General features: G+C 36.2%; 106 protein-coding genes and 2 CRISPR repeat arrays (1 of these 108 cut by a window edge). Of the genes, 53 read left to right on the top strand and 53 right to left on the bottom strand.

Annotation, left to right across the window (positions count from 1 at the left end; translation table 11 throughout):
- Positions 1-931 precede the first annotated feature (931 nt).
- Both bhn_RS15290 and bhn_RS15285 read left to right on the top strand, forming a co-directional pair.
- Positions 932-2,128 carry a replication initiation protein gene (locus bhn_RS15290; RefSeq protein WP_071177705.1) on the top strand — a complete coding sequence of 399 codons (1,197 nt, stop codon included), beginning with the start codon at positions 932-934 and terminating at the stop codon, positions 2,126-2,128.
- A 30-nt stretch (positions 2,129-2,158) separates the two neighbouring features.
- Positions 2,159-2,404: a hypothetical protein gene (locus bhn_RS15285; protein ID WP_071177704.1), complete on the top strand. Its 246-nt coding sequence runs from the start codon at positions 2,159-2,161 to the stop codon at positions 2,402-2,404.
- Positions 2,405-2,497: 93 nt separating this feature from the next.
- On the opposite strand, the gene bhn_RS15280 is transcribed toward bhn_RS15285, so the two are convergent.
- The 3 genes from bhn_RS15280 to bhn_RS15270 all read right to left on the bottom strand — a co-directional run bounded on the left by bhn_RS15280 (position 2,498) and on the right by bhn_RS15270 (position 5,678).
- Positions 2,498-4,111, bottom strand: coding sequence for a replication-relaxation family protein (locus bhn_RS15280; RefSeq protein WP_071177703.1), 1,614 nt, complete (start codon positions 4,109-4,111; stop codon positions 2,498-2,500).
- A gap of 77 nt (positions 4,112-4,188) precedes the next feature.
- On the bottom strand, positions 4,189-4,503 hold the full coding sequence (locus tag bhn_RS15275; protein ID WP_071177702.1) for a hypothetical protein: 315 nt from the start codon (positions 4,501-4,503) through the stop codon (positions 4,189-4,191).
- Positions 4,504-4,769: 266 nt separating this feature from the next.
- Positions 4,770-5,678 carry a helix-turn-helix domain-containing protein gene (locus bhn_RS15270; RefSeq protein ID WP_071177701.1) on the bottom strand — a complete coding sequence of 303 codons (909 nt, stop codon included), beginning with the start codon at positions 5,676-5,678 and terminating at the stop codon, positions 4,770-4,772.
- A 443-nt stretch (positions 5,679-6,121) separates the two neighbouring features.
- Between bhn_RS15270 and bhn_RS15265 the strand changes: the two genes are divergently transcribed.
- The 26 genes from bhn_RS15265 to bhn_RS15155 all read left to right on the top strand — a co-directional run bounded on the left by bhn_RS15265 (position 6,122) and on the right by bhn_RS15155 (position 21,451).
- Positions 6,122-6,559 carry a DUF7659 family protein gene (locus bhn_RS15265; RefSeq protein WP_071177700.1) on the top strand — a complete coding sequence of 146 codons (438 nt, stop codon included), beginning with the start codon at positions 6,122-6,124 and terminating at the stop codon, positions 6,557-6,559.
- 128 nt (positions 6,560-6,687) lie between these two features.
- The gene (locus tag bhn_RS15260; RefSeq protein WP_071177699.1) at positions 6,688-7,134 is read left to right on the top strand and encodes a hypothetical protein; all 447 of its coding nucleotides are present in this window, start codon (positions 6,688-6,690) and stop codon (positions 7,132-7,134) included.
- Entirely contained in the window at positions 7,135-7,422 is a 288-nt protein-coding gene (locus tag bhn_RS15255; RefSeq protein WP_071177698.1) for a hypothetical protein, read from the top strand.
- 188 nt (positions 7,423-7,610) lie between these two features.
- Positions 7,611-8,381: a phosphoadenosine phosphosulfate reductase gene (locus tag bhn_RS15250; RefSeq protein WP_071177697.1), complete on the top strand. Its 771-nt coding sequence runs from the start codon at positions 7,611-7,613 to the stop codon at positions 8,379-8,381.
- A gap of 38 nt (positions 8,382-8,419) precedes the next feature.
- The gene (locus bhn_RS16040) at positions 8,420-8,545 is read left to right on the top strand and encodes a hypothetical protein (RefSeq protein WP_257786653.1); all 126 of its coding nucleotides are present in this window, start codon (positions 8,420-8,422) and stop codon (positions 8,543-8,545) included.
- 164 nt (positions 8,546-8,709) lie between these two features.
- A complete protein-coding gene (locus bhn_RS15245; protein ID WP_071177696.1) occupies positions 8,710-8,898 on the top strand; it encodes a hypothetical protein in 189 nt (62 codons plus the stop codon).
- 13 nt (positions 8,899-8,911) lie between these two features.
- A complete protein-coding gene (locus tag bhn_RS15240; RefSeq protein ID WP_071177695.1) occupies positions 8,912-9,226 on the top strand; it encodes a hypothetical protein in 315 nt (104 codons plus the stop codon).
- Between the two features lie 26 nt (positions 9,227-9,252).
- Entirely contained in the window at positions 9,253-9,387 is a 135-nt protein-coding gene (locus bhn_RS16035) for a hypothetical protein (protein WP_257786652.1), read from the top strand.
- Positions 9,388-9,422: 35 nt separating this feature from the next.
- Positions 9,423-11,396, top strand: coding sequence for an LPD1 domain-containing protein (locus tag bhn_RS15235; RefSeq protein WP_071177694.1), 1,974 nt, complete (start codon positions 9,423-9,425; stop codon positions 11,394-11,396).
- A 77-nt stretch (positions 11,397-11,473) separates the two neighbouring features.
- Entirely contained in the window at positions 11,474-11,851 is a 378-nt protein-coding gene (locus tag bhn_RS15230) for a hypothetical protein (RefSeq protein ID WP_161487350.1), read from the top strand.
- Positions 11,852-11,861: 10 nt separating this feature from the next.
- On the top strand, positions 11,862-12,002 hold the full coding sequence (locus bhn_RS15775; protein WP_161487349.1) for a hypothetical protein: 141 nt from the start codon (positions 11,862-11,864) through the stop codon (positions 12,000-12,002).
- Positions 12,003-12,025: 23 nt separating this feature from the next.
- Positions 12,026-12,316, top strand: a complete 291-nt coding sequence (locus tag bhn_RS15225; protein WP_071177692.1) for a hypothetical protein — start codon at positions 12,026-12,028, stop codon at positions 12,314-12,316.
- Positions 12,317-12,345: 29 nt separating this feature from the next.
- Positions 12,346-12,996, top strand: coding sequence for a hypothetical protein (locus bhn_RS15220; RefSeq protein ID WP_148661987.1), 651 nt, complete (start codon positions 12,346-12,348; stop codon positions 12,994-12,996).
- 352 nt (positions 12,997-13,348) lie between these two features.
- Positions 13,349-14,891: a CRISPR direct-repeat array (repeat unit 24 nt; unit sequence AAGATAATTTCTATATTATTAGAT).
- Positions 14,892-15,238: 347 nt separating this feature from the next.
- Entirely contained in the window at positions 15,239-15,646 is a 408-nt protein-coding gene (locus bhn_RS15215; RefSeq protein WP_071177690.1) for a hypothetical protein, read from the top strand.
- Between the two features lie 30 nt (positions 15,647-15,676).
- Positions 15,677-15,931, top strand: a complete 255-nt coding sequence (locus bhn_RS15210; protein ID WP_071177689.1) for a hypothetical protein — start codon at positions 15,677-15,679, stop codon at positions 15,929-15,931.
- 13 nt (positions 15,932-15,944) lie between these two features.
- Positions 15,945-16,196, top strand: coding sequence for a hypothetical protein (locus bhn_RS15205; protein WP_071177688.1), 252 nt, complete (start codon positions 15,945-15,947; stop codon positions 16,194-16,196).
- Positions 16,197-16,214: 18 nt separating this feature from the next.
- Complete coding sequence (locus bhn_RS15200; protein ID WP_071177687.1) at positions 16,215-16,517, top strand: hypothetical protein; 303 nt, start codon at positions 16,215-16,217, stop codon at positions 16,515-16,517.
- Positions 16,514-17,047 (top strand): hypothetical protein, encoded by a 534-nt coding sequence (locus bhn_RS15195; RefSeq protein ID WP_071177686.1) that lies wholly within the window; start codon positions 16,514-16,516, stop codon positions 17,045-17,047. Before bhn_RS15200 ends, bhn_RS15195 begins: the two co-directional genes overlap by 4 nt.
- A gap of 13 nt (positions 17,048-17,060) precedes the next feature.
- Positions 17,061-17,618, top strand: coding sequence for a hypothetical protein (locus bhn_RS15190; protein WP_071177685.1), 558 nt, complete (start codon positions 17,061-17,063; stop codon positions 17,616-17,618).
- A gap of 374 nt (positions 17,619-17,992) precedes the next feature.
- Positions 17,993-18,925, top strand: a complete 933-nt coding sequence (locus bhn_RS15185) for a phosphoadenosine phosphosulfate reductase domain-containing protein (RefSeq protein ID WP_071177684.1) — start codon at positions 17,993-17,995, stop codon at positions 18,923-18,925.
- A 28-nt stretch (positions 18,926-18,953) separates the two neighbouring features.
- The gene (locus bhn_RS15180; protein ID WP_071177683.1) at positions 18,954-19,244 is read left to right on the top strand and encodes a hypothetical protein; all 291 of its coding nucleotides are present in this window, start codon (positions 18,954-18,956) and stop codon (positions 19,242-19,244) included.
- A gap of 32 nt (positions 19,245-19,276) precedes the next feature.
- Positions 19,277-19,606, top strand: a complete 330-nt coding sequence (locus bhn_RS15175; RefSeq protein ID WP_071177682.1) for a DUF4258 domain-containing protein — start codon at positions 19,277-19,279, stop codon at positions 19,604-19,606.
- A gap of 3 nt (positions 19,607-19,609) precedes the next feature.
- Complete coding sequence (locus bhn_RS15170) at positions 19,610-19,837, top strand: type II toxin-antitoxin system MqsA family antitoxin (protein WP_071177681.1); 228 nt, start codon at positions 19,610-19,612, stop codon at positions 19,835-19,837.
- Positions 19,838-19,903: 66 nt separating this feature from the next.
- The gene (locus bhn_RS15165) at positions 19,904-20,383 is read left to right on the top strand and encodes a hypothetical protein (RefSeq protein ID WP_071177680.1); all 480 of its coding nucleotides are present in this window, start codon (positions 19,904-19,906) and stop codon (positions 20,381-20,383) included.
- A 23-nt stretch (positions 20,384-20,406) separates the two neighbouring features.
- A complete protein-coding gene (locus bhn_RS15160) occupies positions 20,407-20,820 on the top strand; it encodes a hypothetical protein (protein WP_071177679.1) in 414 nt (137 codons plus the stop codon).
- 19 nt (positions 20,821-20,839) lie between these two features.
- Positions 20,840-21,451: a hypothetical protein gene (locus bhn_RS15155; RefSeq protein ID WP_071177678.1), complete on the top strand. Its 612-nt coding sequence runs from the start codon at positions 20,840-20,842 to the stop codon at positions 21,449-21,451.
- A gap of 71 nt (positions 21,452-21,522) precedes the next feature.
- Here bhn_RS15155 and bhn_RS15150 read toward each other — a convergent pair whose 3' ends face one another.
- The 9 genes from bhn_RS15150 to bhn_RS15110 form a co-directional block, all read right to left on the bottom strand.
- A complete protein-coding gene (locus tag bhn_RS15150) occupies positions 21,523-21,768 on the bottom strand; it encodes a hypothetical protein (RefSeq protein ID WP_071177677.1) in 246 nt (81 codons plus the stop codon).
- On the bottom strand, positions 21,729-22,190 hold the full coding sequence (locus bhn_RS15145) for a hypothetical protein (RefSeq protein ID WP_148661986.1): 462 nt from the start codon (positions 22,188-22,190) through the stop codon (positions 21,729-21,731). The genes bhn_RS15150 and bhn_RS15145 overlap by 40 nt, the downstream gene beginning before the upstream one ends.
- A 10-nt stretch (positions 22,191-22,200) precedes the next feature.
- A complete protein-coding gene (locus bhn_RS15140; protein ID WP_071177675.1) occupies positions 22,201-22,431 on the bottom strand; it encodes a hypothetical protein in 231 nt (76 codons plus the stop codon).
- Between the two features lie 56 nt (positions 22,432-22,487).
- A complete protein-coding gene (locus bhn_RS15135) occupies positions 22,488-22,868 on the bottom strand; it encodes a hypothetical protein (protein WP_071177674.1) in 381 nt (126 codons plus the stop codon).
- An 11-nt stretch (positions 22,869-22,879) separates the two neighbouring features.
- Positions 22,880-23,509, bottom strand: coding sequence for a DnaD domain-containing protein (locus bhn_RS15130; RefSeq protein WP_071177673.1), 630 nt, complete (start codon positions 23,507-23,509; stop codon positions 22,880-22,882).
- A 172-nt stretch (positions 23,510-23,681) separates the two neighbouring features.
- Positions 23,682-23,879, bottom strand: coding sequence for a hypothetical protein (locus bhn_RS15125; RefSeq protein ID WP_071177672.1), 198 nt, complete (start codon positions 23,877-23,879; stop codon positions 23,682-23,684).
- A gap of 98 nt (positions 23,880-23,977) precedes the next feature.
- Complete coding sequence (locus bhn_RS15120; protein ID WP_071177671.1) at positions 23,978-24,229, bottom strand: hypothetical protein; 252 nt, start codon at positions 24,227-24,229, stop codon at positions 23,978-23,980.
- Between the two features lie 27 nt (positions 24,230-24,256).
- Complete coding sequence (locus bhn_RS15115) at positions 24,257-24,628, bottom strand: hypothetical protein (protein ID WP_071177670.1); 372 nt, start codon at positions 24,626-24,628, stop codon at positions 24,257-24,259.
- Between the two features lie 152 nt (positions 24,629-24,780).
- On the bottom strand, positions 24,781-25,836 hold the full coding sequence (locus bhn_RS15110) for an HD-GYP domain-containing protein (RefSeq protein ID WP_071177669.1): 1,056 nt from the start codon (positions 25,834-25,836) through the stop codon (positions 24,781-24,783).
- 759 nt (positions 25,837-26,595) lie between these two features.
- Between bhn_RS15110 and bhn_RS15105 the strand changes: the two genes are divergently transcribed.
- Complete coding sequence (locus tag bhn_RS15105; RefSeq protein WP_071177668.1) at positions 26,596-26,793, top strand: hypothetical protein; 198 nt, start codon at positions 26,596-26,598, stop codon at positions 26,791-26,793.
- A 261-nt stretch (positions 26,794-27,054) separates the two neighbouring features.
- On the opposite strand, the gene bhn_RS15095 is transcribed toward bhn_RS15105, so the two are convergent.
- On the bottom strand, positions 27,055-27,504 hold the full coding sequence (locus tag bhn_RS15095; RefSeq protein ID WP_071177666.1) for a PBECR2 nuclease fold domain-containing protein: 450 nt from the start codon (positions 27,502-27,504) through the stop codon (positions 27,055-27,057).
- 151 nt (positions 27,505-27,655) lie between these two features.
- Between bhn_RS15095 and bhn_RS15090 the strand changes: the two genes are divergently transcribed.
- Positions 27,656-27,898, top strand: a complete 243-nt coding sequence (locus bhn_RS15090) for a hypothetical protein (RefSeq protein ID WP_071177665.1) — start codon at positions 27,656-27,658, stop codon at positions 27,896-27,898.
- Positions 27,899-27,951: 53 nt separating this feature from the next.
- On the opposite strand, the gene bhn_RS15085 is transcribed toward bhn_RS15090, so the two are convergent.
- The 3 genes from bhn_RS15085 to bhn_RS15075 all read right to left on the bottom strand — a co-directional run bounded on the left by bhn_RS15085 (position 27,952) and on the right by bhn_RS15075 (position 29,460).
- Positions 27,952-28,371, bottom strand: coding sequence for a hypothetical protein (locus tag bhn_RS15085; RefSeq protein WP_071177664.1), 420 nt, complete (start codon positions 28,369-28,371; stop codon positions 27,952-27,954).
- Between the two features lie 317 nt (positions 28,372-28,688).
- On the bottom strand, positions 28,689-28,970 hold the full coding sequence (locus tag bhn_RS15080) for an HU family DNA-binding protein (RefSeq protein WP_071177663.1): 282 nt from the start codon (positions 28,968-28,970) through the stop codon (positions 28,689-28,691).
- A gap of 259 nt (positions 28,971-29,229) precedes the next feature.
- A complete protein-coding gene (locus tag bhn_RS15075; RefSeq protein ID WP_071177662.1) occupies positions 29,230-29,460 on the bottom strand; it encodes a plasmid mobilization protein in 231 nt (76 codons plus the stop codon).
- Positions 29,461-29,706: 246 nt separating this feature from the next.
- Here bhn_RS15075 and bhn_RS15070 point away from each other — a divergent pair, with 246 nt between their 5' ends.
- The 6 genes from bhn_RS15070 to bhn_RS15055 all read left to right on the top strand — a co-directional run bounded on the left by bhn_RS15070 (position 29,707) and on the right by bhn_RS15055 (position 31,891).
- Positions 29,707-30,261 carry a hypothetical protein gene (locus bhn_RS15070; protein ID WP_071177661.1) on the top strand — a complete coding sequence of 185 codons (555 nt, stop codon included), beginning with the start codon at positions 29,707-29,709 and terminating at the stop codon, positions 30,259-30,261.
- The gene (locus bhn_RS16030; RefSeq protein ID WP_257786651.1) at positions 30,261-30,395 is read left to right on the top strand and encodes a hypothetical protein; all 135 of its coding nucleotides are present in this window, start codon (positions 30,261-30,263) and stop codon (positions 30,393-30,395) included. The genes bhn_RS15070 and bhn_RS16030 overlap by 1 nt, the downstream gene beginning before the upstream one ends.
- A gap of 183 nt (positions 30,396-30,578) precedes the next feature.
- Positions 30,579-30,920, top strand: coding sequence for a helix-turn-helix domain-containing protein (locus bhn_RS15065; protein ID WP_071177660.1), 342 nt, complete (start codon positions 30,579-30,581; stop codon positions 30,918-30,920).
- Between the two features lie 102 nt (positions 30,921-31,022).
- Complete coding sequence (locus bhn_RS15770; protein ID WP_161487348.1) at positions 31,023-31,175, top strand: hypothetical protein; 153 nt, start codon at positions 31,023-31,025, stop codon at positions 31,173-31,175.
- 78 nt (positions 31,176-31,253) lie between these two features.
- Positions 31,254-31,508 (top strand): hypothetical protein, encoded by a 255-nt coding sequence (locus bhn_RS15060; protein WP_071177659.1) that lies wholly within the window; start codon positions 31,254-31,256, stop codon positions 31,506-31,508.
- A 68-nt stretch (positions 31,509-31,576) separates the two neighbouring features.
- Entirely contained in the window at positions 31,577-31,891 is a 315-nt protein-coding gene (locus bhn_RS15055) for a hypothetical protein (protein ID WP_071177658.1), read from the top strand.
- A gap of 1,487 nt (positions 31,892-33,378) precedes the next feature.
- Here bhn_RS15055 and bhn_RS15045 read toward each other — a convergent pair.
- From bhn_RS15045 to bhn_RS15025, 5 genes are all read right to left on the bottom strand, one after another.
- The gene (locus bhn_RS15045; RefSeq protein WP_071177656.1) at positions 33,379-34,449 is read right to left on the bottom strand and encodes a DUF4317 family protein; all 1,071 of its coding nucleotides are present in this window, start codon (positions 34,447-34,449) and stop codon (positions 33,379-33,381) included.
- A complete protein-coding gene (locus bhn_RS15040; RefSeq protein ID WP_071177655.1) occupies positions 34,449-34,646 on the bottom strand; it encodes a hypothetical protein in 198 nt (65 codons plus the stop codon). Before bhn_RS15040 ends, bhn_RS15045 begins: the two co-directional genes overlap by 1 nt.
- A 205-nt stretch (positions 34,647-34,851) precedes the next feature.
- The gene (locus bhn_RS15035) at positions 34,852-35,172 is read right to left on the bottom strand and encodes a hypothetical protein (RefSeq protein WP_071177654.1); all 321 of its coding nucleotides are present in this window, start codon (positions 35,170-35,172) and stop codon (positions 34,852-34,854) included.
- Positions 35,150-35,305, bottom strand: a complete 156-nt coding sequence (locus bhn_RS15765; RefSeq protein WP_161487347.1) for a hypothetical protein — start codon at positions 35,303-35,305, stop codon at positions 35,150-35,152. The genes bhn_RS15035 and bhn_RS15765 overlap by 23 nt, the downstream gene beginning before the upstream one ends.
- 458 nt (positions 35,306-35,763) lie before the next feature.
- On the bottom strand, positions 35,764-36,123 hold the full coding sequence (locus bhn_RS15025) for an HU family DNA-binding protein (RefSeq protein WP_071177652.1): 360 nt from the start codon (positions 36,121-36,123) through the stop codon (positions 35,764-35,766).
- A 357-nt stretch (positions 36,124-36,480) separates the two neighbouring features.
- On the opposite strand from bhn_RS15025, the gene bhn_RS15020 reads away from it, so the two are divergent.
- Together bhn_RS15020 and bhn_RS15015 are read left to right on the top strand one after the other, a co-directional pair.
- Positions 36,481-36,669: a hypothetical protein gene (locus bhn_RS15020; protein WP_148661985.1), complete on the top strand. Its 189-nt coding sequence runs from the start codon at positions 36,481-36,483 to the stop codon at positions 36,667-36,669.
- Positions 36,670-36,722: 53 nt separating this feature from the next.
- On the top strand, positions 36,723-37,052 hold the full coding sequence (locus tag bhn_RS15015) for a type II toxin-antitoxin system death-on-curing family toxin (protein ID WP_330393273.1): 330 nt from the start codon (positions 36,723-36,725) through the stop codon (positions 37,050-37,052).
- A gap of 51 nt (positions 37,053-37,103) precedes the next feature.
- On the opposite strand, the gene bhn_RS15010 is transcribed toward bhn_RS15015, so the two are convergent.
- Together bhn_RS15010 and bhn_RS15005 are read right to left on the bottom strand one after the other, a co-directional pair.
- Positions 37,104-37,514 carry a hypothetical protein gene (locus bhn_RS15010; RefSeq protein WP_071177649.1) on the bottom strand — a complete coding sequence of 137 codons (411 nt, stop codon included), beginning with the start codon at positions 37,512-37,514 and terminating at the stop codon, positions 37,104-37,106.
- A gap of 240 nt (positions 37,515-37,754) precedes the next feature.
- On the bottom strand, positions 37,755-38,711 hold the full coding sequence (locus bhn_RS15005) for a hypothetical protein (RefSeq protein ID WP_071177648.1): 957 nt from the start codon (positions 38,709-38,711) through the stop codon (positions 37,755-37,757).
- 235 nt (positions 38,712-38,946) lie between these two features.
- Here bhn_RS15005 and bhn_RS15000 point away from each other — a divergent pair, with 235 nt between their 5' ends.
- The 4 genes from bhn_RS15000 to cas2 all read left to right on the top strand — a co-directional run bounded on the left by bhn_RS15000 (position 38,947) and on the right by cas2 (position 45,026).
- Entirely contained in the window at positions 38,947-40,359 is a 1,413-nt protein-coding gene (locus bhn_RS15000) for an AAA family ATPase (protein ID WP_071177647.1), read from the top strand.
- Between the two features lie 38 nt (positions 40,360-40,397).
- A complete protein-coding gene (locus bhn_RS14995) occupies positions 40,398-40,682 on the top strand; it encodes a hypothetical protein (RefSeq protein ID WP_071177646.1) in 285 nt (94 codons plus the stop codon).
- A 159-nt stretch (positions 40,683-40,841) separates the two neighbouring features.
- A complete protein-coding gene (gene cas12a / locus bhn_RS14990; RefSeq protein ID WP_161487346.1) occupies positions 40,842-44,591 on the top strand; it encodes a type V CRISPR-associated protein Cas12a/Cpf1 in 3,750 nt (1,249 codons plus the stop codon).
- A 174-nt stretch (positions 44,592-44,765) separates the two neighbouring features.
- Entirely contained in the window at positions 44,766-45,026 is a 261-nt protein-coding gene (gene cas2, locus bhn_RS14985) for a CRISPR-associated endonuclease Cas2 (RefSeq protein ID WP_071177644.1), read from the top strand.
- Between the two features lie 139 nt (positions 45,027-45,165).
- A CRISPR array of direct repeats spans positions 45,166-46,216; the repeat unit is 36 nt; unit sequence GTCTAAGACTTAAAGATAATTTCTATACTATTAGAT.
- Between the two features lie 142 nt (positions 46,217-46,358).
- Here cas2 and bhn_RS14980 read toward each other — a convergent pair.
- Positions 46,359-46,703 carry a hypothetical protein gene (locus tag bhn_RS14980; protein WP_071177643.1) on the bottom strand — a complete coding sequence of 115 codons (345 nt, stop codon included), beginning with the start codon at positions 46,701-46,703 and terminating at the stop codon, positions 46,359-46,361.
- A gap of 224 nt (positions 46,704-46,927) precedes the next feature.
- Between bhn_RS14980 and bhn_RS14975 the strand changes: the two genes are divergently transcribed.
- The 5 genes from bhn_RS14975 (at position 46,928) to bhn_RS14960 (ending at position 50,124) form a co-directional block, all read left to right on the top strand.
- Positions 46,928-47,545, top strand: a complete 618-nt coding sequence (locus bhn_RS14975) for an anthrax toxin lethal factor-related metalloendopeptidase (protein ID WP_071177642.1) — start codon at positions 46,928-46,930, stop codon at positions 47,543-47,545.
- A gap of 106 nt (positions 47,546-47,651) precedes the next feature.
- Complete coding sequence (locus tag bhn_RS14970; protein WP_071177641.1) at positions 47,652-47,885, top strand: hypothetical protein; 234 nt, start codon at positions 47,652-47,654, stop codon at positions 47,883-47,885.
- Between the two features lie 78 nt (positions 47,886-47,963).
- Positions 47,964-48,137, top strand: a complete 174-nt coding sequence (locus bhn_RS15760) for a hypothetical protein (protein ID WP_161487345.1) — start codon at positions 47,964-47,966, stop codon at positions 48,135-48,137.
- 70 nt (positions 48,138-48,207) lie between these two features.
- Positions 48,208-48,756: a hypothetical protein gene (locus bhn_RS14965; RefSeq protein ID WP_071177640.1), complete on the top strand. Its 549-nt coding sequence runs from the start codon at positions 48,208-48,210 to the stop codon at positions 48,754-48,756.
- A gap of 468 nt (positions 48,757-49,224) precedes the next feature.
- Positions 49,225-50,124 (top strand): hypothetical protein, encoded by a 900-nt coding sequence (locus bhn_RS14960; protein WP_071177639.1) that lies wholly within the window; start codon positions 49,225-49,227, stop codon positions 50,122-50,124.
- A 134-nt stretch (positions 50,125-50,258) separates the two neighbouring features.
- On the opposite strand, the gene bhn_RS14955 is transcribed toward bhn_RS14960, so the two are convergent.
- A complete protein-coding gene (locus bhn_RS14955) occupies positions 50,259-50,456 on the bottom strand; it encodes a hypothetical protein (RefSeq protein ID WP_071177638.1) in 198 nt (65 codons plus the stop codon).
- On the bottom strand, positions 50,449-50,715 hold the full coding sequence (locus tag bhn_RS14950; protein ID WP_071177637.1) for a hypothetical protein: 267 nt from the start codon (positions 50,713-50,715) through the stop codon (positions 50,449-50,451). Before bhn_RS14950 ends, bhn_RS14955 begins: the two co-directional genes overlap by 8 nt.
- A gap of 294 nt (positions 50,716-51,009) precedes the next feature.
- Here bhn_RS14950 and bhn_RS14945 point away from each other — a divergent pair, with 294 nt between their 5' ends.
- The 3 genes from bhn_RS14945 to bhn_RS14935 all read left to right on the top strand — a co-directional run bounded on the left by bhn_RS14945 (position 51,010) and on the right by bhn_RS14935 (position 53,386).
- A complete protein-coding gene (locus bhn_RS14945; protein ID WP_071177636.1) occupies positions 51,010-51,510 on the top strand; it encodes a hypothetical protein in 501 nt (166 codons plus the stop codon).
- Positions 51,511-51,930: 420 nt separating this feature from the next.
- On the top strand, positions 51,931-52,890 hold the full coding sequence (locus bhn_RS14940) for a hypothetical protein (protein ID WP_071177635.1): 960 nt from the start codon (positions 51,931-51,933) through the stop codon (positions 52,888-52,890).
- Between the two features lie 199 nt (positions 52,891-53,089).
- The gene (locus bhn_RS14935; RefSeq protein WP_071177634.1) at positions 53,090-53,386 is read left to right on the top strand and encodes a DUF4352 domain-containing protein; all 297 of its coding nucleotides are present in this window, start codon (positions 53,090-53,092) and stop codon (positions 53,384-53,386) included.
- Positions 53,387-54,537: 1,151 nt separating this feature from the next.
- Here bhn_RS14935 and bhn_RS14930 read toward each other — a convergent pair.
- Positions 54,538-57,039 carry a hypothetical protein gene (locus bhn_RS14930; protein ID WP_071177633.1) on the bottom strand — a complete coding sequence of 834 codons (2,502 nt, stop codon included), beginning with the start codon at positions 57,037-57,039 and terminating at the stop codon, positions 54,538-54,540.
- 114 nt (positions 57,040-57,153) lie between these two features.
- Between bhn_RS14930 and bhn_RS14925 the strand changes: the two genes are divergently transcribed.
- Both bhn_RS14925 and bhn_RS14920 read left to right on the top strand, forming a co-directional pair.
- The gene (locus bhn_RS14925) at positions 57,154-58,131 is read left to right on the top strand and encodes a hypothetical protein (protein ID WP_148661984.1); all 978 of its coding nucleotides are present in this window, start codon (positions 57,154-57,156) and stop codon (positions 58,129-58,131) included.
- 149 nt (positions 58,132-58,280) lie between these two features.
- Positions 58,281-59,345, top strand: a complete 1,065-nt coding sequence (locus tag bhn_RS14920; RefSeq protein WP_071177631.1) for a tyrosine-type recombinase/integrase — start codon at positions 58,281-58,283, stop codon at positions 59,343-59,345.
- Between the two features lie 92 nt (positions 59,346-59,437).
- Here the strand turns inward: bhn_RS14920 and bhn_RS14915 are convergent, their stop codons facing one another.
- The 18 genes from bhn_RS14915 to bhn_RS14825 all read right to left on the bottom strand — a co-directional run bounded on the left by bhn_RS14915 (position 59,438) and on the right by bhn_RS14825 (position 77,131).
- Entirely contained in the window at positions 59,438-60,337 is a 900-nt protein-coding gene (locus bhn_RS14915; protein WP_071177630.1) for a tyrosine-type recombinase/integrase, read from the bottom strand.
- Positions 60,338-60,526: 189 nt separating this feature from the next.
- A complete protein-coding gene (locus bhn_RS14910) occupies positions 60,527-60,808 on the bottom strand; it encodes an ATP cone domain-containing protein (protein ID WP_071177629.1) in 282 nt (93 codons plus the stop codon).
- Positions 60,809-60,929: 121 nt separating this feature from the next.
- The gene (dnaX, locus tag bhn_RS14905) at positions 60,930-62,588 is read right to left on the bottom strand and encodes a DNA polymerase III subunit gamma/tau (RefSeq protein ID WP_071177628.1); all 1,659 of its coding nucleotides are present in this window, start codon (positions 62,586-62,588) and stop codon (positions 60,930-60,932) included.
- A gap of 18 nt (positions 62,589-62,606) precedes the next feature.
- A complete protein-coding gene (locus bhn_RS14900; RefSeq protein WP_071177627.1) occupies positions 62,607-63,326 on the bottom strand; it encodes a sigma 54-interacting transcriptional regulator in 720 nt (239 codons plus the stop codon).
- Positions 63,323-64,285: a hypothetical protein gene (locus tag bhn_RS14895; protein ID WP_071177626.1), complete on the bottom strand. Its 963-nt coding sequence runs from the start codon at positions 64,283-64,285 to the stop codon at positions 63,323-63,325. Before bhn_RS14895 ends, bhn_RS14900 begins: the two co-directional genes overlap by 4 nt.
- Before the next feature lie 338 nt (positions 64,286-64,623).
- Positions 64,624-65,595, bottom strand: coding sequence for a hypothetical protein (locus bhn_RS14890; RefSeq protein WP_071177625.1), 972 nt, complete (start codon positions 65,593-65,595; stop codon positions 64,624-64,626).
- A gap of 707 nt (positions 65,596-66,302) precedes the next feature.
- Positions 66,303-66,743, bottom strand: coding sequence for a single-stranded DNA-binding protein (locus bhn_RS14880; RefSeq protein ID WP_071177623.1), 441 nt, complete (start codon positions 66,741-66,743; stop codon positions 66,303-66,305).
- Positions 66,744-66,773: 30 nt separating this feature from the next.
- Positions 66,774-67,673: a DNA polymerase III subunit delta gene (gene holA, locus bhn_RS14875; RefSeq protein ID WP_071177622.1), complete on the bottom strand. Its 900-nt coding sequence runs from the start codon at positions 67,671-67,673 to the stop codon at positions 66,774-66,776.
- Between the two features lie 48 nt (positions 67,674-67,721).
- Positions 67,722-70,112, bottom strand: coding sequence for an ATP-dependent helicase (locus bhn_RS14870; RefSeq protein ID WP_071177621.1), 2,391 nt, complete (start codon positions 70,110-70,112; stop codon positions 67,722-67,724).
- 193 nt (positions 70,113-70,305) lie between these two features.
- Complete coding sequence (locus bhn_RS14865) at positions 70,306-71,349, bottom strand: hypothetical protein (protein ID WP_071177620.1); 1,044 nt, start codon at positions 71,347-71,349, stop codon at positions 70,306-70,308.
- Positions 71,328-72,200 carry a hypothetical protein gene (locus bhn_RS14860; RefSeq protein ID WP_071177619.1) on the bottom strand — a complete coding sequence of 291 codons (873 nt, stop codon included), beginning with the start codon at positions 72,198-72,200 and terminating at the stop codon, positions 71,328-71,330. Before bhn_RS14860 ends, bhn_RS14865 begins: the two co-directional genes overlap by 22 nt.
- 10 nt (positions 72,201-72,210) lie before the next feature.
- Positions 72,211-72,942, bottom strand: a complete 732-nt coding sequence (locus tag bhn_RS14855; protein ID WP_071177618.1) for a ThiF family adenylyltransferase — start codon at positions 72,940-72,942, stop codon at positions 72,211-72,213.
- A gap of 64 nt (positions 72,943-73,006) precedes the next feature.
- The gene (locus tag bhn_RS14850) at positions 73,007-73,348 is read right to left on the bottom strand and encodes a hypothetical protein (RefSeq protein WP_161487344.1); all 342 of its coding nucleotides are present in this window, start codon (positions 73,346-73,348) and stop codon (positions 73,007-73,009) included.
- A gap of 104 nt (positions 73,349-73,452) precedes the next feature.
- Positions 73,453-74,217, bottom strand: a complete 765-nt coding sequence (locus bhn_RS14845) for a Rad52/Rad22 family DNA repair protein (protein ID WP_071177616.1) — start codon at positions 74,215-74,217, stop codon at positions 73,453-73,455.
- The gene (locus bhn_RS14840) at positions 74,214-75,890 is read right to left on the bottom strand and encodes a hypothetical protein (RefSeq protein ID WP_161487343.1); all 1,677 of its coding nucleotides are present in this window, start codon (positions 75,888-75,890) and stop codon (positions 74,214-74,216) included. Before bhn_RS14840 ends, bhn_RS14845 begins: the two co-directional genes overlap by 4 nt.
- Positions 75,891-75,962: 72 nt before the next feature.
- Positions 75,963-76,625: a hypothetical protein gene (locus tag bhn_RS14835; RefSeq protein WP_071177614.1), complete on the bottom strand. Its 663-nt coding sequence runs from the start codon at positions 76,623-76,625 to the stop codon at positions 75,963-75,965.
- Between the two features lie 13 nt (positions 76,626-76,638).
- The gene (locus bhn_RS14830; protein ID WP_071177613.1) at positions 76,639-76,935 is read right to left on the bottom strand and encodes a hypothetical protein; all 297 of its coding nucleotides are present in this window, start codon (positions 76,933-76,935) and stop codon (positions 76,639-76,641) included.
- The gene (locus tag bhn_RS14825) at positions 76,907-77,131 is read right to left on the bottom strand and encodes a hypothetical protein (RefSeq protein WP_071177612.1); all 225 of its coding nucleotides are present in this window, start codon (positions 77,129-77,131) and stop codon (positions 76,907-76,909) included. Before bhn_RS14825 ends, bhn_RS14830 begins: the two co-directional genes overlap by 29 nt.
- Before the next feature lie 589 nt (positions 77,132-77,720).
- Here bhn_RS14825 and bhn_RS14820 point away from each other — a divergent pair.
- Positions 77,721-78,710: a hypothetical protein gene (locus bhn_RS14820; protein WP_071177611.1), complete on the top strand. Its 990-nt coding sequence runs from the start codon at positions 77,721-77,723 to the stop codon at positions 78,708-78,710.
- Between the two features lie 56 nt (positions 78,711-78,766).
- Here the strand turns inward: bhn_RS14820 and bhn_RS14815 are convergent, their stop codons facing one another.
- The 8 genes from bhn_RS14815 to bhn_RS14780 form a co-directional block, all read right to left on the bottom strand.
- Positions 78,767-79,024, bottom strand: a complete 258-nt coding sequence (locus bhn_RS14815) for a hypothetical protein (protein ID WP_071177610.1) — start codon at positions 79,022-79,024, stop codon at positions 78,767-78,769.
- Positions 79,021-80,073, bottom strand: a complete 1,053-nt coding sequence (locus bhn_RS14810) for a hypothetical protein (RefSeq protein WP_071177609.1) — start codon at positions 80,071-80,073, stop codon at positions 79,021-79,023. Before bhn_RS14810 ends, bhn_RS14815 begins: the two co-directional genes overlap by 4 nt.
- Entirely contained in the window at positions 80,073-80,384 is a 312-nt protein-coding gene (locus bhn_RS14805; protein ID WP_071177608.1) for a hypothetical protein, read from the bottom strand. The genes bhn_RS14810 and bhn_RS14805 overlap by 1 nt, the downstream gene beginning before the upstream one ends.
- A gap of 22 nt (positions 80,385-80,406) precedes the next feature.
- Entirely contained in the window at positions 80,407-81,756 is a 1,350-nt protein-coding gene (locus bhn_RS14800; RefSeq protein ID WP_071177607.1) for an ISL3 family transposase, read from the bottom strand.
- A gap of 317 nt (positions 81,757-82,073) precedes the next feature.
- Positions 82,074-82,964, bottom strand: coding sequence for a hypothetical protein (locus bhn_RS14795; RefSeq protein WP_071177606.1), 891 nt, complete (start codon positions 82,962-82,964; stop codon positions 82,074-82,076).
- A 2-nt stretch (positions 82,965-82,966) separates the two neighbouring features.
- The gene (locus bhn_RS14790) at positions 82,967-83,305 is read right to left on the bottom strand and encodes a hypothetical protein (RefSeq protein WP_071177605.1); all 339 of its coding nucleotides are present in this window, start codon (positions 83,303-83,305) and stop codon (positions 82,967-82,969) included.
- A gap of 140 nt (positions 83,306-83,445) precedes the next feature.
- Entirely contained in the window at positions 83,446-85,968 is a 2,523-nt protein-coding gene (locus bhn_RS14785) for a hypothetical protein (protein ID WP_071177604.1), read from the bottom strand.
- Between the two features lie 26 nt (positions 85,969-85,994).
- Positions 85,995-86,799, bottom strand: the 3' portion of a protein-coding gene (locus tag bhn_RS14780) for a hypothetical protein (RefSeq protein WP_071177603.1). 398 nt of this gene lie beyond the right edge of the window; only the last 805 of its 1,203 coding nucleotides appear in the window; its start codon lies beyond the right edge, outside the window; the stop codon is at positions 85,995-85,997.

Here is an 86,799-nt window from a genome sequence, read left to right as displayed (position 1 = left end):
TTGGGTTAACTATGCTATGGTTTGGGACATTTTAATCATAATCAATAGAGATAGCTCTGGCTCAGAAGGCAAATATAAAAAAACACAACAAAAATGCTATAAATTGGGATAAATAATTCTTTTACCATGCTACAAAATGGGACAAAAACAGGAGAAAGATAGCAGTAAAATGATTTAAAATGCTAACTTTTGGGTTAACTATGCTATGGTTTGGGACATTTTAATCATAATCAATAGAGATAGCTCTGGCTCAGAAGGCAAATATAAAAAAACACAACAAAAATGCTATAAATTGGGATAAATAATTCTTTTACCATGCTACAAAATGGGAAAAAACAGGAGAAAGATAGCAGTAAAATGATTTAAAATGCTAACTTTTGGGTTAACTATGCTATAGTTTGGGACATTTTAATCATAATCAATAGAGATAGCTCTGGTTCAGAAGGCAAATATAAAAAACACAACAAAAATGCTATAAATTGGGATAAATAATTCTTTTACCATGCTACAAAATGGGAAAAAACAGGAGAAAGATAGCAGTAAAATGATTTAAAATGCTAACTTTTGGGCTAACTATGCTATAGTTTGGGACATTTTAATCATAATCAATAGAGATAGCTCTGGATCAGAAGGCAAATATAAAAAACACATCAAAAATGCTATAAATTGGGATAAATAATTCTTTTATCATGCTACAAAATGGGTTCAAAAGGTAAAAAGCAACGTTAACAAAAAGTAATGATGCCAACATGTAGGATAAAAGCAAGAAAAAAATCCCATCTGTTAGCATAATAAAACAAATACATTCTAACAAATAGGAAAATTGTTTTTTATGCTATAATTTGGGAAGCAACTGACTAATTATGCTATAATTTGGGAATACATAATGTTATAATATTCATAAATATAAATTTTTAAAGAGGATGAGTGCATGAAAAATAAGAATGGGAAAAAAGAAAAATATGAGATTTTAAGGGCCCGGGATTATAAAAAAAGTAATGAACTTATAAATGCAAGAGGAAAAAGTACCCCACTTGCGCAGAAACTTTTTGCGATAGGGTTGCAAAATAAAAGAATAGATGAAACCAACCATGTAGTAATGGAAATGTCAGGCACCGAACTCCAAAAAATATTTAATAATAAATCACACAACTTTTACCCGCAAATTGAAAAATTATGTGATAGAACTGTGGCTAAAGAACATGCAACTCTTTTTGATTGGAATCTGCTTATAAAAAACAAGGAAGATAAGAAACTAGAAGCACACCAGGTTGTGACCGATGCTAGTTTTAAAAATAATACTCTTGTTATAAGATATAACGAATTTTTAACCCCTCAGATTATGAGGGCTGAAAAAAACTATACACTACTCGCTCTGAACGAAATGCTATGCTTAAAATCAGGTCATTCAATTACCCTTTATGAAACGCTTAAATCCGCCTATGACAGAGCAAAATGGGAAAACGGAAATAAAGATGATATATATGCTTTCAGATTTAGAAGAACGGAATTAAAATTTAGATTAGGAATAGTAGAAAGCCACGGTAATAGAATCATAAAAAATGAACTAGAAAAAGATAATCCTGACTATGCACTAATTGAAAATATCCTCGATGAAAATGGTTGGAATAAATATACTGTTCCCGGAAATTTTAATAGAGACGTAATAAAAAAATCAGTTAACGAACTAAATAGCAAAACTTCATTATCAATAGAAACAGAACCGTGGACAATGGACGGAAAGAATGATATCGGAACAACGTTTTATGTCAGTATGAAAGATAAGAAAGATGACAAAAATGAAAATGTAAAATCTTATTCCAAAGAAGAAAAGGACCAGATACTTAATGAAGTAGCCGAACTACTGATGCCATCATATAAATTGTCTCAGATTATCGAAATATGCGAATACGCAAATTTCGATAAAAGGAAAATACTAAAAGCCTTTGAAATAGTTGGCAATTATAAGGGTGATGTAAATGAACCAATGGCCCTTATAAAGGCTGCTATAAGAGATGATTATAACGAGTCAGCCCCCATTAAAGGTAAGAATTCATTTAATAACTTCAAACAGACTTATAACAACATTGACTTCGAAGAACTAGAAAATCAGCTACTAGATAATTAATAATTGTGAAGATATTGGAGGAATAGAATTATGATTGGTCAGAAGATGAATTATAAAAGATATAATGACATATTGAAAAATATGCCTGCTCCAATTACGTTAGATCAGATTCCTAAAGTCAAAATTGATTATAAAGGGCTGATTCAGTATGCGAAGTCAAAAAATATGCAGCCTGGAGAATTAAGCGATGAAGAAAAAAATATGTTTTTTTCTGAAGGCAAGACTATGGCATGGATCAGAGAAAACGCTGGCTATAGCATGAATGTAAACAGTTAATATTCTTTCAAACGCTCACTTAGTGGGCGTTTTTTATTTGTGAAAAACAAAAGCCCATGGACTTTGTCTACACTCTGAGACAAATAGGAGGCGTTACGCCTCCTTTTTGTCTGTTACAATAATATTCTTAGAAAGTGATTCATCAACACAGAATATTTTTTCTTCTTTACCAATATCATAGAGCATAAGTCCTAATATCTGATGAACATTCTTGTCAAAAGAAGAATTAAATGCACATAGAGTTCTATAAAAATCTTGAACCTGCTTTTTTGTTTCAAAAACACAAAGCAAATGACATTTATCTGAGCTCTTATATTTACTAAAATACATCGCGCGGATCCACGAGCCTATATCGAAGCAAGGAAATTCCACATAAACATCAATTTTATTACAGCAAAATCTATTTCTCAGATTTACCTTAATATTATCTTTTACAATGATAGGAGCTGATAAAGGACCACTATAATCAGCATTACCATATATGCTCTCTAAACTTGCACTAATTTGAGATAACAAGTCTGGGCGATGGTCCAATATTCCATAAACAACTCTGTCAGATACCAGCGTTGTTGGAAGATAATACACCTGATAGCCACGTCTTAGTCTCTGTACGAAAGGACTTTCTCTATCAGAAGTGCTATATAAAAGCTTAACCATTTCTTCTAACCTTGATTGAGAAAAACGACTCCTTATAAGATTAAAGTCTCTATGCTGATAAGGATTCCTTCTTTCCCCAAGTAGTCTTTTAAACTCACTTACAAAATTTCTATCTAAAACTTGTCTAGTACGTTTTAGGGAATCACCGTCATTTGAAGGTCTCGCGCCACCGCATTTGAGCAAGAAATTAGTAATAAAACTAACATCTGGGTACCCAGTAAGATATGCATCAAAAACATTATCAAGGTGCATCACATCCATATAGTCAAGGAGCTGTTGGCAATTAGAAGGTGAATAAGGATGGAGCTGGTTTTTAAGCCCGTTCTTACCATCAGTAACACCTTTTTGAGAGAAAGAAAACATTATCATGCTCGATAATGGGCGGTCCATTATACCGAGAGCGGCGTAATTATCAATCTTCTTGATAAGGACATCATTATGCTCAGTACCGAGATCCTGTTCTACATAAATAGTATAGAAAGTTTTTGAGCCAAAACGCTCATAAAGGTCGCACCTAGCATCCACCTGAAGGATAGGGGCCTTGCTCTTATAATTAAATGAACGTTCAGAAAGAAGATACTCACGCTGCCACGTCATTGAGTAACCAAGCATCAATAGCTCATAAAAGTTATATCCAATGTAATAAGTATGGCTTTTAGCCACCTTTGATCTATTCTTTTTATATTTTGTAGTAAGTTTTCCTTGGCAAAGCGAGTTAGCATATTGATATCCCTGGGCAGTAATATAATAAAAAACTCTAGCTGTGCCTTCCTGTTCTTTAAAAGAAGATGCTTTCTCTTGCTGAAGATAGCCCTGCTCAATAAGAGGCTTAATAACTCTGCTTGAAAGATGGGAATATAGCGGATAAAGAGGACAAAGAAATGATAGTTCTTCTTGTGTAAGATAAAAACTATAAGCACAGAGCACCAAAATAGCACTTTTTAGTTCGTTACCGGTATATCCTATTCTTTCGTTTAAATAATCAAATAATTCATCCTGAGAAGAAAAACCTAGTGAAGAATGATTCACATAGATATCAGTATCTAACATTGTAATTGCTCCCAAAACAGAATAATTAAAATTAGGCCATGAACTAATTTTAATTAGCTCATGGCCTAAATAATATATCACACCAAACAAGAAAGAACCAAATCGTCTTTTCGTTCATTATCTGGCTCGGTATTCTCTGCTTCAAACCATAACGAGTCGTATTCTGAATCAATAAGTTCCAAGATTTCTTTAAAATCTTCTTTTACGAAGCCATTATTATATACTAAATGAAATTCAGGAAGTTGAATCCCACATAATTTAGAAGATTCTCCATCTGGAACTGAAACATGAACAACTATACTTTCTGTTCCATCTTCTTTTTCAATAACTGGTGAAGTCCACATATTTAATACCTCGTCTATTATATCTGTATTTATTACTGCATTATTCATATTTTTTTCCTTTCGCGTTAAAACCTATGATGTAATATTAACGACATCTGTTTAGTTATAGCAACCCCTATTTAAAAAATTTACAAAAAATTTTTTTAAATAATGAAACTAAATTTCACCACCCTATGGTTAGACTGACAAAAAATATAAAAATTTTATGAATAAATACTGACAAAAGGCAAAAATGTCAGACAACTAAATTTTAAAAAGGACGCAAATATGGATATATATTGCTTTATAAAAGAAAAACCAAAAATGAAATTTTCTTATATAAAATCGTTATGATTAAGATTTAGAGGAAGTCTTTGGATTGACAATAGTTTTGCGATTTTTTCTGCAACGGTACCATCCTCAGTAGAAATATCACCAAGGGCTTTGGTAAAAAATAGAATGCTTTTACAACCATATTTAATGGCACATTTTATGCATTCTTGAAGATCAGGGGGGTATTCTTGCCAAATATACACCAGTTCTCCGCCTCTAATAACCTCGTTATTTTTAACAGGTATAACAAATATAGTGTCGGAAGGATTTTCAACAACAGCCTTTCTAACCCATATTACCCCTGTAAGACGGGTTTCATAGTTCAAAGAAGAGCAGGAGATAAGGTACTGCTGCGTTCCATCTTCAAGAATACTAAAAGGGAGTTTTAAAAGAGCATCCTGACTCATATAAATGGAATTTTTAAATATGCAGCTTTTCAAATACTCAAATGAATATTTGGAGATCTTTTTTTTGCCAGTTTCCCATGCTTCCAAAGACTTCTTTGAAATCCCATAATGTTCAGCAAAATTTCTTTGCGAAAGCCCAGTTTTTGAACGAATATCTTTGACAAGTTCTGGTAGCAATAGGCGTTGCAAAGCATCCTCGCTGGGTTCATTATTGTCAAACAGGTAGTTTAAAAGGAGATGCCCTTTATCATAACCACAGGCACGTTCTTTTGAAGAAATAAAAAGCTTCGCTACAACAGGATTACCATCAACCAGTTTAGAAAGTGATTTTGCTGCCCCTTTACCAACTACCATCATAGTATACTTAGAAAATTCATCATTAGTAAGCCACATATTTAAAGCTATACTGACCTTGATGCTTAATATCTCGTCGGTAAGGTCTAAATTTGTTAATGAAGATAATAATTGACGTTCGCTAATACTTAACCAATCAGAAATACGCATTAGATATCCTCTTTGCCCTACCTAGTAGGGCAACTCGAAAGTGCGCCCTACTAGGTAGGGCAAATATTAAAAAGTTACAATCAAAATAATAACATAAAAGTTAACGCATAGATATTATTTTTTTGTTACAAAAAAAGAAAAAATAGCAAAAAAAGAACTATTTTGCATGGGTTTGCTATGGTTTGTTATTGCTGTTAAAACCATTAGTATATATAATAAAGAAGTATTTTTAATGGTTATTTAGTATCTTAGTACATCAACTAAGCGTATTACCTAAACCCACAGGCATACGTGGTTATTACTATTTAACCAGGAGGAAATTTTAAGTTCGCAATCAAAATAATAAAAGACGCAAAGAGTTATTGCTTTTGGCGTCTTTTTTTGTTGCCAGCTTTTAATTTAATACAAAAACCTAAAAACAAAATAAAAAGGAGGACAAGGAAATGGAGCCAAGAAAGTTTAAGACTTATGTTGACATGCAAGTTCAACACCAGAAGGACATAGAAGCTATTCCGATGAGCTTTGTTTTCGGCTACCGAAATAAAGAGGATGCTGATAAACAGGTTATGGCTGATCTAAAAGTAAATGATATGTCTGAAGTCACACCGTTAAAATACGGCGGCTATGTCAGAAAAGCTGATTTAAAGTTTTTTGACGATATCTGGAAATTGCACGACGAAGAGCACAAACTATTCTTAAAGGACTCAGAAGAAAATCTTGTAAACGCAATCGTTAATGAGATGTATAACCATGAATATGGATATACATTAGATCCACAAGATACTTTGATGGCTCTCGGAAAATCCGAAAGCGACCTGCTCAATGATACAAGGTTCGCGAATGCGTGGACTAAAGCAAAGAGCAAAGTATTAAGTGAATGAAAATAAGAGCAAATAACTGCTGCCGTATGAGGAAAATCTCGTATAGGCGGTATTTTTATTGCCCTAAATGGTTGCAAAACTAATCAACAAAAGGCGAAAAGCCTAATTTAAAAAGGAGGACAGCAAATATGAAAATTTGCGTATCAATCGACTCAGAGGAGTACACAATCCTGAATGTCGAAAAAGTTGTTTCAGATGATGAAGCAGTAACAAAGCTACTTACAAACTACGATTGTTCCGGTTTATCTCTTGAAATAGAAAAACAGGACGATAGCACAAGAATCACATTGAGTAACGCTCATTACTTCATCGTTGCTCAGGTATTCGATATGCCAGCAAATCAGTTTGCGACAATCTGGTGGCATGCCTATGATGGGGTTGATTTTAAAATAGAAAATTCTCACACTTCATTAGATGATGCGATAAAAGCCCTAAACACTTATGTAAACGAACAGTGGATAGCGGATGAACATTACGATGTTGAATATTACGATGAGGGAGATAGCTCCGCAACAGCAAACAATAGAAATGATTGTGAGATGCTTAAGATCATAGACCTAAAGGAGGTGGCATGATTGACATCAATTGAATATCTTTACGATGAAAAAGAGGAGCTCAAGAATCTCGATATCATTAACTGGTGTCCGTTTTGCTCAGCCAAAGCACATCTTAAAGTTAATGGTAAAAAGAAGATGGAAGCTGTCAAAAGATTTATGCACGACAGTTCTATGCTCACACAAGAACTCCCCTTTGAAGCATCAGAAAGGGAATTTATCCGCTCGGGATATTGCCCTGGATGTATGAAGAACATGGGAGTCGATGTATCAAAAAATATCAAATATGTGAAGAAGGAAAGGAGATAAACGAGTCCTCGGTACACCGAGGTTGCTGTGAGGGTAAAGTAAACTAGAGAACAGCATAAAGTAAGATAAATCGGGTTGCCTGATGAGAAACAAATAGTCAGGCATCCGCCTGGCTACGGCATTAAAGTATGCTAAAAAACGCCAGCTGATCTTACTATCCACGAACGAAAGATTCGTTAGTGGTGTTTATGTCTAAGAATTACAAAGTTGTTTGGTTAAGTGCAGGTATCAGCTCATTTATAGCTGGATACCTAGTAAAGGATACTGTTGATGAATGGATTTACATCGATGTTAAGGATCAGCATCCTGACTCAATGAGATTTGTTCATGACTGCGAAAAAATCCTTGAAAGAAAGGTAACAATCCTCAGTTCAACAGAATATGAAGATGTTGAGGATGTATGCAGAAAGAAAGGGTGCATAAATACCCCTTATGGTGCGAGCTGCACGGGGCAGTTAAAGAAACGTGTTAGAAAACAGTGGGAGAGAGCTTTTATTGAAAAGTATGGCCACATGAATCTTACTTACGTATGGGGCTTTGATAACAAAGAATCCAAGAGAGCAGAGAACATGAGGCTTAATTTTCCTGAATTTGAACACGAATTTCCTCTTATGGATAAAAACCTATCCAAAGAGGATGCACACGGCCTCGCTATTTCATTAGGTCTTAAGAGACCTGTGATGTACGACCTAGGCTTTCCTAACAACAACTGTATTGGTTGTGTTAAGGCAGGCATGTATACATGGAACCTTGTAAGAAAGCACTTCCCTGATGTATTTGAGAGGAGAGCAAAGCTAGAAAGAGATTTAGGGCACAGCTGCCTTAATGGTATTTTTCTTGATGAGCTTGATCCTAACGCTGGCAGACCAAATGAGGTTACACCAGAATGTTCCATCTTTTGCTTTGCTGCAGAACAGGAACTAAATACATCAGAAACTATTTTTGAAAAGGCTAGCTAAAAAGAAGTTTTAAGTGGTAACTAGGAGGAAAACAATGTATGTTTAAGAAGATAGAAGCCAATATATCAACAGTAGGAGAGTTAAAAGGAGTGCTTACCAACTTTAGCAATAAAGAAAAAGTAAGTTGCCTTGGCCTAAAAGAAGGTTGCAGTAGCCTACGATGAAGAGAGAAGGCTTGTAATGTTAGATGAGAAAAAAGAGTTCAATGACCTTTGTGTTCCAGTTCACTTACCTTTTCTCTAAACATATGTTTTTAGGCATCGGGTAAAACCGATGCCTTTTTATTTTGAGTTAAACGTAAAGTATAAAAAAGGAGGAAATGCCTACTATGATGGGGTTCAAAACAAAAAATAGCATGTATTACTTAAACAGCAATAAGAAAGAGATAACAGGCGGAGTACTTGGCGATGGCTGGTATCCATTTGAAGACGCAACAATTCTTATTGGAACAAGTGCGGATATCTTACTTGCTGATGGAAGAAAAATTACTACTAGTACAGTTGAAAGCTATTTGTAAAAAGGAGGACAGTATGACACAGAATAAACAGCTTTGGGCACTTAGATGGAGCCCCGTTGGATATAAAGTAACATACAAAGCGTTCATTATTGCTGAGGATAGTCTTGAAGCTAATTATTTTTGGAACAAGTATCAGAAACAGCACAACGAAGTACATGATACATGGACAAGGGCAAGGCTCAGAGTCCAAGGATACGCTACATTCCACCCTTCCGATGAAAATGAAGAAAAGGAATTTAAAAGACTTTTCCCAAGAAAGAGGAAGGCTGGAGTATATCTTTGCGATGTAGAAAGAGAAAATCTTACTACAGACCATGTAAATGACTAAGAAAATAATGAAAGGAGTCAGTATCCATGAAAAATGAAACTATGGATATAAAGAAGCTTATCAAGTTAGGCATAGATTACTATCCTGATAACATGGTGGCTTATAGTATAAAGTTCCTAAGTCAGGCGAGACCAAATACATCTACTGATAAGCACATTTAACAAGGAGAGCCTTTATGGGCGAAAGGAGACAAACGATGGTAAAGAAGAAAGATTGGTCCGTAGAAGGACAGATAAATCTTTTTACATACTTCGAAGAAATACAAGAAGCTATGAAAAAGGAGGAGGCGGCAAAAAACGTCTTGGCTAAAAAGCCAATATCTTTTATGTCAAGAAAAGAGAAGATCCTGCAGTCAGCAGAGGAGTATCTAAAAAAAGGAGAGCGCCTTACAACACTTGCCAAGGAAAGATATGGCGAGATGATGAAGGAGCTTTCCTTTTCTGATATAGAAGAAAAGCTGTTTTCAATCAAGGTAAGTGGATATGACATCGACTCAATGCTGGTGCCTAAGATAGCAACAACAGTTGTTAGACCAATCCTTAAATCTACCGCTGATTACTCTGATGATTCTAATGCTATGAAAATGCTAAAGTCTGTAATTGACTATGACTTCAGCATTGAGGTAGTAGATATCGAAACAGAATATATAGCAGCGGTAAGATATCTAAGGAGAAAATCAAGTGAACTTCTGAAGGTAACCATACGTGAAGAAGGCTTTAAGCCACTTATAGCATATGGATATAAAAACAATGCTCATCCCAAGAATAGAAAAAGCACCCTTTTTAAGGATGGCTCAATGATTGGTGATGTGGCAGAGATTCTTGCTTGGCTTATCTGTTTAACACAGTATACAAGAGCAATGAAGAACGCTGATTTAAGACCAGCGATTGAAGAAAAGCTGACGGCAAAATCATACAGATGGGATTGCAACGAAGCAATAATGTATCTGCTGAAAGAGAAATCCGCGCCAAGGGGTTCCTGGAATAAATACGCTTCTAATATAAGAGAGTTGTATGAAGCCCAGAAAGCCCCTCTTGCACTTCCACTCCAATATGCACAGAGACCGTCTAAAGCTACTATTGGAATTATCTGTAACATGCTCGGCTACGATGAAGATGAGGTTATAGAGCTTGATATTACAGAAAAGAGCTGCAAATCTAAGAACACTATCTACTTAGACAAGTATCGCAAGCCATTCTGCTATGTTCTTACAAAGGATCTCGATAAGATTTTCTCTTATACAGATCCTTTAAATGCAGTAAAAATTGGATTCGGAATCCCTGTATATCACGACTATCTAAGCACATTAGATAGAACGATAACACTACGAGACGAAGAAAACCCAGACTTTATTGCAACTACATGGCCTCAGCCAGGGGGACACAGTGTCGATAGATGGAGATACCTTCAGGTTATAGATATGGTTCTTGAACTTGTATTTGATAACTACAAAGAGAAGGTAGCCACGCTCAATTATTTTAAAGAAAATGAAAAGAGCAGAGCAAAAGTCTATCAGACAAAGAAAAACATCCCCGAAAAGGTTGTTAAAGCCATGCAGGAGAATGAGCTTAATTCATTCTTTGGATATGTTGAATTTGATGAAGAGGTTTCTCTTGATAAAACAAGTGACCTTATTGACGAATTCACAGCTTTTAAAGAGACATATCTAAAGAATCTTGATACCTCGTCTGTAAGTATTCGCTTTAGAAAGCTTGGTAACTATAAGGCAGCAGGCTTATACTTCCCTGAGATTGGATGCCTATGTGTAGACATAAGACACCCAGATTCACTTGTTCATGAGTACGGACATTGCATTGATAATGTAGTTGGCAACAAAAAGAGACTGTCCGAAGAGGCAGATTTCTATGGTTGCTACTCTGCATACCGCAGAGCATTCTCAACCGCAGTTCTTAAGTCTGATGATGCTAAGGATAAGCTAAAAGGAAAGTATAAGAGTGATTATTACTTGCAGAGAACAGAAGTATTCGCAAGATGCTTTGAAATGTATGTAGTAAGAACCCTTGGAATGACAAATTCCATCTGCAAACCTGATGAGAACATGGGATTCGCTTATCCGGACGACAATGAGCTGATGGATAAAATAAACACCTATTTTTCAAAGCTACTAAGCAATATTAATGGCGAAAGCACTGAGCAGGCAGCAGCTTAACAATGTACATCTAAATACAAAAAAGGAGGTTTGCAAAAAGGAATTGTCTAAATGGCAATTTCTTTTTGTGTAAAAAGATGGAAATAAAAGCAATAACATTTTTAATACCTATACATATTAACAGTGTAGAACTATTTAGAGACTATTACGATGTATCAGAAGAGGCCGAGAGTGTTTTTGTTAGTACTGAAGAGTACATCAACGAACTTACAAAAATGCTACAAAACGTCCACATCGAGGAAGAATACATAAACTTTCTTAAAGAAAAAGATAAGGAAGAAATCTTTTATGAATATGTGGATGTGGAAATAATGAAGGTTATGTTCGACTATGATGCAGCACTCACTTGCCCAAGAGAAATAGCCTGTTTTAAGGTGCCCTGTACTCTAAAGGTTGATTGGCTCATCAAAGGATGCGAAGAAGATAAGCTACGAAAAGCTGAGCAAGCTAATTAAGGAGACATCTATGGATAAGGGCAGAAAGAAATATTGGATCAGATACATATCCAAGTGGACCAAGGATTACAAAATCAGTTCCTTTGACAATTACAAAGAAGCTGAATGGTTCAGGCAGCAGGTAAACGGCGAATACCTCGATTGGCAATAAAAGGAGGCAACTAAAAATAAAATATGTTCAACTTAAATCAGACAAGACCAGCGATAAAGCTTGAAAGACTACAGAAAATTCAGACAGAGGGAGATAAGATGTTCAGATTTGGAGACGTAGTGCTAATAAAGACACACATCTTTTCAAGAAAACTTACTCCCTTTGATACACTTACTGGCAAAGAAATCCAGAAGATAGCTCTTTATGAGGAAAATGTAGGCAAGTTTATTCTTGTCGATGTTAAATCGTTCAGACATGTTGGTATTTTCAAGCCAGAATTTACATGCTGGTATACAGGAGAAGAGGCTGCGTAATGCAGACTCTTCTTTTTAGAAGGAGGAATATGAAAGCATCAGAATTTTGCAGATTTTTCGTTCATGAGATAAGAAGAGAAGAAGGCTTTTCAGAACTTGACAGCTTGTATAGATTCGTAATAACTGACACTCAAGGAACATTATCAGCTAAATACATAGTTGATATTTATGATGTGACAGAAGCAGTTGATATATGTCTAGGGGCCTATATTGACGATACTTTACTTGATTTCGGATTTATACCAGATGAAAACTGTAATGACGGATATTATGAACAGGCGCTTAAGTTTATTACCGAAGGTGATGGAGATGCCCTCATAGGCACAAACACTCACAAGGTAATTGAATGCCTATGCGATCCTAGAAAGATTGAGGATGATGTGACTGGAGATAACCGCGAGAATGTAAAGAGTTTTGTATATGACTACTTTGCAGAAACGCTCATCCATGCTCCAACTGCAATTGACGCATTATGCGAAAAAGAAAATGCATCACTTCAAGAAATCATTGAAGCAATAATAACTGCTGCCGATACAGACAGTATCGGAGGAAAAGAAAGTATTCAGGAATTATACGCTACTCTTTTCCAACAGCTTTCCACTGTATGTTTGGAAGATTTCCTTGCAGGCATGCATGAGCTTTACATTGAAGCCAGAAAGTATGCTGAGGTGTCTAAATGATAACCACAGGAAAAGAATTATGATGGGAGAGCCTTTGCAGAGAAACTGCAATAATAATCACGAATGATGGAGATATCTATGAAGATTTAAACCATCAGTCAGAAGGAACAGGAGGAAATTGAAGAGAAGGGCGCAGAGTTCATCTGCCCCTGCTCTTTTTTTGTATAAAAACAACAAAAATGCTATAATAAAAAAGTCTCAGAGGTAAGTGTTTTGCAAACCTCCGTCTTAATTTCTATGCCCGACGCGTAAAAGGCTTTTAGATGTACAATACGAACAAAAAATGTGGCTCAAAGCCAGATATTTAGCACGAATAATTGTGCAAAATAACGGCATAAGAGTCTAAGGCTACAAGATAATTTCTATACTATTAGATCTGTGCGTTTGCTTATAGAGATCACCGTCTAAGGCTACAAGATAATTTCTATACTATTAGATCGGAGTTGAAGGTACAAAGACATCAGAGTCTAAGGCTACAAGATAATTTCTATACTATTAGATATATTACATAGCGAAAACAGCGATAAGTCTAAGGCTACAAGATAATTTCTATACTATTAGATACCGTTGATTGTTTCAATCATTATGTAGGTCTAAGGATACAAGATAATTTCTATATTATTAGATAAGGTGTTATTACACTTATGTTTAAAAGTCTAAGGCTTAAAGATAATTTCTATATTATTAGATCAATAATTATCAGATTGATAATGATTTTTGTCTAAGACTTAAAGATAATTTCTATATTATTAGATGGATAATCGCTCCGGGGAAGAATGGTTGTCTAAGGATACAAGAAAATTTCTATATTATTAGATTTATGTAGTAAAAATCAGTTTTAAATATGTCTAAGACTTAAAGAGAATTTCTATATTATTAGATTCATTTCGCTCGGCGTGAATCCTTGGTTGTCTAAGACTACAAGATAATTTCTATATTATTAGATAAGGTGTTATTACACTTATGTTTAAAAGTCTAAGACTTAAAGATAATTTCTATATTATTAGATGTGCTGTGAGTTTTTACTTTTTTCATACAGTCTAAGACTTAAAGATAATTTCTATATTATTAGATTCACTTGTCGCTTTTGTTCTTTGAAGTCTAAGGCTTAAAGATAATTTCTATATTATTAGATCAGGATAGAACCTTCCAGCTTCCTTAAGGCCTAAGACTTAAAGATAATTTCTATATTATTAGATTAGTGTAATCCCATTGTTTAGCCAAATGTCTAAGACTTAAAGATAATTTCTATATTATTAGATAAGTACTAAATCTTGGTTAACAAGGTGCGTCTAAGACTTAAAGATAATTTCTATATTATTAGATAAACAAAGTACGCTCTTGGCCGTATAAGTCTAAGACTACAAGATAATTTCTATATTATTAGATGGATAATCGCTCCGGGGAAGAATGGTTGTCTAAGGATACAAGATAATTTCTATATTATTAGATCAATAATTATCAGATTGATAATGATTTTTGTCTAAGACTTAAAGATAATTTCTATATTATTAGATTTATGTAGTAAAAATCAGTTTTAAATATGTCTAAAACTTAAAGATAATTTCTATACTATTAGATTCGAGGCATGTAACATATACAAGTATGGTCTAAGACATAAAGATAATTTCTATATTATTAGATAAGGGTTTCTAGTGTAAATACAGCGTGAGTCTAAGACTACAAGAAAATTTCTATACTATTAGATTGGACTGGGATAACAATGCAAATAAGGTATAAGGTTTAAAGAAAATTTCTATATTATTAGATTTAATTGTGACCTTGCTAATGTCAAAGTCTAAGACTACAAGCTAATTTCTATATTATTAGATTCTATATTTTTGCACTTCCATATCCGGATCTAAGACTACAAGCTAATTTCTATATTATTAGATATCGGCTTCTGCCTGCTGTATACCTACTGTCTAAGACAACAAGTAATTTCTATACTATTAGACTCACAACTATTTTGCCTTCCTAATTTGCGCACTTTTGCGCTATTTTGCTATGTTTTCTTGTTGCTATAACTTCTTATGAAAATGTAAAATAATAGAGTATTATTTTATTATTCTAGTTTCTAACGTAGATCAACGTTAAGTTATACCCAAACCCACATATATACGTGGTTATTATATATAACCAGGAGAAAAAATAGAAGTTCGCATATAAAAGACGCTTTATGCGTCTTTTTTTATGCCAACTTTTAACATAAATAAAACATTCAAATAAGGAGGTGCGTGTAATGAAAAACATTACAGCAAAAAAATGGATTGTAGATCACTACGATCAGTACGGAATCAACCTAAAAGATAAGTCAGAGATGATTGCCTTACTGAATATTCTTCAGGCAGCAGGCGAAAATCTTGACTCATTCCATGATTGCGTAATAAATGGACTTACTGAGTTCATGGATTACATAAGCCATCATGGATGGGAGTCCGACCAAGACCTGTACGAAACAGTTATGTCACATAGCGAGTTCTACACGGAAGAAGAGTTCATAGAGCATATGCTCGAGTGGACCAAGGACTTAAAAGACGATGGGCAAGATCCTGCTGAAGAAATCTATGATTGGACTTATGACGAGCCAATCTCAGATACAAAAATCTACAAAACTGAAGATGGATACGTAAGACGTATCTGGTGTTAAGACAACGACTAAAAAGGAGGAAGTAAATACATGAAAAAATTAAATATGATGATTGAGTACACCAAACTCGTTATCGTTTTAAACCTATTCTTACTTGGAAGCATTGAATCAGAGCCACCCAAAGCGACTCTGATTTTTCTTTTATCTACACTTATCCTGTCGATAGCTTTAGAGATTTTATTCATAAAGATAAGGCAGACTCGCCAGCTTAAGTACGAGAGATATCTCTGCAAGCTTGAGAGAATAGTAAGTAGGGAGGTTAAGGAAACAGATAATGCTGCATAAGGAGGAAACGGAAATGAGTTTTTCTGAAAAATGTAACGCAATAGCCAAGTGCTATCATGATTTTATTGCGCTACAGGATGATGCTGCTCTAAGAAAAGCAGGCCTATCACTTACTGATTGGAAAGAGATAAGGAGGCTTATACCTCTTCTTGGAACTATTGGAAATATAGAATGCACAATCTATGAGAAGGCAGCTAAATGGTTTGAAGATCATGACTATTTGGTTTTTGATGAAAACGGAATCGGCTACAGGATAACTATTTAAAAAAGGAGGAATAAAAACATGTACGGAAACAATAATGGAGCAAAAGTTTTTTCAATCCCAGTTGAAAGGATTGTTTCAGAAAATATCGAGGTAAGAGCAAATTCACTAAAAGAGGCGGTAGAATTCATCAACAAACATTCTGATGAGATTCCTACAAGCAATGATGCCGCATATATTGATGGCACATGGAAAATCTCTGCAGATGAAGATAACGACCTTGATACAAATAAGATTTGCGAAAGACTTGCATGTTACGGCTACAATGAACGAGAAGCTACTGAATACGATAAGGTAGATTCAAATATTGGAGGTGTTGCATGATGGCACAGGATATCGCAAAGCTCTGTTACGAGCTATACAAGATTGACTGGATGAGAAGAATCTCTGCAGACAGGCAGATTTATGCCTATAAGGATTGGTACGAGAAAGAGTACGAACCACATGTTAGTACAATTCATAACACCTATACAGGAGAGGCAGAGCCTTATTATGATGGACTTACTTTTGAAAATTGGATCGAAGAATTTGGCTATGACGGAAACATTTATGTTTCATATGAAGAATTCCTTGATACCGAGTATCAGAATGAAGAATACATCAGAGTACTTCTTGATAATGCCGCACTTTACCTAAGATATCTTATGAGAGGTGGCAGAATGACAGGAAATCAATTAAAAGACTTCATCGACATGTTTCAGCTTGGGAACATGCCTGTTTTTATTGGATGCGAAGGATATACCAACGCAAACGATGAGGACAATGAAACAGTAGTTGATGTGATCGATGGGAAGATTATCGTACATGATGCTTGTGGTGACTACACAGAAGAAGTCACAAGTAACAAAAACTAATAGGAGGTAAAGTATGAGAGACTTTAGAAACAAGTATGCATGGTCTTTATACCGCGCAGAACTTAATAAAGGATATCCATATGACGGAACTGCTGCTTTTAGACTTGATAATGGCTATGGCAGTGGCAGAAAAATGATTGATGAGCCAGCAAGAGAGTTTTTACCCTACTGGGCAGCTCTTGAGCTTAAAAAAGAAGGCAGACTTAATTCCAAAAAGACAGTCATTGAGATTCTAGATGAGTGTAAGAAGAGATATAACGCAGAAGTGGCATATCGTGAGGAATGGAAGTCAGAGCCAGACACTTACAAAGGCTATGAACTCAAATGGGAACATTTTATGCCCTATGATGATGATTACAATGCCTTTGACCATGAAACACTAAGGTGCGTCCTTCCTTTCAGGGCAACAGAAGAGGATAAAAAGGCTCTGCGTGAGCTTATTTACATCCCTTTCCGTGATCCATATTGCGATGGAAGAGATTGCACAGGAGCACGTTTCACCGGTTCATTAAGGATTTATACAACGCAGGAAAAGACCTTTATCTACCACATAATAGAGGTTGACTGCTAAAAATGGAGAGACTCATATGAGACATGTTAAAAGATTAAATAGAAAGGATTAACACAGAATTCCTCGTAAACGAGGTTCCTGTAGCGCTGCTGGGCGTCATTTTAAAATATGCGCCTAACCAGCGCATATTTTAAAAAAGATGGGATGGAGTAAGGGTTGTTCCTTATGTAAATCGGCTTAAAAACAGGGTAAAACATATTAACTACGGATTGCGGATAGCGGGAACTGTGACGAGGGCGTTCCAAAGATACCGACTACAAGGTAAGTAATGAGATTATGGTAGGCAAAGCCAAAGGATAATCTCGGGCATCCAATAGAAAACAGCATTAGATGTATCTCGCATGATAACGGGGCTATTCCGTGTAGTGTGAGTTGTGTTAAGAACATATGAAGAATTAAAAGAAATCAGTAGCCCAACAGAAGAAGAATTTCTTCTTCTGGATAGGCTGCAGAAAATTAGAAGTATCGTTTCAATGTACGGAGAGGACAAATTCTTTATATCCTTTTCAGGCGGAAAAGATTCTACAGTGCTTTCAGCACTCATTGACCTTGCCATTCCAGGCAATAGAATCCCAAGAGTATTCGTAAATACAGGAATCGAACTTAATATGATCCGTGATTTTGTCTTTGATTTAGAAAAAAAGGACGAAAGACTGGTGATAATAAAGCCGCAGGTTGCGATTAAGCCCATGCTTGAAAAGGACGGATATCCGTTCAAGTCAAAGAAGCATGCGCATCATGTTGAGCGGTACAACCGAATTGGTATGTGCGACTCAGTAAAATCGTATCTCGGTGAAGGCTCCTGGGGGCCAATGCAGAGCTGCCCAAAGATACTAAAGTATCAGTTCACAGAGGAATTTTCCAACAGACTTCGCGTATCAGATCTTTGCTGTGTAAATCTGAAAGAGAAACCTTTAGAGAACTGGGGTATAGCGAACAATCGTCCAATTTCAATCGATGGAATTATGCGTGACGAAGGAGGCAGACGAGAAAAGGCAGCATGTCTTGTTTTTAGGAACAAAAAACTAAAGAAATTTCAGCCTATGAGCGTTGTCACAAAAAAATGGGAGGAATGGTTTATCAAGGAATATCAGATAGATATCTGTCCCATATACCTTCCACCATACAACAGACCTCGCACTGGATGTAAGGGATGCCCCAACACGCTCGAACTCCAGGAAGAACTTGATTTTCTAAAAGAACACTCCCCTGCCGAATATCGTCAGTGTCTACTGTTATGGGGACCTGTGTATGACGAATATAAGAGGATTGGGTTTAGATTGAAAAAAGAAGAAAAAGCGGCGTAAAACGTTAAGAAACAAGGAGGTAACAGTAATGTTAAACAGCACTCTAGAAGCTGTTGAAGATGATATTATGGCTGTCCTTAAGTCAAAAAAATATGGACTAGGAAAACCAAAATATAAAAGTGTCTTTATTGATAGCGGAGCTGCAAACGATGAGATCACAGACTATACGCTTCAGATTTTTGAAACACTTTCAAAAAGAGACAGAACGGTTTCATTCAGAACCAGCGGCTGTATTTTTCCGGTAGTTGTCAGACTTTCAGATTACGAAAGCGTTGATACTGAGGAATTCAATGAAAGCCTGTTCATCCATGTTCACTAAGAATATGCTATAATAAATAAAAAGAGGATTGTATGAATATAGTAGATATAAGAAATGCAATTACAAAATGCCCGATAGAGTATTCTGCGCACTGTTTTAAAAGAATGCTAGAAAGAGGCATAACAAGAGCCAATGTAATAGAATGTATAAATAACGGGGAAATTATTGAGGACTACCCTCTGCAGGTGGAAAACAAATCTGCTGAATCATTTCCAAGTTGCCTAATATTAGGGATGAGAGTAGCTGACAACACGCAAATACACGTTGTTGTCGGATATAATGGTTATAAGCTCCTGATAATTTCAGTATACTATCCAGATCTAGAACATTGGTCGGAAGATTATAAAACAAGGAGGAAATAAACTATGTGTAATGCTTGTTTTAATGATGGCAAGATTGAATCTACGACAACATTTACCGTAGAATACAAGGAATGCATTATAGTTATAAAAAATGTACCTTGTTTTGAATGCCAGATATGCGGAGAAGTTACGTTTACTGACGAGGTATCTGCTAAGTTAGAGAAGCTGATAGATACAGCCAAAATAATAATGCAAGATATCTCAGTCATTGATTATAACAAAGCTGCATGAATAAAAAGGGAAAGAGCCTTGATTCGTAAATCAGGGCTCTTTTTTATTGCAAAAGGAGGCTCATGTATGGGTGAAATAAGAATACACCTTACAGAAAAAGGTAAAATAAAAGCCGAGACATATATCAATGAGCTTATAGCAAAGAAAAAAGAAATACTTGATGCTAAGCTCGATACCGATTATTGTACCCACATTCCAAGTATAAATGATATTGAAGTTAGTATCTCATGTGCCTGTAAAGACTTCAATTTTAAGGAGTACAGAGAAACATACGAGGTTACTGACAAATATAATGCGGATAAGCCGCTTGTACTAGAAGTTGATGAAGATTTTACTCTACATCCATTACTAGGGGATTTTTACAAATGGAATTGGCACGTATTTTCAGAAGATGAAGGTGTTCAGGAAGATGATTCTAATGATTGGGCCATTGATGTAGAGGGTGTTGGTACAATCTCAAATACTGAGATGACACTCTCACCTGATGTTGCTGATGATGAGTGCATGAGAGTTTCAATTGACGGTAGGTATTACTACTTTGGCTGAATAAAAGGAGGAAAAATAAAACTATGGGAATTATTGACGACAAAAAATACCAGGATGCTCTTAACGAACTGGATAAGTTCAAAGAGAATGCCATCAAAGAAGAATTAAGCAGATATACAGAAGAATACAAGAAATCAGAGTGGTTTCGCCAACCTGTGCTCAAAGATGCTGTAGGAGAAAAATTAGCTGACGAATACGCACACTTTTACTGTGCTGTACAAGGCAGATATTCAGATATCAAACATTTCGTTGAATTGTTCGATATGAAGGCCGCTGTGTTTGGTAAAAGTATATATGATGAGGATCTTGGCTGTGTAAGAACTGGTTATAAATTGGAAACAAGTGTATATGTGCGCTTCAGAAATATTGCAGCCGAAATGATTGGTCTTGAACAGAAATCTTTCGATGAATATTACGAAGGCACAGGAGTATGCTAAGCAACAAGGAGGAGAGTATATGCTATATACAAATTACGTCTGGACACCAAAAGGACAGATGGTTGCAGATATAAGCGGTCTCAATGAGACTAGACAAGCAGGTTTTCCTGCAATATTTGGCTATGAACCACTTGAAAAAGAACCATTGATTGCAAAAGCATGGCTCGATGCAAATTACATCGAGAAGGTAGAAGAAAGGCTTCCTTTTTTACAATTTTATTGGAAGGGAGATAGCACATGCGCATCATATCATATGATACGTATGCTTAACGAGAATGGGTTCAAGTGGTTTAGAAGTCAAACTGGAGAATTGATAGCTGAGATAGGAGAAAATGGAGAGATGGTTCCAGTTACATACTATTATGTAGCGGGAAACCTTTACGGAATGATAGAAAAACCAAAAAGTACATCAACTTACTTTGGATTATCATCAGAGGAGCTTTATAAAAAGAATCCTGATGGATACACTAGGGAAGAGGCTCTTCTATGCGATAATAACATTCATGCCAAGCCATTTGCTTCTAGCTTATATAATGCGATCAAAAAGGCAGCAGACTATGTAAGACTTGGATGTAGCGGAGTAGAGATACTCCAATGCATTAACAATAAATACGCCGTCGTAAGCCACTAAAAAGGAGTAAAAAGAGAGTGGAGAGCTATCTGTTTAATGCAGAAGTTCTCCACTCTTATTTTTTTGTCAATTCAGTATTCTATGCCTTTTTTTAGCAAGCCATAATCGTACATAACCTTAAAATCGAGAAGATCCAAAAGAATCTGTTTGGGATTTCTGTGGCCCATACGCCAATCCTCAAGAGTCCTCAAAGGCACATTGTATTTTTGGCAAAAATCTGCATTACTGAGACTAGTCATGTGCTGGATATCTCTTATGTTATGCCCATATTTGCTTCTTAGAAGCTCGTTAAATGATTTATGCTGCTCTTTTTCCATGTGCCGAAATTCTCCCTTCTACGCTCAGCAAACGAATACTTTATCTTATCAGCAAGTTCACTGGTAATCGAATTAGCGTCAGGTATGTACAGTCTGGAATAGGTAATGAACAGCTCTATATTCCCAAAGCCCATCTCAATATCGGCTTCAACATCATCAATAAAACTTTTATAACCTGTCTCCTTATATTCTTCAGCCCAGTAGTCAACAATATTTATTTTGCGACCAGACAGTTTAAGCAGAGCGTAGGCATACGCAAGTGGGAATCGTTCCAATACTTCAACTAAGACATGTTCCTTATCCTTATCTTCCATGAGTGGAAATGCACTATGCAGATAATACATATACTCAGTAAGAGAGATATTCATGTTCGCTGACTTTTTGTAAAAATTATCCATGATAATCTGTTCTTTTTTTCTCATAATTCCCTTTTTAAGCATAGAGCCTTTCTAAAGCCTCTTGATACTCTTTAAAAAACGTTTTACCTAGCATACAAGCTTCAATCACTAGAAAACTCGTTTTATCCATACTTGTAAGTTTTATAGACTTGTCACGTCCGTTTACAATAATATCAGATACCAACCACTCATTGATCCGGCCGTGCTCAGAAACTTCGTACATTATCATTCCTGGCTTTGGCAATTCCTTAGACTTGAAAAACATCTATAATTCTCCACAATGCTCATTCTTAAGATAATGATACCACGCAAACGGCTCTATTAGAAGTTGGTAGTCCATGGTGTAAAGAAATCTCCTTCAACAGCTCCTACAGAGATAAGCTCACGTTCATTGTTAGGAGATTCATCGATGTCATCTTGTGCCAAAGTAGTGGTAGTATCAGCTTCTATAGTGAAGCCATTCTGAGGAATGTTCTCGGTCATTTCTGGATGAGAGTCCTCAATATCTCCAGGAACATCTTTCAATGTATGCATATCAACCTTAAAAGACTCGTTATAATCGTTTTCTTTCATAAGCCTATGAATATCTCTTATTATCGTCTTTAGCTCCGATTTGGATGCAAATATCGTTGGGATAGAGGCTGATGGATCAACAGCATAACCATTATCTTTTAATACGTTTATAAATTCTAATTTATCCATTACAAAACCTATCAGTTATCAAGGAGCTGACGTTCTAGCTCCGCAAAATCAATATTATTATTCTGTGAAAAATTCCTAAATGAATTCTGATGTATGCCCCACACTTTGTCAGCTGCGGCAATAGTATCAATACCATTATCGTGCCAATTGATAGCAACAGTTTTAATATACTCACTACCAAACTTACCTGCTGCCTTACACTTCTCCAAGAGACATAATAAAAGTTCCCCCGAAAATAGCAAAGTATCAAGAATAAACAAAAACACACTGATCTCTGTTGAATTTAAAGGGCTACCCTTAATGCGCTCAGCTCTTTCAAGGATGGAAGAGTAGCTATCAGAACTGTTGCTTAAAAAAGCGGTATCGCAAAAACAGATATCTAGCATACTATCTCCATCAGAATGAGAAACATTTATAAGCCCCAGTTGAGAAAGTTCATTAATAGTAGTTATAGCATCTTCTGTAGTAATACCAAGTTCACTGCTGATTGTACCAATTAAATCATCGAACAAACCTGATTTAGCTGCTACAATAGACAAATAAATACGTATCTGCCTATCTGAAAGGTGTAGCAGATGTTCAATAAAAAAAGCAGAGGGGACTCTGATGCAACTATGTTCATTTAATATATTTATATACATTAGAAGTCCTCCTTGCCGATACTATTCAAAAGGACCACCCGCCATGTCTTTCACTGCTCGGGTGGAGGGGATGAGAAAAAATGTATATAAACCCCTGCGTAGCTTTGCGCTACGATCAGCAGATGCATGGTTCTTAAGTTATAATTATCATCATATGATGTTTATTAGATACTTATCTATTAAGGCGTTTTAGAGCCATTTCAAATGCCTTCTCAGAAGAGCCTGAACCAAATACTTGCCATTCTTCCTCGGTAAATCCAAGGTATTCCCTGAGAGACATTTTACTCTTCGAATTATGCCACTTTTCGATAAACAAATCTATATCTCCAGATTTTAATTTACCATCATTTAGCATTTCAACAAAACTCATCGCGGTATTTCCCCCTTTTACAACAGAAAAAACTCAATTAGACTATATATCTGAGAGCACCATTTTTAAATCGCAAAAACATAGCAATATTTTCACCTTTAGGCGGCTAGTGCTAGCCGCCCATATTCCTCGCTTTTTCTTGCCTTCTTTTCTGCCTTGATCCTTGCTCTATCAATCCAAAACTCGTGATTTTCATATTTTTGGAGGTAAGGGCAATTTTTACCAAGACACTGATGCTTCTTAAGCATCTTTTCGCTTACAAAACCATTATGTTTTTTATAATGACAAAAGCCAACTGCATTCTCAGGCTTTGGCTGATTCATTAGATAAAAGTCATTCTTTTTGCTCAAAAGAACAGTCCTCCTTGAAGAATAGTATTATGCAACATAGCGAGAACTGAGCATCCTTAGTTCCTCGTTATTTTCGCTTCTTACAGTAATTGAACGGCTGACTCCTTGATAACACTGTTTTATTGCTGACATCTTATTTTCAATAGCATCACGCTTATCGACCATATCCTCATAGTCAGTCTTACGACCTTCTCTTTTTGCTTTTCTTGTAAGAATCCTGGCAAGAGAAGATAGTTCAGATATATAAGCATACTCATTAGTAAACATGAGAAGTTGACCTGCTGCCTTTGTCATATCAGAAACAGTATCAATGCAATCTGGGACTTTAGTTGGAAATGTTTTATCAAGCCATGTTAAAAATGCAAGAGGCTCAAGTGAAAATAGTTCAGTATATGTCATGTGATATCTGCATCTCCTTTCAATTATAGAGAGATAATACCACGCAAATGGCACTTGCGCAAGTTATTTTTTGTGGGCATAGTGACGCAACAAACACAGAACTAGGCGATATCTCATGAACTACTTGTATATCCATATCTCATAACATGAGCTCAGGCCGTTGTTGAAAGTACATCATCAAAAGTAAGGACCTTACCGTTTGATATATAACGCTGAATGATATCTGATGAGATTTCTACAAGTTGAGGATCAAATTGAGTGCCTTTACAAGCAAGAATCTCCTTACCAGCTTCTTCAAACGTAAGAGGCTTACGATAACTTCTTTCAGAGGTCATGGCATCAAAAGCATCTGCTATAGACACGATCCTCGCGTATAGAGGAATATCTACACCATCAAGCCCGTCAGGATATCCTGTGCCGTCCCATCTTTCATGATGGAAGCGTGCAACTAAAGACATATCCGGCATAAGAGTAATGGTTTTCAATATATCATATCCAATGGTAGGATGTGTCTGAATGATCTTACGTTCCTCATCAGATAACTTTCCGGGCTTCCTTAATACGGCATCAGGCATACCTATCTTACCGATATCATGCATAAGTGCAGAATAGTGAAGAAGAGTAAGAGATTCATCATCAAGCCCACACTCCTTGCCGAGTATTGTGCTATATAAAGCAACTCTTAATGAATGGCCTTGAGTGTAAGAATCCTTAGCATCAATAGATACAGATAAGGATGATAATATCTGATGCATAAGAGTATCGATGTTATCCTTGTCGGAGACGTGCTTTTCTCTATTCACATGCTTATCAAAAACCAGTTGCTCAAAGATAGTGTTATGAAAAATAAAGTCTGTCTTTTTAAGAATCTCTGATTTTGATTCTGGCCAATACATAACATCATAAGCGCCACCAGACAAACACCTTAATTCAAGCGCTAGACCAATGCCGCTAGGCAGTATACATATGGTTGGAATATTTAATGTTTTTAGAGAACCCAATAACATGAATGAGCGAGATACATCCTCTGACATATCAAGAAAACATAAGTCAGGATATAGTGTTGCTTCAAATAGATGAGAATAGAATTTTTTTATAGAATAAATTTCTACGTCCATCCTATTAGCAAGGAGATGCGCAAGGTACTGTTCCTTACCATCACACATGCCAACAAGAGCTATTAGCTTTGTGGCGGATAAATCTTTCATCTGAATCTAATTAACCCTACCCTTTCTAACCATAATATATAAAAATATGATGTAACATAATGCATAGGTATAGCAAGGGATATTATTTATAAATTTCAAGTGAGTAATTTTTCAATGTAAATGCAACAGTATGTTCGATTTACTATGACGGGAACCGTGTGTTGCATTTAATTTGACATTATTTTCTAAAACTAATACTTGGTTCAAAATCATAAGGTTCAAAATCTTAAACAGCTAACTGCAATTGATAAAATATAGGTTTTATGCTATTATAATGTTATAAAGTATTTAGTAAATTTATTCATTTAATAACTGAAAACATGGTATTGTTGGAGCTGTAGAAGGATAGACAAATGTATATCTGACTATGGCTTTTGTAAACTTTGGATAGTATTGATAAAACAAGAAGCTCTGATATAATACAGGTATATTATTTAGAGTTATATTTCAGCTACACAATTACAATGTGGGCAACTTCGTTTAACATCAACAGCAGATGACTCGTGGATGATTCTGTACTGGGCGAAGAATACAGGTTTCATCTTTGCAGAGTAAAAAATGATGCTAAGAAAAGAACTGTTCCGTTTTTATCGAGTTCAAATTATTACATACTTATTTATATGATTTGAACGAGATAGAACGGAGGAAATAGAATACAGGTTAATCGCCTGAAAAAAATAACTAATCAGTTATCAAGTAGGGCGAGGTTGACCTCCCCTATTTTGATATATAAATCATTTTAGGGAAGGAGGAAGCCAGATGAGTGAGGTGATACAAATGGCAAAACCAAAAGAAATTCATTATTTTAAGCCATATATGGGTGCATTGAGTGGCTGGATTGGCAAAAGCATTATCGAGACAATCCGAAACACCCCAAAGCCTGATAGAACGGAACTTAATAAAAAGGCTGATGAATGCATGGCTCAAATTCTGGCAGAGAAATTAAATGGAAAATAATAATTGGAAGATATTATATCATCAATCTGAATTGTATAGTGAGTTAGTACACTCAAAAGACAAAAAAAGAGCAACAAAAAAGCTCCTTGGCACTCTGTTTGCAACAGTGAGTCGGAACTTCTTTGTCGTTAAGATAGAAGAGGCTGGGTGGCAATCCAGCATCTCATTTTAAGACCACAAGGGCGCGACGGCTGCCTGTTCCGTCCTCAGCTTCTATCTCTTGGTACTTTCATTATAACCTATTCAGAACCATAGTCAATATCAATTTTCGGCCTCGTTTTTTGGGTATTCCCATGCCGTACCATCCTGAAGGTACTTATCAAGCTGAGCTGACATGAGAGGGTACATTGTACGATAGGAGTAAGTCCCCTTATTCGTTATCCTAACTACTACACTTATATCCTGCGACAATCTCTTGATAAACGAAATACTACTATTGTCTTTCTTAACACTGATTACATCGGGATTTCTGATGAAGTCAGGTATTGTTTTAAAGCAATCCTCATACATTATATCGGACATGAAATCATTTTTATGATCCTCAGTATGTGCAATACGGTTATCCCAAAATGCTATCTGCGATGTCGTATCAATATGCAATTTCGGCTTTTTCGACTCAATGAAATCTGCAATCTCCTTTGGGATAGTCCCAATAGATACGCACTTTTCGTTAAGTATCTTCTCAACTGATAATTCTGTATAGCTGTTCATTACTGTCAATTCCTTCGTTTGATGTACGCATCTAATTATATTGGGGATAATTCCATATTTCAAGCCAAATCCATTCGCTACGAGTTAAATGACAAGCCTCTTGCATTCCTCTACCATGTAAATATATCAATTCACAGGAGGACAAATTCACATGATTAACAACGTTTCAAATATACATTTAGACAGACCTGCTACTCAGGCAAAGATACTTTCTATAGCTCAGAGCAAAGGCTTATCTGTACAGGAATACAACAAATCCATTAAGGAAATGTCTGCGCGGTATAGAGAAGCTGCTCATAAGAAAAGACTCTCTGAAATAGATAAGTATGTTGTAATCGCCCAAGCACTTCACATAGGGCTGCTTTCAGATCTGCTTGTGATAACTGAAAAATGATTACTTACTGTATTTTTGGAATCCTAAGAGACCACAGAAGTATATCACATCAGTCATTTGCATCTGATCTCAACAACATAATCTTCAGCAGAAACCTTATCACATTCCATAGCGCCATACTCCTCGATGGCGGTCTCCCATGTATGCCCTGCTTTGTCAGCCTTAATATAACTATACATGGTATCGCCCACAGTTATATACAGAACCGTCTTCTTTTCATCATTTAAGTATTTCTGTATAGCATATCCCACTGTGCCGGGAATACCGCATACATCTGGTGGTACTAATCCGTCTCGGATCAGCTTTTCATTAACAGCATCTTTAATAAAGGTCGATACAGGTATGCCTGACCTTTGGATGGCTGGCTTTACTCTATTCTCAAAATCTTCCTTTAACCAGTTCAAAGGCACTCGTAGCTGCTTATCCTTCATATACTTAGTGCTGTATTCTTTGGATTTATCGGTATAGGTCATTCAAAGTTTATACCTCCTGTTTATATATGTACATATAGTATAGCAACATTATCTCAAAGCGTCAATCAAGTAGATTTTATAATGCTCTAAATGCGTCTTTTATCACGCAGTCAATAGCAACTAAAAATATATGTACATAGTTGCATGACATCTATGTGTACCTATATAATACATCTACAATCAAACAAGGAATACAGAGTTTGGAGGAATTGACATTAGCAGAGCTTAACGTAAAAAGAGACGGATTTTGATGTCCGTCTCTTTAATCTTGTAACCATTTTAACGTACGTTTTTCGCCTTAAATGAGGCTTTTCAAATTAATGTTTATTGTTTACTACATCTTTAAGCGCCTTGCCTGCTTTGAACTTAGGAACAGTAGCAGCTGGGATCTTAATAGATGCTCCAGTCTGAGGATTCTTACCTGTTCTAGCAGCTCTCTTGGCTGTCTCAAATGTTCCAAAACCAACAAGCTGAACTTTACCCTTCTTCTTAAGTTCCTTTGAAACCACGTCCGTGAAAGCACCAAGTACAGCCCCGGCGTCTTTCTTAGAAAGCTTAGTCTCTTTTGCAATAGCATCAATAAGTTCTGTCTTGTTCATGTTTTGTCCCCTTTCTTTTTACAATACTTTAGGAGTCTACGGTTACTTAAACGACTTTATTGTTCTAGCAATCAATTCGCTGATTTAAGTATACTACGCTTTTGGAACACTTTAAATGGTTTTTGATAACAAAAATAATGATAAACAGTTAATTGTTGATATGTACTCTGACTTACCTGGCTGTTTCGGGGAGAACATATCATTACAACTTTAAAATAAATAATACTTGAATCCACCTTACATCAGGTAGACTCGCATTCTAATGTTCTTTATGCTCGGGACAAGTCTCATAATTATCATTCTGCATTGGGGTGTCCTGATAACCAAGAGCATTTCTTATAAAACTATTCACACTTTTGCCAGATTTATCAGCTCTAGCTTTTAGGTCCTCATTTTCTTCTTTTGTAAGATAAAATGCTCTCCTTGATAGTTGTTCCATGTATTTCTTATTAGATGCCCTCTTTTTATCAGTATATCCGTTATATCCCATATTTATAAACCTTTCTTAGACAAAATAAGTGTATGGCTTGAAGCGAATACATCAGAAATAATATAACATTTACGCTCGCATAGCACTATGCAATATTTGCACAATTAGACCATAAGATATTTGGTTAATCTGTACATTGGAAATCGCATAGCACTATGCTACTCTATATCGCATAGGGGTATGCGATAATGAATCCAGATCACAAAGCCTATACCAAAATCAAACTAGTTCAGAGGAGGATTTATAATGGATAAATACTATAAGTTAGCACAAGTCATAAAGGCAGCAGGTAAAGAACTTGTAAAAGACAATGACGTAAAAGTTTTTAATGTTGACGAAGCACTGGGACATAAACGAACGGACAAAAGCCCTGATGTTATTGAAGTAAAAAATGATGGTGGATACAGATCAATCCTCATAGGACACATTCAAGGAAATGTTTCTTACGATACAGGAGGACTGCTTAATGTCAATAATAAAGGATATGCATATATTTACTCCGAAAATGTTTTATACACAGAGGATTTGGGAGAAGTCTGGTGTTATAAATGTTATCCAACAACAGCTGAAATTCGCAAAAGATTAAGGATTTTAGCTAGGACAAAGCGTAACCTTTATGGTGGACATACTGTTGAAATTTACCCTGGCGAATACGAAGCTTCCAAAGAAGATAATTATTATATGACCAAAGCTTATCTGTCATGGCTCGTTGAAAAATATGCAGATATGGTATGGGAAGATTCAAGAAGCGCAGAGGAAATAGTTTTCAACGCTATTGGTGAAAGGAGTAAAAATAACTAATGAATGACGCAACAGAGCTCATACGAGAATTTTTAATGGATAAAAGAAAACTCGATGGTGAAGTCAGAGAAGCCATAAGAACGTTATACATTAAAGCATCAACAATGACTGATAAGGAGAGACAGGCAGCATGACTACTATATGCAATATAGAACATGAACAGATATATGGCATCGATGTTATCCATGATACTTCAACGGGTGAATATTATGCATTTATTGGTGGAAATAGGATATCTGCTACAGATAGATCAACGATTGCATTTGAAATAAATGTATTGCAATCATATCCAAGCGGGGTGTAGGGAGAGACTGAATATGAAAAACCTTTGTTACGGAGAATACCTCAGAGTACTCAGAAAGAGCAGAAACCTTACAATAATGCAGCTTGCTAAAGATATTGGGATATCATCCCAATATCTTTCAGAAATGGAACGAGGTGGTAGAAAATGCCTTAATGAAGAAAAAACTAACGCCCTAAGGAAAGCACTCTCTATAACAGAAGAGGAAAATGTTATGCTAAAAAAACTAGCAGATAAAGTGAGCAAAAGAGTGATAATCCCTGCCGATATAAAGGCATATATCGAGGAAAATCCATATATTATTGAAGAAATACACCTGGCAATGGAAAGAGGACTAAGAGTAAGGGTAAGTGCGTGATCATTGTATAAAGAATTTAGGGATGAAAGACTATTCTTGCCGCGGATATATTAAGTAAAGCAATAAAGTCAGTGAATAGGCAAAAAAGAAGGAGACGGAATAGTGAACAGACTTACAGACAAAGAGTTATTACTAACTAGCGAATGCATACTAAAAGCAATGGAGAGTATGGAAGAAGCTAAAAGGCATATTGTAGGACCAGAATTAGTCAAAGCACTAGATATAAAGATGGCAGAACTTAAAGCGTTAAATTAAAAAGTACTGGCAGAAATAGTTAATTCAGACAATGAACAAACCAAATATTCAAAAAGTAGAAAGGAATAAAAATAAGTAATGAAAGTTTATATATACAAGCAGTTCTGTGATGGAAACGCTTACGGAGAAGAGATTATTGATGTATATGCCAACAAGGATGATGCCATGAAAGCATTGAAGGAAGATGTTGAAAGCAACTATGATGCAAAATGGGAAGATATTCCTGAGAAGGTAGAATTAGGCGAAGATGATACCTTCGAAAAAGATTACGTGTCAATTAGTAATGGGGATAATACATCTTTTTGGTTCATCGAAGAAAAGGAAATTATCTGACCGCCAGCCAATAAGTTCTGCGTATTTAAGAAGAATGAAGAATCAAGTTTATTTTGAGAGGAAAAAAGATGCAAAAAGTACAGTACATCAAATTGCCTGGGGAGACAGTGACGACTACATTTTGGCAAGACTTTTCAATAGCTGACAAGTTTGGGATAAATGCTATTAAAGATACATACGAGAATGCATTCAATTCATGGAAACACGACTACAGATATATTACGAATCTGGCTATAGTAATGAATTATAAGGCTTTCGACTACTCAGAGCTCAATGAGGATATTGCAGAAGTATACGTAGATCTATACCATAAAACAAACAGCTTTGCACTTAATAATTTTAAAGGAGACGAGCTAAAGTATTACCTTGAAATAACAGACTAAGAGTAAAGCGGGTGCGCCAAGAATATTGGCTACTAGCATATGGCACTAAAGAAGAGTCTATAGACGTTTTGGAAAGTGGTGGTAAAAATATGCAGGACGTCACTAAAATATGCAGATACGTAGTATTTTTATAGGGATACGTTGAGATTTTTACGCACATACTTGACAAGTTGTGGTAATATATTATTAAGAAAACGCCACCGGCTGATTACAGGCCTGGCTATTATATGTGAAGCATCAATTAAGACCGTTCACTTCGCCAAAAGTATTCGCGGTCTTTTTTGATGCTCATTTTGTCTTTACGGATTAGTCGTTGCGACTTTTCCTGAAGTCTTGAATCATCTTGACGATATCCACAACAAGCCTTGCTGCCTGAATAAGTAGTCCGATTGCTGTGAGCACTTCGCCAACACTCAAATGAATCATCTATTTGGGCCTTTCTCTGTCGCGAAATCTTCACGAAGGAAAGGCTGCTAATATGGAATCCCATAGGCATCCCTCCTTTCATGAGAAAAGGCCAGACCTGTAAACACTTTCTTTTAGACCATCATCGTCTCTTCTCCCTACCATTACTTCCACAAGTAATTCTCCCCATCAAACTACGATGGATTAAAGAAACCGGTGACGCATACAATTATTTTATCAGATGGGCTCTGGGTTTTAAAGAGCTTGTGTACATTTTTTTAAGATTTTTGCACTCCGAAAGCAGCTGAACAATCACGTAACAAATAAAGGAGCTGGCACTAGTTATCAGCTCCTTTTTACTAAAAAATCCTTTTAAAAAGGCAATATCCATTACCCTCAACAAGAGCCTCATATTCTAAAGAAAAATCAAGGAAAGAGAAGAACAGATAGTTGAAAGAGATAATAAAAAACAAAACCTAACAGCGATTCGTTAATCATAGGCATAATGATTGAAAGAATAGCAACGCTCCCTCTATATATCACAAAAGGTCCGTGTTTACATGCTTGAATAAAACAACAAGGATAAGAGCCATAAAGACCATGAACAATCCTTCTATTGAAACAAATCGTGGACTTACGACATTACTTAGCCTATCGCCATAGAAGTGAGCAGGGCTCGCTTTAATCGCATAAAGCGGTAGTCTATATCCAAAAGGTGTGAGGCATGATAGTATCGTGGCCCCAATAAAAGCAATAAAGTACTGAGGCATTTCCCTGGTAAGCATTAAAAGTAGTGGCCTTCCATATATGAAGAAAATCCCTATAACAAAGGAGACATTGCCGCATCAGTAAGTACAGAAAGAAGCATCATAACTAATGATATATAGACATAATAAGAGCATTATTTCGCTCTGCATTTGAATCCACAACGAACAAAAACAAGAGCAGTAAAAATATACTGCCAGTAGGCTTTTTAAAAAGCCTTAGCATGGCAGTAGTAATAGAAATAATGTATAACACAAAGCAGAGTACAGAGTATCTGCTAATTGGTTTTTTATTCATAAAAACTCCGAATGATAGAATTAGGGGTTAAGGCTGAGGATCTGTTCAAGAAGCTCGTCTGTTAAAAGGTCTTTAGGAATAATAAAGAACCTCTTTCCGTTAACATCCCTCTCTGTTACTTTATCCTGAGATAGAACAGACTTATCCTCTTTGACATCAATTATCCGAGATGGTTCATCTTCGGCTTCAGTGTCCTGCTGCCTTTTAGATGAAAGAGCATCGTCGATATTGTTAACAGAAGGCATATCACCCAAAAAAGCTTCAACTTCCTTATCAACAATATCAGAAGAAGGTTCAATATGTTCAGTTGAAACACTATTTTCCTCAGATTCAGATGGTTTAGTTGCTACATCAACCGAATAATCTAAAGACTCATCTTTGATAATAGCCTTCTCTTTCTTAATAGGAGCAGGTACAAATGTATCAAAAAGAGCATTTACAAGCTCACGCTCCTTTTCTGACTTTGTACACACAAAACATGTATTGTCATCAGCTGCCCTATCAGTAAATGAAGGATATAACATTCCAAATACCGGAGGCTGAAGTTTTCTTGATACAGAGCTGCGAGTTATATCCTCAGCTCCTCTGTCTGGTGAAAGACCAACTTTTTCAGCTTTAACGGGGCAGATCATAAGTGCAAAGTAGTTGTAGACCTCATCAGACTCGTCAACCTTAGTCTTTGAGGAGTCTTTTACAGGGATATCATAGCTACCCTTAAATAGCACAATGCAGTATGAACCAACCTCAGAATACTTTTCGCCAATTACGCGTACGATAGTGTCGGCTGGGAGGGAATAAGGACTGTTTCCCACATAAGCTGAAAACACTTTCTTAAGTTCTGCAGGAACTTCTACGTCCGTAGGAGATACGGCAGCAGAAAATGAGAGTGATTTTGAAAGAAGAGAAGTAAACGCCTTCTGTTCATCTTCATCCCTAGTAAGGAATTTGCCTTCTCCCGAAAAGGCAATTCTGTCAGTGAAGTCAGAAAAAGAATTATCCTCTGCAGATATCTCACAAAAATCCATGCCTTCAAAAGAAGCATCTGGGAATTTAAAAAGTTTCTTTATCTCTAAAAGATCAGTCTTAAGCATCACAAAACATCTCCAATTATCTCAACGTCAAGCATCTTCTCAATATCACTAGATACATCAACGCTAGTAGCGTCAATGTCCTGAGAGTCAACAATAACATTATTATTTTTCTTAGGTAAAAATACTCTTGCAGCAATACCCATTGTTGAAGCCACAAAAAGAAGGGCACAAAATAATGCCAGCATCCAATGTTTCATAAAAACCTCCATAAGTTCAAGTAAATGCGGAAATAATGTTATAAGCAACGTACAGTACGTATAATAGAGCAAAAAGCAGACTTAACGACAAGAGACTACTTACAAGCTTCCCTATACGTGTAGATTTTATGAATCTGATAAGAAGATAAGAGAGGATAACACCTATCATTATCTTAACTAATTCTGGCTTCATAAATGCCTCACATTAAAAACTGTAGCTGAAGATGGAACCACCAGTCATGGTGATGTAAAAACATTCACCATTCTCATCATATTCCCAATCTTCAATATAAGAATCAGCCTTAAGGCAATCAAGCCTGTTACTGATCCTGTTAAGAGCAGTTTCCTTAGAAATCTTTCCGTTCTCATAGTCCATAGCAGCAACCCTATCAATCATAGGAAGAGTAGTCTGGCTTTCAATAGAATGAAATTTTCTGCTAGAGGATACAAACATTCCACCAATACCTGCTCCCATTGTAAGGATAAGAACTGCTGCCATAACTCTAATTACAATCTTTTTCTTCATTGCTTAACACCCTTCTCTTTATCTTGTATTTCTCGGCAAGATACTCGCCATACTGTCTTTGCGATATTTGTTCCTCAAGTCTTGATACCTTATTGCCAAGAGTAATAAGGTCACGGTTTAGATAGTTTCTCATATCCTTTCAGTACCTCTATCTTCTGAACCGGCATTGATGAAAAGTTCAAAACATGCATTTTGGAGGCGCTTTGCGTTATTTACAACAGATGCTTTATTTGAATCAATCCGAAGTATAATATAAGGTTTATCGTCAAGAGATAATGCATAAGGTTCATACTTTGATACTGCATCTTCTTTTCCTAAAGACCTGCACAGATAGCTAGTCTTATCCGTAGTAACAACAACAAATTCAACACTTGGAGCTGGGTATCTTTTGACTGAGCACTCCTCACTTTTACTTAAAAAACATTGTACTCATAATAAAACTCCTCGTAATAATCAAAAGAGGCAGCAGGATTCGAACCTGCCATAAGAAGCCGTAAGTCTTTGCCTCTGTTCCAAAAAGAAAGGTAAATTTTTGATATCCCATGAGAATTTCTACCACCATATAGAAAAGCATCTGGGTTAGACTGGAGATCAGCCAATACTCCTTGTCAATGAGTAAGGTTCATCAAGCATTTCAGGACTAACTTTTGCTTTAACTTTATCCTTAACTGCATTGGAAGGAATGAACTTTGGCACACAACAATCGCCTGATTCAAATACCTTATTGCCAAAAGGAGAATACTGCTTTCTTTTTGCTTGCTTAGCAACATAGAAAGTGCCAAAACCGGAGAGCTTAACCCTCTTAGTCTTAACGAGCTCCTCAACAATAATCTTTAAAAAGGTTTCAAGGATCTTTTCAACATCCTTTTTGTCATAGTTAGATTTGTTTGCGACCAGAGTAACAAGGTCAGCCTTAGTAGTTGAAGTCTTACTCTTTTGTAGCGTATCCAAAATTCAACCTCCATAAGTTTTTAATCTCCAACAGATAATATCCTTGAAAGTGTATATGTATAGCAAGTGTTTTTTGAAATTTGCTAAAAAGCACAGATATGTTACAATAAAGACAGATTATTTTATATTTTTAGTTTGTTAGTAACTACCATTACTAACGCCTTTGCTTAATACTTACAGCAAAGAATCTTATTATAAGTAATAAGATTCTTTGCTGGGCAAAGGTTTAAAAAGAATAAAGGGTTCAGGCCCTGGATAACTTATCGGTTATCAATCAGGGTTTGGAACTTGCGGACATCTCTTTCCCTGTTGATATATAAAATAGAAAGAGGAAAGGAGAATGTAAGGAGTATGATTATGAGAATTCCAATGGAAGAGACAATCAATAATCTTAAGCTCTTAGACAGTAAAGATTACGAAAATGTATCCGAAATGATCAGTGGTCTTGCAAAAAAAGATAATTCTCTTAGCGTAGAAGAAGTATTGTCATACGGTGAAAAAATGTGTGATAATCACGCAGAGGCATTCAAGGTGCTTGCAAATTGAATCACATTAAAAAGCTAGATGACAAAATGATTCTTGCTTTGCACGACTAACAAATAAGTAAATTTGGTGGAGAGTATGGCATTATAGACGAAAATGTATTTCTATCACAGTGCTATATGCCCTATCAAACATTTGGAGGAGCTGATCTTTTCCCAAATATCTACGATAAAGCAGTAAGATACTTGTTTGGATTTGCAACAAATCAGGTTTTCAGGGACGGAAACAAGCGAACAGCAGCTATTACAATGCTCGTATTCCTGCATTTTAATGACATTGAACTTGATATTAGCAGTAGTGAATTGGCACAAGTAACACTTGATGTAGCCAATAAGAAGCTGACAGAAGAACAAGTTAAGCAGTTCCTTATAAAACATACAATTTAAAGTCCGCACAAACAAAAGAGGATCCACTAATTATTAGTGAATCCTCTTATTTCATCTTAAGAAATGCATACCGCCTGTATGAGCAGGAGAAGGGTTAATCTTTGCGGATTCTGATGCTGCCTTCTTAGCACCTGCACGCATATAACCATTAAGAAGGCTATTCTTACATCTATCACAGAGCCTACCCTCATATATTGGTTCGCCACAAGTTCTGCAGGTTGACAATCCGAGATTGCCAGCAATAGTGATCCTTTTTTCTACAACCCATCTTTTTATAGTCTTAAGGTCAACACCCGTTGCAATAGATATTGTCTCGCCATCGGCAGCAGGGTTCTCACTAATGTATTCAGTTACCTTCTTATAAGAATCATCATCCCTCTTTTTACATTCGGGACATAAGTTATTATGAGTATCAACATTTCTAAAAAGCATGTTGCAGCTCTTACAGATAATATAATCCATGTTCAAAACCTTTCTTTAACAACTCAAAATTCAACATAATATACTATCTAACGAAGTGAACTATTATAGCAAGCAAAAGTCTTTTCGTGAGAAACAAAATATAACACAATCATGAGAAGGTGATTGTTGAAGAACAGGGCAAAAAAAAAGAGGTATATATAACGAATATATAACCTCTTTGTTGATTAGTGGTCATTTGTGAAATAAAATCGGCTTTCGCCATGTGCTATAACCGTTCGTTCAAGCCTGTGCATATATTGCTCCTGGAATGTATCTTATATAACCAAGCTTAATATACTTCCATAAAAGTTTTTTAGTTTCTTTCAGACTAAGATTACATGCTTTAGCAAGGCCATCAATAGTCCACATCCCCTTCTGCTTCCATGTGATAAAATTCCCGAGGAATTTATCACCGATAGGTACTAATGATGGCGCAATAAGTTCAGAAATAAAGTTATCAATCTCGTGCTCAAAAATTTGATGATAACCATCAGGTATCGTTGGTGAAAAAATTAAAGCCTCCCCATCTTCATACGGGGTTTCAATATTATAAAGTTCAAGACTAATAACAGCTTCACAACACTCATCATAAGTCATTGTTATTTTTGTTGATGTTTCTATAGTCCCTCTTGAAAGTAACACTAAGTAGAGTTTTTTCTCCTCCAGGTCTAAATTACTAGAATTATAAATATTTCTCCATGCTTTTTTAGGAACTACATAAACAGGTAAACTCATCAAGCTAAAAAATACTTCTTTAGGATCGGTTTTAATAGCAACATAGCCATTTTTGATACGATAATCGCTTATAAGAATAGATTCTCCCAAGACATCCTTTATTGCTCCAGGCATATAGATATTTAAATCTTCATTACCACTGTAAGCTTCTTCTGGCGACTTGCCAAATGCTTTTCTGAACTTCTTTTTAAATTCTTTTATTTGATGATATTCCCCTGCTTCTGTAAGCGATTCGCATCCATTATTCACCCATATTTCATAAGCACATTGTAGCTGCTTAATTTTAATATATGATTTAATTGAGATCTTATATTCCCGACAGAATAAGTCGTCCATATGCTCAAGAGAATAGTGATATTTTTTCTCCAGAATTATTAATATCTTTGATGCTGTATTTCCCTCAACTACAGCTCCATTAATCGTAGCAAATATATCATTAGCAATAAAAGATGCTGGTTCCATATGTAATTACCTCCATGTTTTGATGATAACACTTTCTTCATTGGATTTTAGGGGATGTTTTTGGTGCCGCATAAAAAAGAGCATCTTCGTGCAATGGTTTAAAAATCATATATAATTGGTCTGAATTGATAAAAAATATATATTCAAGACCAATTATCTCAAAAAAATAGCAGATAATTGGTCTGATGTATGATATAATACTAATGCAACGAAAAATAATCAAGAGGGACATATCATGAAAGTAATAGGAAGGAAACCGGAGATAAAAGAAATAGAACGGTGTATGCGGTCCCAAAAGTCCGAACTTCTATGCGTTTATGGCCGAAGGAGAGTTGGAAAGACCTATATAGTTGAGCAAACAATAGGAAACCAATTCACATTCAGAGCAACTGGACTCGAGAAAGGTAATACCAGAGCTCAACTTAAGGCATTCAAAGAAAGACTTGTCGCACATGGAGACACGATAAACACTATTCCAAAAAACTGGTTTGAAGCATTTGCAAGACTTGAAAAGGTATTAAATAACAATACTACGGCAGAATCTGTGTTTAATAAAAAAATCATCTTCTTTGATGAATTTCCATGGTTTGCCACGCCGAAATCAGATTTTTTATTAGCCTTTGAGGAATTTTGGAACAGATGTGGCACGCAAAAAAATGACATACTATTCATCATTTGCGGCTCAGCAACTTCATGGATAATGAAGAATGTGATAGTTAATACTGGTAATCTATATCAGAGAGTCACATCGCAGTTGTTTATCAAGCCTTTTACATTGTATGAAACAGAACTATATCTAAATGATAATGAGTTTGATTGGTCGCGTGAGCAGATCATTGAATGTCAGATGATATTTGGCGGTCTCCCATATTTTCTAAGTATGCTAAATGGTAATGAGAGTTTTAGGCAAAATGCGGACCGACTTCTTTTTGGACAGAGAGCGATACTAAGAAATGAGACGTCAAAACTTCTTGAATCAACATTAAAATCAAATCCTATATATGGGATGCTCTTAAAAGAACTATCAGGGCATATATATGGAATGAGGCGAACCGACTGTAAGGAAAAGATTGCTGCTGCCAACGGAACGTTCAATAGAGCCGTAGATGATCTAAAGGAATGCGGCTACATTATAGATTTTCAACGAGAATATGAAAAAGGAAACCCAGCATACCTGCAGCTTATCGATCCATTCATACTTTTCCACTATCACTTTATAGAAAAGAAAAACGTAACTAGTTATGATAAGTTTACGTCAAATGCTGGTGCATACAATAATTGGCGCGGACATGCATTTGAGATACTATGTCTGCTACACATCGAACAGATAAAAAAAGCATTGGGAATATCCGGAGTGGAAACAAAAGAGTTTACCTGGAATACCAGAGAAGCACAGATAGACCTTGTAATAGAAAGAGCAGACCGGATCACCAACTTATGTGAAATCAAATACACGGATTCGCCTTATATCGTATCTGCTGGCTATGAAAAAGAGTTGATAAATAAAAAAGAAGTATTTAAAACCAAGACAAAGACCAAGAATGCAACCAAAATAACACTGATTTCCGCACAGGGAACATCGGGAACGGCACACATGGAACATATATCGGAAGTGTTAACGCTTGACGATCTGTTCCTGCCAATATAATCATAATTAAGACTAATAGTAGGAGATAATAATAAAAAATGGATTTTAATCAGGCACTATTTGAATATGAATTAAAAGGAAAGAAAGAAGAGACAGGCACAGCCACAATAGAGATAAATTTTGATAGCAAAAAATATGGAAAAGGCTGGGCAACACTAAAGGCACCAAATTTTAGCAAAAGAAGGCAGCAGGCTATAGATGAATGCAAAGGAGCATGGGAATACTTCTGTAGAGGCGACGAAGAAATACTTTATAGCATAACAGAGATAAGCATTACTTTTGAAGAAAACAAAGAGAAGGCATATTATAAGAAAACAGCTTAGTAAAACATTGTTGTGGAGTGAATAATAAAAGAGGATAAAAAATAAAGAGGAGCTTATAACTAGCCTCCAAAGGCTCTGTAAAGAAAAAGTGTTACAACTAAGACAATGCTATACGATGAATACTCAACACAATATTATAAAGGAGATGAAAAAAGACCTATGTTAAATTACGAGGAGTTTACAAAAAGAAACCATATTACTAAGGCGCTCAGAATGGAGCTCATCCCACAGGGAAAGACACAAAACGTGATAGACGAAAAGGGAGATAGGAAATATGACGCGGCTTTATATAGTTCTCTTGAAAGGTTAAAACCTGTAATAGATAGTTTTATCAGATCTACTGCGTCCAGAGCATTATCAGACGTTGACTATGACTTTAATGCTATGCATGATGCATATATAAATAAGGATAAAAAGTCTTGGGCAAAAGAGGAAAAAGCACTTAAAAAAGTGCTCATGAAGGCTGTAGATGAAGCACTTCCAAAGGGCTTAAAATGTTCGCAAATTAATTCTGCTGCATTTTTACAGGAGGTATTAAGAGAGTATGTTCTCCATGCAACGGACACAGAGTTAAGGAAAGATGTGGCCTTGAAAGATATAGAAGAGACAAAAGGCTGCCTTGCATTGTTTTCTAAGTTTCTAACGACAAGGATTACGGCCCTTACTGTATGGATGCCTGAAAGGGTTATAGAAAATTTCAAAATATATTGCAGTAATATTCCTAGAATCGAAGCAATCTTTAATGAAGCTAAAGACATTGCTAATAATTATTCTGATGAGCTCGAACTGATGAAAACAGCTCAGTATTATACAAAGATACTATCTCAGGACGCTATTGACGGATATAACCTTGTAATTGCGGGAAAGATTACAGAAAACGGCATAGAGACTAAAGGGCTCAATGTACTTATAAACGAATACAACATAGACGTAAAGAATCAGAAGTTGGATAAACCATATCTTAGAAAGATAAACCAGCTCTATAAGCAGACGCTGTTCTCATCTGAAAAACAGTTTGTAATTACTGCCATAAAAACAGATGATGAAGTCAGAAGAGTTATTAAAAGTGCCTGGGAATCATTTGATGGCGCTGCAACAAAAATGTTGGGCCTTTTTAAAGAGACACTTGAAGCTACAAACGGAAATGGTGTATGCGTGAAGGGTAATAGACTCCATATCCTTTCGCACGCTCTTTTAGGCGAACATAAAGCCATAACAGATAATCTTGTTAAAGCTGAACTTGTTGAAATACATGAAATGCTCAAAAACGAAGCGCTTAAACCATCTATGAGGGCAGAACTTGAAAAGAGAGTTGACATTGCACAGAGCCTTGTTGTGAAAAAGGATTACTCTTTTACAGCTCTTGATGAAGCGGTTACTTCTATCGATGAAAATGTTATTGGTCTTTCAAAAGGCGCTTTTAATCTTTATGTGGCTAAAACGGAAGAGCTTATCAAAGAAGCAAAAATGTATTACAAGGTTCTTGAAGGTGGTGATATTTTTAAAAAAAGGCATATCAAAGGGGACAAACACGTACAAGAGATGCTAGTAGATTTCTTTGATGCATTGACTGAAGTCAGAAACATAATCTCAGTTATATCCATGCCCGACGAAAACGAAGATGCAGATGTTTCGTTCTATAACCGCTTTGATGAAATATATGAGAATATCAGGCTTACTTATAAGGCTGAAAATCTTGTGCGAAACTACATTACTAAATCAGTCAAAGACACTGCTGAAGAAAAACAGACTTGTTTTGGAACTCCAGCGAGACTTCGTACACAGTGGTGGAATGGAGAGCAGAAATTTGCCAAAAACCACGCTGCTATTATAAAACACGACGGGAAATACTACTATTTTATCCTCGCTGGCGATTCTAAACCCATTGAGATTAAGGAAGATGGCAATTCTGCTACTGGACTTCTGACGCTCAAAAAAGGCCAGAAGAGTTTTATGATGCTTCCGAAAATACTGTTTACTGATCATGCAGTCCCATTTTTTGAGGGAAACAAGGATGCTATGGAATATACTCTTGATGACGAGTCAGTTATACGTCCTGTAAAGGTTGGCAGAATGCTTTATGAGATATATAAAAAAGGTCTTTTCAAAAGAGAAGCTGTAACATCAGGGGCTATTACAGAAGAAGAATACGCGAAGAATATACAGGCTCTTATTGAAAAGTACACAGAGTTTGCCAATGCGTATGTGCAGTATCAGAAGTTCAATCTTGACGATATCAATGATCCTACAAGATACAGTGACATAGGAGAGTTCTTTTCAGAAGTAGATACATGCACATCAAGACTTTCTTGGACTTACATTGACTATGCACAGATTGCTAATCTTGTGGATAGCGGAAGTGCTTACCTATTCCTTATATCAACTAAGTTCCTATATACAGAATCCGAGGATAAAAACGCTTATACAAAAACGTTTCGCTCCATCCTTTCCGATGCAAATATGGATAAGACCACGATACTCCTTAACAGTAATCCGGCCGTGTTCTTCAGACCACAGTCCATCAAAAAGGAAATAACACATAAAGCAGGAAGTATCATGGTAAATAAACTTACCGAAGATGGAGAGCATATCCCAAAGAAGATATATGAGGCTATTTACAAGTCAAAGAATGAAATGTCTGGTGTATCTGAAGAAGATATGGCCGCAGCCAATGAATATATGAGGACACACAAGGTAAGATCGTTTAAGGCGAAGTATGATAAGACATATAGAGGAAATTATATGTCTGACAAATACACACTCCAGCTTACCTACACTAAGAACAACGATGTATCTGACAGAGTAAACGATATGCTCAACGACAGGGTAATAGAAGCGATGCAGGATGGGTTCAATATTGTATCTGTTGCCCGCTCTACTAAAGATATGGTTTATGCATTGGTTCTTGATAGCAGCCTTAAGATTATAAAAGAATTGTCCCTTAACGTCATAGACGGAGTCGATTACTATGCACTTCTTCATGATACATATCTTGAAAAGAAAGAGAATAAAAAGCTATGGATATATGATACCGAAAATACAGAGCTTAAATCAGCATACATTGATCTTGCAATATCAGAAATCCTTAAGCTTGCAAGGGAATACAACGCTGTCATTGCGGTTGAAAGCATATCTGATGCTGTAAAAAATAAATATTCGTTCATTGATAATCAAGTTTTTAAAGCATTTGAAAACAGGATTGCACAAAGACTTTCTGATCTTACCTATAAAGATGTGGTTGACGGCAGACCTGGAAGTGTAAGTAATCCGCTGCAGTTATCAAATAATAACGGAAATACTTATCAGGACGGCATATTGTTCTTTATTAACGGCGCATATACAAGAGGAATAGATCCTTCAAGCGGCTTTACTAGCCTTTTTGATTTTTCAAGATACAACAGTATTGCATCAAAGAGACAGTTTTTCTCCAAAATGGCTAAGATATCGTATACAGGAGATAGTATTGTATTTGATTTTGATTATGTCGATTACCCGGTACACGTTGATACGGAAAAGACCAAGTGGCAGGTTAAACTCTCTGGCGATGTTGTAGTATATGACAGAGAAAAGAAGCAAAATAAGCGTATCAAAGATGTTGTAAACGAAATCATCATTCCTCTTGCCGGAAAAACTGACCTTAATGGCAATATTGCGGAGAACATCCTTAATAAAGATGTGCCTGGTGCGTTTGTAGAAGAATTATTTAGGTGGTTCAGATATGCCGTAACAGGTATACATGCGCAGGTAAAAGGCAAAGATGAGTTCTATAAATCCCCTGTTGATGGCAATGAGTACAATATAAGTAATATGCTTGCTTTTAATCTTGCAAAGAAACTCGTATTCCGACTTGAATATGCTGGAGAGAGTAAAGACTTTACAAAAGAATGGCTTAATTATATGCAGGCATAAGAAAAATGAGGAGGAAGAGCAGATATGGATGATCTTATACAGCTATCTCAGATAAATGATTTTTTATATTTTGCCCTGCCTCCATTTATTTTCATAACCTTTATGGGAATACTGATACAATGCTATATCAGACTGAGTATCAAATAAACGGCACGGCAGCACATAAAAATATAGATGGCTATATCAAATAACAAAAAGAGAGCAAAGTTCGCAAAATATTTAGAGCAATATGGACACAGAATACAATACTCAGTATTCGAGATAACAAACAGCTCGAGACTTCTTAACAATATCATGAATGATATAGAGAATAAGTTCATGAAAAAATTTGATCAGTCAGATAGTGTATACATTTTCAATCTATCCCCATCTTGTAAAGTTACGAAATACGGCTATGCAAAGAATGAAGACAGTGATATCATGATTATATCCTGAGGGAGTTCAAAAATTGCAAACCTCCGTCTTAATTTCTATGCCCGACGTGAAAAAGGCTTTTAGATGTACATAATAGACAAAACATGACTCTATAATCAAATATTTGACACATTTCTTTGTGCAAAATAACGGTGTAAGAGTCTAAGACTTAAAGATAATTTCTATACTATTAGATCCGCTTCTTGTGTATGCTTCAATCACTTGTCTAAGACTTAAAGATAATTTCTATACTATTAGATGATATTGTGGTGACTTTGCAGGAATGAGTCTAAGACTTAAAGATAATTTCTATACTATTAGATATAGAATTTAAGGGTGTCAATTTTTTTTGTCTAAGACTTAAAGATAATTTCTATACTATTAGATGTGTTTCACCTCCCTTCCATATGGTTGTCTAAGACTTAAAGATAATTTCTATACTATTAGATAGCAATCGCTTAATGGTCGCATGGGTCGTCTAAGACTTAAAGATAATTTCTATACTATTAGATTTATATCGGGGCGATATGAATTCAGTAAGTCTAAGACTTAAAGATAATTTCTATACTATTAGATATGTACCTATGTATAAACCTGGTGAAAGTCTAAGACTTAAAGATAATTTCTATACTATTAGATATAGAATTTAAGGGTGTCAATTTTTTTTGTCTAAGACTTAAAGATAATTTCTATACTATTAGATTTGAGCTTGTCTTGCAATCGGTAGAATAGTCTAAGACTTAAAGTTAATTTCTATACTATTAGATAATATATTAATAAGTGTCGAGTTATAGGTCTAAGACTTAAAGTTAATTTCTATACTATTAGATGGTGATTATGGGCTTGACTACGACACAGTCTAAGACTTAAAGTTAATTTCTATACTATTAGATTCTCTTTTCTAGGGGGAAACTTTGCTGTCGTCTAAGACTTAAAGTTAATTTCTATACTATTAGATATTGATTTCATCAAAAGCTTAGCTAAAAGTCTAAGACTTAAAGAAAATTTCTATACTATTAGATCTTACGCAAGGCTTCGTTGTAAGGTGGTCTAAGACTTAAAGAAAATTTCTATACTATTAGATTTTCCGTCTTTGCCATAATCGCAAATGGGTCTAAGACTTAAAGATAATTTCTATATTATTAGATTTAGGTACTTGCTATATCTATGCACTCATCTAAGATTTAAAGATAATTTCTATAATTATAGATTGTAATATCTAGTTGTCTTTTATAATTGTCTAGCACCATTAAAGAAAAACAGAAAATATTGGTGAGAAAAATAACGAGTTCCATGAAATGTGGGACAAGTAAGACCACCAATTACGTTCTTCAACAAGTTTATTTGTCTAACTTACGCCATTAAAAGACCGCCCAGGTAAGATATAACCATCTGAACAGGTGGAATATACCTTTGCTTTAATGAAAGGCATACCTTGAGGTATTCATACTGAGACTTAGACAATACCTCTCTTTTTGCAAGATGTTCTCCAATAGTTCTAAGACTATCAGTTTCTAAATTAACGATAAAAACATCATCACCATATATTGCATATACACGTCCTAATTGCTTTACATTATGCTCCTGTACGATTCTCATTGATGAAATTATCTGGTGGAGCTCAAAGAGGTCATCATCAGATAACTCTGCAACATGTTCTCTTTCTTTACTAACTTCCCCTATATAATCTACTCTCAAACATAAACAAACTGCTCCTTATACCAGCTATATTGAGTAAAAAGGCCTGTGCATATATATAGCAAGTACAGAAACGAAATTTTGTAGTGTTGAATGACGCAAAATGACGTAAATGAAAAATAATTACACCTTTATAAAAGTAAAAGTGAGATGCAATAAGATATCAAGACCTGTTTCTCTGATATAATAAAGTCACAGAAATTCATAGGAAAGGGGGAAAACCTATGAAGAAAACGCTTAAAATATCAGTGATTAGTATTATAACGTCAATATCCTTATTTGTTTCGCTTCATATTATAGCAATTGCAGCAGTAAGTCTCGATCAGGATATCTACTCAACCTATCAGTATTCACCACAGATAATACGTGAACAGTTTGAAAAAGAAGGCTGGAATATATCTGTAATGGAAGGAAGCAAGCTGGATTCTACTTATGGACCTACAATAGGACTACAAAAAGGCTATTCAATAGCAGGAATCACGATATATAAGGAAAAATCGATATATCTGTCAAGTTATGACGATTATGCAGTATGCTCATGTAATCATGAGATGGGACACTTCTTTGATTATACTTATATGGTATATAAGAAGGGAGGAACGCTTCCGTCAAAAAGCAAAGAGTTCTACAAACTTTATGGAGAAGAGCTGATAAGAAAAACAGATTCTGGGTTATTTATTGATTACGAAAGATGCGGAGTAGATGAGTACTTCGCCCAGGCATATAAGTATTACTGTGAGGATCCGACATCACTTAAGAAGTACTATCCAAATACATATACATATATAGAAAACTTGCTCATTACCTATGATTCGATAAGAAATAAGGAAACAGCAAAGTAGACCAGTGGAATACAAATAATAAAAACATAGAACAAAACGCCTGCTGCCGTGATAAAATAATAGCTGTAATAAGTAATGGTAAATAATGAAAGTAGGAAAATAATCTATGAGCAAAGATATGGAACAGAAGCTTCCAATATACAATCTATGGATTGCAGGACTTAATCTATTTCTGACTGGTTTTTGTATAGGAAAGAGTGACGCAGCACTAGCATCAATCTTTCTTGCGGGTTTCGTGATTAGCTCTGCAGCATATAGGTATACAAGAAAAAATGCTAAGTCTAACTGCGACACAGACACTCAAAATGAGAAAAGGACACAAGAAAACGAAGTGGACTGAAGTTTATGGCTATATGACTTGACTCAGTATATAAGTATAGGAAAAATAAGATAACCGGCTTAAAGTTCTCATAATAAGATGCCAAAGGCAGCATGTATGAAGCTGCCAATATTCTTTTCATGCGCCGTAAAAAATGAGAACGGAAAAACAGAATACAAGCAGGAAGGTATCTTAACAGGTTCAACAGGAGTTGAGCTGTATCAAGACAGATTCAATAAGTTCCTTCTTGTAGATAAGCTTAAATTTCTATAGGTAAGCAAGTCAACTACCCATCACTAAAGGCAGTAGGTTTCTGCTTACGACAACCGAAAGGATTTTATTTATGAATAAGTATATTGATGCGATAAAAAAAGCATATGTGAATAAAGAATTAGAAAAATTATTAGGCTGTAATGATACTTATGTTTTGGATTCCTCACATAAGCACTATTTGTCTGAGGATTTACGGTTGACTGGAAGATTACAGGAAGAAAGTGATCCAATAAATTTCAGGGCAATTTTAAGCGCTACCGAAGAGTACTATTGTTCATTAAATACATCTGGAGAGAAAAAGAAATTCTCATGTGACTTTCGCAATTCTATAGAATATTTATTGGCTTCGGGTGATGAGAAACAGGTATATTTTGCTTCTAAAATCTATTTTTTATTAGGGGAAAGAGACGCAAAGGATATCTTCTATCCATTTAAAGGACTTTATTTAAGTTTAAAACAAAATGTTATTGTGAACCTAATCAGATGCCGTAATGATTTGAAAAATGCCAGGATATACGAAGGTAAAAGAGAGAATTCTGGACTGTGGGGAGCAATAATTACATTGAACGACAATGCAATTAAAGAAGTGAAATTGGAGAAAATAAAGGAAGGTGTTTAAGTGCTGCCTCTTATATTTATCCACTTAAAACATTGAAAGTTCATTCTTAAATTCCCTGATACATTAAGTAAATATTTCTAAAACGCCATCTGCGTGCTTTTCAAAAAGGCAGCAGGATTGAACCGTAGAAAGTTTCACAAAATATATTATTATTAAAGCAATTCAAAAGATATGATAAACAAAAGACAGGGTTCTATCTAGGCACACTACTATATAGTAGTCCCAAGGAACTCCTGCTGCCGTTTTGTATATTTGTAAGTAAACAGCCCATACTTATAGATATAGACAAACTATAGAATAAAATAAATATGATCAAGAAATATAGATAAAAAATACCCAGTTTTTCAAATTGGCATCATTTCCCACCATTTTAATCAATTTCTTCACCTAAAAATTCCATATTTAATTTGTAGCTAAAAAATATGGATGAAAAACATCTACATAATCGTTTTGAAGAAAGGAATTTAAATGTTAAGAAACAAAGAAGAACTTATTAACTCCCTTAAAGGCCAAATTGAAGGAAAAATTGATGTACACATGGGCGAAATGGCGCTGGCTGTTATGGAACAGTATGTTAAGGATTTAGAAATATTCCTTGAAAATGTCAGAATAGGAGAAGAGACAGAAGAAGAACCAAGTCACAAAGTAATTGGATTTTATAATCTCGTTGATGATGAATATATTGCGATGGAAATTGATAAGGATCAGCCGGACCTTGACTTCTCCGAGATAATCTTTTCATCAAAGTATCTACCCTTTATGCCGGAGGTATGGATTCCAGCCGGTAAACCTGATCTTAAGAAGCTCTACGACAACGAGATCGCTTCATCGCTTAAAAATAGTGATGGCAAAAACACACTTATCCTCACAGCTTATTGCATTGACCAGACTTATATAGCCGTAGACATAACAGACAAGGAAATATGTATAGTAAAAGGCTATAAGGACTACAGGGACAGCTTCACAATTACACATGAGAATGGAGCAACAGTAAAAAGTAATAACGAATACAAAATATATCTGCCCTCACAAAACTTCAGAGTTCTCTGCAATCTTGATATTCCCGAGGCGAGAATATCTACAAAAATGCCTGAAGAACCTTGGGAAAAGAGACCGTACTACATACCGGACACTACAGTGATAAATAGCGCAATCGAAAGAGCAGAACTTGATAAAAATATAATCAATAAAGCAGTGACAGCTCTTGCTATATCCTTTAGAAAAGATATGAAGTATCCAGAGATATATACAAGGCTTGAACTAAGAATGCGAAGATTTGAAAGGCTTTCAAATCTATCAGCGCCAAAAGAAATAATAAAAAAAGAATACGACTTGATCGAAAAAAGCCTTAAAGAACTCAACTACTAAACTATAGGTTGAATGACAAGTGCATTGACAGATAATAAAATAAGAACATGAAGTAGCACCGAGGGTTCAAAAATACTTCATACGTCAGATGCTGCGAACATCTGGCTGAGAGGAGCTGTTAACGCAGCTCCTTTTTATTTTACACCATTTTCAAGTTCTTCTATTAGAGTTTGTGATTTTGAACCATATAAATCGGCGCTTATAGTCTGTGTACAGTTTTTAGGTTCCCTAAAATTTTTGCTAATTACTCTTAAATAGTCTTCATTATCTGGTTTAATCAAGTAAGCCTCATCTAAGATAAATTTTTCAATACTATCATTCTTATCAGTCATTATTACCTCCTTCGCCATACAAGATATTATTATAAAACTTCTTAGAATCCCGTGATTCTTTGCCATCTAAAAAAGCTAAAGCTGACTCGACGTCTTTGAATAGATGTTCAAAGAGTATGTTCTCTATATTTCCGTTTGGCATTTCGACAACAGCAATGCCTGATATACCGCTAGTACTAATAACCCTTACCTCAACCACAGTATTGTTTTCATCTATAGTAAAAGCAGTAAGGTTCTTAGGAAATGAGTAACTAGACATTCATATCTCCTTATGTAACAGATCCATATCCAGGTGATAGGATAGATTATATATCTACTATATACGTCACACTGATATGCATAAAGGAGCCACTAAAAGATGGCAGTTCAAATTATGATATTCACAACGTCATTATATCATTAAAGGGTATATTCCAAAAATCCTGGGATAATCAAACTTGTTGAGGGTTTGCCAAGCAAATTGAGGGTATGGTTTGAGGGTTTCACCTTAAAATAAACCTACTTGTTGAGGGGGGCAAACTTGAGGGTTTTGCAAATTGAAGGATATCTATATATGCGAAAAGAATTCAAGATAGTAATAATAATATTCATAATCACATGTGTTATCACCGTTCTATCCCCTACATTGTACAATGGTTCAAGTGGTATAGATGGAATAGGTTCGGCATTAGCATACGTATTGCTGATCCGACTCATGCAAGCTATTTTAATTGTATGCGCCGTCACTTCAATCATTATTGGTGTTGCCAGAAAGAATAATTGGAACAAAAAACGCACTGCAATAGCAGCTATAAGCCCAATTATTATCCTTATTGGAATAATAATTATACCTTACGCTACAGGTAAGCTAAAAACCGAGTTATATTTGAAAACGCATCAGGTACAAGACCTATTTTCTGCAAAAATAACAAATGAGACATGGATAGACACACAGGAAAATGATGCAATATATCTTGTCTTGGAATATGAACTGGCAAACATAAAGGCAGATTATTTTGAAAAATTCGATTATAAACTTAGTGAAATGTTTGCGCCTTATATGAATGAAGGCTAATTTCTCAAATCTAATGCAATGAAATCGTTGCGTTTGAAGCGAGAATCCATGCGGAGTATGGAATTTACAGGGAATTTTAGTGTTTTGCTCCAACGGTTCAGAATATCTGGCTCAGAGAACTTTATCATATCTATTGCAAAATGGTCATTGTTTTAGAAAAGTAAATTTAGGTATAATGAAATTACGAAAAAGGAGGTAGTTTCTTTGATATTATTAAAGGTATGCCCTTGCGACGAAGAAATGAAAAAACACACTTCAGGAGTGATAAGGTATGTTCATGAAAAAGGAATGTTTATTTAAGAGAGTTGCATTTAGAAAACGCTGAAATAGTGGAATCAAAAATTGATTCTTCTGAAAACACTGAGGTATGAGTTGCGTGGGGCGTTCATGTTGGGATAACAAGGAAGTGAGGAAAGTACAATGACAAATACCGAATTATTAAGAGAATCAATAAAGAAAAATGAATTTATCTCCTTTTTAAGAGGAGTCGATGGCTATCAAAGTAATGATAGATTTAATCCGTCGCCAATTCCTTATAAGGATAACTTACTGTCTCTATATGAGTTTGTGCAAAATGAGGATGGAGCTGTTTCGCTTTTTGTGGATTCTCTTAAGTCAATCGGTACTGATTGTGAAGGTATATATATTGTTGCAAATTATTTATACATACTTATTTATCATATCCATAAAGGTGTATGCACAGTTCAAATTGACTATAAAGAAATAGTTGAGTTTTTATCTAATTCGATTGCGGATAAAAAAGATATATTAGTAAATACGACAAAACTGTCAAGACTAGGTATTAATGGGTGCGTTTATGAAAAACTTCAAGGGTTAGATCATAATTGTTATACTGATAACAAGGAGCATCTTTTTTTCGAAAAAGAATCATCAAATGATGATACTATTCTATCTACAAATAGTTTGATGGATTTAGTTAACAAAAACATTATTAATGGTGAAAAAATACCTCACAGTGTTTCAAGACCAGTGCTTTATAAGGATGCAGATGCACTTTACTTGGCTGTATTTGTTTTCTTTTACAATAGAGAGGACATAGAAAATGGAGCCGTTGATAGACCTACACTTTGGGCATTGGCAGATATATCATCCGGAGAGATAGTTAAAAGATATCAGTCCAAAGATAAGGATTTTTCTAATGCATCTTATGATAAGAAGTATAATGTGCGTTCGGACAAAAAATATGATACATCTAAGGAATACTATGAAAGGGCATATGGTTTGTTGGACAAGATAAGAGAGCATTATTTGAAGTCTGGTGAGATTCTTAATGAAGACTACGAAAAATATATTCAACTTATTTTGGCAAATATCCCAGATGATTATAAACGTTTTTATAATGACTTAAGCCATATATAAGTAGTATGAAGGGGATTGCATTTACACAATCCCTTTTTTCAACAAAGCATCATAAGCCCATAAAATAAGACCACTGCCTTCACAAACATAAGGTAATGGTCTTAATTTTTGTCAAATAAGTTTCTCACATCTAACGCAAACTCTGTTTCTCATATCTATTGCAAAATGACTATTGCATTAGAAAAGAAAATTTACGTATATGAATGAAGCAAGCGGACAGCCTTACTTTGTATCGCAAAATGGCGAAATCCTTTCGGAACCATATTGGGAATACTTGCGATATAACGAGGATCTTTATCCTAATTATCTTCATACAGACATTCATAGCGGCTCAAATAAAAAAGTAACCTTGCGCCCCGGAGAGAGCAAAACATTCTGCACTATATTCGAGTTAAAAGATAGGGCAGCTCCTGTAGAGGTCAATTTTGTGTTTAATAATGGCTATACTCACGGAGCTGGAGTGGTGTATTCAGAAACAATTTTACCGCCTCAATAACAGAAGCAAAGCATCACCACACTTAGAAAATATTATATTGCACATAAATATACGGAATATCTAACCCTCTATTAAAACCCTCAATCAGAACCCTCAAGTTAATTGCCCCTCAACAACTTTGAATACCCAAATCCTGTTCAATAGAATATGGATAAGTTTTTAAAAGAGTTCTAAGCACTCAACTGTAGATTAACGCAAATTTTATTATTATTAAGATAAATACAAATTCACTTTTCATTAAGAAAGGGAAGGGCTATGTGACAACCACTATGTTATCAGCTAACTCTCAAGCAGTATCTGGCTATAAGCATAGAAGAGTAGCTGATAATAGTTGAGGAGGGTGCCGAGACATACAAGGCACACTCTCCAAATATATGAACTACCATATACAGAGGCTAGTATAAAATGTAATCATTCATATAATACGGTTCACTAACAAGTCTTAAAATTCCGCCCAAGCATAAATATTAAAAGCATCTATATACAGAGATTATAATTTCAACTACATGTTCTGTTCATTCCCTACACACATAATACTCATACCTTGCGAACGGTAACACAAGTGAGCATATATACCCAGCCCTTATTTTTCGCCCCATGCCTTACCAAATACATATATGCCTAATACAAACTCTACATCTATACATGCAGAACATCCGAGCGTACTACAAGCGAGGGTATTATACAAAGGTTATGCTATACCATTATGTCCCCTTAAAATTTGCCCCGTGCCTTCCTTACGGCAAACTATTAGCGACATCATTCCATGCCTTTATTACATATACCTATATACATATTTTGCATTTCTTTATTTCTTTTTATTTTTGCTATATGATTCGTAAAAAGTAGTATACATGGCATGGCATTTTTACAAGCGAGGGTGCGAGCAAATAAGAAAAGAAATTTGTTTTACATATGGCAGGCAGACGGAGACAGATAAGATGGCATGGCAAAGAGAAAATACCAAGAAGAATTCATTAGTTCTGGTTAGACATAGTGCGGTTTATACGTTCCACTAATATATCTCAAAAAGCCACCCTAATCGCTTTGCATTACCACGCAGTTTTATTTAATAAAATGGCTTTCTGAGAATCTCAAAAAGCCATTTCTGTAATGAGACAATACTAATATAGGCACTCACCACGCATCTGTTATTTTTTCCCTGGAATAAATTTTTCGGTCTGTTTTTTGCGCTTGTTTGTGTCTTTTTTGCGCCTAACTGTTATATGTTCTTTTGCTACTTCAACAGAAGCATTAGTTGTAACCAACCTATCCTTAACCTCTTCATAACTTCTTGGCATTGCTATTCTTGGTATACGTTTTTCCTTTGCATAGATACGCTCATGAGACACATTTAAACTAAAGTTTTCAAGGCGTCGCTTGAATGCATATCGATTATAGAACTTTTGCAAAAGAGTAATCACCAGCTCATACTCACGTACTCCAATAAACAAGACCATGCTTACGTCAGACATAGTAACGAGTTGTATATTATATTTACTAATCCTTCCCCTATTACTTAGTTCTATAAGACCTGACATATACAATTCTTCACGCTCGATATCCGGAGCATCGTCCATACCAATAGTGTATGTCACAAAGAAACCGTCAGTATGAGCTGCTAGATCATAATTAGTGTTGTATAAAATAGTACCAGCAGAATCAATGTCGAAAAGGAACCCATTCTCTTTAAGGTTCAATGCCCTCAAAAACGAAACACCCAAAACTTCATCTTTACACTGCTGAAAGCGGATCAGCTTGTTGTCCGACAGATTTCTGATTTGCTTAGCCTGTAGTTGAATATAAATCTGCATAAAGCAGCAGAGCGTATCAAACTCCTCAAAGCCACTTTCTCTGAGAGGAGTATAATTAAAATCATGTTTATACAATTCCCAGAAATCTTGATATACACATGGCATTGCATTCGGATGAAGATACTGGTCCATGCTATAGATAGAGTAGACTTCGCATAGTACAAAGCCATGTAATCTACACAATGAGTAAAGAAAATATGGCTGATAGCAGATCTTCCTTATGGATTTAGACTTAAAGACCGCTTCTAATGTCTTTGGCATAGCAGAGTCTATGCGGCAATAATAGTATCTACCCAAAGGTTTTACAAACATAAACAGATATGCCTGATTATCAGCATCAAATACCACTTCAATCGGCAACACCTTACATTGCCGCACAGCATTGAATACGTTGTTTTCATTACTGGAATATGTATCAGCATAATCTTTAAGAGTACGCCTATTAACCTCACAACGATAAATAAACGTTGTTTTTGGCATAGTTGGTACGATATACTTCTTTACCACGCGACCGGCATTCGGTACTTTTGGCGTAGGTTCATCGGTAACAGTTACAGATACATCACTAGTTAGAGTATTGCTACTGTTATCGTCACGACTAACTTCCCCATCGCCACTATTAGATGTAGGGTTAACAACATCACTCGGTCCAAATGGCAACTCCTCATAGTCTTCATCACTATGAATATCTGAGATAACAGCCCCTGTATTCGTCTCGTCAAATTCTGCAGATACACTTCCGTCAACTTCTGACTCGCGTTGATCAAAAAGTTCCCCCCATTCATTCTCGGATAGTCCATCTTCAGAATATGCGATATCGGAATCAGAATACTCATCAACATTTCCCCTACTACAATCAAGCTGTTCATCAGAAGATGTATCAAAGGAAGCAGCCACAACTGTTTCCTCGTTTTCATACTCCTCGCTAGTTTGCTCAATGTTCCCCGTAGGCTGCCCGGATACAGCAGGCTCGATTACCTCTGCATCCAACAGGTCAAGCAAAGGGGTGTCGCTTTTCTTTTCTTTTTTCTTACTACCTGATGAATTTTTGGATGAAGAGCCATAGTTGTTCACAATTTTCTGGCAAATTGTCCGCACTTCTTCAGCCGATATATCCCTAGCAGAAAGCACATCATCAACGACCTGAGACCATGCAATAGGGAATGCCTTAAAATTATTAGATTGAATTTCCTTAACGCTAGCATTACGGACAGCTGACAGCGTCATAACTCCAACAAGCGAATTCAAACGTTCTCTTATATCCTGAGAACAAGTGAAGTGTTCTTCAACGCCCCTCTCCAGTATCTGCTCACAAGCAAGTTTGAGCAAAGGCACAATCCCTGGTTTCAGAACAGGAAGATTGGAACCAATATCAAAACTACTTCTAAAGATCTCTGCCGAAAAATCCTTTTTAAAAACTTCAAAATTATCTTTAGATGTGGCTATATACTTAAAGACAGCGCATTCATCGGCATACATATTATTCGCATAGTTCTTAGAATACTGACACGTTAAGCAGACAGAATTTTTACCTGGCTTACATACTTTTTTGTAATAGCTCTGACAAGATACTACTTTTGGAATATCTTCTGACTCCATAATCTGAGAGTAATAATCCTCAGCATTCAAGGGTACAGAACCATAAGCTAATAGTTCACCACATGATGAAGGAACTCTAACAGAACAGTACAGACCAATCTGCTCGTCCATTCCGACATTGTGTTTGCTCAGATTCGTAAAGAAATTCTTAGAGTATTCATAACGCTCAGAAGGTTCGCTGATATTTCTTGCAATATATTTATAACAACTCGGTAAAATCACACAATTATCATTATCCATAACATAATAAACTCCTTATGAGCATTGTCTAATATAGTGCTTAGATATAGCAAGTACATATGATTTGAATATAAACAGTTCGAAGAGGTTAATTCTTTGGCTGCTTTTGCTCTAATGAAAAAATTTAAGAAAACAATAATTATCTTTACAAAGTGCCATTTGCGTGGTACTATAATTACAAGGAGAGCAATTAGATTTATGAAAAGACTTATACTTATAACACTACTTATAACGGTAATGGTCCAGACAACACCAATAACTACATATGCTAAGGAACAGGACAATATAAGCCAGACCGCACGAGAGCTATACAACCAATTAGTTGTAAATAAACAGGACAGCGCAGAAGCTTATGCGGTGCCAAGCGCTAGTACAAACGAGATCCTTAAAGAACTAAGCAGTATTGATGATAAGAACAACCCTTACGATGGTGATATGACACTATTCAAAGCGCCTGCATATAAGACAATAAGATACAAAAGCGGTAAGATAGAAGTAATACTTATCAATAATATCAATATAGATGAATCAGAAGAATTACTTGATAATATGGAACTTGAAATTAGAGAGACTCTTCCTGAAGTTCCAACACAGAAGCAGTGTTTGAAAGCCATAACAAGGTACATAAACAAAATCTATGGGTATGATTTTAATGAGCGCGCATCTGATGAATCTGCAGAAAGAGATAATTTCGTATCTGCCTACTATGGTGACAAGAAAATGGTATGCACTCAATACGCAGTAATAACAAAACTCCTATGTGAAAGATTCGGGATTGATTGTAAGCTCGTAGAAGGCGAGAACCACATGTTCAATGCAATCAGACTTGAAAATGAAATTACATATTCGATGTACGATCTTAGCGGCTCAGAAATAATATTGACATCACCAAAGGTAGGATTCATAAACGCTACTGGGAGTAACTACAGAGCATCAAGCAACGATGTACTTGAACGAGATTTTAAATACCACTACAGCATCACACAAAGCGAACTTATTGCAATATTAATGCTCATAGCAATAGCAACCCTGATAGTATTAATAATAAAGAATAGAAAGAAGAGTGTAAAAAGAAGAAAGCGCAATAGATAAAAAGAGCAGTTGCCCACAATAAGAAAGGGCGGCTGTTTCTTATTATATCAATTATTGCGTTAAACATATCTTTAGCGCAATAATATATGATATAATATAAATTGAGTCAAATAGCTCAAAACACGCATAAATAAAGGGGGTTAAATACCATGCAGACCTATCATGACATTACCGTATTCAATGCAATAACGAAATTACGCATACTTGAAAAAGAACTCCCTCCTTACTGTAAATATTTCTTCAATGCTAAAGCTAACCGATTAGAGCCTCGCTCCAGATACGCATATGCTATTGACTTCAAGATCTTCTTTGAATTCGTCCAACAGGTAAACCCGTTGTATAAGAACACGCCAATAAAGGATATTCCTGCAACTGCTATTGAGCAGATGAACGCCAGGGATATTGACGAATACATGGCATTCCTTGAAACATATAGTATTGATGGTGTTCACAGAACTAATGGCGAAAGTGGTAAAGGCAGAAAACTTGCGAGTATCAAGAGCTTATGTAAGTATCTTGTTAGACAAAACATAATAAGCAGAAATCCTGCAGAGCTGGTTGAAAGCCCCAAATCACATAAAAAAGACATTCTAGCCCTGAGTGATAATGAAACAGAAAAGCTATTTAATATAGTAGAAACAGCTCAAGGGATGAAGAGTCACCAAAAGAAAATACAGGAAACACTAAGACTTAGAGACTATGCCCTGCTTACACTCTTCCTTGGAACCGGAATCCGTGTATCAGAGCTAGTAGGACTCAATGTCAAAGACATAGACTTCAATGAAAAGCTAGCATACGTAATAAGAAAAGGTGGCGATAAAGATCACGTATATCTCTCAGAAGAAATAATAGACGCCCTAAAAGAATATGTATTTGGGAACATATCAACAGTTGGCAGTAGGCTCAATTTATGCAGGTCTAACGATGAGCAAGCACTATTCATTTCAAGGAAAAGAAAAAGACTCTCTGTAAGATCAGTCCAAGTATTATTGAAAAAATATGGTGCTATCGCGCTTGATGGTAAAAAAGTAACGCCACATAGCCTTAGAAAAACATACGGAACAAAACTGTATCTAGAATCCAACGACATAAAACTCGTTGCCGATACACTTGGACATGCGTCAATCGTAACCACCCAAGAACATTATATTGCTACTTCAGAGGAACATAAAAAGAATGCTGCAATAAGTATAAGAAATAAACAGCACGATTAATTCTACAGGATTCATATATAAGGAAAAACTACACATAAGTATTATAAAAAAGAAACCAGAGTGAAATCATTAAAATCACTCTGGTTTTTGATTTAATTTAATATCAATCTATAATTGACAAGATTTGCTGGACAATGAGTAGAAACATAATCAGTATGTTTCATAAAATTATCCAAGCGAATATCACTTAAACCGGTATAAGCCTTTAAGTCATTATGAGAAGCTCCATGCGCAGCCATTTCTAATATAGCTCTATTACGAAAATCCTTCATAGTGTAATTAGTCTTAATGCCCGTGGTCTTAACCAGATCGCGGACCATCTTATCAACATTCTGTAGATTCATACGATTTCCACGCTTGTTTTTAAACAAAATATTATCTTCATCACCTAAACGAGAAAGGTAATCATCAAGAATGACAGCCACATCATCAGGAACAGGAATATAAGAATTTCCTTTAAAGTCATTTTTTGATGCAAAGTATAGGTATGTAACGCTACCCTCTTTAACAATGCTTCCTTTGTTAAGTGAAAGAATGCTTGTTACACTAAGCCCCATTCTAGTAGCCAGAGCCATGATTAAAAATGATTTAGGTTCACTCCTGGATGCTAACATAAGCATATCCAACTCTTCCATTGAAGGAATACGATTAGGGTTAATATCCGGGCTAATCTCAGGACGCACTATATTAATGAAGGGATTCCTATAATCTTCAATCTTATCCTCTAAGAACGAAGCTAGAGTTCTAAAGCAAGAGAGCCTGACTCCAACAGTTTTCCTAGTCATACTACCACTATCAAGTTTACTTCCAAGATAATTAAAGTAGCTCCTAGCGTCCTCCTCTGTTATATCGATAAAATCCTTGCACTGCCGATTTACTATAAGGTTAATGTAGCTAATATATTCATCACGAGTGCGACTATTCATATTCATTGTACATTCCATAAAATAGCGTTTAAAATCTTCCGATAAAATCTCTGAAAAATTTCTCATATTAAAAAACTCCAACAAAATAAACTGGTCTCTGATACAGTAATTATAACGCTTTCATGCGTCATGCACAATCATATGTTCGGGTGCTTGCAAAAAAAAATAAAGGCCACCACTAGGGCAGCCAATATTTTTAACCTCATTTTTAAACAATCGAATGACTATTCGTTGCAATATGGAGCCGCCTGTCAGCTATCTCAGCAGTGCGCCCAGCATTAAAGCCTTGCGTACCGATGCTACCTGGTAACCGCCGATTTTCATAAGGGTTGACTGGATATAGTTACCAATATCATCAACAGTAGGTGCTATTGTAAGGCTATCAGTCCACTCACATACTGTCTCAGTAACATATTTAATACCAGCTTTACTTAACTGAGCTGTCACTTCGGTAGCATCATTAGCTTTAGTAATAGCAGGTTCAATCTTTTTATGTTCAAAGCTCACCTCTTCTCCATTTCTTTTATGTATATACATTTTATTAATAACCTCATTAGGTCGAAAACAAAGACTTCAAGCACATTTGAATTGACCGATGAAGTTATTAAAGTTAGGAAATTCACCTAGCTCACGTATAAACTCACTCGCCAATTCACCGTCATTGAAGCCAGCCAGAGAAGGAATTTGCAAATCCGAAGGCAGGAATCTCTTCATCTGCTTTAAACATAGCAGTTTCTTCCGCTTCTTCTTTTACCTCTCCGGCCAAATCATTAACTACATTTGTATCTTCACTGTCTGACTCACATGGAGTTTCAACAGTTGAAGAAATTGCTTCGCCAAGAACTTTGGTTCCTGCAGGAAGATGAGACAACAGTTCATCTGGAATAGTATTTGATGTAGCTGCAACAGCAGTACTACTATCAGAAGGAACATCAACAACAGACTCACTAACGCTCTGTGGTACAGGTTCATTTACCTGCATCTCACTTACGGCTGCAACAGACAAATCACCATCAATAGGCAACTCATCAGGTATCTCATCTAAGACAAAAGGTAATTCATCTGATTCAGATATAGGAGCAAAGCCATCGGCAGGCTCCTCATTAGTATCATTTGAACTAACCTCTTTAGTTGCGATATTTACAACATTATCTACCTGCACATCGACAGGCTTTACATCAACAGGCATACTAGATACGCCTTTTTCCAAGTCGGACACACGCCTCTCAATTTCCTTAAGAGAAATCTGAGAAGCCATATCATTCACTGCTCTAATAAGTGCGGTTTCGATAAGAAACTCTGAATCAGGTACTTTTGCAAGCACACCATATACATCAGATAGTGACTTAGAAAGCTTTAATATACTATCTACATCCACTTTTTCGACATATGATAAGAGTAACTCACGATAGCTATCAGTATTAACAAGAGTCTCCACTGAAGCACCAGTCATAACAAACAGCGCATCAGTAAGTGTGTTGATAATACTTTTAAGCATTACCTGAAGGTTTTTCCCTTTTGTAACAGCATCTCTAACCACAGATATTGCACTGGCAACATCACCCTTTTCAATACTGAAAAGTAGATCAAAGATAGCCTTTTCTGGAGTAATACCTAAAGTTTCTGTGACCACGCTAGTAGTAATACAGTCATCGTCATAGAATGGCTCTAATATGGAAAGAGCATCTCTCATTCCGCCGTCAGAAGCTGCGGCAATCAACCTGATTGCATCAACATCATAGGCTTTTCCATGCTCGTTACATACCTGCATCAAATAATCTGATATAACATCTAAAGAGATTGTCTCAAAATTAAAGCGTCTAGCCCTACTAATAATAGTCTTTGGAACTTTGTGTTCCTCGGTTGTACACATGATGAATACAACATTCTTTGGTGGCTCTTCAATAAGCTTAAGAAGCGCATTCCACGCACCCTGAGAGAACATATGAACCTCGTCAAGAATAAAGACTTTATAGTTAGAGCTGCTAATGTACTGGGCTTTCTCAATGATCCCACGTACATCCTCAACTTTATTATTGGATGCAGCATCAAGCTCGATTACGTCAAGACTTGAACCATTTAATATATCCTTGCACTGCTGACATTCGCCGCAAGGCTCCATCCCACCGCTTTCACAATTAAGTGTGCGAGCAACGATCCTGGCAACAGTAGTTTTACCTGTGCCTCTAGGACCATTGAACAGCATAGCGTTAGGAACTTTTTTAGACAAAAACATGCCTTTTAGCTGAGCCTTTATCGTATCCTGTCCTTGGACTTCCGATAATGACTTTGGCCTAAGCTCATTATACAAACTCATGTATAACAATCCTCCTTTTTAAATTTGTTCTACAATATTAACGATAAGAATGAAAAAATCATCCTTTGTGTAATTAGGATTAGAACAACGTTCCCTATGTGAATAAATCACATCAAGGAGATTTGCATAATCCTTATTTACACCAAGTTGCTTAGTTATAACAATAGTTCCAACAAAATCAATAAACGAACCAACATACTCTCTATGGGACATAAAGAAAGAATCATTTCCTTTCTCTGCAACCATATTAAGTACCTTGAGAATACCTTCAGGTGCACCACCGTTAAGGACATCTGCAACTGAATTAAAAATATTCTGCACATCTGCTGGAATAATCTTAGAAGATGGGATTCTTGAAACAATCATTCTCGACTTCACAGTGGGTAATAACTTATCCTCATATGCAAGTCCAATAATTGTCACATCACTCTCTTCAAGTGTTTTAAGCAGCTTATTTTGAGCATCAACGGTCATTTTCTCGATATTATCAATAACAATAACCTTAGTATCAGCAACAGCTGAGCATACAGACGCTTTTTGAATAATAGTAGCCGCCTTATCAACACCCAAAGTTTTCTCACCATCATCAAGCCCCACATACATGTAGTCAGGGTGACTTGCTAAAGAACTAACAGAAGTACCAAGGATACTTGCTGCCTTTTCTTCTGCCATTGCAAGAAGATTTTGACCGGGTTGCCCTAAATAAAGCAGCCCTGTGTTTCTTATAGTGCTATTCATGCAACCTCTCTTTCTACAAGCGAGATGTTCCTCCTTAACTTACGGTTATAGAAGTATTCCTCACCCTCTTCAATATCATGTCCTGCAATTTCAGAATCGAGCATATCGAGTTCTTCATAAAGCATGAGACAACCTCTAAAAATCGCACCCTCTTTACGAGTGGATTTTACGCCAGACTTCATAGGTACAGATGAAGCCAGAATATTAAGGATCCGAGCAAATACATCGTCAGATATAATGCCAGGATTACTGAAGCAAACTTTTTCAAGTCTCCTTTGAAGTACGCTCATATATCCCCTCTCAACACCAACATTAGTCTTTCTAAATGGGTTCTCAGAGGTAATATAATCAAGCATACCTACACACTGCAATAAGGAACTTGCAACAAGAATGCTCCAATCAATGTTTGTGCCATACAACCCATTATTCAGTCTCTTGTATTGCAAAGAATACTGAATGACGAGCGTAGTAACACTGGCAGTGGTAGCGAGAGCACCACCAGCATACCTTGCGTGATGTCCTAAAGATGCTGGAAGTAAAGAAAGCCCCGTGATAACATCGTCAGTTAAGACAAGTTCCACAAAGGCTCTCACATTTGCATCAGGTATACGCTTGATTGAATCTTTGATAACTGCTGTGTACTCAGCAATTTTTTCGGCAGACAATCCGTCAAACAACTCAGAAGGTTTATAAGTACCCTTCTCGGCAGCAGTCAGGCTTTTTATTACGCCAAGAGGCGCAGTATCCATACCATTCTTAACCACAAACGTAGTCTTAACCGCCCCGCCAACAAGTTCATTCATTGAATCAACGAACCTTTCACTCGCCAGCTCACATAAGAGTTCGCCCGTCTTGTCCTTTAAGATAACTTCAAAGTTACCGTTTTTGTTGTGAATTGCTTTTAAACAATACACACCGTCTGTAATCTTATCACCGATCACAATTTTTTGTAGTTCCATTTTATAGAGTCCTCCTTGTTTAAAAATTATTTAATTAAAGATTAGCAATAAAAAAAGACGCACGAAGCGTCTTGAAATATGCGAATCTATAATTTTTACTCCTGTTTTAAGATGATAACCTCGTCATGAGGGTTTGGGTAATACGCAGTGTTGATATACACCAAAACAAGAAATCATACTAAAACACAGTATTATTTTACATTCACATAGAAGTCACAGCAATGGCAAACTATAGCAAAATTCCGCAAAATAAAGCACGGTGCAAGTATCTTTAAAAGCAAAAAAATAAAACACGCAAGCCACAAAGGACTTGCGTGAATAATAAATTTTCCTCCTGTTTAGATAAGTTCATAAGCACGTACACACAGATGTCTGAGATCCGTAAAGTGATTAGAACCACCCCTATAGTCCTTATCCGACGTAGCAGTTCTATACAAGAATCCATGCATCGCATCCGTTTTATTAAGATAAGTTGGCATATCGCCACGCTCTACACTAAAACTCCAATAGACGTACTTATCACCCTTATTAAAGAAACCATGCATATCATAGTGATTAGGCTTTAAAGTAACAGAATCAAAACCAACGAGCTTAGCCTCTTTAACCAACGCACTTTTAAGTTTTCTACAATAAGACTTAAAATCATCGCTGGCAACCGAACAGGCATCTTCAATCTTATACCCATCATATTCTTTAATGAATTTTTGAATAGGTGATATCTTTGCTGTGGATTTTTTTGATAAACTATTTTTCTTAGGACTGGTAACTTTCCCAGATACATAATCAAAAAGCTCAGCCGATCGTTCAACAATATCACTAAGATGTTCGCAAAAGACATTCTTATCACTAACCAAATAACTGCTTGAACCTTCGCCTTTACGTTTTACAGTATGTGCACTAGCCCGTAACTTTATTTCATGACCACTATGCCAATAGGTAACAGAGTAACCGCGAAACAGACGTATTGTACATCCAACAATCATTGTCTCATCTGCTTCGTCATATTTTTTAAGATTCCAGCATATTTCACAATCATGAAGGTCCCAACCATCGTGTATTGGACAATGATGCACTTCAAAATCAAAAATCTCAATACCTACACTAGCATAGGCTTGTCTAACCAAGTCGCCAAGAAGTTCGATAAGCGAATATAATTCCTTATAGTTTGAAGGAATATATCTGTTATATTGCCTTTCAAATTCTTTAAGAGAACATATTTCCAAAGACCTTGGTTTACTCTTATTAATTGGTGATTCAACTATGATATCAAAAATAGTTGTTTGGCCTAACATATTTATAGTTTTCTTCATAAAACTACATACTCCTTGTTAATAATAAATCAAAATAGACGTTCAAGGCTGATAGGCCCACATCTTCAAGGGACACAAACAGTCTTAAAATATAAACAACATGCTTAAAGTATTCCTATATCATTTTTGTAGTGCGCTACAGAAAGGTCATACTTATGAGTCACAGTATTTCTTATGATTCTATATACTCTCCAAATTGGCCTAGTAAACACAGATTCATACAAAAATCCATATTTATACAACGACGCAAAATTCTTAATACTTTTTCTGCTAATCCACGCACTAACTACCTCGATATATTTTTGTTTAGTCTGTTTATCCATCCGTTTCATAATATTTCAAGCTCCTTTTTAAACATAAAGGGTTAGCTAAATCAGAATAGCTACCCCTTTATAACATATTTAGTAATTCTTCTCATATTTTCTCCCAAAAAGTAAGGAGAGCTGAGATACCGCAGTATCACTAACTCTCCTTACCATGTGTCTAATTTTCTGTTGTCCGCCAACTTTCCAGCCCTATGTCTGGTTCCGCTTTCCTATTTTTATGTTGTAGGTCAACTTTCCAGCCCTATGTCTGGATTCGCTTTCGGATTGAACTTATCCCCCAGCTTTCGCCTGATAAGTTAGGTGTTAGACCACCCGATGTTGCAAGCAACATCCTTCTGTACTCTTATTATGGCATAAACAAATGTTTTGTCAAATAAAGAATCAATTAAAAGGAAGCTCCTCGTCAATGCCATCAGGAATATTCATAAATCCGTCTCCGGCATTAGCTGATGGAACGTCTGAAGATTGAGCTGAAGAATTAGCTGAAGATGTATTTTTAGACTCAGCAAACTCCTGGTCCTCAGCAACTACATCTGTTGTATATACCTTAACGCCTTCCTTGTTAGTATAACTACCTGTCTGAATGCGTCCAGTAACAACAACCTTAGTGCCCTTTTTGAAATACTTCTCGGCAAATTCACCAGACTTTCCAAAAGCAACGATCTGGATAAAATCAGCAGATTGTGCATTTGCATCATTTTTGTTTACGTAGCGTCTGTCTACTGCAAGCGTATATCTTGCAACACAGCTTGTTGGCTCTGCCTGAGAGTATCTCACATCAGGATCCCTTGTTAATCTTCCCATTAATATAACCTTATTCATTGTATTTTTACCTTATTCCTTTCTTTGCGCTTAAGCGCACTCCTTGTTAATAGTTAATAATTGACTGCAAGCTATTCTCAGAGCATTGTCTGATGAATAACAACCATTTTTAACACCAGCAATCGTTGATGTAATGACAAGCATTGCTTTATTTAACGCTGCCTTATCATAAGATGAAAAAGCAGTCTTTTTAGTTCCAACCTCATTATCTGAAAAATACTTAAGTTTATACGCCACTCTAAAATCCTTAAGTAATAACGACAATATACCAATAGCATCCTTCTCAGATATCAATGAAATCTGTTCGTATAAAGCGTCTGCCTTATTTTCCTTTATAAGCGAAGCTAGCGCAAAGATATTTGCCTCTTCGTAGGAAGGACAACACTTTTCGATGATATCAACAGTCAATTCATTTGATATAGATATGCAACTATTTAAGCAGCTGACGACATCAAGCAAAGTGACGTCATCATTATCAAAGTAGTTCATTTTTTTAACGAACAACCCGTATGCATCTTCTTTGATAGTTGCTCCCTGCCTGCGTAGCTCAGAAAAAATAACCTTCTGAAGCTCAGGCATGGTCTTTAGCTTATTACATGGCACCAATAATCCCGCCTCATCAAACGTTTTATAAAGCTTTGTTCTCTGGTCTACCTTCTTTGCAATAATCAGCAAATCAGTAGTTGCAGGGGGCTTCTTCATATATCGTTTAAATTCAGCGGTATCTAAATCCTTAAGGCCATCAATCTCTAGGACTACACCTCTTTTATCAGCCAGGAATGGATACGTATTACACACATTAAGAATATCAACGTTAAATACTCCCACAAACGAACTGAGATTTACCGCAGGTGAAGAGATTGAATCAATCAGTTTCCTGCGCTTAAGGTCAATGCCGTAAGGCTCTGTACCATACACAATCTGTATCATTTTAATTCCTCCTTATTTAGTTTATTGCAGTGTTACTAGTTATAGCAACTAAGCCGCTAATAACCGCTTGCCATCTCGCTCGAAAATGTAAAGAGCATCTTTAGCACGAGTCATAGCAACATAGATCAAACGGTTCTGCTCTTCAGACGAATCGTCCTTATAATCATCAACCATAAGCACAACACGCCATTCCATACCCTTACTTTCATGCGAAGTAATGAATATGACAGAACCCTTAGTGTCGGGCTCCACCCTAGTTTCATCGCCAAAATCAGCCATATACTGCAAAAGTTCATAAAGCTCTTTTGTACTTCTGGCATGATTTTCATAGATGAGCCTTTCAACAGCTTGCTTAATAGCGCTTTCACTGAGATTTAGTACACTAGATACCTCATCACAGTAATAAGCTGATGGCTGTTCAATGCTCACAGATAATACGCACTCTGCCAATTTATCATCAGCAATAAGATTGCGTATCTGAGCGGAATAATCACAACCCTGCTCATAATGATTTTTAAGGGCAAAAGACAGCACCTTAAAGAATGGGTTGTTGACTACATACTCCTTTCCTAGGATAGACGGGAAAGATACTTCCCGTTGCAGATCGCAAAGTGTCTGATTCTTCGAGGCAATTACCGCTATATCCTCGTATGCGTAGCCCTTAGAAATCAGCTCAGAAACAACCATGTTAAGCTCCGACGCACTTTGGCCCGTAATAGCAACAGGTTCAAGACCGCCTTTCTTTACAGGAATTATTTCCTTGTTGATTCGCTTGTTACCAAGAATCACCTTTTCAGCTGACCTAACGATTTTTTCAGAAGTTCTAAAGTTTTCCTTTAGCGTATAAAGCTCAGCATCAGGGTATATCTTGCGAAAATCAAGCATGTATCTGTTAGAACCGCCTCGAAAAGCGTAGATACTCTGGTCGTCGTCACCAACTGCGCAGATATTCTTGCTTTTTAGACTAAGACTATAAATAAACTTAGCCTGATCCCTATCAATATCCTGATATTCATCCACCATTATGTATTTATATCTGCTGGATATCTTATCAAGGACATCTGGGTGCTCATTAAAAAGCTTCTGTGCAAGAGTAATCTGTTCGCTGTATGAGATGTACCCATTTTGCTTTACTACAGACTCATAGAGCTTAGAAAATCTCAAAAAGTCCTCAGCATACTTTTCAGTATTACCATTTACCAAAACATCGTCTAAAGCTTTGCTTATATTGTGGAGCAAACCATTATTACCCTTGATAACAGAGTAATTAAAGCCCTCCAAAGGCTCACTAATATCAAGCAATCTGTCAATAAGAGTCATTTTTTCTCTACTTGTTAGTAGCTTGATATTCCCGACCAACGAAGGATTCAGCTTTAAGATTTGATAGCCAAGGGCATTAAGAGTCATAATCTCAGGCACCGAATATGGCTTACAAAATGATAAGCATCTATTCTTTAGCTCCTGCGCAGCTTCACGAGTGAACGTGATTGCTAAAATAAACTCTGGTTCAATACCACAATCAAGCAAGTGTTTAATTCTGCCAACCAAAGTAGCAGTCTTTCCGCTACCCGGTCCTGCACAAACAAGCAACGGACCATCAATCTTATTGATAACTTTTTGCTGAGTTTCAGTAAAAGTAGGCATCTGATAACCTATAGCATCCGTTTCATCCTTGGCATTAGCTTTGGGCATATTTGAGATGGTGTTCTTCTGACAAAAATCTCTGCAATCACACTCAAAGCAATTATAAGAAACCTTTGTCATAGCAGCCTTCTCAAGCTGCGAATACAGAGTTTCAAAAGAAAAGCCATGTTCATCATAATATGATGAATAATCATGGATGAAGATATTACTCTTCTTTGTCTTAAGAACTCGGAATTGAGTTGGATTGCCAAGAGCATCATCCTCGTTAAAAAGATACACCAAAGCGATATTAATACCGGGATAATCCTTTTCAAGCGAAGCCTTGGCACACATCACATTAAGATCCGTCTCCGAATTAGTATGAATTGATTTCCCGTTAAGACTTTTATCCGCCTTTTTAGGAAAGACAATACATGCATACGACTGACCGTCTTTCTCTGCAATGAGATTAACGTAAGATAAGAACTTAAAATGCGATGTTTCTACAGTAAGCGATTTCTTTGTTGACAATATCTTATAGCCATCCAAAAAGCTAATAAAACGCTTAAGACAGGCAATATCGTCAGCAATCTGCATATCTCTTACATAGTCATACTGAAACCCGACTTCTTGATAACCTTTTCTAATAGAATCGTACAATAACTGCACTCTTCCATCAGAAAGCCTATCTCCAAGTTGATTCAATATGCCATATAAAACACTGCTTCTAGTAACTGTCTTTGCAGACATTTGTTTTTTAGTCCTGCAAGTATAAAAACTACTTGTCTGAACTACTGTTTTCATGGCATTTTCCATGTCACAACCTCCTTTTTAATTGATATATATGATTAAAGATTGGCAATAAAAAAAGACGCACAAAGCGTCTTAAAAAATGCGAATCTATAATTTTCTCCTGGTTAAATATGTTTACCTCGTCATGAGGGTTTGGGAACTACATAACGTTGATCTACGTTAATTACAAAAAATAATAAAGAAACACATAATAATTCTATATAAATATAGTATTTACAGCAATAGCAAAGTATAGCAAATAGACGCAAACAATTGCATGAAACATGGTTCTTGGCAATAAAAAAAGTATGGGAACAGCTGATGTGCCATTCCCATACTTTTGTCTAAGCGCTGGCAATTCTTTGCCAACAAAATTAACCGCATCCACAAAGAATAACTTCATCACATACTCATTAACAAAGCAATCATTAAAATAATCACGCTTAGTTATTTTGAACATGATAATGGTATTCTCAGCACTCGCATCATCTATACATGTAAAATTGAAATATGAATCATCAAAACATGCAGATGAAAACGGTTCACGGAATATACTAATCAATCCATCGGCTCTTTCTCTGATATCATTAGGAAGCTTATCTTTGTAAGAATCATATAAGTAGACTTCTTTTGAACTATACATGTGAATAACCATCTGGTTATTCTCGTTTGCATATAAGAACTCTCCCATTAAAGGAAAATTACACCTTACATGCTCGCCTGTAAGCCCAACATTGCAGAACATATCTGCAATTGCATCAAAAAAATTACTAGCCAATACAGAAATTTCACCACCAGTTAAAGCTGCGTCCATTTCTTTAGCAACACAAGCGATCTCATCAAGAGCCTCGTCTTGAAACTCCTCATCAATATCATAGCCATAAACATCAGTAATATAATCAACATACTCTGTACTACCCGTATCAAAGCTATCCTCAAGGCCCTCCAAAGAGAGAACTGTATCAAATAATAGCTTTAAGATCTGAATAGACTTAGAATCAAGATGATTACCAAATACCTCAACCCATGAATCATCATTAAATTCAAATAGGTCCATATTATTATAGCTAACACCTGCATTATTAAAGATTGAAGGGAAACTCATCTCAGCCTTTTCAAAACGCTTAATAACGACGCCTTCCCCTCGAGCATTTAACAGTTGGCGAATCTTATCCTTGAACTCATAGGCCATGTTTTCATGCTTACATAGAGATATCATGTCTCCAGAAAGCTCATAGTCTATGCTGCTACCTTTTCGCACTGTTCAATATCCTCCTTTTTAGAAATAAGTCCATATCTTTCTGCCAACGCTGTAACTAGTGCCACTTGCGCACCACTATTAGCAGGAAGATCACACAGATGCGTCCAATACATCTCATCAGCACCAAAGATACCCCAACAATAAAATGTACCATCACTGGCAATACGGGTATTCAATCCCATGAATTTATTGTTCAAAAGCTCTTTCACAAAAGTCAGGTCACTATCTGCAACATCCAATGTCAGCAATCTGCCTATAATTGATGATTCATACACAATATAATACTTATCTAGTGTTTCAAGCGTCGGATCCACATCCCACTCAGAATACAAATCATCAACAAATTCTGGAACTGCTTCTGTAAAACGCGCAGTGTTAAATTCAAGAAGTTCTCGTTTACTAAGAAAAGATTCTGCTAAGCCACGCATAATCTTTTCAATCTGAGAAGCATCTTCTCCGGAATAAGCATCATAATTTAGCTCTGCCAACTCATCCTCATATATAGAAATAACCTCGAAAATACCCAGCCTTTCTAAATCCTTAATGAGCTTACTATAGTAATCCGTACCTAATACAGCTCTATACTGAATGTCATATCGTTCAAGAAAAACATCAATATCCTCATTGGTATCAACCTCAAAACCACCTGCATTAATTACATGTCCATCAGATATGACAACATCATAATTAACAGTTTTATCGCGCTCAAACATTCTCGAACGTAAAACATCTAAAAACTTCTCCCTCTGAAGCTCATATGTAAGGTCATAAGCCCCACAATAATCCCCGTCACCAACAGTATTGTTAGAACACTTTCCAATAAACTTCATTGCCAAGGATACATCAATCATAATTCCCTCCTTAAGCAACATCTTCTTTATCAGAATAAGGTACGAACTCCTGATAATAAGTATCAGTATCAAAAGTTACCATGCCTGGATTTGGTTTACCCGACAACATAGAAGTAATTTCCTTTAGTAGGATATTACCTGCACACATATTAGTAGCAATATGTTGTGGAGCAACATTATTAAGTTCCTCACAGCTCATCTCGGTAACGCTTCTTAAATCAGCATTCTTGATCTGTGGGAAATAATGAGACCTTGTTGGACTAAGTACCTTGCCATTAAGCTTGTAGCTAAAAATGACTTCACCTGTTGAAAACTCATTGGCTGAGTCATAATAGATCACGTTATCATTAGCATTGAAATAATCTTCAAGTAACATACGACAAGCGTGATTATCTACACAACCTACAATCAAAGGTATATACATTATTGAACCAGTATTATTGGACAAGTTCTTTAGCTGGTCTATTTCGGTTAAATATGTAGCAAACGCTCTCCAATTAAGCGAAAAAGCACTTGAAAGAACATCAGCCATAACTGATGCTTTATTAAAACCTACATCTTCTTTGGTGAATGCCTGTCTTGCAAGATTCTTATCTTCAATGACATCACCATCAAAAATATAAAGACTTCCAATATTAGGATTGCCCCCTGCGATAAAACGAGAAAACTCCTTGAGGAAGTAAGTCCCTGTTCCGCCACTGCCAATAACAGCAATATTATATTTAATCTTGGGTTGTTCCATATTTATATCCTCCTTGTTAGCAATAAAAAGGGCAATCAACAAAAAGTTGACTGCCCTACTCTAATTAATTATTTTTAAAATCCTTATACAACATCCCTGTGCGATCCTCTGTGTCAAACTGCGTCATTGCATAGCAGCTTACCTCAAACTGATAATGGTTAGCACTAACCGGAAAACCATAGTACCACTTATCCGTAATAGCAAACAACTGTTCGTCTGTCACATCGCCCACGAACTTACCATCAACGATAGAGAACCCGACAAAGTGATTAGTCTCCATAAACTCAAACTTATCAGTAAAGCCTAAGCTTTCCTTTGAAGAAATAAAATCTAACTTATACTGCTCACACATCTTACAAGCATATATAAACTTTTCCTTGTCAAAATCCTCACCTTTTGACTGCATATCAGCATACTTCTGAATTTCTCGTAACCATAAACATAAATATAAAGTATTTACTTTATATCGTTTTATATCTTCTTTAGATTTAAGTAACATACCACTTTCTGTCATGCAGCCACCTCGAAAGATTTGAATACATACTGTTTAACAGAATCTCTTTCAGCTACACACTGAACTTTGATCCTCATTTTAGTGCGGCTATTGCTACATTTTGTAATATAGCCATTCATTTTCTTAGCATCCTTTGAATACATATTAGGGTAAAAGATGATCTGGGAGATAGAATCCCTACAGACATCCCCTACAATCTCATATGCATTTAGTTTATAAACAGGACGCTCATCCTTTGTGTCAACAACCTCAAACTTACCCTCAGTAACGAAGTTTAATATGCTATTTTTCTTGTTTTGGGTATCCTTGGTGTCTCTTGTTGCTTTTGAAGGAGCGTCAACACTCCTATCAATTTTACCATAAGCACCAAAAATGCCAAAACGCTTTGCGGCATTTTTAAAAGCAGCATGGCAAGCGAAGTTAGATGAGTTAGAAAGGTTTGTATCTTTGCCAGTATTCTTCTCATACTGGCAAGTATATCCACCATAAGATTCCCTATAGAGAATAACCTCTCCATCATCTGATAAGATTGAGATCCGACATTTTACCGTATATTGTTCTTGATTGGTAGTAATTCTACTGTAAGAAAAATCCGTATAATCTACTAGATAATTAGCAATACCTACTACCTCATCAAATACTGAAATATACTCATCGATCCTGAAATAATTATACTTGTCTTTCTTCGCAGCCGGATACTTTACTTCTCTAAGTAAAGCAAGAACCTCAGTTAAGGGCTTTCCATTTACCGTACTACTCATGCGCACATCCCTCCGAAACCATCAAATGAAAAAAGTTCAGAGCATTTAATGGTAGTAAAAGAGCCCTCCATTCCTGCTCTGAAACTCATTGTAAGCTCATCTTTATCAAGATTTCCGATAACGCCAAAAAGTCCAGTGTAAATCTCATCAGCATCATCAATAGCTGAAAATCTACCTGTCATTGTGTTATGACTATGAATTGTAAGTGCAAGAACATCATCTGTATGGCACATCTCATAAAGCACTCTGACCTTTGTATAAGAGGCAGCAGGCTTTTTGATGTAATAACAGTGTTCGTTTATAGACCAATATATCTGAACCATGTTTTCTTTAGTAAGGTCCTTAGAAAACTCCTTAATAACATCAGAAAGTAAATATGCTGGAATTTTAGGTAGCTTTCTTTCAAAAGTCACACCACATACATCATGTGTTTCCACATTCTCATAGCCTTTAAAAACACCCAACTCAGTATTTTCAACACGCTCCTTAAATTCAGAATCAACTCTGTAAAAAGGAAAAGTGATAACGTTAGACACAATATTAAAAGAAGGAGCTGCAACAGCAGCTCCTTTCTCACCTGATACAACAGCAACACCGACGATACCGGAATTTCTGTCATAAGAGATATCAAATTTTCTGGATTGTGAACGGAAGATCCTGTAATAATTCTTCAGATAATCCACAATATCGTTCTTATCCACAACCACCTTACCGCTAAAATCATCAGCAGTAAGCTGAGCCTTTGTACCATATGTTTCGATCCATAACACGAAAGGAAGTCTATAAAGTTCCTTTGTCTTAACAGACTTAGACTCTCCTTCGATACCTAAATCGCTACGACTTACGATAAGTCTAGACTTAGTAGTCGCACCAATAAACAGAACGTTTGCATCAGAAGTATAAGCAACAATGGTAACATCCTTTTCAGGATAAAGGCTTTTGATCTGTGCACCAGTCATTGTCTGATTGCCACTATCATCATAAACAGTGTACTCCTTATCATCAACGAGAGTTACTTTTTTTGTAAACACAGGTGTGGCAGAACAAATAGCAGTATCAACATTCATTGAGCAGCCTTTGAAATCAGGATGAGATTCAACATACTTAAGAGATAGATCAAAAACAGAAACCTCTTCAGCTTCAAGCTCACCAAAATCACATGTCTGATATGAAGCCCTGTTTTCACCACTAAGAACCGTTACATGTTCACCAATCTGGTTGTCCTCATTAGAAGCCTTCTTAAAATCACAGAAGATAGTAGAAGCTCCATCGTGATAAAGCTCCATAAGAGCGATTTCCTTATAACCAGCATCATAGGTAGCCTTGACTACCTCTACAGGTTTATACCTCACACCTGCATCACCATAAGTATAAGTAAAACCAATACCTTTAACAACAACAGGTCCGACAAGATTTGTCTCTTTCTTTTTCTTCGGAGCAACTTTTTTGGTTTTACTTGCCTTATCCTTAATCTCTTCTTCAGTAGAATCTGAAATATCAGCAGAATCTTCAGCCTCGTCCTCAAGGTCGATATCATCTGTATCAATATCTGTTACAGTATTATCAGCCTTAATGTCCTCCGCCTTCTTAGTTTCTTTGACTTTTTCTGCCTTATCCTCTGCAGTATCATTCATTCCAAATGCATCAAAAATGTTAAATGTCTCAAAATCCATAATTAGTAATTCATTCGCCATAATCCGGCGAACTTTCCTCCTTTTTAATATTTGTTTTTTAGTTATGTTGCGTTAAGCGACTGCTTTTTCAAGCAAATCATCAATAGTACCCGTTTTAACGAGCCACTTTTCTGGAAAAACATCTAGTTTTTCTAGCTTTTCAAGTAATTTAGCCTGCGAACAAGCAGGCTTAACTCTGCCAGTTCCATCGCCATAGTAATCATTGTTCGTTTTACCTAAGAAAAACTCCTCAGAAAATGTGCATACAGCCTCATCAAGACCTTCAATCTTAATGTTTCCGGTACAGATATGACCGCTGCCACTAACATTACCAAATGGATACTGATAAAGAGTCTTATCGTCTCCATTTTTAAGTGCATAGCATTTTTTAGCTACAACGCTCCCTTTCGATACCCTAATCTTAAACACAAGACGAGGGAAAGGAACATGATAATGTTTATTCCCAAAAACAACGACTCTTACAGCAGGCTCAACGATCCAGGTACAAACATAATTATCATAATCACCAAAATACCTTTCGATAGTATTCTGTGGCCAGAAATTATCTTTAACCTTTACCAGCTGAACGTCCTCTACAAGTGAATGACCTAGATACGAGCAAAACTGAGGGACAGTGAGTATCCTCACGACCTCTTCGCCGTTTTTATCTACATTCCTTACTCGTAGAAATTCATTTCCTACACGGTCAGTGTAGTTGTTTACTGTTAGTTCCATAACTAACCTCCTTTTAAAGAATTCTTCTTGCTGAAGCAACTGATTTCAAGGCTGCAAGTTGACGCATCTTTGATTCATTAAAGATAGTGTCAAATACAAGCACATCAAAAAACTTATTACAATCGCATAAAATTGAAATCACCTCATCATCAGTAATATCAGCAATTTCTTCAGACGACTCTGCTTTTAAAATTCTTAAAAACTTCTCAAACATGTCAGGGTTAACCCCCTCTGGAGTATCAGTAACATACTCTGCATCCTTCGAAGCCTTAAGCTGTTCGTTAAGCAGCTCTAAGGAAAATCTTTTCATTTGATGCCTCCTTAGAACGTGAAAAGTGATTGTACACCCTCACAACATCGCCAATTGACAGTCCATCTAAAGACACTTTTTCAGTGATCTCACGCTTTCCAAGAGAAGTATTCTCATACATCTCATTAAGTAAGCTGACTGCCTCCTCCTTACTACCAGCACAGATTCTATCCATGCCACGGAACGTCTTAATCATGCGACATTCCTCCTTTCATAAATTTATAAATTAAAAGTTGGCATAAAAATAAGACGCAAAAAGCGTCTCTAATATGCGAACTTGTAATTTTTCTCCTGGTTAAATGGTAATCACCACGACAAGTGGATTTGTGTAGAACATAGTGTAGATACACACCAAGTACAAGAAATACCAATAAAAAGACAATATTATCTTATAGTAATAAGAATATTAACCGCAACAACAAATTCGCACAAAATAGCGCAAAAGTGTGACAAGCACGGGCTCTCCCACAACATTGAACAACTCAGCACAATTGTCAATTTAAAGATATTTGCTATAATACAAGTAGATTATTTTATATATTTCGCATGTTAGTAAATACAATTACTAGCACCTTTGCTTAACACTTACACTTAAAGCAATGCCATAGGTACTTAGTTTTAAGTAGGCAAAGGCTTATGATTATTCGCTTATAGGCGAGGTAAATAATTGAATATGGGCATCCAGGCCCTATTTATAACCAAGTGGTTATCAATCAGGGTTTGGAGAAAGCGGACAGCTCCTTCCCTGTTGATATATATTATTAACAAGAAAGGAAATGTCTAAGATGGATAATAGTTTTACACCTTATGATGATGCGTGGCGCACAATGCTTAATGATGCACCAAGAACTTTGTTTCCTTTGATCAATGAAATGTTCAAAAACAGAGGTATTCATCTAACAGGCAAGGAAAAACTTGAGTTTTCTGCAAACGAGATATATTTAAACAGACAGGATGGAGAACAATCAAAGCGTATAACCGACTCTTCTTTCACAATAAATGACGGAGGTATCATTAGACGCTTTCACATTGAATGCCAGAGTTCAACCGACGGCTCAATGGTTGTTAGAATGTTTGAATATGATGCGCAGATTGCATTAAACGATGCTCGAAATAATTGGGAAAGCGGAGACTTGTTTGTTAAGTTTCCGGAATCGGGAATATTGTATCTCAGATCAGCCGAAAACATGCCGGACTTTGTTACAACTACCATTGAAGTTCCGTCTGGCGAAACGGTTTCTTATAATATCCCTACTCTGAAGATTTCTGATTATTCCGCCGAAGATATTGTTGAGAAAAAATTATTTTTTCTGATTCCATTCTATCTTTTTAACTTTGAAAAGTATTTTGAGCAAATTGAAGAAGGGGACGAAAAAATAATAGGGCAAATGCTCAATCAACTTGGTATTCTTTCTGACGCATTAAAAGAAGCTCGTAAAAGCAGAGAATTAAAAGAAACAGAACTTATGAGCATTGCGGGTATGTTCAAAAAAGTATTAGAACATCTCACAATTGACTATGAAAATGTAAGGAAGGAGGTCTTAAATAATATGGGTGGAAAAGTTTTGAATTATCCCCAAAAAACGGCTTATAAACTTGGTGATGCTGAGCGCTTAGTTCGTGCTGTTCAAAAAAACATGAAAAAATACCATGTTTCCCTTGAAGACGCATGTGATGGTTGCGATTCATCATTAGATGAGTATACTAGAGCCGTAGATCTCCTAAAAAATAAAGGGTATTTAAGTTTAACTGTGTTTAGACACAATTCAATATGATACTTTAGAGAAATAAAGTGGTGTGTTTGGAAGGATATCCGTCACACCACTTTTACTTATACTTTTGCAATCTCAGAAAGATACTTAATAGCCTTATTGAAAATGTATTGATTATTGTGGGAGCTATTTACACTATTACCAATACATCGCTGTTCCTTTTCAGAAATGAGCATATAATCATGTCCCATACTGCCACCGGGAAAACCGCCTTTTATTTCCTGAATGGAAAATGTAATGTCTTTATTGTTAAGCCTGTTATATATGGCGAGTATATCGTCAATATCTTTCTTTAACTGTTCTTCATCTATTCTCATAACTCTAATCCCCACGTCTCTTTGTCATGTTTATAGCATTTAAAGCCTTCTCTGAGTAATATATCACGCTTATAATCATCAACCTGTATATTATGGTCAACCCATATAGTAGGGCGAATAGGTAGTTTAGGAGTGCCAAAAATGCCTTCTGTCTCGTGTTCAGGGCCTATATTTGATAAATCCACCTTCATGCCAAAATACTTTTCTAAAGCAAGAAGGACCGCCTTGGAAGTATAGACCTCATTCCACTTAACAGTAGTATCTCCTGCAAGCACAAGGAACACATGCTCTACAAAGTCATTGATATGCGCATCTGTTAATAGCACCGTTGGAGAACTGAAATCCTCTGTCTCTGACGTTAAGAGCGAGTACCCCTCTGGGCTATGTTTCCATCTATAATATGGTGGAGCAACTTCCCTCTCTTTCGGTATCCTGTGAGGCTTCTGTTCCCCATTATATGCGCCTACTATGAGTTGTGCTATCTTGGCAAGAATGGCATCTTTGGCGCCCATTTCGTAAGACAAGACTTTTTCATCAAAGGTACTTGGTATCGTATGTGCAGATAGTCTTTCATCGATTTCTTCAATACTTCTAAAATGATTATGTATATAGATTTCCATAGCTTCATCAGAAAATCTACGGGACTTAAACTCAGATTTTTCTCCTAAATGCAGCAAAAGCGCAAGAGCATAAATCATATCCTCATCATTAAATGGCCCGGTTATATCAGGATATGCTTTTTCATCTGTGCTGAATATGTACCAGTTGCCATTATATTCAAAGAATCCTTGTTTATTAGGGGCAGGGATATATTTATCGGCAACATTATCCTTCCCCACGTAGTTTTCAAATACCTGTTTATATATATTATTGCGTTCCTCCGGTAAAAGGTCTTTCAAATAGATACAGTATTCGTTGGGATAACCACCTACAAATGTCATGTGTTCCATATCCTTTTGTAAAGGATCAGTTATCCATAGGACTTTATGCCCATGAAAATCGCTTATATAATTAAGTTTTTCTCCTTTATAGTCAACTTCTATTGCCATTATCTGCCCTCCAGAGAATTATTCAGAGTATCAATCATTATCTCACAGAACTCATGTGGTGTCTTTTTTCCACCAATCCAACGTAAATCTTTGCCGGCCTGAATTGCTCCAATGACAAAAGACAAGTCAAACCCGTCATGGAGAACTGCCTTGTTTCCGTTCTCATCCTCAATATAAGTACATGGCTCATAATAATGACTGCTGAGATTATATAGCTTTCCATCTTTGCATGTCTTTAATCTCATTCCATCATCTGATAGTATAAGTTCATAGTCGTTGTCCTGATAAAGAATATCGCTACTTTTATTCATAAAATCAGTCTCCTTGTCCTACTCAAAATTCCTCTGAACATTCCAATATGTTGAGCAGTTCGTCTATATCCACGCCTGCACCTACATCAATACGTTTATACTGCTTTTCTGGCTTAAAGGTTGCCATAGCAAAGCCTATTGCTCCATTTGGTATAGTATCAGCAAAATAAGTATTTTGCTTCTGATAATAAGTGTATTTTGGTGGTTTAGAAGCGGTAGTAGAGTATATCATCTTGGCTCTCAGCACTTCAAACTTGTATCCCCTGCCTTTAGCTGATACCTCTTTTGATACTCTGTTAAGGCTTTCCGTAGCAGCATTGGTATATTCGTAGTCGAAGTAGTTGAATATCTCCTCACGCCAGTTATAAACCATCTCTATAAACTCTTTATACTGCTTGTACTTCTTCGCTTTTTCTGTCCACTCCTCAAACATAAGCTCTGCTGAATCCCTGTCACCCGCCTTGTAGATGTCTCTGAAATCTTCTTTGAGCTGATGTGGCTCTTTAAACTGTGGAAAGCTGTACAGAAGATCCTGCAACTTAAATACGTCCATCCCTTTTAAATCGTCTTTATTAGTAAGGAGTAGCCATCTGTTACGCTTGGTATGTGTTCTTTCCTTGGCGGTGAGCTTATCCTGTTCCTGTTTTCTTATGGAATCCAAAGCTTCATTCAGATGCTTTATCACATGGAACTTATCTATTATCATGGGGACACCGGGCAGTTCAGAAGTAACAGCGTCCTTATAAGGCCCCCACATATCCATTGTCACACAATCAATCCTGTCCTTCTCAGGCAGCTCATATAGCCATCTTTTTACCGTCGTGAGCTTTCTATCAGCAGTCATATCAATTATGCGCTTATTTTCTATATCGACATATACGCCCCGATAGATGTTATTCAGATGGGTTTCATCAAGTCCTAAGACTCTTGGAGCGACGATCTTTCTCTTAGCATCAAGTTCTGCCACATGGTTTTCAAATATCTGTTTTACTGTCGGTACGGATATGGATAATTCCTCTGAAATGTCAGAAAAGGTCTTTTTAAGGGCTTTCTCACAGACATATTTCCTCATGCGGTTAGTCATCTTGGCTCTTTCATCAATGGATGAATACTTGTCAGACCATGTATTACCGCAGTTCTTACACTTATAACGGTGTCCTTTGATGATAAGCCCTACGAAGTAACCATGAACATTCAGATCACGGGCTTCACGCTCTGTTGTGCCATGCTTAGTGAAGTTGTTTGACTTACACTGAGGACAGTAGAATGGTTCTTCTACAGGCTCTAATATGTAGGTGGCGTTCCTGCCTTCTTCGTGCCTTTCTATGATTTTGAACAGTTCTGATTCTATGATATATGAACTATTATCCATACATTTAAGCTCCTTATACTGTTAATCTGATTATAACCCAGACACAGTTAAACTTAAATGTAAACACACTTAAACTAAAAGAATTAGATGTTTGTATATAAAGTAAGAGTGTGCCGAAACACACTCAAACTAAAATACCCAAAATAAAAATGAACAATAAAAGTCCGCTTATGTTCTAATATTCAATTTAAAAAGACTATGCCTTTCCCTTAAGGGAAATGCATAGTCTTTTTTGTTGCTAGTATTTTCCTTAAAAATCAATCGTATTCTGTGATAGAGCCTTACGCAAAAAACACATAAACGAAGCTAATTGTATATTATTTAGATGCATCCTCAGATGCGCTAGAATTTGCATCAGATGATGCCACAACACCGTTTTCATCAGCAACAGGGAATGAGAAAGTAACTGAATCCACCTGCTTGCCGCCCTTGAAAAATGCAATAGTAACTGATGGAGTACCTGGCTTCTCAAAAGTCAATGATACTGCAGAGCTGGTTGTAGCAGAATCAGGAGTTGCTGTAATAAAAGTTTGGTCGTATTCTTTAAGCGCATACATAGATGCCCCCTCACTATCAACCAATACATTTAAAGCCACAGTATCTCCCACTTTATACGTCTTTTTAAGGTTAACTCCAGTAATATCTACGCCATAGTTTTTAACAGAGAATGTGATAAGTGATGCATTAGTAACAGGAGCTGATGATACACTACCAAGAGAAAACACGCCTTCGTCCATGAGTACGTAATAACTCTTACCTGTCTCAAAGATCTTAGAGAAGTATACATCAATCTTTGTACCACTCTCCCATCCCGTAAGAGATGTACCAACACTATCCATTTCGTCAATTACAAATGATGATGTATCAGCTACATCTACTGTTGAATAGATATTATTTGTCTCTGCCTCGTACACACCAATTTTACCGTCACCAAGCTGAATCCCCTTATTTTCAAAATAAAAAGTTACAGCATTAGTACCTGCAAGAGCATACATATTTTCATTACTATTTGGATAAAAAGCCATAAGTCCAACTGAATTACTTTCTACTTCTGGAGATGCCTCAGTAAGCTGAGGAAGTGTCTCTACAAGTGGAGCAAGTGACATATCTGCATTAGCATTATCTGTTGTATTCTTCTTGCCACATGCGGTTAATGACAAAACCATTGCAGCTGATATAAGAATAACTGATACTAATTTCTTTTTCATCTTTACGCCTCCAAAGCTACAGAGCAATCCTTAATAAATTGAAATGTAGTAATATTCTTCAAATTAGTTACCTTTTTTATTGCATAGGTTGAGGTTTTATATGCCATTCTATAATCATTAGTAAAGGCACCCTCTGTCTCAGAATATGCTTCAAAAAGCTCCTGGCATGATGCCTGTGGATGTTCTGCAGCGTAAAGGATTACAAATAGTAATGCGTTATAGCCTTTTAGCTTTGCAGAAATCCCATTATCTGCTAAATATGCCTTTACATAATGTTTCTTTTCTAACTGTGCGCGATATTTATCACCGCGCCAATGAAACTCATTCACCATAGATGCCATAAACAAAAACCTTTCAAATATTAAAACTTTCCTTCGCTGAATAACTGATTAAAACTTTTAGTAACCAGCTTGTGCTTTAGCACAAGCGTCCGGAGAGAGAAAATGAAACGTAAAGTTAAACATAACTAAATTTGCGTTAATCAAGATAACCCAGCTACCTTCAAAAGAATCATCCTGTTAATTGCATTCCTATTACACCACATATTCTCGGATTTTCCGGTACTTGTAAAACCATTATCATCCCACCATGGACAATATGAATGTGTAATATTATCCATAGCAGCCATAGAGCTGTCATAATCCTGAGGATATCCATACGTGTTAAACGTCATTCTGTAAAAAGTGTTTTGTCCCTTATTCCAATAACGACTGACAATAGAATCCATACACTCAACCATGCAACAGCCTTCAAGCGTTTTATACCCCGTCGTTCCATATTTTGTAGCCATGGTAGAATATGAATTCTGGTATTCTTTTTTGGGACTCCACCATTTCATTTGACCAGTATCTGGGTGTAAATAATAATAATTACCCTTAGTAGTAAGATTGTACCAGTTGTAAGAAGGAACACCTATACCTCTTGAATACTCAGTCATAACTATAGCCAACAACGCAGCTACATCTACTTGTGTGGCATGTTGATACTCTGTCAGATCGTCAACAACAGCATCCCAATTAAAGGAATTTTCCTTCAAATGCGCAACTTTAAATACCATTGCTGCAATTTCATCTCTCGTGTAATAATATCCACCATCAAGAGGAGTATCTGCACCATCCACCAAAGAAACAAACCCATTAACAACGTAATGCACCCCTGTTCTTGGATTAGTAGCCTCAGCAATATATACATCACCTACGAAGTTTGCCTCAACGTCTACACGACCACTTTCAACATCACTAGGATTTGCACTTGAATTACCACTTCCAACACCTTTCGGTACTGTTACACCATAACTTGAAAAAGGAATTGTCCCTGCCCTAGCCTGACTCTTAACATCATCAGTAGTTACGTCATAAAACTGTCCATAATCAACAGCATTATCATAATTAATTACAATTTCCTTACCAGGATATTGTTCCTGGAGAGTGTCAATAAACTCGAGTACCACCTCATCAGATGGCTTCATTCCATAATAATAGACCTCTATCTGATTATTATTATAGAGCTCAGCAAGATGAGTAAAATAATCACTTCGACTATTACCATACCCCGAACCCTCATAAAGAAAATCGAGATAAAAGACATACCTCTCCATCATCCTATCAGCCCAATTATAGTCTTTCTGACTACTCTCGTTATTTTCTTCCTTGTAATAAGGACAATAATCATCCGAGGACAAGGTATTTATAAATGTATCAGGATTTATTACTCTCCACTTCCCAACAAGATAATCACCTTCTGGTGGAGTATAGTTCTCCGGATCAGGAGTATAATCTGGCACTTCTGACGTTGACACATACTGATACGTAATTGTCTCAATCATATTTGCCGCCCCTTTAGGAGCAATATCCGGAGCAAATACAGTAGGCGTAACAGTCTCACCGTCATACCCATGCGGATCAGAATAAAATGGTCCCCAGTCGGTTGGATCTGCCACCCTAGTGTATCTGTAAGCTACTTTCGGGTCCGTTGAAATAGTATCATACTTAATTGCTGTCCAAGAATGCTGATGATTCTTATCTTTAACGGCGTTATATCTATGAATAAAATTATAGCCAAAAACACTATAAACATAGTTTAAGTCAGCAGTTGATAAGTAATAGCCATCAGTACTATTAATACCATAATTACCACCCTCGCTTGCGACGTAAGTTGACTCATCATTGATCTCACCTTCAAGGGTTTTCGCACCATACTGCTCCTCAGAAATCATATAAGCAAGAGCCATCAATTCTTGCCAATGCACAGAATACACTCTCTCGCCATCAATTTCTTCACCTTTAAAGTTCTCCTCTGTCATGTTTCCATAGATTCCATCATTAGCAGACTCATCGGTCAGATCAGGGATTACATCCTTGCATGGATTCGACTCCTCCCACGTCCAATTTAAAAAAGCACCTGTCTCAGAAACATTTCTTGTAAGCTCCCACTGGTGAGATTCATAATAGATATCATTCCATTCGAACATTGCCTCATTGTAATCAGCACAATACTGCATAATATCTATCATGTCCTCGGGAGCAAGAAATAAATGTTCCGTCCGCATAAGCTCATCTAACGCGGCTTGTGATTCCTCGTCAAGTCTTGACGAATCGCTACTCGCACCATCAGACGTTCCATTCTTCTTTTCATAAGTAGCCTTCATGCTTTCAAGGAGCTGCCTTGTTGCATCCGGATCACCGCCGCTATCCCATGCATTTAAGGCATCATTATCAAACTCAGGTCTATTCCAAAAAGTAGCCCACTCATGTGACACCGTTTTCTTAACTGCATCAGCTACATCCCATAACCCTTGTAAAAGCAATACAGGAAATATCACTATGATAATAATAACCGACACTACAACAAGAATAATCAACCGAATCTTCCTGGTTTTCTCTCTAATAACACTTTTAATCTTATTTAGCGGTGCTTTAGCAATTTGCTTAGCCTTATTTTTTGCTTTTTCCTCTACATATTTATATGCTTCAGGAGTTTCAAACCCCCTACTATCATTAGCCATCTAAAAAACCTCAAAAAGCCCTATGCCTATTCATCCATGTCATGTGGCATAGGATTACTATTATCACCATAGATACTGTCATAAACGCTTTCATCCATCACATCTACAATATACGTTCCATAAGCTCCATCTGAAGAAATATGCATGGTATATGTCCCTTCAATAGGATTTGCAAGTTTGAAACAAATCATGCCATCATTATTTTCATTCCAATAACTAGGCTTATAGTACGTACCATCAGGAGCTAACAGGTATGCATTTTTGGGAGTTATATCCGTATTTACATATCGAAAAAAGAAAATAGCAACGCTATTAGCCAAATCACTAGTGACGTCGATAGACCTATCTAAATCAACCGCATTAGGATACAATATGTGATAATTATGCTCATCTAATTCTTTCTGCATCTGTTCTACTGTTTTTCCAGAAGATAATGACATATCAGAAGTAGCAACCGAAGCCTGTTCTTGTGTACTACCCTCAGCGTCAGGTTCAACTACCACTGTTACCTTTCCTACAGAGCTTCCAGTAGAATTAGTACCTCCATTTTTTAAAGAAGTTGCATCTGAATCAAACTTTGTCAAAGTATAAAACATTTTCTCAAGATACTTCTTAGCTTTAATAAGTTTTGACTTATCTTTCTCATCAGTCGCAACCAGCAGTACTAAATCTTTTCCATCAGCCCTATACTGATATGAAACCACATAGTACTCTTTTCCACTTGAAGTAATAGTACCTGCTTCATACGTCGCATAAGTGGCATTTATATAGCCATTATCGGAAATCGCGCTTGCATATGAATTAGTGGAACTTACCTCCATTCCATCTAAC

Origin of the sequence: Butyrivibrio hungatei, assembly GCF_001858005.1 — a bacterium.
GTDB classification, from domain to species: Bacteria; Bacillota; Clostridia; order Lachnospirales; family Lachnospiraceae; genus Butyrivibrio; species Butyrivibrio hungatei.
Note: the sequence above shows the minus strand (reverse complement) of the source record. Positions and strands in the feature narration are given on the sequence as shown.

What these genes read in the sequence shown, in the direction of transcription:
- bhn_RS15290 (WP_071177705.1), top strand. Translation starts at nt 932, where the DNA reads ATGAAAAATAAGAATGGGAAAAAAGAAAAATATGAGATTTTAAGGGCC.
- bhn_RS15285 (WP_071177704.1), top strand. Translation starts at nt 2,159, where the DNA reads ATGATTGGTCAGAAGATGAATTATAAAAGATATAATGACATATTGAAA.
- bhn_RS15280 (WP_071177703.1), bottom strand. Translation starts at nt 4,111, where the DNA reads ATGTTAGATACTGATATCTATGTGAATCATTCTTCACTAGGTTTTTCT.
- bhn_RS15275 (WP_071177702.1), bottom strand. Translation starts at nt 4,503, where the DNA reads ATGAATAATGCAGTAATAAATACAGATATAATAGACGAGGTATTAAAT.
- bhn_RS15270 (WP_071177701.1), bottom strand. Translation starts at nt 5,678, where the DNA reads ATGCGTATTTCTGATTGGTTAAGTATTAGCGAACGTCAATTATTATCT.
- bhn_RS15265 (WP_071177700.1), top strand. Translation starts at nt 6,122, where the DNA reads ATGGAGCCAAGAAAGTTTAAGACTTATGTTGACATGCAAGTTCAACAC.
- bhn_RS15260 (WP_071177699.1), top strand. Translation starts at nt 6,688, where the DNA reads ATGAAAATTTGCGTATCAATCGACTCAGAGGAGTACACAATCCTGAAT.
- bhn_RS15250 (WP_071177697.1), top strand. Translation starts at nt 7,611, where the DNA reads ATGTCTAAGAATTACAAAGTTGTTTGGTTAAGTGCAGGTATCAGCTCA.
- bhn_RS16040 (WP_257786653.1), top strand. Translation starts at nt 8,420, where the DNA reads ATGTTTAAGAAGATAGAAGCCAATATATCAACAGTAGGAGAGTTAAAA.
- bhn_RS15245 (WP_071177696.1), top strand. Translation starts at nt 8,710, where the DNA reads ATGATGGGGTTCAAAACAAAAAATAGCATGTATTACTTAAACAGCAAT.
- bhn_RS15240 (WP_071177695.1), top strand. Translation starts at nt 8,912, where the DNA reads ATGACACAGAATAAACAGCTTTGGGCACTTAGATGGAGCCCCGTTGGA.
- bhn_RS16035 (WP_257786652.1), top strand. Translation starts at nt 9,253, where the DNA reads ATGAAAAATGAAACTATGGATATAAAGAAGCTTATCAAGTTAGGCATA.
- bhn_RS15235 (WP_071177694.1), top strand. Translation starts at nt 9,423, where the DNA reads ATGGTAAAGAAGAAAGATTGGTCCGTAGAAGGACAGATAAATCTTTTT.
- bhn_RS15230 (WP_161487350.1), top strand. Translation starts at nt 11,474, where the DNA reads ATGGAAATAAAAGCAATAACATTTTTAATACCTATACATATTAACAGT.
- bhn_RS15775 (WP_161487349.1), top strand. Translation starts at nt 11,862, where the DNA reads ATGGATAAGGGCAGAAAGAAATATTGGATCAGATACATATCCAAGTGG.
- bhn_RS15225 (WP_071177692.1), top strand. Translation starts at nt 12,026, where the DNA reads ATGTTCAACTTAAATCAGACAAGACCAGCGATAAAGCTTGAAAGACTA.
- bhn_RS15220 (WP_148661987.1), top strand. Translation starts at nt 12,346, where the DNA reads ATGAAAGCATCAGAATTTTGCAGATTTTTCGTTCATGAGATAAGAAGA.
- bhn_RS15215 (WP_071177690.1), top strand. Translation starts at nt 15,239, where the DNA reads ATGAAAAACATTACAGCAAAAAAATGGATTGTAGATCACTACGATCAG.
- bhn_RS15210 (WP_071177689.1), top strand. Translation starts at nt 15,677, where the DNA reads ATGAAAAAATTAAATATGATGATTGAGTACACCAAACTCGTTATCGTT.
- bhn_RS15205 (WP_071177688.1), top strand. Translation starts at nt 15,945, where the DNA reads ATGAGTTTTTCTGAAAAATGTAACGCAATAGCCAAGTGCTATCATGAT.
- bhn_RS15200 (WP_071177687.1), top strand. Translation starts at nt 16,215, where the DNA reads ATGTACGGAAACAATAATGGAGCAAAAGTTTTTTCAATCCCAGTTGAA.
- bhn_RS15195 (WP_071177686.1), top strand. Translation starts at nt 16,514, where the DNA reads ATGATGGCACAGGATATCGCAAAGCTCTGTTACGAGCTATACAAGATT.
- bhn_RS15190 (WP_071177685.1), top strand. Translation starts at nt 17,061, where the DNA reads ATGAGAGACTTTAGAAACAAGTATGCATGGTCTTTATACCGCGCAGAA.
- bhn_RS15180 (WP_071177683.1), top strand. Translation starts at nt 18,954, where the DNA reads ATGTTAAACAGCACTCTAGAAGCTGTTGAAGATGATATTATGGCTGTC.
- bhn_RS15175 (WP_071177682.1), top strand. Translation starts at nt 19,277, where the DNA reads ATGAATATAGTAGATATAAGAAATGCAATTACAAAATGCCCGATAGAG.
- bhn_RS15170 (WP_071177681.1), top strand. Translation starts at nt 19,610, where the DNA reads ATGTGTAATGCTTGTTTTAATGATGGCAAGATTGAATCTACGACAACA.
- bhn_RS15165 (WP_071177680.1), top strand. Translation starts at nt 19,904, where the DNA reads ATGGGTGAAATAAGAATACACCTTACAGAAAAAGGTAAAATAAAAGCC.
- bhn_RS15160 (WP_071177679.1), top strand. Translation starts at nt 20,407, where the DNA reads ATGGGAATTATTGACGACAAAAAATACCAGGATGCTCTTAACGAACTG.
- bhn_RS15155 (WP_071177678.1), top strand. Translation starts at nt 20,840, where the DNA reads ATGCTATATACAAATTACGTCTGGACACCAAAAGGACAGATGGTTGCA.
- bhn_RS15150 (WP_071177677.1), bottom strand. Translation starts at nt 21,768, where the DNA reads ATGGAAAAAGAGCAGCATAAATCATTTAACGAGCTTCTAAGAAGCAAA.
- bhn_RS15145 (WP_148661986.1), bottom strand. Translation starts at nt 22,190, where the DNA reads ATGAGAAAAAAAGAACAGATTATCATGGATAATTTTTACAAAAAGTCA.
- bhn_RS15140 (WP_071177675.1), bottom strand. Translation starts at nt 22,431, where the DNA reads ATGTTTTTCAAGTCTAAGGAATTGCCAAAGCCAGGAATGATAATGTAC.
- bhn_RS15135 (WP_071177674.1), bottom strand. Translation starts at nt 22,868, where the DNA reads ATGGATAAATTAGAATTTATAAACGTATTAAAAGATAATGGTTATGCT.
- bhn_RS15130 (WP_071177673.1), bottom strand. Translation starts at nt 23,509, where the DNA reads ATGTATATAAATATATTAAATGAACATAGTTGCATCAGAGTCCCCTCT.
- bhn_RS15125 (WP_071177672.1), bottom strand. Translation starts at nt 23,879, where the DNA reads ATGAGTTTTGTTGAAATGCTAAATGATGGTAAATTAAAATCTGGAGAT.
- bhn_RS15115 (WP_071177670.1), bottom strand. Translation starts at nt 24,628, where the DNA reads ATGACATATACTGAACTATTTTCACTTGAGCCTCTTGCATTTTTAACA.
- bhn_RS15110 (WP_071177669.1), bottom strand. Translation starts at nt 25,836, where the DNA reads ATGAAAGATTTATCCGCCACAAAGCTAATAGCTCTTGTTGGCATGTGT.
- bhn_RS15105 (WP_071177668.1), top strand. Translation starts at nt 26,596, where the DNA reads ATGAGTGAGGTGATACAAATGGCAAAACCAAAAGAAATTCATTATTTT.
- bhn_RS15095 (WP_071177666.1), bottom strand. Translation starts at nt 27,504, where the DNA reads ATGAACAGCTATACAGAATTATCAGTTGAGAAGATACTTAACGAAAAG.
- bhn_RS15090 (WP_071177665.1), top strand. Translation starts at nt 27,656, where the DNA reads ATGATTAACAACGTTTCAAATATACATTTAGACAGACCTGCTACTCAG.
- bhn_RS15085 (WP_071177664.1), bottom strand. Translation starts at nt 28,371, where the DNA reads ATGACCTATACCGATAAATCCAAAGAATACAGCACTAAGTATATGAAG.
- bhn_RS15080 (WP_071177663.1), bottom strand. Translation starts at nt 28,970, where the DNA reads ATGAACAAGACAGAACTTATTGATGCTATTGCAAAAGAGACTAAGCTT.
- bhn_RS15075 (WP_071177662.1), bottom strand. Translation starts at nt 29,460, where the DNA reads ATGGGATATAACGGATATACTGATAAAAAGAGGGCATCTAATAAGAAA.
- bhn_RS15070 (WP_071177661.1), top strand. Translation starts at nt 29,707, where the DNA reads ATGGATAAATACTATAAGTTAGCACAAGTCATAAAGGCAGCAGGTAAA.
- bhn_RS16030 (WP_257786651.1), top strand. Translation starts at nt 30,261, where the DNA reads ATGAATGACGCAACAGAGCTCATACGAGAATTTTTAATGGATAAAAGA.
- bhn_RS15065 (WP_071177660.1), top strand. Translation starts at nt 30,579, where the DNA reads ATGAAAAACCTTTGTTACGGAGAATACCTCAGAGTACTCAGAAAGAGC.
- bhn_RS15060 (WP_071177659.1), top strand. Translation starts at nt 31,254, where the DNA reads ATGAAAGTTTATATATACAAGCAGTTCTGTGATGGAAACGCTTACGGA.
- bhn_RS15055 (WP_071177658.1), top strand. Translation starts at nt 31,577, where the DNA reads ATGCAAAAAGTACAGTACATCAAATTGCCTGGGGAGACAGTGACGACT.
- bhn_RS15045 (WP_071177656.1), bottom strand. Translation starts at nt 34,449, where the DNA reads ATGCTTAAGACTGATCTTTTAGAGATAAAGAAACTTTTTAAATTCCCA.
- bhn_RS15040 (WP_071177655.1), bottom strand. Translation starts at nt 34,646, where the DNA reads ATGAAACATTGGATGCTGGCATTATTTTGTGCCCTTCTTTTTGTGGCT.
- bhn_RS15035 (WP_071177654.1), bottom strand. Translation starts at nt 35,172, where the DNA reads ATGAAGAAAAAGATTGTAATTAGAGTTATGGCAGCAGTTCTTATCCTT.
- bhn_RS15765 (WP_161487347.1), bottom strand. Translation starts at nt 35,305, where the DNA reads ATGAGAAACTATCTAAACCGTGACCTTATTACTCTTGGCAATAAGGTA.
- bhn_RS15020 (WP_148661985.1), top strand. Translation starts at nt 36,481, where the DNA reads ATGAGAATTCCAATGGAAGAGACAATCAATAATCTTAAGCTCTTAGAC.
- bhn_RS15010 (WP_071177649.1), bottom strand. Translation starts at nt 37,514, where the DNA reads ATGGATTATATTATCTGTAAGAGCTGCAACATGCTTTTTAGAAATGTT.
- bhn_RS15005 (WP_071177648.1), bottom strand. Translation starts at nt 38,711, where the DNA reads ATGGAACCAGCATCTTTTATTGCTAATGATATATTTGCTACGATTAAT.
- bhn_RS15000 (WP_071177647.1), top strand. Translation starts at nt 38,947, where the DNA reads ATGAAAGTAATAGGAAGGAAACCGGAGATAAAAGAAATAGAACGGTGT.
- bhn_RS14995 (WP_071177646.1), top strand. Translation starts at nt 40,398, where the DNA reads ATGGATTTTAATCAGGCACTATTTGAATATGAATTAAAAGGAAAGAAA.
- cas12a (WP_161487346.1), top strand. Translation starts at nt 40,842, where the DNA reads ATGTTAAATTACGAGGAGTTTACAAAAAGAAACCATATTACTAAGGCG.
- cas2 (WP_071177644.1), top strand. Translation starts at nt 44,766, where the DNA reads ATGGCTATATCAAATAACAAAAAGAGAGCAAAGTTCGCAAAATATTTA.
- bhn_RS14975 (WP_071177642.1), top strand. Translation starts at nt 46,928, where the DNA reads ATGAAGAAAACGCTTAAAATATCAGTGATTAGTATTATAACGTCAATA.
- bhn_RS14970 (WP_071177641.1), top strand. Translation starts at nt 47,652, where the DNA reads ATGAGCAAAGATATGGAACAGAAGCTTCCAATATACAATCTATGGATT.
- bhn_RS15760 (WP_161487345.1), top strand. Translation starts at nt 47,964, where the DNA reads ATGCCAAAGGCAGCATGTATGAAGCTGCCAATATTCTTTTCATGCGCC.
- bhn_RS14965 (WP_071177640.1), top strand. Translation starts at nt 48,208, where the DNA reads ATGAATAAGTATATTGATGCGATAAAAAAAGCATATGTGAATAAAGAA.
- bhn_RS14960 (WP_071177639.1), top strand. Translation starts at nt 49,225, where the DNA reads ATGTTAAGAAACAAAGAAGAACTTATTAACTCCCTTAAAGGCCAAATT.
- bhn_RS14955 (WP_071177638.1), bottom strand. Translation starts at nt 50,456, where the DNA reads ATGACTGATAAGAATGATAGTATTGAAAAATTTATCTTAGATGAGGCT.
- bhn_RS14950 (WP_071177637.1), bottom strand. Translation starts at nt 50,715, where the DNA reads ATGTCTAGTTACTCATTTCCTAAGAACCTTACTGCTTTTACTATAGAT.
- bhn_RS14945 (WP_071177636.1), top strand. Translation starts at nt 51,010, where the DNA reads ATGCGAAAAGAATTCAAGATAGTAATAATAATATTCATAATCACATGT.
- bhn_RS14940 (WP_071177635.1), top strand. Translation starts at nt 51,931, where the DNA reads ATGACAAATACCGAATTATTAAGAGAATCAATAAAGAAAAATGAATTT.
- bhn_RS14935 (WP_071177634.1), top strand. Translation starts at nt 53,090, where the DNA reads ATGAATGAAGCAAGCGGACAGCCTTACTTTGTATCGCAAAATGGCGAA.
- bhn_RS14930 (WP_071177633.1), bottom strand. Translation starts at nt 57,039, where the DNA reads ATGGATAATGATAATTGTGTGATTTTACCGAGTTGTTATAAATATATT.
- bhn_RS14925 (WP_148661984.1), top strand. Translation starts at nt 57,154, where the DNA reads ATGAAAAAATTTAAGAAAACAATAATTATCTTTACAAAGTGCCATTTG.
- bhn_RS14920 (WP_071177631.1), top strand. Translation starts at nt 58,281, where the DNA reads ATGCAGACCTATCATGACATTACCGTATTCAATGCAATAACGAAATTA.
- bhn_RS14915 (WP_071177630.1), bottom strand. Translation starts at nt 60,337, where the DNA reads ATGAGAAATTTTTCAGAGATTTTATCGGAAGATTTTAAACGCTATTTT.
- bhn_RS14910 (WP_071177629.1), bottom strand. Translation starts at nt 60,808, where the DNA reads ATGTATATACATAAAAGAAATGGAGAAGAGGTGAGCTTTGAACATAAA.
- dnaX (WP_071177628.1), bottom strand. Translation starts at nt 62,588, where the DNA reads ATGAGTTTGTATAATGAGCTTAGGCCAAAGTCATTATCGGAAGTCCAA.
- bhn_RS14900 (WP_071177627.1), bottom strand. Translation starts at nt 63,326, where the DNA reads ATGAATAGCACTATAAGAAACACAGGGCTGCTTTATTTAGGGCAACCC.
- bhn_RS14895 (WP_071177626.1), bottom strand. Translation starts at nt 64,285, where the DNA reads ATGGAACTACAAAAAATTGTGATCGGTGATAAGATTACAGACGGTGTG.
- bhn_RS14890 (WP_071177625.1), bottom strand. Translation starts at nt 65,595, where the DNA reads ATGAAGAAAACTATAAATATGTTAGGCCAAACAACTATTTTTGATATC.
- bhn_RS14880 (WP_071177623.1), bottom strand. Translation starts at nt 66,743, where the DNA reads ATGAATAAGGTTATATTAATGGGAAGATTAACAAGGGATCCTGATGTG.
- holA (WP_071177622.1), bottom strand. Translation starts at nt 67,673, where the DNA reads ATGATACAGATTGTGTATGGTACAGAGCCTTACGGCATTGACCTTAAG.
- bhn_RS14870 (WP_071177621.1), bottom strand. Translation starts at nt 70,112, where the DNA reads ATGGAAAATGCCATGAAAACAGTAGTTCAGACAAGTAGTTTTTATACT.
- bhn_RS14860 (WP_071177619.1), bottom strand. Translation starts at nt 72,200, where the DNA reads ATGATTGATGTATCCTTGGCAATGAAGTTTATTGGAAAGTGTTCTAAC.
- bhn_RS14855 (WP_071177618.1), bottom strand. Translation starts at nt 72,942, where the DNA reads ATGGAACAACCCAAGATTAAATATAATATTGCTGTTATTGGCAGTGGC.
- bhn_RS14850 (WP_161487344.1), bottom strand. Translation starts at nt 73,348, where the DNA reads ATGCAGTCAAAAGGTGAGGATTTTGACAAGGAAAAGTTTATATATGCT.
- bhn_RS14845 (WP_071177616.1), bottom strand. Translation starts at nt 74,217, where the DNA reads ATGAGTAGTACGGTAAATGGAAAGCCCTTAACTGAGGTTCTTGCTTTA.
- bhn_RS14840 (WP_161487343.1), bottom strand. Translation starts at nt 75,890, where the DNA reads ATGGATTTTGAGACATTTAACATTTTTGATGCATTTGGAATGAATGAT.
- bhn_RS14835 (WP_071177614.1), bottom strand. Translation starts at nt 76,625, where the DNA reads ATGGAACTAACAGTAAACAACTACACTGACCGTGTAGGAAATGAATTT.
- bhn_RS14830 (WP_071177613.1), bottom strand. Translation starts at nt 76,935, where the DNA reads ATGAAAAGATTTTCCTTAGAGCTGCTTAACGAACAGCTTAAGGCTTCG.
- bhn_RS14825 (WP_071177612.1), bottom strand. Translation starts at nt 77,131, where the DNA reads ATGATTAAGACGTTCCGTGGCATGGATAGAATCTGTGCTGGTAGTAAG.
- bhn_RS14820 (WP_071177611.1), top strand. Translation starts at nt 77,721, where the DNA reads ATGGATAATAGTTTTACACCTTATGATGATGCGTGGCGCACAATGCTT.
- bhn_RS14815 (WP_071177610.1), bottom strand. Translation starts at nt 79,024, where the DNA reads ATGAGAATAGATGAAGAACAGTTAAAGAAAGATATTGACGATATACTC.
- bhn_RS14810 (WP_071177609.1), bottom strand. Translation starts at nt 80,073, where the DNA reads ATGGCAATAGAAGTTGACTATAAAGGAGAAAAACTTAATTATATAAGC.
- bhn_RS14805 (WP_071177608.1), bottom strand. Translation starts at nt 80,384, where the DNA reads ATGAATAAAAGTAGCGATATTCTTTATCAGGACAACGACTATGAACTT.
- bhn_RS14800 (WP_071177607.1), bottom strand. Translation starts at nt 81,756, where the DNA reads ATGGATAATAGTTCATATATCATAGAATCAGAACTGTTCAAAATCATA.
- bhn_RS14795 (WP_071177606.1), bottom strand. Translation starts at nt 82,964, where the DNA reads ATGAAAAAGAAATTAGTATCAGTTATTCTTATATCAGCTGCAATGGTT.
- bhn_RS14790 (WP_071177605.1), bottom strand. Translation starts at nt 83,305, where the DNA reads ATGGCATCTATGGTGAATGAGTTTCATTGGCGCGGTGATAAATATCGC.
- bhn_RS14785 (WP_071177604.1), bottom strand. Translation starts at nt 85,968, where the DNA reads ATGGCTAATGATAGTAGGGGGTTTGAAACTCCTGAAGCATATAAATAT.